Source organism: Leptothrix mechoopdaensis (SeqCode), from assembly GCF_053893855.1.
The window spans coordinates 2,385,635-2,499,568 of the sequence record NZ_CM132699.1; the positions used below are offsets into that span (position 1 = coordinate 2,385,635).

Annotated in this window: 97 protein-coding genes, 2 pseudogenes and 1 riboswitch (2 of these 100 only partly in view); of the genes and pseudogenes, 28 read left to right on the plus strand and 71 right to left on the minus strand. The window is 70.3% G+C overall.

What is annotated here, in order from left to right; genetic code table 11:
* The 3 genes in view from ACWA7K_RS10420 to plsY are tightly spaced (at most 49 nt apart) and all read left to right on the plus strand, a layout consistent with a single transcriptional unit that may run on beyond the window.
* Nucleotides 1-341, plus strand: the 3' portion of a protein-coding gene (locus ACWA7K_RS10420; protein ID WP_456168250.1) for an L-threonylcarbamoyladenylate synthase. Its footprint begins 289 nt before the window's first position; the window shows 341 of its 630 coding nt (coding positions 290-630); the start codon falls outside the window, past its left edge; its stop codon occupies nt 339-341.
* A 49-nt stretch (nt 342-390) separates the two neighbouring features.
* Entirely contained in the window at nt 391-849 is a 459-nt protein-coding gene (locus ACWA7K_RS10425) for an aminoacyl-tRNA deacylase (protein WP_456168764.1), read from the plus strand.
* A gap of 47 nt (nt 850-896) precedes the next feature.
* Nucleotides 897-1,592, plus strand: coding sequence for a glycerol-3-phosphate 1-O-acyltransferase PlsY (gene plsY, locus ACWA7K_RS10430; protein ID WP_456168252.1), 696 nt, complete (start codon nt 897-899; stop codon nt 1,590-1,592).
* Here plsY and ACWA7K_RS10435 read toward each other — a convergent pair.
* From ACWA7K_RS10435 to ACWA7K_RS10470, 8 genes are all read right to left on the minus strand, one after another.
* Entirely contained in the window at nt 1,586-2,644 is a 1,059-nt protein-coding gene (locus ACWA7K_RS10435; RefSeq protein ID WP_456168254.1) for an aldo/keto reductase, read from the minus strand. The genes plsY and ACWA7K_RS10435 overlap by 7 nt on opposite strands.
* An 86-nt stretch (nt 2,645-2,730) precedes the next feature.
* The gene (kynU, locus tag ACWA7K_RS10440; RefSeq protein ID WP_456168766.1) at nt 2,731-4,011 is read right to left on the minus strand and encodes a kynureninase; all 1,281 of its coding nucleotides are present in this window, start codon (nt 4,009-4,011) and stop codon (nt 2,731-2,733) included.
* 38 nt (nt 4,012-4,049) lie between these two features.
* The gene (locus ACWA7K_RS10445; RefSeq protein ID WP_456168256.1) at nt 4,050-4,913 is read right to left on the minus strand and encodes an alpha/beta hydrolase; all 864 of its coding nucleotides are present in this window, start codon (nt 4,911-4,913) and stop codon (nt 4,050-4,052) included.
* Nucleotides 4,914-4,945: 32 nt separating this feature from the next.
* Nucleotides 4,946-6,103: an ABC transporter substrate-binding protein gene (locus tag ACWA7K_RS10450; RefSeq protein ID WP_456168258.1), complete on the minus strand. Its 1,158-nt coding sequence runs from the start codon at nt 6,101-6,103 to the stop codon at nt 4,946-4,948.
* A gap of 72 nt (nt 6,104-6,175) precedes the next feature.
* The gene (locus ACWA7K_RS10455) at nt 6,176-6,793 is read right to left on the minus strand and encodes a TetR/AcrR family transcriptional regulator (protein ID WP_456168260.1); all 618 of its coding nucleotides are present in this window, start codon (nt 6,791-6,793) and stop codon (nt 6,176-6,178) included.
* Between the two features lie 8 nt (nt 6,794-6,801).
* Nucleotides 6,802-8,112 (minus strand): phenylacetate--CoA ligase PaaK, encoded by a 1,311-nt coding sequence (paaK, locus tag ACWA7K_RS10460; protein ID WP_456168262.1) that lies wholly within the window; start codon nt 8,110-8,112, stop codon nt 6,802-6,804.
* 33 nt (nt 8,113-8,145) lie between these two features.
* Entirely contained in the window at nt 8,146-8,598 is a 453-nt protein-coding gene (gene paaI, locus ACWA7K_RS10465; protein WP_456168264.1) for a hydroxyphenylacetyl-CoA thioesterase PaaI, read from the minus strand.
* Nucleotides 8,599-9,453 (minus strand): enoyl-CoA hydratase-related protein, encoded by an 855-nt coding sequence (locus ACWA7K_RS10470; protein ID WP_456168266.1) that lies wholly within the window; start codon nt 9,451-9,453, stop codon nt 8,599-8,601. It abuts the gene before it with no gap.
* A 158-nt stretch (nt 9,454-9,611) separates the two neighbouring features.
* On the opposite strand from ACWA7K_RS10470, the gene paaY reads away from it, so the two are divergent.
* Together paaY and ACWA7K_RS10480 are read left to right on the plus strand one after the other, a co-directional pair.
* Nucleotides 9,612-10,220 carry a phenylacetic acid degradation protein PaaY gene (gene paaY, locus ACWA7K_RS10475; RefSeq protein ID WP_456168268.1) on the plus strand — a complete coding sequence of 203 codons (609 nt, stop codon included), beginning with the start codon at nt 9,612-9,614 and terminating at the stop codon, nt 10,218-10,220.
* A gap of 577 nt (nt 10,221-10,797) precedes the next feature.
* Nucleotides 10,798-11,754, plus strand: coding sequence for an IS110 family RNA-guided transposase (locus tag ACWA7K_RS10480; RefSeq protein WP_456168270.1), 957 nt, complete (start codon nt 10,798-10,800; stop codon nt 11,752-11,754).
* A gap of 312 nt (nt 11,755-12,066) precedes the next feature.
* Here ACWA7K_RS10480 and ACWA7K_RS10485 read toward each other — a convergent pair whose 3' ends face one another.
* On the minus strand, nt 12,067-12,702 hold the full coding sequence (locus ACWA7K_RS10485; RefSeq protein ID WP_456168272.1) for a hypothetical protein: 636 nt from the start codon (nt 12,700-12,702) through the stop codon (nt 12,067-12,069).
* Nucleotides 12,703-12,807: 105 nt separating this feature from the next.
* Here ACWA7K_RS10485 and aroE point away from each other — a divergent pair, with 105 nt between their 5' ends.
* The 5 genes from aroE (at nt 12,808) to ACWA7K_RS10510 (ending at nt 17,901) form a co-directional block, all read left to right on the plus strand.
* The gene (gene aroE / locus ACWA7K_RS10490; RefSeq protein ID WP_456168274.1) at nt 12,808-13,641 is read left to right on the plus strand and encodes a shikimate dehydrogenase; all 834 of its coding nucleotides are present in this window, start codon (nt 12,808-12,810) and stop codon (nt 13,639-13,641) included.
* 47 nt (nt 13,642-13,688) lie between these two features.
* Nucleotides 13,689-13,826, plus strand: a riboswitch (TPP riboswitch).
* 73 nt (nt 13,827-13,899) lie between these two features.
* Nucleotides 13,900-15,141 carry an FAD-dependent oxidoreductase gene (locus ACWA7K_RS10495; RefSeq protein ID WP_456168276.1) on the plus strand — a complete coding sequence of 414 codons (1,242 nt, stop codon included), beginning with the start codon at nt 13,900-13,902 and terminating at the stop codon, nt 15,139-15,141.
* The gene (gene thiS, locus ACWA7K_RS10500) at nt 15,128-15,376 is read left to right on the plus strand and encodes a sulfur carrier protein ThiS (RefSeq protein WP_456168278.1); all 249 of its coding nucleotides are present in this window, start codon (nt 15,128-15,130) and stop codon (nt 15,374-15,376) included. Before ACWA7K_RS10495 ends, thiS begins: the two co-directional genes overlap by 14 nt.
* A 22-nt stretch (nt 15,377-15,398) precedes the next feature.
* Nucleotides 15,399-16,205 (plus strand): thiazole synthase, encoded by an 807-nt coding sequence (locus ACWA7K_RS10505; RefSeq protein WP_456168280.1) that lies wholly within the window; start codon nt 15,399-15,401, stop codon nt 16,203-16,205.
* Nucleotides 16,206-16,245: 40 nt separating this feature from the next.
* On the plus strand, nt 16,246-17,901 hold the full coding sequence (locus tag ACWA7K_RS10510; protein WP_456168282.1) for a thiamine phosphate synthase: 1,656 nt from the start codon (nt 16,246-16,248) through the stop codon (nt 17,899-17,901).
* A gap of 145 nt (nt 17,902-18,046) precedes the next feature.
* Here the strand turns inward: ACWA7K_RS10510 and ACWA7K_RS10515 are convergent.
* The 4 genes and pseudogenes from ACWA7K_RS10515 to ACWA7K_RS10530 form a co-directional block, all read right to left on the minus strand.
* Nucleotides 18,047-18,544, minus strand: a pseudogene (locus ACWA7K_RS10515) (NIPSNAP family protein); the annotation flags it as partial.
* Between the two features lie 28 nt (nt 18,545-18,572).
* Nucleotides 18,573-20,195 (minus strand): acyl CoA:acetate/3-ketoacid CoA transferase, encoded by a 1,623-nt coding sequence (locus ACWA7K_RS10520; protein ID WP_456210443.1) that lies wholly within the window; start codon nt 20,193-20,195, stop codon nt 18,573-18,575.
* Nucleotides 20,179-21,342: an acyl-CoA dehydrogenase family protein gene (locus ACWA7K_RS10525; protein ID WP_456168288.1), complete on the minus strand. Its 1,164-nt coding sequence runs from the start codon at nt 21,340-21,342 to the stop codon at nt 20,179-20,181. Before ACWA7K_RS10525 ends, ACWA7K_RS10520 begins: the two co-directional genes overlap by 17 nt.
* 12 nt (nt 21,343-21,354) lie before the next feature.
* On the minus strand, nt 21,355-22,185 hold the full coding sequence (locus ACWA7K_RS10530) for a shikimate dehydrogenase family protein (protein WP_456168290.1): 831 nt from the start codon (nt 22,183-22,185) through the stop codon (nt 21,355-21,357).
* Nucleotides 22,186-22,313: 128 nt separating this feature from the next.
* On the opposite strand from ACWA7K_RS10530, the gene ACWA7K_RS10535 reads away from it, so the two are divergent.
* From ACWA7K_RS10535 to ACWA7K_RS10545, 3 genes are read left to right on the plus strand one after another with little or no spacing between them, the layout of a single operon-like run.
* The gene (locus tag ACWA7K_RS10535; RefSeq protein WP_456210445.1) at nt 22,314-23,147 is read left to right on the plus strand and encodes an IclR family transcriptional regulator; all 834 of its coding nucleotides are present in this window, start codon (nt 22,314-22,316) and stop codon (nt 23,145-23,147) included.
* 7 nt (nt 23,148-23,154) lie between these two features.
* Entirely contained in the window at nt 23,155-24,894 is a 1,740-nt protein-coding gene (locus tag ACWA7K_RS10540) for an FAD-dependent oxidoreductase (protein WP_456168294.1), read from the plus strand.
* The gene (locus ACWA7K_RS10545) at nt 24,891-25,757 is read left to right on the plus strand and encodes a sugar phosphate isomerase/epimerase family protein (protein ID WP_456168296.1); all 867 of its coding nucleotides are present in this window, start codon (nt 24,891-24,893) and stop codon (nt 25,755-25,757) included. Before ACWA7K_RS10540 ends, ACWA7K_RS10545 begins: the two co-directional genes overlap by 4 nt.
* Before the next feature lie 12 nt (nt 25,758-25,769).
* Here the strand turns inward: ACWA7K_RS10545 and ACWA7K_RS10550 are convergent, their stop codons facing one another.
* The 13 genes and pseudogenes from ACWA7K_RS10550 to ACWA7K_RS10610 all read right to left on the minus strand — a co-directional run bounded on the left by ACWA7K_RS10550 (nt 25,770) and on the right by ACWA7K_RS10610 (nt 36,911).
* On the minus strand, nt 25,770-26,105 hold the full coding sequence (locus ACWA7K_RS10550; protein ID WP_456168770.1) for a type II toxin-antitoxin system HicB family antitoxin: 336 nt from the start codon (nt 26,103-26,105) through the stop codon (nt 25,770-25,772).
* Nucleotides 26,106-26,110: 5 nt separating this feature from the next.
* Nucleotides 26,111-26,368, minus strand: coding sequence for a type II toxin-antitoxin system HicA family toxin (locus ACWA7K_RS10555; protein WP_456168298.1), 258 nt, complete (start codon nt 26,366-26,368; stop codon nt 26,111-26,113).
* A gap of 175 nt (nt 26,369-26,543) precedes the next feature.
* Nucleotides 26,544-28,316, minus strand: coding sequence for an FAD-dependent oxidoreductase (locus tag ACWA7K_RS10560; RefSeq protein WP_456168300.1), 1,773 nt, complete (start codon nt 28,314-28,316; stop codon nt 26,544-26,546).
* 125 nt (nt 28,317-28,441) lie between these two features.
* Nucleotides 28,442-29,656 carry an ABC transporter substrate-binding protein gene (locus ACWA7K_RS10565; protein WP_456168302.1) on the minus strand — a complete coding sequence of 405 codons (1,215 nt, stop codon included), beginning with the start codon at nt 29,654-29,656 and terminating at the stop codon, nt 28,442-28,444.
* Between the two features lie 71 nt (nt 29,657-29,727).
* Nucleotides 29,728-30,429: an ABC transporter ATP-binding protein gene (locus ACWA7K_RS10570; RefSeq protein ID WP_456168304.1), complete on the minus strand. Its 702-nt coding sequence runs from the start codon at nt 30,427-30,429 to the stop codon at nt 29,728-29,730.
* A gap of 44 nt (nt 30,430-30,473) precedes the next feature.
* Complete coding sequence (locus tag ACWA7K_RS10575; protein WP_456168306.1) at nt 30,474-31,193, minus strand: ABC transporter ATP-binding protein; 720 nt, start codon at nt 31,191-31,193, stop codon at nt 30,474-30,476.
* A 2-nt stretch (nt 31,194-31,195) separates the two neighbouring features.
* Nucleotides 31,196-31,801 (minus strand): branched-chain amino acid ABC transporter permease, encoded by a 606-nt coding sequence (locus ACWA7K_RS10580; RefSeq protein WP_456210461.1) that lies wholly within the window; start codon nt 31,799-31,801, stop codon nt 31,196-31,198.
* Nucleotides 31,802-31,892: 91 nt separating this feature from the next.
* A pseudogene (locus ACWA7K_RS10585) lies at nt 31,893-32,207 on the minus strand (ABC transporter permease subunit); the annotation flags it as partial.
* A gap of 38 nt (nt 32,208-32,245) precedes the next feature.
* Nucleotides 32,246-33,094 carry a branched-chain amino acid ABC transporter permease gene (locus ACWA7K_RS10590; protein WP_456168310.1) on the minus strand — a complete coding sequence of 283 codons (849 nt, stop codon included), beginning with the start codon at nt 33,092-33,094 and terminating at the stop codon, nt 32,246-32,248.
* 31 nt (nt 33,095-33,125) lie between these two features.
* The gene (locus ACWA7K_RS10595; RefSeq protein ID WP_456168312.1) at nt 33,126-33,938 is read right to left on the minus strand and encodes an SDR family NAD(P)-dependent oxidoreductase; all 813 of its coding nucleotides are present in this window, start codon (nt 33,936-33,938) and stop codon (nt 33,126-33,128) included.
* Entirely contained in the window at nt 33,935-34,318 is a 384-nt protein-coding gene (locus ACWA7K_RS10600; protein ID WP_456168314.1) for an NIPSNAP family protein, read from the minus strand. Before ACWA7K_RS10600 ends, ACWA7K_RS10595 begins: the two co-directional genes overlap by 4 nt.
* On the minus strand, nt 34,308-36,011 hold the full coding sequence (locus ACWA7K_RS10605; RefSeq protein ID WP_456168316.1) for an FAD-dependent oxidoreductase: 1,704 nt from the start codon (nt 36,009-36,011) through the stop codon (nt 34,308-34,310). The genes ACWA7K_RS10600 and ACWA7K_RS10605 overlap by 11 nt, the downstream gene beginning before the upstream one ends.
* Nucleotides 36,012-36,035: 24 nt before the next feature.
* Entirely contained in the window at nt 36,036-36,911 is an 876-nt protein-coding gene (locus ACWA7K_RS10610; protein WP_456168772.1) for an SDR family NAD(P)-dependent oxidoreductase, read from the minus strand.
* Nucleotides 36,912-37,099: 188 nt separating this feature from the next.
* Between ACWA7K_RS10610 and ACWA7K_RS10615 the strand changes: the two genes are divergently transcribed.
* Complete coding sequence (locus tag ACWA7K_RS10615; RefSeq protein ID WP_456168318.1) at nt 37,100-38,056, plus strand: helix-turn-helix domain-containing protein; 957 nt, start codon at nt 37,100-37,102, stop codon at nt 38,054-38,056.
* Here the strand turns inward: ACWA7K_RS10615 and ACWA7K_RS10620 are convergent.
* From ACWA7K_RS10620 to ACWA7K_RS10650, 7 genes are all read right to left on the minus strand, one after another.
* Nucleotides 38,043-46,397: a hypothetical protein gene (locus ACWA7K_RS10620; protein ID WP_456168320.1), complete on the minus strand. Its 8,355-nt coding sequence runs from the start codon at nt 46,395-46,397 to the stop codon at nt 38,043-38,045. The two genes, ACWA7K_RS10615 and ACWA7K_RS10620, sit on opposite strands and share 14 nt — an antisense overlap.
* 331 nt (nt 46,398-46,728) lie before the next feature.
* On the minus strand, nt 46,729-47,487 hold the full coding sequence (locus ACWA7K_RS10625; protein ID WP_456168322.1) for an ABC transporter ATP-binding protein: 759 nt from the start codon (nt 47,485-47,487) through the stop codon (nt 46,729-46,731).
* A 2-nt stretch (nt 47,488-47,489) separates the two neighbouring features.
* On the minus strand, nt 47,490-48,263 hold the full coding sequence (locus ACWA7K_RS10630) for an ABC transporter ATP-binding protein (RefSeq protein WP_456168324.1): 774 nt from the start codon (nt 48,261-48,263) through the stop codon (nt 47,490-47,492).
* Nucleotides 48,260-49,258 carry a branched-chain amino acid ABC transporter permease gene (locus ACWA7K_RS10635; protein ID WP_456168326.1) on the minus strand — a complete coding sequence of 333 codons (999 nt, stop codon included), beginning with the start codon at nt 49,256-49,258 and terminating at the stop codon, nt 48,260-48,262. Before ACWA7K_RS10635 ends, ACWA7K_RS10630 begins: the two co-directional genes overlap by 4 nt.
* Before the next feature lie 13 nt (nt 49,259-49,271).
* Nucleotides 49,272-50,147 carry a branched-chain amino acid ABC transporter permease gene (locus ACWA7K_RS10640; protein ID WP_456168328.1) on the minus strand — a complete coding sequence of 292 codons (876 nt, stop codon included), beginning with the start codon at nt 50,145-50,147 and terminating at the stop codon, nt 49,272-49,274.
* Nucleotides 50,148-50,257: 110 nt separating this feature from the next.
* Nucleotides 50,258-51,412 carry an ABC transporter substrate-binding protein gene (locus ACWA7K_RS10645; RefSeq protein ID WP_456168330.1) on the minus strand — a complete coding sequence of 385 codons (1,155 nt, stop codon included), beginning with the start codon at nt 51,410-51,412 and terminating at the stop codon, nt 50,258-50,260.
* Nucleotides 51,413-51,500: 88 nt separating this feature from the next.
* Nucleotides 51,501-52,379: a shikimate dehydrogenase family protein gene (locus tag ACWA7K_RS10650; protein WP_456168332.1), complete on the minus strand. Its 879-nt coding sequence runs from the start codon at nt 52,377-52,379 to the stop codon at nt 51,501-51,503.
* 146 nt (nt 52,380-52,525) lie between these two features.
* On the opposite strand from ACWA7K_RS10650, the gene ACWA7K_RS10655 reads away from it, so the two are divergent.
* Complete coding sequence (locus ACWA7K_RS10655; protein WP_456168334.1) at nt 52,526-53,290, plus strand: IclR family transcriptional regulator domain-containing protein; 765 nt, start codon at nt 52,526-52,528, stop codon at nt 53,288-53,290.
* A gap of 20 nt (nt 53,291-53,310) precedes the next feature.
* On the opposite strand, the gene ACWA7K_RS10660 is transcribed toward ACWA7K_RS10655, so the two are convergent.
* The 9 genes from ACWA7K_RS10660 to ACWA7K_RS10700 all read right to left on the minus strand — a co-directional run bounded on the left by ACWA7K_RS10660 (nt 53,311) and on the right by ACWA7K_RS10700 (nt 61,219).
* Nucleotides 53,311-54,204 carry a sugar phosphate isomerase/epimerase family protein gene (locus ACWA7K_RS10660; RefSeq protein ID WP_456168336.1) on the minus strand — a complete coding sequence of 298 codons (894 nt, stop codon included), beginning with the start codon at nt 54,202-54,204 and terminating at the stop codon, nt 53,311-53,313.
* A 17-nt stretch (nt 54,205-54,221) separates the two neighbouring features.
* On the minus strand, nt 54,222-55,124 hold the full coding sequence (locus ACWA7K_RS10665) for a VOC family protein (RefSeq protein ID WP_456168339.1): 903 nt from the start codon (nt 55,122-55,124) through the stop codon (nt 54,222-54,224).
* 136 nt (nt 55,125-55,260) lie between these two features.
* Nucleotides 55,261-56,571: a citrate synthase gene (gene gltA / locus ACWA7K_RS10670; RefSeq protein WP_456168774.1), complete on the minus strand. Its 1,311-nt coding sequence runs from the start codon at nt 56,569-56,571 to the stop codon at nt 55,261-55,263.
* 85 nt (nt 56,572-56,656) lie between these two features.
* Nucleotides 56,657-56,944: an FAD assembly factor SdhE gene (locus ACWA7K_RS10675; RefSeq protein WP_456168341.1), complete on the minus strand. Its 288-nt coding sequence runs from the start codon at nt 56,942-56,944 to the stop codon at nt 56,657-56,659.
* Between the two features lie 28 nt (nt 56,945-56,972).
* Nucleotides 56,973-57,683: a succinate dehydrogenase iron-sulfur subunit gene (locus ACWA7K_RS10680; RefSeq protein ID WP_456168343.1), complete on the minus strand. Its 711-nt coding sequence runs from the start codon at nt 57,681-57,683 to the stop codon at nt 56,973-56,975.
* Between the two features lie 21 nt (nt 57,684-57,704).
* A complete protein-coding gene (gene sdhA, locus ACWA7K_RS10685) occupies nt 57,705-59,513 on the minus strand; it encodes a succinate dehydrogenase flavoprotein subunit (RefSeq protein WP_456210447.1) in 1,809 nt (602 codons plus the stop codon).
* Entirely contained in the window at nt 59,513-59,875 is a 363-nt protein-coding gene (gene sdhD, locus ACWA7K_RS10690; protein ID WP_456168345.1) for a succinate dehydrogenase, hydrophobic membrane anchor protein, read from the minus strand. The genes sdhA and sdhD overlap by 1 nt, the downstream gene beginning before the upstream one ends.
* 47 nt (nt 59,876-59,922) lie before the next feature.
* Nucleotides 59,923-60,351 carry a succinate dehydrogenase, cytochrome b556 subunit gene (gene sdhC / locus ACWA7K_RS10695; RefSeq protein WP_456168347.1) on the minus strand — a complete coding sequence of 143 codons (429 nt, stop codon included), beginning with the start codon at nt 60,349-60,351 and terminating at the stop codon, nt 59,923-59,925.
* A gap of 94 nt (nt 60,352-60,445) precedes the next feature.
* Entirely contained in the window at nt 60,446-61,219 is a 774-nt protein-coding gene (locus ACWA7K_RS10700) for a GntR family transcriptional regulator (protein WP_456168349.1), read from the minus strand.
* Nucleotides 61,220-61,470: 251 nt separating this feature from the next.
* Between ACWA7K_RS10700 and ACWA7K_RS10705 the strand changes: the two genes are divergently transcribed.
* From ACWA7K_RS10705 to ACWA7K_RS10725, 5 genes are all read left to right on the plus strand, one after another.
* Nucleotides 61,471-62,457, plus strand: a complete 987-nt coding sequence (locus tag ACWA7K_RS10705; RefSeq protein WP_456168351.1) for a malate dehydrogenase — start codon at nt 61,471-61,473, stop codon at nt 62,455-62,457.
* 99 nt (nt 62,458-62,556) lie between these two features.
* A complete protein-coding gene (locus tag ACWA7K_RS10710; RefSeq protein ID WP_456168353.1) occupies nt 62,557-63,600 on the plus strand; it encodes an HpcH/HpaI aldolase/citrate lyase family protein in 1,044 nt (347 codons plus the stop codon).
* Between the two features lie 167 nt (nt 63,601-63,767).
* The gene (locus tag ACWA7K_RS10715; protein ID WP_456168355.1) at nt 63,768-64,223 is read left to right on the plus strand and encodes a hypothetical protein; all 456 of its coding nucleotides are present in this window, start codon (nt 63,768-63,770) and stop codon (nt 64,221-64,223) included.
* 236 nt (nt 64,224-64,459) lie between these two features.
* Nucleotides 64,460-67,051 carry a bifunctional aconitate hydratase 2/2-methylisocitrate dehydratase gene (acnB, locus tag ACWA7K_RS10720; protein ID WP_456168357.1) on the plus strand — a complete coding sequence of 864 codons (2,592 nt, stop codon included), beginning with the start codon at nt 64,460-64,462 and terminating at the stop codon, nt 67,049-67,051.
* 158 nt (nt 67,052-67,209) lie between these two features.
* Nucleotides 67,210-68,217 (plus strand): virulence RhuM family protein, encoded by a 1,008-nt coding sequence (locus tag ACWA7K_RS10725; protein WP_456168359.1) that lies wholly within the window; start codon nt 67,210-67,212, stop codon nt 68,215-68,217.
* A gap of 43 nt (nt 68,218-68,260) precedes the next feature.
* Here the strand turns inward: ACWA7K_RS10725 and ACWA7K_RS10730 are convergent, their stop codons facing one another.
* The 6 genes from ACWA7K_RS10730 to ACWA7K_RS10755 all read right to left on the minus strand — a co-directional run bounded on the left by ACWA7K_RS10730 (nt 68,261) and on the right by ACWA7K_RS10755 (nt 80,380).
* Nucleotides 68,261-69,226, minus strand: a complete 966-nt coding sequence (locus tag ACWA7K_RS10730) for a DNA ligase (protein WP_456168361.1) — start codon at nt 69,224-69,226, stop codon at nt 68,261-68,263.
* Between the two features lie 114 nt (nt 69,227-69,340).
* Nucleotides 69,341-70,810: an exodeoxyribonuclease I gene (sbcB, locus tag ACWA7K_RS10735; RefSeq protein ID WP_456168363.1), complete on the minus strand. Its 1,470-nt coding sequence runs from the start codon at nt 70,808-70,810 to the stop codon at nt 69,341-69,343.
* 88 nt (nt 70,811-70,898) lie between these two features.
* Complete coding sequence (locus tag ACWA7K_RS10740; RefSeq protein ID WP_456168365.1) at nt 70,899-72,155, minus strand: hypothetical protein; 1,257 nt, start codon at nt 72,153-72,155, stop codon at nt 70,899-70,901.
* 89 nt (nt 72,156-72,244) lie between these two features.
* Nucleotides 72,245-74,218: a GGDEF domain-containing protein gene (locus tag ACWA7K_RS10745; RefSeq protein WP_456168367.1), complete on the minus strand. Its 1,974-nt coding sequence runs from the start codon at nt 74,216-74,218 to the stop codon at nt 72,245-72,247.
* A gap of 51 nt (nt 74,219-74,269) precedes the next feature.
* Nucleotides 74,270-76,456 carry a putative bifunctional diguanylate cyclase/phosphodiesterase gene (locus ACWA7K_RS10750; protein ID WP_456168369.1) on the minus strand — a complete coding sequence of 729 codons (2,187 nt, stop codon included), beginning with the start codon at nt 76,454-76,456 and terminating at the stop codon, nt 74,270-74,272.
* A 6-nt stretch (nt 76,457-76,462) separates the two neighbouring features.
* On the minus strand, nt 76,463-80,380 hold the full coding sequence (locus ACWA7K_RS10755; protein ID WP_456168371.1) for a response regulator: 3,918 nt from the start codon (nt 80,378-80,380) through the stop codon (nt 76,463-76,465).
* Nucleotides 80,381-80,664: 284 nt separating this feature from the next.
* Between ACWA7K_RS10755 and ACWA7K_RS10760 the strand changes: the two genes are divergently transcribed.
* Entirely contained in the window at nt 80,665-82,059 is a 1,395-nt protein-coding gene (locus tag ACWA7K_RS10760) for a sensor histidine kinase (RefSeq protein WP_456168372.1), read from the plus strand.
* Nucleotides 82,060-82,186: 127 nt separating this feature from the next.
* On the opposite strand, the gene ACWA7K_RS10765 is transcribed toward ACWA7K_RS10760, so the two are convergent.
* The 14 genes from ACWA7K_RS10765 to flgB all read right to left on the minus strand — a co-directional run bounded on the left by ACWA7K_RS10765 (nt 82,187) and on the right by flgB (nt 99,146).
* The gene (locus ACWA7K_RS10765; protein ID WP_456168374.1) at nt 82,187-82,834 is read right to left on the minus strand and encodes an ANTAR domain-containing response regulator; all 648 of its coding nucleotides are present in this window, start codon (nt 82,832-82,834) and stop codon (nt 82,187-82,189) included.
* Between the two features lie 31 nt (nt 82,835-82,865).
* Nucleotides 82,866-86,423, minus strand: coding sequence for a PAS domain S-box protein (locus tag ACWA7K_RS10770; RefSeq protein WP_456168376.1), 3,558 nt, complete (start codon nt 86,421-86,423; stop codon nt 82,866-82,868).
* Nucleotides 86,424-87,018: 595 nt separating this feature from the next.
* Complete coding sequence (locus ACWA7K_RS10775) at nt 87,019-88,218, minus strand: EAL and HDOD domain-containing protein (RefSeq protein WP_456168378.1); 1,200 nt, start codon at nt 88,216-88,218, stop codon at nt 87,019-87,021.
* 17 nt (nt 88,219-88,235) lie between these two features.
* Nucleotides 88,236-89,462, minus strand: a complete 1,227-nt coding sequence (gene flgL / locus ACWA7K_RS10780) for a flagellar hook-associated protein FlgL (RefSeq protein WP_456168380.1) — start codon at nt 89,460-89,462, stop codon at nt 88,236-88,238.
* Between the two features lie 26 nt (nt 89,463-89,488).
* The gene (gene flgK, locus ACWA7K_RS10785; protein WP_456168382.1) at nt 89,489-91,402 is read right to left on the minus strand and encodes a flagellar hook-associated protein FlgK; all 1,914 of its coding nucleotides are present in this window, start codon (nt 91,400-91,402) and stop codon (nt 89,489-89,491) included.
* A 13-nt stretch (nt 91,403-91,415) separates the two neighbouring features.
* Nucleotides 91,416-92,519, minus strand: a complete 1,104-nt coding sequence (flgJ, locus tag ACWA7K_RS10790) for a flagellar assembly peptidoglycan hydrolase FlgJ (RefSeq protein WP_456168384.1) — start codon at nt 92,517-92,519, stop codon at nt 91,416-91,418.
* Nucleotide 92,520: 1 nt separating this feature from the next.
* The gene (locus ACWA7K_RS10795) at nt 92,521-93,657 is read right to left on the minus strand and encodes a flagellar basal body P-ring protein FlgI (protein WP_456168776.1); all 1,137 of its coding nucleotides are present in this window, start codon (nt 93,655-93,657) and stop codon (nt 92,521-92,523) included.
* Between the two features lie 193 nt (nt 93,658-93,850).
* Nucleotides 93,851-94,540 (minus strand): flagellar basal body L-ring protein FlgH, encoded by a 690-nt coding sequence (locus tag ACWA7K_RS10800; protein WP_456168386.1) that lies wholly within the window; start codon nt 94,538-94,540, stop codon nt 93,851-93,853.
* Nucleotides 94,541-94,606: 66 nt separating this feature from the next.
* Nucleotides 94,607-95,389, minus strand: coding sequence for a flagellar basal-body rod protein FlgG (flgG, locus tag ACWA7K_RS10805; protein ID WP_456168388.1), 783 nt, complete (start codon nt 95,387-95,389; stop codon nt 94,607-94,609).
* Between the two features lie 50 nt (nt 95,390-95,439).
* Nucleotides 95,440-96,165, minus strand: a complete 726-nt coding sequence (gene flgF, locus ACWA7K_RS10810; protein WP_456168390.1) for a flagellar basal-body rod protein FlgF — start codon at nt 96,163-96,165, stop codon at nt 95,440-95,442.
* Between the two features lie 35 nt (nt 96,166-96,200).
* Nucleotides 96,201-97,463 carry a flagellar hook protein FlgE gene (gene flgE, locus ACWA7K_RS10815; RefSeq protein ID WP_456168392.1) on the minus strand — a complete coding sequence of 421 codons (1,263 nt, stop codon included), beginning with the start codon at nt 97,461-97,463 and terminating at the stop codon, nt 96,201-96,203.
* Between the two features lie 73 nt (nt 97,464-97,536).
* A complete protein-coding gene (locus ACWA7K_RS10820) occupies nt 97,537-98,226 on the minus strand; it encodes a flagellar hook assembly protein FlgD (RefSeq protein ID WP_456168394.1) in 690 nt (229 codons plus the stop codon).
* A 40-nt stretch (nt 98,227-98,266) separates the two neighbouring features.
* Entirely contained in the window at nt 98,267-98,677 is a 411-nt protein-coding gene (flgC, locus tag ACWA7K_RS10825; protein WP_456168396.1) for a flagellar basal body rod protein FlgC, read from the minus strand.
* A gap of 49 nt (nt 98,678-98,726) precedes the next feature.
* On the minus strand, nt 98,727-99,146 hold the full coding sequence (gene flgB / locus ACWA7K_RS10830; RefSeq protein ID WP_456168398.1) for a flagellar basal body rod protein FlgB: 420 nt from the start codon (nt 99,144-99,146) through the stop codon (nt 98,727-98,729).
* Between the two features lie 150 nt (nt 99,147-99,296).
* Between flgB and flgA the strand changes: the two genes are divergently transcribed.
* From flgA to ACWA7K_RS10845, 3 genes are all read left to right on the plus strand, one after another.
* Complete coding sequence (gene flgA, locus ACWA7K_RS10835) at nt 99,297-100,106, plus strand: flagellar basal body P-ring formation chaperone FlgA (protein WP_456168400.1); 810 nt, start codon at nt 99,297-99,299, stop codon at nt 100,104-100,106.
* Between the two features lie 394 nt (nt 100,107-100,500).
* A complete protein-coding gene (flgM, locus tag ACWA7K_RS10840; protein WP_456168402.1) occupies nt 100,501-100,824 on the plus strand; it encodes a flagellar biosynthesis anti-sigma factor FlgM in 324 nt (107 codons plus the stop codon).
* A 19-nt stretch (nt 100,825-100,843) separates the two neighbouring features.
* Entirely contained in the window at nt 100,844-101,245 is a 402-nt protein-coding gene (locus tag ACWA7K_RS10845) for a hypothetical protein (RefSeq protein ID WP_456168404.1), read from the plus strand.
* Nucleotides 101,246-101,267: 22 nt separating this feature from the next.
* Here ACWA7K_RS10845 and dcd read toward each other — a convergent pair whose 3' ends face one another.
* Nucleotides 101,268-101,837: a dCTP deaminase gene (gene dcd, locus ACWA7K_RS10850; RefSeq protein WP_456168406.1), complete on the minus strand. Its 570-nt coding sequence runs from the start codon at nt 101,835-101,837 to the stop codon at nt 101,268-101,270.
* 94 nt (nt 101,838-101,931) lie between these two features.
* On the opposite strand from dcd, the gene ACWA7K_RS10855 reads away from it, so the two are divergent.
* From ACWA7K_RS10855 to ACWA7K_RS10865, 3 genes are all read left to right on the plus strand, one after another.
* A complete protein-coding gene (locus tag ACWA7K_RS10855; RefSeq protein WP_456168408.1) occupies nt 101,932-102,987 on the plus strand; it encodes a zinc-binding dehydrogenase in 1,056 nt (351 codons plus the stop codon).
* Between the two features lie 70 nt (nt 102,988-103,057).
* Nucleotides 103,058-103,312: a FitA-like ribbon-helix-helix domain-containing protein gene (locus ACWA7K_RS10860; RefSeq protein WP_456168410.1), complete on the plus strand. Its 255-nt coding sequence runs from the start codon at nt 103,058-103,060 to the stop codon at nt 103,310-103,312.
* Nucleotides 103,309-103,779, plus strand: coding sequence for a PIN domain-containing protein (locus ACWA7K_RS10865; protein ID WP_456168412.1), 471 nt, complete (start codon nt 103,309-103,311; stop codon nt 103,777-103,779). Before ACWA7K_RS10860 ends, ACWA7K_RS10865 begins: the two co-directional genes overlap by 4 nt.
* Here the strand turns inward: ACWA7K_RS10865 and fdhD are convergent.
* The 4 genes from fdhD to ACWA7K_RS10885 are packed head-to-tail and all read right to left on the minus strand — an operon-like array spanning nt 103,721 to nt 108,184.
* A complete protein-coding gene (gene fdhD / locus ACWA7K_RS10870) occupies nt 103,721-104,638 on the minus strand; it encodes a formate dehydrogenase accessory sulfurtransferase FdhD (protein WP_456168414.1) in 918 nt (305 codons plus the stop codon). The genes ACWA7K_RS10865 and fdhD overlap by 59 nt on opposite strands.
* Before the next feature lie 40 nt (nt 104,639-104,678).
* Nucleotides 104,679-105,254, minus strand: coding sequence for a TMEM165/GDT1 family protein (locus ACWA7K_RS10875; protein ID WP_456168416.1), 576 nt, complete (start codon nt 105,252-105,254; stop codon nt 104,679-104,681).
* A gap of 45 nt (nt 105,255-105,299) precedes the next feature.
* Nucleotides 105,300-105,743: a Cu(I)-responsive transcriptional regulator gene (cueR, locus tag ACWA7K_RS10880; protein WP_456168418.1), complete on the minus strand. Its 444-nt coding sequence runs from the start codon at nt 105,741-105,743 to the stop codon at nt 105,300-105,302.
* Nucleotides 105,744-105,745: 2 nt separating this feature from the next.
* The gene (locus ACWA7K_RS10885) at nt 105,746-108,184 is read right to left on the minus strand and encodes a heavy metal translocating P-type ATPase (RefSeq protein WP_456168420.1); all 2,439 of its coding nucleotides are present in this window, start codon (nt 108,182-108,184) and stop codon (nt 105,746-105,748) included.
* A 195-nt stretch (nt 108,185-108,379) separates the two neighbouring features.
* Between ACWA7K_RS10885 and ACWA7K_RS10890 the strand changes: the two genes are divergently transcribed.
* A complete protein-coding gene (locus ACWA7K_RS10890) occupies nt 108,380-108,571 on the plus strand; it encodes a heavy-metal-associated domain-containing protein (protein ID WP_456168422.1) in 192 nt (63 codons plus the stop codon).
* Between the two features lie 21 nt (nt 108,572-108,592).
* Here ACWA7K_RS10890 and ACWA7K_RS10895 read toward each other — a convergent pair whose 3' ends face one another.
* The 4 genes from ACWA7K_RS10895 to ACWA7K_RS10910 all read right to left on the minus strand — a co-directional run.
* Nucleotides 108,593-109,021 (minus strand): hypothetical protein, encoded by a 429-nt coding sequence (locus tag ACWA7K_RS10895; RefSeq protein WP_456168424.1) that lies wholly within the window; start codon nt 109,019-109,021, stop codon nt 108,593-108,595.
* A gap of 302 nt (nt 109,022-109,323) precedes the next feature.
* A complete protein-coding gene (locus tag ACWA7K_RS10900; protein ID WP_456168426.1) occupies nt 109,324-110,403 on the minus strand; it encodes an FAD:protein FMN transferase in 1,080 nt (359 codons plus the stop codon).
* Nucleotides 110,403-113,024 carry a response regulator gene (locus ACWA7K_RS10905; protein ID WP_456168428.1) on the minus strand — a complete coding sequence of 874 codons (2,622 nt, stop codon included), beginning with the start codon at nt 113,022-113,024 and terminating at the stop codon, nt 110,403-110,405. Before ACWA7K_RS10905 ends, ACWA7K_RS10900 begins: the two co-directional genes overlap by 1 nt.
* A 22-nt stretch (nt 113,025-113,046) precedes the next feature.
* Nucleotides 113,047-113,934: the 3' portion of a ligand-binding sensor domain-containing protein gene (locus tag ACWA7K_RS10910; protein WP_456168430.1), read on the minus strand. 294 nt of this gene lie beyond the right edge of the window; 888 of the gene's 1,182 nt are visible here — the last part of the coding sequence; its start codon lies beyond the right edge, outside the window; its stop codon occupies nt 113,047-113,049.

Consider the following 113,934-nt stretch of genomic DNA (forward strand, 5'->3'; position numbering starts at 1 on the left):
ACACCTTCCTGCTGGAAGCGACCAAGGAAGTGCCGCGCCGCGTCTCGCACCCGTCGCGCCGCACCATCGGCCTGCGCGTGCCGGATCACCGCGTCACGCACGACCTGCTTGACCTGCTCGGCCAGCCGCTGCTCGGCACCACGCTGATCCCGCCCGGCGAGAACGAGCCGCTGAACGACTGCGACGAGATCCGCGAACGCTACGAGCGCCTGGTCCAGGTCATCGTCGCCGCCGGACCCTGCCCGGCCGAACCGACCACCGTCGTCGACCTCTGCGGCGGCGACCCGGTGCTGGTGCGCGCCGGCCGGGGCGACCTGGCCACCGTCGGTCTGGAGGGCTGAGGCCGTGGCCAAGAAGGGCACCCACGTCAGCGAGACGCCGGCCACGCAAATGCTGCGGAAAGCCGGCATCAACTTCACCGAACACCCTTACGACTACGTCGATCGCGGCGGCACGGCCGAGTCGGCCCGCCAGCTGGGCGTCGATGAACACGCGGTCGTCAAGACGCTGGTCATGCAGGACCAGGACGCCCGCCCGCTGATCGTGCTGATGCATGGCGACCGGCAGGTCAGCACCAAGAACCTGGCCCGCCAGATCGGTGCCAAGAAGGTCGAGCCCTGCACGCCCGAGGTGGCCCAGCGCCACAGCGGCTACCAGGTCGGCGGCACCAGCCCGTTCGGCCTGCGCAAGCCGATCCCCGTCCACGTCGAGGCCGGCATCCTGCAGCTGCCCGCCATCTACATCAACGGCGGTCGGCGCGGCTACCTGGTGGGCATCGCCCCGCAGGTGCTGACCGAGCTGCTGGACGCCCGGCCGGTCGAGGCGATCAACCCGTCGTCGGCGTCCTGAACCCCGCTCCTTTCCCACGACCCCACAAGAACGAGACATCCCGCCCCATGAACACCGTCCTGCTCACCCTTGCCGTGACCGTCGCGGCCTACCTGATCGGCTCGCTCTCCTTCGCTGTCATCGTCAGCCGCGTGATGGGCCTGAACGACCCGCGCAGCTACGGCTCGGGCAACCCCGGCGCGACCAACGTGCTGCGCTCGGGCAACAAGAAGGCGGCCGTGCTGACGCTGGTCTTCGACCTGCTGAAGGGCCTGATCCCGGTCGTGCTGGTGCTGCAGTTCGGCGAGCCCTGGAACCTGCGCGACAACACCGCCGCGCTGGTCGGCCTGGCGGCCTTCCTGGGTCACCTGTGGCCGGTGTTCTTCCGCTTCCAGGGCGGCAAGGGCGTGGCGACGGCAGCCGGCGTGCTGCTGGGCCTGCATGCCGGCCTGGGCCTGGCGGTGCTGGGCATCTGGCTGCTGGTGGCCTTCACGACGCGCTACTCGTCACTCGCCGCGCTGGTGGCGTCGGTGGCCGCACCGATCGTTCACGTCGTCGTCTGGGGCCCGTCCAGCGCGACGCTGGCGATCGCGGCGATGAGCGGTCTGCTGGTCTGGCGTCACCAGGCCAACATCGCCAAGCTGCTGGCCGGCACCGAGAGCAAGCTGGGCCAGAAGTCGGGCCCGGCCGCTGCGCCGGCAGCGGCCAAGGCCCATGACAAAGGCCATTCAAAGGGCGGCAAGGGCCGCCGCAAGGGTCACTGACCCGGGTCGCGGAAGGTCCAGCGGATCGCGTCGATCTCGGCCAGCACAGCCGCATCGAGCTTCACGTCCCAGGCGTCCAGGTCCTCGTCGAGCTGCGCCACCGAGGTCACGCCGATGATGGTGCTGGCCACGTTCCAGCGGTGGTAGCAGAAGGCCAGCGCCAGCTGCGTCGGGGTCAGGCCGTTGGCCCGCGCCAGCGCGTTGTAGCGGCGCGCGGCATCGAGCGCCTCGATGCGGCCCCAGCGCTGCTTCTTCATGCTGTCGAAGATCGCCAGGCGGCCGGGCTTGGCCGGGTCGTCCAGACCCAGGTCGTCGTACTTGCCGGTCAGCAGGCCGAAGGCCAGCGGTGAATAGGGCAGCAGCGAGACCTGCTCGCGCCACAACACCTCGTCCAGGCCGTTGTCGACCACGCGGTTGATCAGGCCGTACGGGTTCTGCACCGTCGCGATACGCGGCAGGCCGGCCCGCTCGGCGACCTTGACGAACTCGGACACGCCCCACGGCGTCTCGTTGCTCAGGCCGATCGCACGGACCTTGCCGGCCTGCACCAGGCGCTGCATCGCTTCGAGCTGCACCTCCACCGAGCTGCCCGGCCGGTCGCGTGCCGGGTCGAAGTACAGCGCGCCGAACATCGGCACGTTGCGGACCGGCCAGTGGATCTGGTAGAGGTCGATGACGTCGGTGCGCAGCCGCCGCAGGCTGGCCTCGCAGGCCTGCACGATGTCGTCGGCCGTCAGGTCCGCGCTGCCATTGCGGATCCAGTCCATGCCGCGCGACGGGCCGGCCACCTTGGTGGCGATGACCAGCTTCTCGCGCAGGCCCGGCCGTGCGGCCAGCCAGTTGCCGATGATCGATTCGGTCGCGCCGTAGGTCTCGCGGCGCGGCGGCACCGCGTACATCTCGGCGGTGTCGATGAAGTTGATGCCGCGCTCGAACGAGCGGTCCAGGATGCGGTGCGCCAGGTCCTCGCCGACCTGCTCGCCGAAGGTCATGGTGCCGAGGCAGATGGGGGTGACGCGCAGCTCGCTGCGGCCCAGGGTGACGAGGTTCATGCGGAGTCCTTCTATGGGGTAGACAAGCGACGGCGGCGAGTTTGCCGCAAGCCCCGAAGGTCTGCCGCGACGCCACGCAGCGGGCGTCAGGTCACCGCCGCGCGACGCTGGAAGCGGTCCTCGCGCCACTCGCCCGACTCGAGCACGCGGACCAGCTGCTCGACCGCGTCCCAGACGTCGACGAAGCGCAGCATCAGCGGCGTGAAGCCGAAACGCAGGATGCCGGGCTCGCGGTAGTCGCCGACCACGCCGCGTGCGATCAGCGCCTGCACGATGGCGTAGGCGCCCTCGTCACGCCGCAGGCTGACCTGGCTGCCGCGCAGCGCGGGGTCGCGCGGCGTCACCAGCGACAGGCCATGACCGGCGCAGCGCGACTCGACCCGGGCGATGAACAGGTCGGCCAGCGCCAGCGACTTGCGCCGCAGCGCGGCCATGCCGCCGACCGGCTCGGCCGCCAGCACGGTGTCGACGCCACATTCGAGCGCGGCCAGCGCCAGCGGCGACGGCGTGCCGCAGATGAAGCGGCCGATGCCCGGCGCCGGCCGGTAGTCGGGCGTGAAGGCGAACGGCGCGGCATGGCCCAGCCAGCCCGACAGCGGCTGCCAGATGCCCTCGTCGTCCAGCCGCTGCAGATGGCGCGGGTGCAGCCACAGGAAGGCCGGCGCACCCGGCCCGCCGTTGAGGAACTTGTAGCCGCAGCCGACCGCGAAGTCGGCATCGGCGCCCAGCAGGTCGACCGGCAAGGCGCCGGCACTGTGCGCCAGGTCCCACAGCACCCGCGCACCGGCCGCATGGGCCTGCGCGGTCACGGCGGCCATGTCGTGCAGCCGGCCGGTGCGGTAGTGGACCTGGGTCAGCATCAGCACGGCGACCCGCTCGTCGAGCAGCCCGGCGAGCTCGTCGGCCTCGGCCAGCACCAGCTCGAAGCCGAGCTGGCGCGCCAGGCTCTCGGCGATGTAGAGATCGGTCGGGAAGTTGTCGCGCTCCGAGACGATCCGGCGCCGCGTCGACGGCACGCCGGCCTCGTCGCGCAAGGCCAGCTGCAGCGCGACCGCCAGCACCTTGTAGAGGTTGATCGAGGTCGAGTCGGCCGCCAGCACCTGGCCCGGCGCCGCGCCGATCAAGCGCGCGATCTTGTTGCCGACCTGCCCGGGAAGGCCGATCCAGCCGGCCTTGTTCCAGCTCTGGATCAGGTCGACGCCCCACTCCTGGCTCACCACCTGAGCCAGCCGGGCCGGCGTGGCCGAGGGCAGCTGGCCGAGCGAGTTGCCGTCCAGGTAGACCCCCGGCGGCAAGGTGAACTGCGCCCGCAGCGGCGCCAGCGGATCGGCCGCGTCGAGCGCCAGCGCGTCATCGCGGCTGGCCAGGTTCATCGTGTTCATCGCAGGCTCCGTCGATCGGGCGCTCAGCCGCTGGCGTGTTCGGCCAGCCAATGGCAGGCCGCGCTGTCGGCATCCTCGAAGGCGTGGATGGCCGAGAAGTGATGCAGGCCGGGCAATGCATCGGCCTCGACCCGGTTGCCGGCCGCGCGCCACAGCGCGGCGTAGTCGGTCGACTGGCGCGCGAACTCGGCGCTTTCCAGGCCGCCCCAGACCAGCCGCAGCGGCGTCGCGCAGGGCCGCACCGAGCGCACCGGCGACTGCCGCGCGATGGTGCGGTCATCGAGCTGGATGACCGGCTGCAGGTAGCTCCAGCGCAGCGGCTGCAGGTCATAGAGCCCGCTGACCAGCCAGGCGCCGCGCAGCGGGTCGACCGGCAGGCCGTAGTCGCCGGCCCAGTCGGTCTGCAGCGCCATCGCGCCCAGGTGACCACCGGCCGAATGCCCCGCCAGCACGATGCGCTCGCGGTCACCGTTGAAGCTGTCGGCGTGGTGCCAGGTCCAGGCCAGCGCCGCACGCACCTGGCGCACGATCTCGTCGATCGTCACCCATGGGCAGAGCGCGTAGTTGACGACCACCGTGGCAAAGCCGCGCCGCTGCGGGCCGAGCGCGACGCAGCTGAAGTCGCCGGCCGACAGCGCCCGCCAGTAGCCGCCATGCACGAAGACGAACACCGGCGCGCCGGGCCGGTCGGCCGGGAAGATGTCCAGCGTCTCGGCCCGCGTCGGGCCGTAGGGCTGGCTCAGCCGATGAGCCAGCGCCGCCCGCGCCTGCGCGCTGCGTTCGACGTAGTGCCGCATCTCGGCGGCCGGATCGGCCACCTGCAGCGACGGGTTGTACTGGGCGTCGATCTGGGCCTGGCTCTCGAAGGCCCCGTGCAGCGTCGGCATGGCGGTCGCGTCCGGCTCGTGGACCCGTCCGGTCAGGGCACGTACTTCCAGGCGCCGTTCTCGATCTTGACCATCACGCGGGCGCGCTGGTCGAGGCCCAGGTGGTCACCGGGCGACATGTTGAAGATGCCGTGCGCGCCGGGCAGGTCCTTGACCTGTTCGAGCGCGTCGCGCAGCGCGGCGCGGAACTCGGCCGTGCCGGGCTGGGCCTTCTTCAGCGCGGCCGGGACCGCCGCCGCCATCAGCGCGCCGGCGTCCCAGGCATGGGCGCCGAAGGTGCTGACGCTGCCCTTGCCGTTGGCCGCCTCGTAGGCCGCGACATAGGCCTGCGCGCTCTTGCGCACCGGGTGGTTGGCGGGCAGCTGATCGGCCACCAGCACCGGGCCGCTCGGCAGGATGGTGCCGTCGACGTCCTTGCCGCCGACGCGCAGGAAGTCGTTGTTGGCCACGCCGTGGGTCTGGTACTGCTTGCCGTTGTAGCCACGCTCCTTCAGCGTCTTGGCCGGCAGCGCGGCGGGCGTGCCCGAGCCGGCGATCAGCACCGCGTCCGGGTTGGCGGCCTGCAGCTTGAGCACCTGCGCCGTCACCGACGTGTCGTTGCGGGCATAACGCTCGTTGGCGACGATCTGGATGCCCTTGAGCGCGGCGGCCTTGCTGAACTCGTTGAACCAGCCTTCGCCGTAGGCATCGGCAAAGCCGATGAAGCCGACCTTGCGCACGCCGTTGTCGGCCATGTGCGTGGCGATCGCCAGCGACATCATGATGTCGTTCTGCGGCGTCTTGAAGACCCAGCGCTTCTTGTCGTCCATCGGCTCGACGATGCGGGCCGAGGCGGCCATCGAGATCATCGGCACCTTGGCCTCGGCGACCGCGTCGATCATCGCCAGCGAGTTCGGCGTGGTGGTCGAACCCAGCACGATGTCGACCTTGTCCTCGGTGATCAGGCGGCGCGTGTTGGCCACGGCCTTGGTCGTGTCGGAGGCATCGTCCAGCACGATGTACTCGACCGTCTTGCCGCCGATCTTGGTCGGCATCAGCGCGATCGTGTTCTTCTCGGGGATGCCCAGCGAGGCGGCCGGGCCGGTGGCCGAGACGGTCACGCCGACCTTGATCTGGGCCTGCGCGGCGGCAGTGGCCAGACCGAGGACCGCCAGCGTGGCGGTGGCAAGCAGGGTGCGTCGGATCATCATCGTCGTGTCTCCTTGGGGGATCGGGGAAGGGGCGGTGGGTGGCGGAACAGGTCGAAGAACGGGCGACGCGGCTCAGGCCCGCGTAGCATGGGGCTGCGGCTGCAGCGCCTGCAGGCCGCCGACGAACAGGTCGGCCACGACCGGGGCCATGTCGTCGTGCGTCAGCGGGCCGTCGGGCTGCAGCCAGGTGAACATCCAGTTGATCATGCCGAACAGCAGCATCGTCAGCGGCTTGTGCAGCGACGCCGCCGCCAGCGCCGGCCGGACCTGCGCGACCGCATCGGCGAAGGCCGCGACGACCTGGCGCTGGCCTTCGAGCACCACCGCGCGTTCGGCGTCGCCGAGGAAACGCACGTCCTCGGTCAGCACGCGGTGTTCGCCCTGGGCATCGGCATAGGCCCGCACGAAGGCCAGGATCAGCGCACGCAGCAGCGCCTCGCCGACAAGCCCCTGGGCCTGCACGCTGGCGACCAGCGCCTGCAGCCGGGCGATGTGCTGCTGGCAGATCTGCAGCAGCAGCGCTTCCTTGTCGCGCACGTAGTGGTAGAGCGCCGGCTTGGTCAGGCCGCAGGCGGTGGCGACCTCGTTCATCGACGTGCCGGGGTAGCCGCGCGCGGCGAACAGCTCGGCCGCATGCGCGAGGATCGCCTCGTGCTGATCGGCATAGGTGGCGGAGCGGCCGCGTGGCATGTCGAGGCTCAGCCGCGCGGGCGCTTGTCGACCACGCGGCGGGCCTTGCCCACCAGCGTGCGCTCGATGCTGTCGGGCTCGCCGACCACCACGCGGGCGGTCACGCCCACCAGCGTCTTGATGCGGTGCTGCAGCCAGCTGGCCGCTTCCTGCGACACCACACCGGCCGTGCCGGGCAGCCGTTCGCAGCGCACTTCCAGCTCGTCGAGGTGGCCGTCGCGGGTCACGATCAGCTGGTACTGCCCGGCCAGCTGGCCGTGCTGCAGCACGATCTCCTCGATCTGGGTCGGGAAGACGTTGACGCCGCGGATGATCAGCATGTCGTCGCTGCGGCCGACGATCTTGCCGATGCGGCGCATGCTGCGCGAGGTCGGCGGCAGCAGCCGCGTCAGGTCGCGGGTGCGGTAGCGGATGACCGGCAGCGCCTGCTTGGTCAGCGTCGTGAACACCAGCTCGCCTTCACTGCCGTCGGGCAGGACCTCGCCGGTCTCGGGGTCGATGATCTCCGGGTAGAAGTGGTCTTCCCAGATCACCGGGCCGTCCTTGGACTCGATGCACTCGCTGGCCACGCCCGGGCCCATCACCTCGGACAGGCCGTAGATGTCGACGGCATCGAGCCCGGCAGCGGTCTCGATCTCGCGGCGCATCGCCTCGGTCCAGGGCTCGGCGCCGAAGATGCCGACCTTGATCGAGCTGGCCGCCGGGTCCTGGCCCTGGCGCCGCATCTCCTCGACGATCACCTGCATGTAGCTCGGCGTCACCATGATGATGTCGGGCCTGAAGTCGGTGATCAGCTGGACCTGCTTCTCGGTCTGGCCACCCGACATCGGGATGACGGTGCAGCCCAGCCGCTCGGCGCCGTAGTGCGCGCCCAGGCCGCCGGTGAACAGGCCGTAGCCATAGGCCACGTGGACGATGTCGCCGGCCCGGCCACCGGCCGCGCGGATCGAGCGCGCCACCAGGTCGGCCCAGGTGTCGATGTCCTGCTTGGTGTAGCCCACCACGGTCGGCTTGCCGGTCGTGCCCGACGAGGCATGCACGCGCACCACCTGCTCGCGCGGCACCGCGAACAGGCCGAACGGGTAGTGGTCGCGCAGCGTGGCCTTGCCGGTGAACGGGAACTTCGACAGGTCCGCCAGCGAGGTCAGGTCCGACGGATGCACGCCCTTGGCATCGAAGGCCTGGCGGTAGTGCGGCACGTTGTCGTAGGCATGCTGCAGCGTCCACTTCAGGCGCTGCAGCTGCAGGGCCTGAAGCTCGTCGCGGCTGGCGGTCTCGATCGCTTCGAGCTCGCCGGGGGCGGGTTGCTTGACGGGCATGGTGTTGACTCCTGGAATACGAAAGGGCGTGGATCAGGCAGCCTGGACCGGCACGGTCTGGCGGCCCTTCATCGCATAGGACTTGCCGCGAAAGACCGCGATCAACGCGTCCTTCTGGTTGCGCACCTCGATGTCGTAGACGCCCGTGCGGCCGGCGCGCTGGACCTGCCGGGCGCGGGCGATCAGGCGGTCGCCTTCATGCGACGGCGCAACGATGTCGATCGAGAAACCCGACGCCACCGTGGCCTCGTTGCCGGCATTGCAGGCATAGGCGAAGGCGGTGTCGGCCAGCGTCGCGACGATGCCGCCGTGGCAGATCGCGAAGCCGTTGAGCATGTCGGGGCGCACGGTCATCTCGACCGTCGCGCTGTCCGGGCCGATCGCGGTGATCGCCAGGCCCAGGTGCTGCGCGGCGCGGTCGTTGGCATACATGCCGTCGCGCACGTGTTCGGCGGTCTGTTGCGGGGTCATCGAGGTAGACGTCATTCAGCGTTCCGTGAAGGTCGGTGCGCGCTTGGCGAAGAAGGCGGCGACGCCCTCGGCGTAGTCGGCCGCGCGGCCGAGCCGGCGCTGCAGCTGCGCCTCGTGGTCCAGCGCGGTGGGCAGGTCGGATGCCGCGCCGGCATCGATCGCGGCGCGGGTCTCGACCAGCGCCTTGACCGGCATCGCCGCCAGACGCTGCGCCAGCGCGGCCACGGTCGCGGCGAACTCGGCGTCGTCGACACATTGCCAGACCAGCCCCCAGTCGGCCGCCTGCTGCGCGCTCAGCTTGTCGCCCAGCATCGCCAGACCCAGCGCACGCTGACGCGTGGTCAGGCGCGGCAGCAGCCAGGTGCCGCCGCAATCGGGCACCAGCGCGATCTTGGCAAAGGCCTGGATGAAGCTGGCCGAGCGCGCCGCCACCGTCAGGTCGCAACCCAGCGCCAGGTTGGCGCCGGCTCCGGCCGCCACGCCATTGACCGCCGCGACGACCGGCACCGGCATCGAGCGGATGCGCAGCGCCAGCGGGCGGTAGGTCGCCTCGATCAGGTCACCGATGTCGGGCTGCAACGCGCTCGGCGCGAGCTGGCCGTCGACCATCACCGGCGCGACGGCCGGATCCGACAGGTCCTGCCCGGCACAGAAGCCACGCCCCGCACCGGTGATGACGACGCAGCGCACGCCGGCATCGGCCGCGGCGGCTTCCAGCGCCGCCAGCAGCTCGCCGTGCATCGCCGTGGTGAAGCTGTTCAGCGCCTGCGGGCGGTTCAGCGTCAGGGTGCGGACGGCGCCGTCCTGGCTGACCAGGACGAGGGCGCTGGACGGGGGGTTGGGCTGGGGATTGGGCTGGGGATTCGACAAGGACTCTGTCTCCGAAACATTCTTGACCGACCGGTAGGTAAATCGTAGCCTCCGCCTTGATCCACAACAAGGTCAGCGGCCTCGGGGTGAACCCGCAGAGCCGCGGTCGACGCAGATCAAGCCCGCGTCCACGCGACGCCGCCCACGGAGACACGCCCATGCCCTGCTACGCCCTCGACGGCATCCGCCCGGTGGTCGACCCGACCGCCCATGTCCACCCGACCGCCGTGCTGATCGGCGACGTCATCGTCGGCCCCGGCGCCTACATCGGCCCGCTGGCCAGCCTGCGCGGCGACTTCGGCCGCATCGTCATCGAGCGCGGCGCCAACGTGCAGGACACCTGCGTGATGCACGGCTTCCCCGGCAGCGACACGGTGGTCGAGGAAAACGGCCACATCGGCCACGGCGCCGTGCTGCACGGCTGCGTCGTCCAGCGCGACGCGCTGGTCGGCATGAACGCGGTCGTGATGGACGAGGCCGAGGTCGGCGAACAGACCATCGTCGCCGCCTGCGCCTTCGTCCGCGCCGGCCTGAAACTCCCGCCGCGCTCGCTGGTCGCCGGCCTGCCCGCCAAGGTCGTGCGCGAGCTGACCGCCACCGAGATCGCCTGGAAGCGCGAAGGCACCGGCGTCTACCAGGACCTGACCCGCCGCTGCCTGGCCAGCCTGGTCGAATGCGAGCCGCTGGACGCCGTCGAACCCGACCGGGCGCGCATGCCGGCACCGGACGTCAAGCCGCTGGTGGCGACGAAGCGGGAGGGTGGCTGATATGGGGGTGGTGGTAGGGCACGAGACCCCTCACCCTACCCTCTCCCGCAAGGGGAGAGGGAGTCTTGCCCCGTGTGATCGGTTTTGTTGGCGGTGGCTCATTTGATGAGCCACTCAAGACGACACGACGCCTCTTCAGCGCGACACCCTTCCAACCGCGTCCTCCCTCTCCCCTTGCGGGAGAGGGACCGAGGGTGAGGGGTCTCCTGCCCGACGCGCCAGCCCGCCGAACAGCAAATGCGTCGCCGGAGGGCGACGAGGAGTGAACCCCTCACCCTACCCTCTCCCGCAATGGGAGAGGGAGTCTTGCCCCGTGTTGATCGGTGTTCTTGGCAGTGGCTCATTCGACGAGCCACTCAAGACGACACGACGCCTCTTCAGTGCGACACCCTTCCAACCGCGTCCTCCCTTGTATCTTTGAGCCTCGGACCGGCCCGGGATCCCGACATCCCTCAGGGCCCTGAAGTGAAGCCCGTGGGAGAGCACTGGGCACACCCGAGCCGGACCGTCCTTCTCCGCAGCCCGAACGGTTGTTGGAACATGCAGTTCGCATAGACAAGGATGGGAGTGAGAGGACGTGTCCGACTCTGTGTTTGTGGGAATCGATGTATCGAGCCAGACCCTCGAAGTGGCCAGCACGGCCGAATCCAGGACCTGGCAGGTCAGCAATGACGGCGCTGGTATCGAGCAGCTGGTCCAGCAGTTGACGGCCTTGCGCCCTGAACTGGTGGTGCTGGAGGCCACCGGCGGCTACGAGTTCGAGGCCGCTTGTTCGCTGCAGGCCGGCGGCCTGGCCGTGGCGGTGGTCAATCCGCGCACGGCCCGCGACTTCGCGCGTGCGATGGGCGCACTGGCCAAGACCGACGCGCTGGACGCGCGCATGCTGGCCTTGTTCGCCCGCACCTTGCACCAGCGTCCGGATCGCGAGCGCTTCATCAAGCCGCTGGCCGATGCGGAGTTGCAGCGCCTGCAGGCGCTGGTGCTGCGACGGCGCCAGCTCGTGCAGATGCTGACCTCCGAGCGCCAGCGCATGCGGCTGGCGCACGTGGCCGCGCGGCCCAGCATCGAACGCGTCATCGAGTTCCTCAAGCGGGAACTGGGCGACAGCGATGCGGATGTGGCCAGCCATGTCCAACGCCACCACGCCGAGCTGGCTGCTGCGCTCACGAGCGTGCCGGGCATCGGCGCGGCGAGCGTCGCGGTGTTGCTCGCGGAGCTACCCGAACTGGGTCAGCTCGACCGACGTCGCGCGGCCGCGCTGGTGGGCGTGGCACCCCTGAACCGCGACTCCGGCCAGATGCGCGGCCAGCGTGCCATCTGGGGCGGACGCGCCGAAGTGCGCCGCACGCTCTACATGGCCACCCTCGTCGCCGTCCGCCACTGCGCCGTCTTCCGCGTGTTCTACGAACGCCTGCTGGCCAACGGCAAGCGCAAGAAGGTCGCTCTGGTCGCGGCCATGCGCAAGCTGCTGGGCGTGCTCAACGCGATCGCCAAACAGCGTTCCCGCTGGGTGCCGATGCTTCATGACACTTGACCTTCAAGACGGTTGCTCTCCCCTTGCGGGAGAGGGACCGAGGGTGAGGGGTCTCCTGCCCGACGCGCCAGCCCGCCGAACAGCAAATGCGTCGCCGGAGGGCGACGAGGAATGAACCCCTCACCCTACCCTCTCCCGCAAGGGGAGAGGGAGTCTTGCCACGTGTTGATCGGTATTCTTGGCAGTGGCTCATTCGATGAGCCACTCAAGACGACACGACGCCTCTTCAGCGCGACACCCTTCCAACCGCGTCCTCCCTCTCCCCTTGCGGGAGAGGGACCGAGGGTGAGGGGTTCCCCACCCACGCCCCGATCACAACGGAATCGGCACCAGCCTCATCCGCATCCCCGCATCCGTCACCTTGAAGTCACCCGGCTGCAGGCCCAGCAGCTTGATGCCCTCGCGCAGGCGGTCGTCGAAGCGGTGGACCTCGTGGTCCTGCAGCACGTCTTCCACCACGCGCGGGCCGACGCGTTCGACGGCTTCGGCGATGCGGCCGGGCAGGCCGGCGATGCTGAAGGTCTCGCCGCGCACGGCGTCGAGGCGCACGGTGCCGTCGCTGGCCTGGTAGCGCAGGCCGGTCGAGAAGGTCAGGTTGCCGTCGAAGGTGCGGCGGGTGAACAGGGTCTCGTCGACGCCGACGTCGCAGCCGAAGACGAGCTTGTTGTCCGACGGGCGCAGCTTGAGCTTCGGGCGCAGCAGGTGCAGGTCGAAGATCTCGCCGACGCGGCGGGTCAGCGGGAAACGTGGCGCGACGGCGTTCAGCAGGTCGGTCTGGCTGAGGTTCCATTCGCGCTGGAGGCCCGACAGGCCTTGCGCCCCTGCGCTGGCGCAGCCGCCCAGGGCCAGCAGCGGGGCCGAGCCGGCCCAGGCGAGGGCGCGCAGCAGGTGGGTACGGCGGGCCGGGTCGGCGGCTCCGCGACAATCGAGGTCGGTCGGGTTCTTCATGCGGCGATTCTGTCGCCTTGGAGGCCCGGCAGACGGCTCCGGACCCCGCGCTGGAACCACCGGATACACCTCCACACCTGAACTCACGCTCCGCAGACGCACACGATGGACCGCTACGTCATCGCCGGATTCCCGGTCAAGCACAGCCGCTCGCCGGCCATCCACAGCCGCTTCGCCGCCGAGACCGGCGAGCCGGTGCAGTACGACCGGCTCGAGATCAGCCCCGGCGAGTTCGCCACGCAGGTGCGCGCCTTCGCGGCCGCCGGCGGCAAGGGCTGCAACATCACCGTGCCCTACAAGCTCGAGGCCTGGCAGGCGGCGGTCCACCGCACGCCGCGCGCCGAGCTGGCGCATGCGGTCAACACGCTGCGCTTCGACGCCGACGGCTGGTCGGGCGACAACACCGATGGCGCCGGGCTGGTCCACGACATCACCGTCAATGCCGGCGTGGCGCTGCGCGGTGCGCGTGTGCTGCTGATCGGTGCCGGCGGCGCCGGGCTGGGCGCGCTCGGGCCGCTGATCGAGGCCGGCGTCGCCGAGCTGGTGATGGTCAACCGCACCGTTGCCAAGGCCGAGGAAGCGGTCGCCCGCCATGCCGCACTGGCGCGCCAGCACGGCGTGGCATTGCGGGCCGGCGGCCTGGACGAAGCCGGAGTCGGCCATGACGTGGTCGTCAACGCGACGTCGGCCAGCCTGGCCGGTGCCGGCAGCCCCGTGCCGGCCGAGACCCTGCGCCCCGGCTGCCTGGTGCTGGACATGATGTACGGCCCGGCCGCCCGGCCCTTCCTGGCCTGGGCGCGCGAACACGGCGCCGTCACCCGCGACGGCCTGGGCATGCTGGTCGAGCAGGCCGCCGAGGCGTTCCGGTTCTGGCGCGGCAAACGCCCGTCGACCGACGGCATCCTGGCCGCGCTGCGCGCCGAGGTCGACGCCAGCTGAGGCTGCACCGGCCGTCTTGACGCCCCGCCGCGACGCCCACCACAATCCGCGTCGCTCCGGGGTGCCCCCGGTTCGAGCCAGGTCCTGCGAGGCCTGCCGATCCGGGCGCTGAGATGGCCGAACAGGCCGAACCCGCTGTACTTGATCCGGTTCGTACCGGCGGAAGAAGAGCGAAGCGCACGCACCCGAGAGGTCCACCACCCGGTGACCTTCACGGGCGACCTTCGGAGCCCCACACGCTTGCGAAGGACCCGCCCGATGACCCCCGCCCCGTCGACCGAATCCCCACGCCGCATCGGCATCGCCGGTGCCGGCGTGCTCGGCCGTCTGGCTGCGTGGGCCTTGGCGCGGGCCGGTCATGCGGTCGAGGTGTTCGACCCTGCGCCCGGCCCCGGTGCCCGCCACGACGGCCGGGGCGCGGCCGGCCAGACGGCGGCCGGCATGTTGAGCCCGCTGGCTGAGCTGGACAACGCCGGGCCCGAGGTGGCCGCGCTGGGCTGGCGTTCGCTGGACCTGTGGCAGGCCGTCGCCGACCGTCTGGCCGATCACCCCGCTGCCCGCGACGCCGCCGCACAGGCGCGCCACAGCGGCCTCACGCTGGGCCTGCAGGACGAGCCGACGCCCGTGCCCGCCGACACCTTCGGCCCGATCGGCCTGCGCCGCGCCGGCAGCCTGCTGCTGGCCCATGGCAGCGACCTGGGCGCGGCCGAACGGGTGCTGAGCCGCGTGCGCGCCGGTGCCGGTGCGCGCACCGACGGGCCGCAGCCACGGCCGCTGGACCGCGCCAGCCTGCGGGCGCTCGAACCCGCCATCGACCCCGCGCTGCGCGCCTGGCTGCTGCCCGACGAGGGCCAGCTGGTGCCGGCCATGATGCTGGCGGCGCTGGCCGCGCCCGACATCGGCGTCATCGACATCACCTGGCATTGGGGCCAGTCGGTCGACCAGGTCGAGCCCGGCCTGCTGCGCCATGCCGATGGCCGCGTGCATCGCTGCGACCTGGCGCTGGACCTGCGCGGCCTGGGTGCACGCCTGGACCCGCACGCGCGGCTGCAGGACCTGCGCGGCGTGCGTGGCGAGCTGGTCTGGCTGCATGCGCCCGGCCTGCGGCTGGACCGCCCGCTGCGGCTGCTGCACCCGCGCCACCGCGTCTACATCGTGCCGCGACCGGGCGAGCGCGTCGTCATCGGCGCCAGCGAGATCGAGAGCGAGGACCGCTCGCCCGCCAGCCTGCGCAGCGCCGTCGAGCTGATGGCCGCCGCGCACAGCGTGCTGCCGGCGCTGGCCGAGGCCCGCATCGTCCACCTGGAGACCAACCTGCGCCCCGCCCTGCCCGACCACGAACCGCGCATCGACGCACACGACGGCCTGCTGCGCATCAACGGCCTGTTCCGGCATGGCTGGCTGATCGCGCCAGCGCTGCTGCAGGACGGCCTGCGGCGCGTCGGTCTGGGCGCCGCGATGGACACGCTGATCGATGGAACATCCGATGAACACGCCTGAGACCGTGACCGTGACCCCGACCCTGAACCTGACGCTCGACGGCCTGAGCCTGAGCGCACCGGCCGGCACCACGCTGGCCGAGCTGCTGGCGCAACACCCGGCCAGTGCGGCGCTGGCGCCCGAGCGTTACGCCACGGCCGTCAACGGCCAGTTCGTCGCACGGGCTCAGCGCCTGAGCCACCCGCTGCAGGACGGCGATGCCGTCACGCTGTTCCAGGCCATCGTCGGTGGCTGAACCGCACATCGAAGGACACGACATGAACAGGATCCCGTCCCAGCCGTGGACCGCCTACGGCGTCACGCTCGACAGCCGGCTGCTGCTGGGCACCGCCGGCTACCCGTCGCCGCAGGTGCTGCACGACGCCATCGCGGCCAGCGGCACGCAGGTCGTCACCGTCGGGCTGAAGCGCACGCTGGCGGCCGGCGGCGACAACGGCCACATCGCGGCGATCCGGCGTGCGCTGGTCGAACAGGGCGCGCGGCTGTTGCCCAACACCGCCGGCTGCCGCACGGCCGACGAGGCGATCACGCTGGCCCACATGGCGCGCGAGCTGTACGGCACGACCTGGCTGAAGCTGGAGGTCGTCGGCGACGAACACACGCTGCAGCCCGACCCCTGGGGCACCGTGGAAGCGGCCACCACGCTGGTCCGCGACGGCTTCGACGTCTTCCCCTATTGCACCGACGACCTGGTGACCTGCCAGCGCCTGCTTGACGCCGGCTGCCAGGTGCTGATGCCCTGGGGCGCGCCGATCGGCTCGGGCCAGGGCCTGCTGAACCCGTGGGCGCTGCGCACCTTGCGCGAACGCCTGCCCGACACGGTGCTGATCGTCGACGCCGGCATCGGCGCGCCGTCGCATGCGGCGCAGGCGCTGGAACTGGGCTTCGATGCGGTGCTGCTGAACTCGGCCGTCTCGCAGGCCGGCGACCCGGTGCGCATGGCCGCCGCCTTCGGTCAGGCCGTCCGCGCCGGCCGGCTGGCACGCGAGTCCGGCGTGATGGCGCCGCAGGACATGGCGGTGGCCAGCACGCCGGTCGGCGGCCGGCCTTTCCTGATCGGTTGAGGGCATGACCTTGGCACCGTCCCGACCGCAGGCTCAGTCGATGAGCCACCCTGCCCTGCACCTGCCGACGTCCTGGTGCGACGACCCCCGTGTGGCCGAGCTGGCCCGTGCCTGCGACATCGAGGTCGTGGACGACACGGCGATCGACACGCCGCAGATCAACGGCCGCCCGACCGCGCCGCCCGCCTTGTCCGACGATGGGCGTTACCTGCGATTGAACACGCCGCACGCGCAAGGCCGGCTGTGGCTGCCGGCGCCCGTCCACGTTGACGATGCTACGCGCCGCCTCATCGCGACGGCCCATGCCTGCGGCCTGGCACGCGGCTTCGTCGAGGCCGATGCCGCCGTGATCGCCGCGATGGCCTTGCAGGCCGCCGCTTCCGGTGCCGCGTTGCAAGGCTTCCTGCAGGACCCGGCGAACCTGCCGATGCTCGATGGCGCCGACGATGTCGAGCCGCCCGCGCCGCGCGCCGCTCCGCCCTTCGGCCCCGGCCTGTATGCGCTGGCCGATGACGCCGCGCGGGTCGAGCCGATCCTGGCGCAGGCCAGCGACGACCTCTGCGCGCTGCAGCTGCGCATCAAGCGCGAGGCCCATGCCCATCTGGACGATGCCGCGTTCGAGGCCCATGTGCGGGCGCAGGCCACGGTGGCCGCCGATGCGCTGCTGGCGCACCGGGCGGCGGATGCGATCGTGCTGGTCATCAACGACCACTGGCGGGTCGCCGGCCAGCTGATCGCGCTGTGGCAGGGTGATCCGCGCCGCCGGGCCGTGCGCATCGGCGTCCACCTCGGTCAGGAAGACCTGGCCGCGCTGGGCCGCGACGGCCGCGCCGCCTTGCGGGCGCTGCTGCACGCCGATCCGCAGCGGCCGGTCGCCCTGGGGCTCAGCTCGCACAGCCTGTGGGAACTCGCCCGTGCCCGTGCGATGGGCCCGGCGGTGATCGCCTGCGGGCCCGTCTGGCCGACCTTGACCAAGGCGATGCCGTGGCGCCCGCAAGGGCTGGACAACCTGGCCTGGTGGACGGCGGTCGCGGGCGTGCCGGTGGTCGCCATCGGCGGCATCCTGAGCCCCGCGCAGCTGCGCTCGGCGGCGGCCACCGGTGCGCCGGTCGCCTGCCTGGTGCGCGCGCTCAGCGACGAGGGCCTGGCGCAGTGGTCGGCCTGGCAGGACGCCTGGCAGGCCGGCCGGCGCGAGGCCCAGTCCCGCACCGAGGCGCCGGGCTGGCCGCACCCGAGCCTGCCCGGCCCGTTCGAACCCGTCGCCACGCCGCGCCGCAAGGGCATGCCGGCCGATCCGAACAAGTACAAGGTCGAGAACCGGCCCAGTGCGATCGACGGCACCGGCGCCTTCGCCGGCGAGGACATCCCCGCCTACAAGAAGATCGGCGAGATCCGCGGCGAATCGATCAGCGTGCGCGAGGCGCGTCAGCGCGTGAAGGGGCAGGCGCGGATCATGATGGTCGAGATCAGCGACAAGCGCGCGATCGACGCGACGCAGTCGACCGACCCGCTGCGCTACACCAACCACTCCTGCCAGCCCAACACGGTGCTGCGCATCCGCGGCGGCCGGGTCGAGATCTACGCGATGCGCGCCATCGCGGCCGGCGAGGAACTGGTGGCCGACTACGGCGAGACGCACCACGAGGGCCGCCTGACCTGTCGCTGCGGCGTGCCGAACTGCCGGGGCGCGCTGTAGCGTCGGCGCCCCGACGGCTCATTTCATCGGCGAGAACGGCGTCGGCGTGCAGACCCAGGAGGTCATCTTGGTCAGCGACGCCGGGCCGCCCTTGGGCTGGCCAGACGCCTTGCTTGACGGCATCGGCGCGCACCTGCGAGCGCTGCTCCAGGCTGTCGTAGGCCCAGATGTTGAGGAAACGCGGCTGCTCGCCGTCCAGCGCGGTGAAGGCACCGACCAGCGGCGACATCGCGTGGCGCGCCGGCACGGCCTCGCGCCAGGCCTCGATGGTCTGGCCCATCAGGCCCTGGCGCAGCCCGTAGGTGCGGAACTCGTACCAGCGACCCTGCGCGCCGGCCTGTGGCTGCGGCAGGAACGGGAACAGCGCGTAGCTCTCGGAGCGCAGCGACAGCAGCCATTCGGCGCAGCCGAGCGGATCGCTCGACAGCAGCAGCTTCTGGCGCGCGGCCATCAGCGCGTTGGCGTCGTCGAAGGCGCGCAGCACCAGCACGCGGCTCAGCTCGCCGATGTCGGACGCGAAAGCGCCCAGCAGCGTCCCGCCGGCCTCGGGCAAGGCCTTTTCCAGCGCGGCGTAGACGGATGCGTTGCTGAAGACCTTGATCTCCAGCGTGGTCAGTTCGTGGATGACGGTGGGCGTCGACATGAGGGAAGTCCGATCAACAAGGGTGAATTCAGGCCAGGGCCGCCCGGGAGGCCAGCGAACCGTGGCCGTCGTCGTGCTGCAGGAAGTGCGACGCCGGCATGACCGCGAGGTCGGCGGCGATGCGGGGCGTGAAGTCCATCTGGTCGAGCACGTCGCGCTGCAGGTCGATGCCCGGTGCGATCTCGAACAGCTCGACGCCACCGTCGACCAGCCGGAAGCTGGCGCGTTCGGTCAGGTACAGCGCGGTCTGTCCGCGTTGCAGCGCCTGCGGGCCGCTGAAGGTGATCTGCTCGACCGCGCGGACCAGCTTGCGAACCTGGCCCTGGCGGACCACGCGCATCTGGCCGTCGCCGGTCGCGAGCTGCACGCCCTTGGCCGCGAAGGTGCCACAGAACACGACCTTGCGGGCGTTCTGGGCGATGTCGATGAAGCCGCCCGGACCGACCGCCAGACCGCCGAGCTTGGAGACGTTGACGTTGCCCAGCGCATCGAACTCGCCGAATCCCAGGAAGGCCAGCTGCAAGCCGCCACCGCCGTAAAAGTCGAACTGCGTCGGGGCATCCAGCATCGCGCTGGCGTTGCGGGCGTAGCCGAACAGCACGCCGTCGAGCAGGCTGCCGCCATAGGTGCCGTGTTCGATGGTCTGGTGGATGCGGCCGAGTTCACCGCGCCGCACCACCAGCTTGGCGACCGCATCGGGCACGCCCACGCCGTAGTTGACGACCGCGCCGTCGACCAGCTCGCAGGCGGCACGGCGGGCCACCGCCAGGCGTTCGCTGAAGGGCTCGTCGGGCAGGACCTCGGCGACCGCCGCCGCGCGTGCCGCGCCGGTCAGCTCGCCCGACAGGCTGGCGTCGAACGGGATGTCGTAGCTGGTGCGCTGTTCCGGGTCGACCACGATGGCATCGACCCATGACGCCGGGATGCGCACCTCGCGGGCCTTCAGCGCGCCACGCGGCAGGCGTTCGCGGACCTGCACGATGACGCGCCCGCCGCTGTTGCGCGCCGCCAGCGCGATGGCCTGGGCGTCGAGGTTGGCGGCCTCGTGCTCGAAGCTGATGTGGCCGTCCTCGTCGGCGGCCGAGGCCCGCACGATCGCGACGTCGACGCGGTAGGGCTTGTAGCGCAGGTACTCGCGGCCATCGAGCGTGATGACCTCGGCCAGCTCGTCGCGGGCGGCCTCGTTCATGCGCCCGCCGCCGTGGCGCGGATCGCAGACGGTGCCCAGGCCGACGTGCGTGATCAGCCCCGGCTGGCCCGCACCGATCGCACGGAACAGCTGCGACGACACGCCGCCCGGCAGGATGTAGGCCTCGATGCGGTTGTCGCGTGCGAGCTGCTGCATGCGCGGTGACCAGACCCAGTGGCCGCCGATCACCTTGCGCACCAGCCCTTCATGCGCGAAGCAGTTCATGCCGCGCGTGGCCTTGTCGCCGATGCCCAGCGCATGCACCGCCGTCAGGCCGCGCGGCGCGCCGGTCGACAGGAAGCGGCGCTCGATCGCCTGGAAGACGCAGGTCGCCTCCATCAGGCCGCCGCCACCACCCATCAGCGCGACGGTCGCGCCATCGGGGATCAGCGCCGCTGCAGCGTCGGCGCTCATGAACTTGTCGTGCGGGCTCATCGCGTGAGCCTCAGCGGTGGACGTCATGCAGCGCCGCGCCCTTCTTGCCCAGGCTGCGCGCGATGACGGTGCGGTGGATCTCCGAGGTGCCGTCGAAGATGCGGTAGATGCGGGCATCGCGGTAGTAGCGCTCGATCGGCAGCTCCTTGCAGAAGCCCATGCCGCCGAAGACCTGCACGGCGCGGTCGACCACACGGCCGAGCATCTCGGCTGCATGTACCTTGACCATCGCGATGTGGTCGCGTGCATCGATGCCGTTGTCGATCATCCAGGCCGCCTGCCAGACCATCAGCCGCGCGGCGTTGATGTCGATGACGCTGTCGGCCAGCAGCTGCTGGATCATCTGGAAGTCGGCGATGCGCGTGCCGAACTGCTTGCGGTCCTGCGCATAGGCGCTCATCTGCTCCAGCACGTGGCTGGCCTTGCCGACCGCACGGGCGCCGACCTGCGCCAGCCGCACCACGTTCAGCGCGCCCATCGCGAGCTTGAAGCCCTGGCCTTCGGCGCCCAGCAGCGCCAGCGGCTCCAGCACGACCTGGTCGAAGAACAGCTCGACGTGCGGCGTGCCGCGCAGGCCCATCATCTTCTGGTCCTTGCCGATCGTGAAACCCGGCAGGCCCTTGTCGACCATGAACATGCTGATCTCGCGCTCGCCGGTGCGGGCCGAGACCAGGAAGAAGTCGCTCCACAGGCCGTCGCTGATGAAGTGCTTGCCACCGTCGAGAACCCAGTGCCCATCGGCATTGCGGCGCGCCGTCGTGCGGATGCCCTGGGCATCGGAGCCGGCGCCCGGCTCGGTGATCGCGATGGCGCAGGTGCGCCGGCCCTCGATCGCCGGCTTCAGCCAGCGCTCGACCTGTTCGCCGCGACATTCGAGCAAGGGCTCGTAGACATTGCCGAAGGCGCGCCGGATCAGGATGTCGCTGGTGTGGCCGAACTGCTCCTCGCACAGGATGCGGTCCAGCGTCGACAGCCCGCCGCCGCCCAGTTCGGCGGGCATGTTCAGCGCGTAGAGGCCGAGGCTGCGCGACTTCTCGAACACCGCCTTTGCGCTGTCGTGGTCGAGCTCGCCGTCGTCCTCGATGCGCTGCTCCAGCGGCTGGAGTTCCTCGTGGATGAATCGACGCACGGTGTCGATCATCATCTTCTGTTCGTCGTTGAGGGCGAAGTCCATGGGGGTCTGCGTTCAGTCCAGGTAGAAGTCGACGATGCGGTCGCGCACCGCCTCGAACATGCCGATGCCGGTCAACGTGGCGCAGCCACGTGCGCGGGCAGCCTCGATCAGCGGCGGCAGCGCCGGCTGCGTGACGACATCGCTGACGAAGGTCGACGCGGCCAGGCGCGAAACATCGATGGGCAGCGGGTCATCGGCCTTCATGCCCATCGGCGTGGCGTGGGTGACGAGGTCGTAGCCGGTCGGGTCGGCACTGCCGATGCCCAGTGCAAGCGGCGCGGCGCGGCCGGCCGCGTAGCGCCGCAGCTTGTCGGCCAGCGCCTCGCGACGGGCCGCATCGGCCTCATGCAGGTCCAGCGCCGCGACACCCGCGTCGACCAGCGCATGCGCAATCGCCGAACCTGCCCCACCGGCACCGACCAGCAGCGCGCGCCGACCCGTCAGCACCGCACCGGCGGCCTTCATGCCCGCGACATGCCCGTCGCCATCGCACATGTCGCCGAACCAGCCGCCGGTGGGTGCATGGCGACGCATGATGTTCACGGCACCGATCGAGCGGGCGCGCGGGGTCAGATCGTCACACAAGGGCAGCGCCGCGAACTTGTGCGGCACCGTCACGATGATCCCGTCGACGTTGCGCTGCAGACGGATCGCGGCGCTCCAGCCGGCCAGGTCCTGCGGCGCGACATGGGCCGGCACGCAGACCGCGTCGGCGCCGCGTTCGCGCATCAGCGCGGTCACGCCCGACGGCGACTTCACCTGCGCGATCGGGTCGCCGACGATGTAGATCACGCGGGTCGCGCCGCTGTAGCGCGACAGGAAGGGGTCCGGGTTCGAGGCCATGGGGTCGGGTCGATCGCTGGGTCGGTCGTCGGGTCGGTCGTGGCAGTATATTGGACTGAGGTTCAATTGTGGAATAGCATTCCACTTCACAACGAAATCCTGATGACGGAGCCCACATGTCCGGCGTGATGCAACGAACCCTGGCGATCCTGGAACGCCTGGCCACCGAGGTCCAGGGCGTGCCGCTCGCCACCCTGGCCGATGAACTCGACATCCCGCGCAGCGCCGCCCACCGGCTGCTGATGGAGCTGACCGAGTTGGGCTGGGTGCGCCAGTCGCGCGAGCGCGGCGACTACATGCTGACGACCAAGCTGGTGTCGATGGGCATGAACTACCTGAAGGCCTCCGGCGCGATCGACCTGTGCCAGCCCATCCTCGACCGGCTGGCCGAGGCCAGCGGCGAGCTGGTGCGGCTGGGTGTCGTCGACGTCGACCACATCACCTGGGTGTCGCTGTCGCAGGGCACGCGCTCGGGGCTGCGCTACGACCCGGACCAGGGCATCGACGTGCGGCTGTCCTGCACCTCGTCGGGCCTGGCCTGGCTGTCGACGCTGCCCGAGGACGACGCCATCGCGCTGGTCAGCCGTCAGGGCCTGGGCCTGCCGCCGGCCTACGGGCCGAACGCGCCGACGTCGATGCAGCAGGTCCTGAAGCTGGTGCGGCAAGCCCGCAAGCAGGGTTATGCGATGACCTGCGAGACCTATGCGCCCGGACTGAACGCGATGTCGACAGCGCTGGTGCCGGCCGGCAAGGGGGCGGTCGGCGTGCTGGCGATGTCCGGCCCGGCGGTGCGGCTGACCGAGGCCAAGATGACCCAATGGGTGCCCGACCTGCTCGCCGCCGCGCAGGACCTGGCGGCGATCAGCACGGCGTCGCCGCTGTTCAACCGGGCGTACGCACCGACGAATACACCGACGAACGCACCGACGAACGCACCGGCATCGTCATCCGCGTCGACCTGATTGCCCGATGCGCTGCGACCTGCTGGTGATCGGCTCCGGCGCGGGTGCGCTGAGCGCCGCCGTCACCGCCGCCCACCTCGGCCTGAAGGTGATCGTGATCGAGAAGGAGCCGCTGTTCGGCGGCACCACCGCCTGGTCGGGCGGCTGGATGTGGGTGCCACGCAACCCGCTGGCCCGCGCGGCCGGCATCGACGAAAGCCTCGACGGGCCGCGCACCTACCTGCGCCACATCCTGGGCGACCACTACGACGGCGCGCGCATCGAGGCCTTCCTGGCCCATGCCCCGGCGATGGTGCAGTTCCACCTCGACCACACCGCCCTGCGCTTCATCGACGGCAACCGCTTGCCGGACTTCCACGGCCGCGTGCCCGGCGCGCTCGAAGGCGGCCGATCGGTCTGCGCCGCACCGTTCGACGCGGCCCGGCTCGGGCGCACGCTGATGGCGCGGCTGCGTCCGCCGCGCGACATCCTCAGCTGGCTGGGCATGAGCATCGGCAGCGACCTGCGGCACTTCATGCGCGCCAACCGGGCCTGGGACTCGTTCGCCTACGTCAGCGGCCGGCTGCTGCGCCATGCTCGCGACCGGCTGACGCACGGCCAGGGCCGCCTGCGCATGGGCGGCAACGCGCTGGCCGCCGCGCTGCTGGCATCGGCCCGCGAGGCCGGCGTGACGCTGCTGCACGAGCACGCGGCGCGGTCGCTGGTGCGCGACGACAGCGGACGCGTGACCGGCGTGATCGTCCGCAATCCCGATGGGCACGAGCAACTCTTCAAGGCGACACGCGGCGTGGTGCTGGCCACCGGCGGCTTCCCGCACGACGACGCGCGCAAGGCCGCGCTGTTCCGCCACGCCCCGACCGGCCGCGAACACCCCAGCGCCGCGCCGCCCTGCAACACCGGCGACGGCCTGCGCATGGCCGAGGCCATCGGGGCCGCGGTCAACACCGGCGTCGCCCATGCCGGCGCCTGGGCACCGGTGTCGCTGCTGCGGCGATCGAACGGGCGGCTCGATGCCTTCGTGCATCTGGTCGAACGGGGCAAGCCCGGCCTGATCGCGGTCGATGCCAGCGGCCGGCGTTTTGCTGACGAGGCCGGCAACTACCACAGCTTCATGCGCGGCCTGTTCGACCGTCTGGGCGAAGCCAGCGCCCGCCCCGGCCAGCCGCTGCAGGCCTGGCTGATCTGCGACCACCGCTTCCAGCGCCGCTACGGCCTGGGCCACAGCAAGCCGTGGCCCTTCCCGCTGGCACCGTGGCTGCACAACGGCTACCTGCAGCGCGCCGACACGCTGGACGCGCTGGCGCGCCGCTGCGGCATCGACGCGGCCGGCCTGGTCGACGAGGTGGCCGGCTACAACGTGCATGCCCGCGAGGGCCGCGATCCGGCCTGGGGTCGCGGCGAGACCGCCTACGACCGCATGCAGGGCGATGCCGAACACGCCGGACCGAACCCCTGCGTCGCACCGATCGAACACGGCCCCTACTACGCGCTGCGCATCGTGCCCGGCAGCCTGGGCACCTTCGCGGGGCTGGCCGCCGATGCCCATGCCCGCGTGCTCGATGACCGCGGCGAGCCCATCCCCGGCCTCTACACCGCCGGCAACGACATGGCCAGCCTGATGGGCGGCCACTACCCCAGCGGCGGCATCACGCTGGGTCCTGCCATGACCTTCGGCTACGTGCTGGCCCACCACGCGGCCGGCCAACCCTTGTCGATGCCCGATGACGTCCAGAAAGACACGCCATGACGCGATCACGCCCCTATTCGCTTGCCCAGCTGATGGCCCTGCCGCTCGCCCCGGCGCAGATGGTCCGGCTGGCCGCCGCGACCGGCTGCCAGGCCGCCGGCATCCGCCTGCTGCCGACGGCACCCGGCGGCCTGCACCACCCGCTGATGCGCGATGACGCGGCCCGCCGCGAGACGCTGGCCGCCATCCGCGACACCGGCGTGCGCGTGCTGGACCTGGAGGTCGCGCGCCTGGACGCCGACTTCGAACCCGGCCGCTTCGAGGCCTTCCTGGCCTGCGGTGCCGAACTGGGCGCGGCGCACGTGCTGGTCGCCGGGGACGACCCGGACGAGGCCCGCCTGACGGCGTCCTACGCCACCTTCTGCGAGGCCGCCGCCAGCCACGGCCTGAGCGCCGACCTCGAGTTCATGCCGTGGACAGCAGTGCCGACGCTGGCCGCCGCCCAACGCATCGTCGCGGCGGCCGACCAGCCCAACGCGGCCGTGCTGTTCGACGCCCTGCACTTCGCCCGTTCACCCAGCCGCCTGCAGGACCTCGCCGGCTGGCCGCGCCAGCGCCTGCACTACGCCCAGATCTGCGACGGCCTGGTGCCCGGCCCGACAACGGTCGCCGGCCTGATCCACGACGCCCGCTGCGAACGCCTGCTGCCGGGCGAAGGTGGCATCGACCTGGTCGAGATCTTCTCGCGCCTGCCGGCCGACCTGCCCATCAGCATCGAGGTCCCCAGCGAGTCCCGCGCCCCCGCGATGGGCTACGAGGCCTGGGCCCGGCTGGCGATCGAGGCGACCGATCGGGTGCTGGCGCTGGCGGATGCGCGGCGGGTGGCCAGAGAGGCGACGGAAGCCTCAACCGATCGCACCTGAGGCGCGCGGCCGTCAACGCTCGCCAGCCGCCTCGATCGCCCGCTGCAGGGCCTCGCCGACCCACTGGTTGAGGCTCATGCCAGCCGCCTGCGACGCCACCAGCGCCTGCGCATGCACCTGCGGCGACACCCGCAGCAACAGCTTGCCCGACGCGGGCTTCTCGGGGCTCACGCCCTGCGCCGCACAGTCGTCGAGATAGTCCTGCACGGCCGCATGAAAGGCCGTGCGAAGGCCGCCGACGTTGTCGGCATGAAAGCTGATCAGGTGCCAGATCCCCAGCAGACGCCCGACAAAGACGCCGTCGCGGTCATCGAAGTCGATGCGGGCGGTGTAGCCCTGGTGGGTCATGGTGTTCACGGTCGGATTCCTGCGTCGATCAACAACTCCCGCGCTTCGTCGACCTGGTAGCGGCGGGCGTCCTTGCCCGGATGGGGTCGATGGCAACGCCATTGCCGGCCATCCGCCAGGACGAAGCAGACGCGCGAACCCTCGCGTTCGCGCACCTGGGCCCCAATCGCCACGAACAGCGCCTCGATGTCCGCGAACGGAATCGAGACGCGGGTCGGAACGTCGAAAACCGCCTCCAGCGTCCTCCGGTGACGGGAGTTCACGATTGAACGATATCAGTTTCTGATATCGAATCAACGGTCGATTCAGGTGCTTTCTGGGTCAACAAGGCGTGCTCCGGTCAGGAGCCGCCACTGTCCGCGTGACGCGAGCGGAACGGACACCCTCTGAAGGGTGCCTCCGCCTTCAACCCGCCTTCGCGTCACCGCCCGAAACCGGTCAGGCGTGTGTCGGCAGGCGCCCCACGGCATCCCGCGCCGCCAGATAGCCCGCCACCATCCCCGGCCCGATCGTGATGCCGGGGCCGGGGTAGGTGCCGCCCATGATCGACTGGGCGTCGTTGCCGACCGCGTAGAGGCCGGCGATCGGGGTGCCGTGGGTGTCGAGGACGCGGGCGCGGTCGTCGGTCTGCAGGCCGATGGCGGCGCCGATGTCGCCGGGGTAGACCTTGACGGCGTAGAACGGACCGGTCGTGATGGCGCCCAGGTTGGGGTTGCGGCCGGGCCAGGTGGCGTCGCCGATGTTGCGCTGGTAGGCGGTGACGCCGCGGCCGAAGTCGGGGTCGTGGCCGGCCTCGGCGTGGCGGTTGTGGGTGGCCACGGTGGCTTCGAGCGTGGCGGCGTCGATGTCGAGCTGGCGGGCCAGGTCGGCCAGCGTCGCGCCTGTGGTCAGGTAGCCGTCGGCGATGAAGGCGGCCAGGCCGTTGCCGCCCGGGCGGACCATGCCCAGCCCGTAGCGCTTGAGCGCCGTCGCGTCGCAGACGATGTAGGACGGCAGGGCCGCCGCCGCGCCGGGCTCACCGCGGTCGTTGCGGCGCTGCTCGGCCTGCATCGCCAGGCCGTAGCGGTGGTAGGACATGCTCTCGTTGAGGTAGCGCCGGCCGGCCTGGTTGACGGTCAGCATGCCGGGCTTGGCGCGGTCCATGACGAAGTGCGGGAAGACCGCCGTGCTGCCGTCGGCGCGGCGACGCAGGGACACCGGCGCCCAGAAGGTCGGGCTGGCCGCGCCGTCGCCATGACGGGCGCCCAGCTGCAGCGCCAGCGCCTGCGCCTGCCCGGTGTGGCCGGGCGCGCCGGGGCACCAGTTGAGGGGGATGCCGGGCAGCATGCGCGCGCGCCATTCGGGGTCGCGGTTGATGCCGCCGCTGGCCAGCACCAGGCCGCCGCGCACGGTGAGGCGACGGGTCTGGCCGGCGGCTTCCAGCGTGATGGCCTCGATCGCACGGGCGCCGGCGGCATCGGTGCCGGCGTGGATCTCGCGCAGGCGGGTGTCGACCAGCAAGCTCACGTTGGCGCGCTGCGCCAGCGAATGCAGCAGACGTGCGACCAGCGCATTGCCCATCACCAGCCGGGTGCCGCGCGGGTGGCTCAGGCGGTCGCGTGCATGGCGGCCGATGATGGCCAGCGCATGGCGCAAGGAACGCCACGACCGGCCCATCGCCAGCAGGTGGTTGATGTCGGTGCGGTCGACCATCATGCCGCCCAGCACGGTGAACTCGGGGATCGGCGGTCGCAGCAGGCCGAACAGCTCACCGAGCAGGCGACCGTCGAAGGGCAGCGGCTCCAGCGCCCGGCCGCGCAAGGTCGACCCTTCGATGTCGGACTCGTAGTCCGGGTGCAGCGCATAGGGCCGGTAGCGGACGTCGGTGTGCCGCTCGAAGCGTTCGACCGCCTCGGCGCCGTGGGCCAGGAAGGCGCGTCGCAGCGCGGCATCGGCATGGCCGCCGACGACGCGGTCGAGATAGGCCTCGGCCTGCGCCAGGCTGTCCTCGCCCGGCACCGCCTTCGCATGGCGGGTGCACGGGATCCAGGTCGTGCCGGCCGACCAGGCGGTCGTGCCGCCGACCAAGCCGGTGCGTTCGACCACCAGCACCTTCGCACCGTCGATCGCCGCGTGCAGGGCGGTCGACAGGCCGGCGCCGCCTGCGCCGATCACGACCAGGTCGTAGGCGGCTTCGGGCGGCAGGGAGGCGAGGGTCTGGAGCAGAGGCATGGCGGGCGAGGTCTCGATGGATCCAAGGCTCAGAAAGCACAAAACCGGAATCAATTCCAATAGTGGAATGGTATTCCGGTTTTGACGGGAGCGGTAGGACCGGCGGGCTCAGCGCCGGCCGGCGGTCACATCTTGCACAGCGGCGACGGGCCGGGCATCGAGCTGGCAGCGAAGGTCTGTTCGATCACCGGGCGCAGCTGGCCGTCGACCACCTTCGCGCGGCCGACGAAGTTCGGCAGCATCAGCTGGTTGTCGGCCGCCCGCATCTGCACGTTGCCGTAGATCGAGTCGATCTGGGCGCCGCTCAGGGCCTTGCTGACATCGGCCGGCTTGGCGCTCTTGGCCAGCTTCACGCCCTCGAACATGACCTGCGCGCCGTTGTAGGCCTGGCCCTCGTTGTCGGTCGGCAGGCGGTTGAACTTGGCCTTCCACGCGGCCACGAAGGCCTTGTTGCGCGGCGTGTCGATGTCGGGTGTGTAGCCGGTCGTGCCGGGCGTGCCTTCCAGCGACTTGTCGGTCGCGTTGATCATGAAGTTCAGGATCAGCGAATGCCCGACCAGCTTCGTCTGCGGGATCAGGCCGAACTCCTGCGCCTGCTTGACGAAGGCGATGGCGTCGCGGCCGGTCTCGGCAACCCAGATCGCGTCGACCTTGGCCTCCTTCAGCTGGGCGATGAAGGGCGAGAAGTCCTTCGTGCCCAGCGGTGCGTAGAGCTGCAGCTTGACCTCCTTGCCCTGTGCCTTGACGGCCTTGGCGAAGGACTCGGCCGAGTCGCGGCCCCAGACGTAGTCGGCCGCCATCGACGCATAGGTCTTCTCCTTGAAGCCCTTGGCCCACTCGCTGATCATGGCGATGTCCATCGCGTCCGAGTGGTTGGTGCGGAAGACACGCGGCTTGCAGGTGTCGCCGGTGATCTTGTCGCTCTTGCTGGCGACGACGAAATAGGCCGCATCCCAGCGTTCCAGGTTGGGCGCCAGCGCCAGCGAGATCGACGACGGGATCGCGCCGATCAGCAGGTTGTAGCCGTCTCGGGCGAGCTTCTCGGCGACACGCCGGCCGGCATCGGGCGTGCCCTCGTCATCGGCCTCGGCGACCTCGACCTTGCGGCCATCGACGCCGCCCTTGGCATTGGCCTCGTCGATCGCGAACTTGACGGCGCGGATGACCTCCTCGCCCTGTTGCGCGAACACGCCCGACTTCGAGCTGACCAGGCCGACGCGGACGGGGTCCTTGGCCTGGGCCTGCGCGGCAACGGGAATGGCGGCAAGGCCCGTGGCAAACGTGGCCAGGGCGGCCAGGGCAAGTCGGGAAAGCTGGCGGCGGTCGAGGTTCGAGGTCATGGGGGGTCTCCTTCGGTTGTGGTGTGGTGGGGGGCAGGGAAAGACGCGGCGCAGGCGCCAGGGGGCAAGGGTCAGACCATCACGTGCCGGTGCAGCTCGTCCAGGCTGGTCTCGGCGACACGGCCTTGTGCGACGACCGAGCCCTTGGCCATCGCGCAATAACGCTCGGCGACACGGGCAACGAGGGTCATGTTCTGTTCGATCAGCAGCAGCGCGGTGCCCTGGCGGGCGACCTCGTTGAAGATCACGCCGAGCTGGTCGACGATGACCGGCGCCAGGCCTTCGGTCGGCTCGTCCAGCAGGATCAGCGACGGGTTGGCCATCAGCGCGCGACCCACCGCCAGCATCTGCTGCTGGCCGCCGGACAGCGCGGTGCCGGGCGTGTGCGCGCGCTCCTGCAGGATCGGGAACAGCCGGTAGACCTCGGGCACGGTCCAGTGGCCCTTGCGGCCGGTGGCGGCACCGAGCCGGAGGTTCTCCTCGACCGTCAGGTTGGCGACGATGCGGCGGCCCTGCGGCACCACGACCACGCCGCGCTGCGCGGCCATGTAGGTGCGCGGGCGCGGCATCGCGCGGCCGGCCAATGCGACACGGCCGCCGCGCAGCGAGGCCAGGCCCAGCACGGTGTTGACGACGGTGGTCTTGCCCACGCCATTGCGGCCGATCAGCGCGACCCGTTCGCCCGCGTCCACGCGCAGGTCCAGGCCGTGCAGGATGTGGGCCGAGCCGTAGTACGACTGGACGCCTTCGAGTTCGAGCAAGGGGGTGGACATCGGTTTCGCCTCGTCGTGATCGGGGTTGCAGCGGGTCGCGCGGTTCAGGCCGCGCTGCCGAGGTAGGCCTCGCGGACACGCGGATCGGCCCGCACCTGGGCCGGGCTGCCCTGGGCGATGACACGGCCCAGCTCGAACACGGTCACCTGGTCGGAGATGCCGAAGACCACGTCCATGTCGTGTTCGACCAGCAGCACCGAGACATCGCGGCGGGTCGTCAGCGCCTTCAGGTGCTGGGCCAGGTCGAGCGACTCCTGCACCGACAGGCCGGCCATCGGCTCGTCCAGCAGCAGAACGCTCGGCCGGCCGACCAGTGCCAGCGCCAGGTCCAGCCGGCGCTGTTCGCCGTAACCCAGGTCGACCGCCAGCGTGTCGGCCATGGCGTCGAGCGACAGCTCCTGCAGGACATCGTCGGCATCGGCGCCCGGGTCCTCGCTGCCCATCTGGTGCGACGCCAGCTCGACCTGCTGGCGCACCCGCATCTGGCCGAACACGCTGGTGCGCTGGAAGCTGCGCGACAGGCCGCGCTGGCGCCGTTCGACGACGCCCAGCGCGGTCACGTCCTGACCGCCCAGCAGGACCTGGCCGCGGGTCAGCCGGCGGCGGCCGGTGATGGCGTCGATCACGGTCGACTTGCCGGCGCCGTTCGGGCCGATCAGGCCGCGGATCTGGCCACGTTCGAGCGTCAGCGCGACGCCGTCGAGCGCCTTGACGCCGCCATAGTGGATCGCCACGTCGTCGGTCTGCAGCACGTAGTCGGTCATGGTCAGGTCCTCGCGATGCGCGTGTTGATCGGGCCTTCCGCGCGGCGGGCGGTCCGGTCGGGTGACCCGGGCCGGCGTGTCCAGAGCCGCTGGACGAAGCCCGACAGGCCTTCGGGCGCGAACACGATCACCACGATCAGCGCGATGCCGAAGATCGCCATCCAGTGCTGCGCGTGGTCGCCCAGCACGTCCTTGGCCAGGAAGTACACGGCCGCGCCGAGCGCAGGGCCCCACAGCACGCGGGTGCCGCCGACAACGACCATCATCAGCGCCACGCCCGACAGGCTCCAGTGCAGCGACTCGGGCGAGATGAAGCCGGTGTTGAGGGCGGCCAGCACGCCGGCCAGCGAGGTCACGGTCGCCGACAGCGCGTAGACCGCCGCACGCGGCAGCAGCGTGCGGATGCCGATGAAGCGGGCACGTTCCTCGTTGTCGCGCACCGCCTCGGTGATGTCGCCGAAGCGCGAGCGCAGCAGCAGCGCCAGCAGCAGCAGGGCCAGCACCAGCGCGCCCCAGCTGATCAGCAGCAGGCTGGCCGGCCGGGTGACCAGCGAGATCGGCAGGCCGAACAGCGTCGACGGCCAGTCGATCGAACATGCCGTCGGCACCGCCGGTCAGGCCGCGCGAGCGCGACGCCGTCAGGTAGGCCATCTGGCCGACCGCCAGCGTCAGCATGCCGAAGGCGACGCCGGGCACCCGCACGATCACCAGCCCGATCACGAAGGCCAGCACGGTCAGGCCGGCGATGGCGACCAGCACGGCCCATTCGGCCGGCATGGCCTTGAGCTGCAGCAGGATCGCGACGACGTAGCCGGACGCGCCGAAGTACAGCGCATGGCCGAAGCTGACCATGCCGTTCTGGCGCAGCAGCAGGCCCACGCCCAACGCGAAGATCGCGTAGATCGTGGCCTGCGTCAGCAGCGACAGCACGGTGCCGGAGGCCACGCCGAGGGCGACCGCGACACCGACGGCCAGGGCGCCGGCGGCGGACAGGAGGAGTTGCACGGGGGTCATGGACGGTCTTCCGCGGGGGGTCGGTGGGATCGGTGCGCTCAGGTGCGGCTGCCGGCGAAGCCCGCCGGCTTCCACAGCAGGATCGCCACCATCAGCAGGAAGGGCAGCAGCACCGAGGCATCGGGCAGCCAGACCGCGCCGAGCGCCTGCACCAGGCCCAGCGCCATCGCGGCGATGAAGGCGCCGGCGAGGCTGCCGAGGCCGCCGATCACGACGACCACGAAGCTGTCGATGATCACGTCGCTGCTCATCGACGGCGACAGCGACAGGAAGGGCGCGGCGACCACGCCGGCCAGGCCCGCGAGCGCCGTGCCCAGTCCCACCACCATCGCGCTGAGCGCATCGGTGTGCACGCCCTGCATGGCGGTGGTGACCGGGTCGGTGCTGGCGGCGCGCACGAACAGGCCGACGCGCGAGTGGCGCAGCCACAGCGTCAGGCCGATCGCGACAGCCGCGCCGACGACGATCACGCCGATCCGGTAGGCCGGCACCGGCGTGCCCCACAGGTCGACCGAGAAGGCCAGCGCGGCCGGTGCGCTGACCGACAGGTTGCTCTTGCCCCAGACCGTCTGCACGAGGTCCTCGATGACCAGCAGGCCGCCGAAGGTGACCAGCACGACCGACAGCGGATCGCGGTCCTGCAGCAGCCGGAAGCCCCAGCGGTCGATCACCACGCCCAGCACGGCCATCAGCGCCGGCGAGACCAGCAGCGCGACCCAGAAGTTGCTCTGCAGCGCGATCGAATAGCCAAGGTAGGCGCCCAGCATGTAGAGCGAGCCGTGCGCGAAGTTGACGACCCGGCGCAGGCCGTAGATCAGCGCCAGCCCCGAGCACATCACGATCAGCAGCGCGCCGTAGACGAGGCCGTTGAAGAGGTGGATGGTCATCTGCTTGTCTCCTGGTGTCCCGTGTGACCGCTCAGCGGCCCTGCCCGACGACCGGCGGCACGGCCGGAATCGTTCCGCCGTGGGCGGTCCAGCCGCCGTCGACCTTCAGCACCGAGCCGGTGATGTAGCTGGCCGCCGGCGAGGCCAGGAAGGCGATCGCCTCGGCGATCTCGTCCGGCCGGCCCATGCGGCCCATCGGCGTGCGGGCCTCGATGGCATCGGTCTTCAAGGCGCCCTGCCCGACCAGCCGGTCGACCAGCGCGGTGCGCACATAACCCGGCGCCACCGCGTTGACGCGCACGCCGCGCAGGCCCCACTCGACCGCCATCGCCTGCGTCATGCCGACGATGCCGGCCTTCGCCGCGCCGTAGGCATTGCGCCCGGGGATGCCGGCCGACGCGACGATGGACGCGAGGTTGACGATCGCGCCGCCGCCCTGGGCCAGCATCACGCGGCCGACGTCGCGGCTCATCAGGAAGGTGCCGCGCAGATGCACGGCGAGCACGCGGTCGAAGGCCGCCGCGTCCTGGTCGACCGTCGCGCCGGCCTGGTCGCCGATGCCGGCGTTGTTGACCAGCGTGTCGATCCGGCCGAAGGCGGCCAGGATCGCCGCGATGGCCGTGTTGATCGAGGTTTCCTGCGTCACGTCACAGCCCAGACCGAGGTGGGCGGGGCCGAGTGCGGCGGCACGGGCGACCACCTCGTCGCTGCGCAGATCCAGCAGCGCGACATGGTCATGGTCGACCGCCAGGCGCTGCGCGGTGGCCCAGCCGATGCCGTCGGCCGCACCGGTGACAACGGCCACGCTGGCGGCCACGCGAGCCGTCTTCGGATCGGCGCTCATGCACGCGCCCCCGGGGTCCAGGCCTGCAGCAGGGGCAGCTCGGCGCGCCGGATCAGGCGGGTCTCCTGCGCGGTGATCAGGTGGCCCGAGGCCGCCAGGTAGGCCGGGAAGTCGGGGTGCGTGTCGCGGGCGCGGCAACGCGCCTCGTAGTCGGCCAGGCTGTCATAGCCCCACAGGTGGACGAACTGGTTCTGCGGTCCGACCACGCTGGTCCAGAAGCCCAGCGGGTGGCCCAGCGTGGCCATCAGCACCGGCATGGCCAGGCGGTCGAAGACCTCGATGAACTCGGCCATCCGGCGCAGCGTGATGGTGTAGACGCGGTGGTCGACCAGTGGCTTGGCGCTGGCCACGATGGTCGCGGAATGCAGCTCAGCCGGCATGGGCGGCCTCCCGCGCGATGGCCCGGCCGGTCAGCCAGCCGAAGGTCATGTTCGGACCCAGCGTGATGCCGGCGGCCGGGTAGTTGCCGCCCATCAGGCTGGCGCGGTCGTTGCCCACCGCCCAGAGGCCGGGGATGACGTGGCGCTCGGCGTCGAGCACCTCGCCGTGCGGGGTGGTGTCCAGGCCGTCGAAGGTGCCCAGGTCACCCATCACGACCTTGACCGCGTAATACGGCCCGGCCCCGATCGGCGCGACGCAGGGGTTCGGGCAGTTCTCCGGGTCGGCCAGGTAGCGGTTGAAGGTGGTCGTGCCGCGACCGAACTGGCGGTCGACGCCCTCGCGTGCGCCCTCGTTGTATTCGGCCACGGTGGCCTCCAGGCCGGCCGCGTCGATGCCGGCGCGTTCGGCCAGCTCGGCCAGCGTGCTGCCCCGCAGCAGGTAGCCGCGCCGGAGCGGTCCGGCGATCGGCATGGGCGCCGGCTTGACATGGCCCAGGCCGTAGCGCGACAGCGCCTGCTGGTCGCAGACCAGCCACATCGCGGTCTCGGCCTGGCCTTCGCAGGCGCGGATCATCGCGGCGCCGACGTCGTGATAGGACTCTGACTCGTTGCAGAAGCGCCGGCCGTTGCGGGTCACGCCGATGATCCCGGGCTTGTAGCGGTCCAGCAGGTGCGGGAACACGCCGTGGCTGCCGTCTGCATGGGGCACCTTCGAGACCGGCATCCAGGCCGACGTGGCCGGGAAGCGGATCTCCAGCTTCGCGCCGACCGTCTCGGCCAGCCGGATGCCGTCGCCGGTGTTGTGCTCGGGCACCGGCGACAGGTGCTCGCCCCCGCGCCGCAGGTGCGGATAGGCCTGCGCGATGCGCTCGTGGTCATGCGGGAAGCCGCCGCAGGCCAGCACGACGCCGTGCTGCGCCCGCACGGTCACGTCGGCGCCATTACGCCGCAGCAGCGCGCCGACCACGCGGCCGTCCTCGATCAGCAGGCGGCGCGCCGGGCTGTCGGTCCAGATCGGCACGCCCAGGCCGAGCGCCGAATGGGCCAGCCGCGCCGCCAGCGCATTGCCGCTGGTGACCTGCACGCCGCGCCGGTACAGCGCCAGCTCCTTCAGGTGGGTGGCCAGCCGGCGGCAGACGTAGAGGAAGGACGTCAGCGACTTCGTCGCGCGGAAGAAGTGCTTCAGGTCGGCGTTCGACGAGTTGAACATCATCCCGATGAAGGTGATGGTCGCCAGCGGCGGACGCAGCCGCGCCATGTCGGCGCCGAGCTGGCGGATGTCGAACGGCGCGGCCAGGATCGAGCGGCCGATGTCGACGCCACCGGGCACGGTCGGGTGGTAGTCCGGGTAGAGCGTCGGCACGAAGCGCACCGAGGTCTCGCGCTCGAACCAGTCGACCATCTCGGCGGCGTGGTCGAGGAACAGCTCGCAGGCGGCCTCGTCGAACCACTCGCCGGTCTCCTGGCGCAGGTACTCGCGGGCGGCCTCGCGGCTGTCGGCGATGCCGCGTTCGCGGGCGTGGCGGTTGCCGGGGATCCACAGCACGCCGCCGCTGAAGGCGGTGGTGCCACCGAAGACGGGCGCCTTTTCGGCCACGATCACCGACAGTCCGGCCTTGCGTGCGGCCAGCGCCGCCGACAGGCCGCCGGCACCGGAGCCGATCACCAGCACGTCACAGTTCGTCGTGTTCATCGGGGTTCTCTCGTGTCGGCCGGTTCAGGTCAGGGTCACCGACGGGGTCACCAATGGGGTCGTCACCGGGGTCGTCACCGGGGCCGACGGCAGCGCCGCGGTGTCGTTGAAGCCGGGGCGCGGGACCATGTCCATCAACATGCAGTCGAGCCCGCCGTCGACCACCAGCTCGGTGCCGTTGACATAGGCGGCGCGGTCGCTCAGCAGGAACAGCGTCGGATCGGCGATGTCGACCGGCTCGCCGACGCGGCGGCTGGCGGTGACGGCGGCGCGACGGGCCTCGAAGCCCGGCACCTCGTAGAAGCGGGCCGACAGCGCCGTGCGGATCATTCCGGGGCAGATGGCGTTGCTGCGCACGCCCAGCGGGCCCCACTCGGCCGCCAGCTGCTTGTTGAGCAGCAGCACGCCGGCCTTGCTCGCGCTGTAGGCGCCGCTGCGGGTCTGCGGATGCAGCGCCGAGATGCTGGCGATGTGGACGATGCTGCCGTGGCCGGCGGCACGCATGTCGGCACCGAACTCGCGCGCACACAGCAGGTAGCCGGTCAGGTTGACCGACAGCACGGTGTTCCAGTCGGCCAGCGTGACATCGGCCAGCGGACCGGCGCGCAGCAGGCCGGCGTTGTTGACCAGGCCGGCGACGGGCCCGAGTTCGCCGCGCACCCGCTCGGCGGCGGCGCGCACGCCGGCCTCGTCGGCGATGTCGCAGGCGAGGCCCAGCACCTCGCCGCCGGCGGCCCGCAGCGTGGCGGTGGTGGCGTGCACGCCGTCGGCGTCCCGGTCGACCAGCGCGACCTTCGCGCCGGCCTCGCACAGGCCTTCCGCGATCGCACGGCCGATGCCGCTGGCGGCCCCGCTGACGACCACGACACGGCCGGCCAGACCCAGCCAGTGCCGGCTCAGGTCACCAGACTTTTCGGGCTTTCCATGCGGCTGGCGGCCTGCACCATCGGCCGGCCTGGGGGCTGTCGCGTCCACCACATCTCCTTGTTGACGTGGGGCGGATCGTAGGAAGCGGGCCCTCCGGCCTCAATCGACAATCGCGGCAGAGAGTCGGACAATTCGTGCACGAGCTTCTGGGAGAAACCCGCATGAACTCCAGCATCCCGAGCTACGCGCTCTACGGCCACGAGGTCCAGCCGGCCTGGCTGGACATGGTCCATTGCGAGCAGATCCACGTGCGTTCGTCGATGCACGACTACCGCATCGACCCGCATGTGCACGACGGCCTGATCCAGGTGCTCTACCTGACCGATGGCGGTGGCGACGTGCTGATCGACGGCGAGCGCCACACGCTGCGCGCGCCCGCGCTGATCGTGGTGCCGAGCCGGCACGTGCACGGCTTCCAGTGGCTGCGCGACGTGGACGGCCCGGTCGTGACCGCCGCGCAGCGGCCGCTCGAATCGCTGGCGGCGGTGGCCGCGCCGGGGCTGCTGGCGCAGATCCGCAAGCCGCTGGCGATCGGCCTGCTCGACGGCATCGGCGATGCCAGCCGGCATGTCGGCGCGCTGCTGCCACTGTTCCAGGCGCTGGACCGCGAGACCCGCGCGCACCAGAGCGGCGAGGCCAGCGCCGGCATGGCGCTGCTGATGGCGGTGTTCGTGCAGATCGCCCGCATCACCGCCGCGCTGCGCACCGATGCCGACGGCGAGGCCGGCACGCGCAATCGCAAGGCCGCGCAGGTCGAGCGCTTCCGCGCGATGGTCGATGAACGTTTCCGCGAGCGGCTCGCACTGGACGACTACGCCGACCCGCTGGGCATCAGCGCGGGCCAGCTCTCGCGCCTGTGCCGCGAGCTGCTGGGCATCTCGGCGCTGGACGTCATCAACGCCCGCGTGGTGCACGAGGCCGAGCGCGAGCTCGTCTACTCGATCCTCAGCGTGAAGCAGGTGGCCGCGCTGCTGGGCTATGCCGACGAGGCCTACTTCGGCCGCTTCTTCAAGAAGCAGACCGGCCGCACGCCGACCGAGTTCCGCGAGCTGGCGCAGGCGCAGCTCGCACCGGGCCGGCCCACGACGGCCGGCCCGGCGCCGCTCAAAGGACCGTGAAGTCGTTCGCCGACAGCGTCGCCGGCTTGTTGAGCAGCTGCGCGAACAGCACCGCCGAACTGGCGCTGCCCGAGCCGTCGGGGTCATAGCTCACGCTGCCGCTGGTCGCGTCGTACAGGATGCGCGTGGACGCCGTGGCCGCCGCAGGTGCCTGGCACAGCCGCGACGCATCGAGCACGCCGCCGGTCGTGGCGCCCAGCGCGGTGAACACGCTCGACGACAGCTGGAGGTGGTCACTGCCCGACTCGAAGTCCGACACCAGGTCGATGCCCAGGCCCGCCACCTTCAGGTTGGCCGCCATGAAGATGCGACTTGCCGTGAAGTCGACGACGAGCTGGCCGTTGTGGCTGCCCGTGCCGGCGCTGATCGAGTAGTAGCTGCTGATCGTGGCGTAGTCGCTGTCGGCCTTCAGCGCCGTCACCAGCCCGTCGACCGTGCCATCGGCCGACGTGCCGCTCAGGGTCACCAGCGGCGCGTAGGACCGCGTGTCGGGCAGGTAGGGGCCATTGGCCATCGTGATGCTGTCGACCAGCTTGAGCTCGCAGCTCGCCTTCAGGCCGCCACCGACGGTGAGGTAGAACACGCTGCGGTCGCTGGCATCGGCAACGCGCAGACCGTCGATCAGGTAGGGCTCCACGATCGACAGCCCGATGGCCGAGTCGATGACGAAGGTGTCCGCCCCCGCACCACCGGCCAGGATGTCGCGCCCGGCGCGGCCGTTCAGCACGTTGGCGAAGCTGTCGCCGGTCAGGTCGTCGCCGAAGGCCGAGCCCGTCAGGTTCTCGATCTGCCACAGCGTGTCGGTGCCTTCACCGGTGGCCGTGCCGATGGCCTTGCCGGTGGCCTGGTCGACGACGGCACCGCTCGGCGCCAGGCTGGCCGTCACGCCCGCAGCGGACGCCGTGAAGCTCGCGGTGTCCAGGCCGGCGCCGCCGACGTAGATGTCGCTGCCGAGCCCGCCGATCAGCGTGTCGTTGCCGTCACCGCCCTGCAGCGTGTTGTCGACATCGCTGCCGGTCAGCAGGTCGGCACCGGAACCGCCGATCAGGCGCTGGAAGCGTTGCAGCGTGTCGGTCGACCAGCCGGTCGACTGGGCCGTGAGCGACGCCAGCGAGACCGTCAGGTTCACCGTCACGCCGGCATAGGACAGCGTGTTGATGCCGGCACCGCCGTCCAGCACGTTGCTGCCGTTGCCACCCAGCACGGTGTCGTCGCCGCTGCCGCCGACGATGTCGTCGTTGCCGTCTTCGCCGTACAGGACGTTGACGCCGTTGCCCGCCCGCAGCACATCGTTGCCGGCGCCGCCGTGGACGATGTTGTCGCCCTGGCCGACGGTGACGCGGTCGTTGCCGCTGCCGGCGTCGACCAGGTTGTTGCCGTCGCCGGTGGTGATGACGTCGTCGCCGGCACCGCCGATCAGCCGGCTGTTGCCACGGCCGGCGCGGATCGTGTCGCCATTTGCGTTGGCTGCGCCCTTCCATTGCAGCTTTTCACCGCTGCCAACCAGCGTGCCGGCCGTCGCATCTGTCCAGGCGGTGCCGTTCCACTTCTGCAGCGTGCCGGTACTCACCGCTTCGACGCGGAAGCCCACGGAGGCGCTGTCGCTGTCAGCCTCGTCGGCCGCTGCAATCAGTTCCGCGTAGGTGATCTCGCGGAAGGTGTCCTCGGTGAAGCCGGTCAGCGTGGTGATCGTCGTCAGCGTGGGTGCGTCGTTGACGGCCGTGACGCTCGCCTTGACCTGGATGGCCGAGGCCGAGGCCAGCGCGCCATCCCAGGCCGTGACCGTGAACGCGTTCAGTTCGCCGTTGGCGTTGGCTGCGCCCTTCCATTGCAGCTTTTCACCGCTACCAACCAGCGTGCCGGCCGTCGCATCTGTCCAGGCGGTGCCGCTCCACTTCTGCAGCGTGCCGGTGCTGACCGCCTCGATGCGGAAGCCCACTGAGGTGCTGTCGATGTCAGCCTCATCGGCCGCTGCGATCAGGTCCGCGTGAGTGATCTCGCGGAAGGTGTCTTCGGTGAAGCCGGTCAGAGTGGTGATCGTGGTCAGCGTCGGTGCGTCGTTGACGGCCGTGACGCTGGCCTTGACCTGGATGGCAGAGGCCGAGGCCAGCGCGCCGTCCCAGGCCTTGACGGTGAACGCGTTCAGTTCGCCATTAGCGTTGGCTGCGCCCTTCCACTGAAGCTTCTCGCCGAAGGCAACCGTCGTCGTGCCCGCCACTACATCGGACCAAACGCCGCTGACAAACTTCTGCAGCGTGCCCGTGCTGACCGCCTCGATGCGGAAGCCCACGGAGGCGCTGTCGATGTCAGCCTCGTCGGCCGCTGCGATCAGGTCCGCGTAGGTGATCTCGCGGAACGTGTCTTCGGTGAAGCCGGTCAGAGTGGTGACCGTCGTCAGCGTCGGTGCGTCATTGACGGCCGTGACGCTCGCCTTGACCTGGATGGCCGAGGCCGAGGCCAGCGCGCCGTCCCAAGCCGTGACGGTGAATGCGTTGAGCTCGCCGTTGGCGTTGGCTGCGCCCTTCCACTGAAGCTTCTCGCCGCTACCGACGATCGTGCCGGTTGGGGCATCCGACCAGGCGGTGCCGTTCCACTTCTGCAGCGTGCCTGTGCTGACCGCCTCGATGCGGAAGCCCACTGAGGTGCTGTCCACATCGGCCTCGTCGGCCGCCGCGATCAAGTCTGCATAGGTGATCTCGCGGAAGGTGTCCTCGGTGAAGCCGGTGAGCGTGGTGACCGAGGTCAGCGTCGGTGCATCATTGACAGCCGCGACGCTCGCCTTGACCTGGATGGCCGAGGCCGAGGCCAGCGCGCCGTCCCAGGCCTTGACCGTGAACGCGTTTTGCTCACCGTTGGCGTTGAGCGCGCCCTTCCACTGCAGCTTCTCGCCGCTGCCGACGATCGTGCCGGCTGCGGCATCCGACCAGGCGGTGCCGTTCCACTTCTGCAGCGTGCCCGTGCTGACCGCCTCGATGCGGAAGCCCACGGAGGCGCTGTCGATATCGGCCTCGTCGGCCGCTGCAATCAGTTCCGCGTAGGTGATCTCGCGGAAGGTGTCCTCGGTGAAGCCGGTCAGCGTGGTGATCGTCGTCAGCGTGGGTGCGTCGTTGACGGCCGTGACGCTCGCCTTGACCTGGATGGCCGAGGCCGAGGCCAGCGCGCCATCCCAGGCCGTGACCGTGAACGCGTTCAGTTCGCCGTTGGCGTTGGCTGCGCCCTTCCATTGCAGCTTTTCACCGCTACCAACCAGCGTGCCGGCCGTCGCATCTGTCCAGGCGGTGCCGCTCCACTTCTGCAGCGTGCCGGTGCTGACCGCCTCGATGCGGAAGCCCACTGAGGTGCTGTCGATGTCTGCCTCATCACCCGCTGCGATCAGGTCCGCGTAGGTGATCTCGCGGAAGGTGTCTTCGGTGAAGCCGGTGAGCGTCGTGACCGAGGTCAGCGTGGGTGCGTCGTTGACGGCCGTGACGTTCGCCTTGACTTGGATGGCAGAGGCCGAAGCCGCCGCGCCGTCCCATGCCTTGACGGTGAACGCGTTCAGTTCGCCATTGGCGTTGGGCACGCCCTTCCACTGAAGCTTCTCGCCGCTTCCGACGATCGTGCCGGCTGCTGCGTCTGACCAGGCGGTGCCGTTCCACTTCTGCAGCGTGCCCGTGCTGACCGCCTCGATGCGGAAGCCCACGGAGGCGCTGTCGATATCGGCCTCGTCGGCCGCCGCGATCAGATCAGCGTGGGTGATCTCGCGGAAGGTGTCTTCGGTGAAGCCGGTGAGTGTTGTGACCGACGTCAGCGTCGGTGCGTCATTGACCGCCGAGACGTTCGCCTTGACCTGGATTGCCGAGGCTGATGCCGCCGCGCCGTCCCAGGCCTTGACCATGAACGCGTTCAGTTCGCCATTGGCGTTGGCTGCGCCCTTCCATTGCAGCTTTTCACCGCTACCGACCAGCGTGCCGGCCGTCGCATCTGTCCAGGCCGTGCCATTCCACTTCTGCAGCGTGCCTGTGCTGATCGCTTCGATGCGGAAGCTCAGGCCAACGCTGTCGACATCTGCCTCGTCGGCCGCCGCGATCAGGTCCGCGTAGGTGATCTCGCGGAAGGTGTCTTCGGTGAAGCCAGTCAGCGTCGTGACCGAGGTCAGCGTCGGTGCGTCGTTTGCCGTGGCAACGGCTGCTCGGACCTGCACGGATGTGGCCGATGCCGCCGTGCCGTCCCAGGCCTTCACCGTGAAGGCGTTCAGTGTGCCGTTGGCGTCGGGATCACCCTTCCATTGCAGCCTGTCGCCGATGGACACAATCGTCGAACCAGCGGCGATGTCGACCCAGCTCGCACCGTTCCACTTCTGCAACGTGCCACTGCTCACCGATTCGATTCGGAAGCTCAAGGCGTCGCCGTCGAGGTCGGACGCATCAGCCGCGTTTCTGAGCTGCGCGTACGTGATCTCCTGGAAGGCATCTTCCGTGAATCCCGTCAGAGGGCGAATGGCCGACAGCGTCGGCGCATGGTTGGACGCAGCCAGCGTGCTCACCTGCGCTCTGACCTGCACGGGCACGTCCGAGACCAGTGCCCCGTCAAATGCCTTCAGCGTGAAGGCGTCCAGCGATCCATTCGCGCCGGACGGTCCCTTCCATTGCAAGCGGTCGCCTGTCGAGACGATGGTCGCGCCCGGGGTCACGTCAAGCCAGGCACCACCCAGCCACTTCTGCAACGTGCCGCTGCTGACGGACTCGATGCGGAAGCTCAGGGCATCGCCATCGACATCCGACTCGTCCGCCACTGCAGCCAGTTGGGCGTGGCTGATCTCTCGAAAGGTGGCTTCGGTGAAGCCGGTCAACATGCCGACCGTGGTCAACGTCGGCGCATCGTTGACCGTGGCAATGGATGCACGGACCTGCACCTCAGAAGCCGATGCCGCCGCACCGTCCCACGCCTTCACCGTGAAAGCGTCCAGCGTGCCGTTCGCGTTCGCCGCACCCTTCCACTGCAGCTTGTCGCCGCTGCCGACCAGCGCGCCAGCCGTCGCGTCCGTCCAGGCTGTGCCATTCCACTTCTGCAGCGTCCCCGTGCTGACCGCCTCAATGCGGAAGCCTACGGCGGTGCTGTCGACGTCTGCCTCGTCAGCCGCCGCGATCAGGTCCGCGTAGGTGATCTCGCGGAAGGTGTCTTCGGTGAAGCCGGTCAGCGTGGTGACCGAGGTCAGCGTCGGTGCGTCATTGACGGCCGAGACGTTCGCCTTGACCTGGATGGCCGTTGCCGATGCCGCCGCGCCGTCCCAAGCCGTGACGGTGAACGCATTGAGCTCCCCGTTCGCGTTCGCCGCGCCCTTCCACTGCAGCTTCTCACTGCTGCCAACGAGCGTGCCGGACGTCGCGTCCGCCCAGGCTGTGCCATTCCACTTCTGCAACGTGCCCGTGCTGACCAGCTCGATGCGGAAGCCCACTGAGGTGCTCTCGACGTCAGCCTCATCGGCCGCCGCGATCAGGTCCGCGTAGGTGATCTCGCGGAAGGTGTCTTCGGTGAAGCCGGTGAGCGTGGTGATCGTGGTCAGCGTCGGTGCGTCGTTGACGGGCAAGACCGTTGCCTTGACCTGCACCGCCGTGGCCGATGCCAGCGCACCGTCCCACGCCTTCACCGTGAACGCATTGAGCTCCCCGTTCGCGTTCGCCGCGCCCTTCCACTGCAGCTTCTCACCGCTGCCAACGAGCGTGCCAGCCGTCGCGTCCGTCCAGGCGGTGCCGTTCCACTTCTGCAACGTGCCGGTGCTGACCGCCTCGATGCGGAAGCTCAGGCCAACGCCGTCGACGTCTGCCTCGTCGGCCACCGCGATCAGATCCGCGTGGGTGATCTCGTGGAAGGTGTCTTCGGTGAAGCCGGTGAGCGTGGTGACCGAGGTCAGCGTCGGTGCGTCATTGACAGCCGAGACGCTCGCCTTGACCTGGATGGCCGAGGCCGATGCCGCCGCACCATCCCACGCCTTCACCGTGAAAGCGTCCAGCGTGCCGTTGGCGTTGGCGGCGCCCTTCCACTGCAGCTTGTCGCCACTGCCGACCAGCGTGCCAGCCGTCGCGTCCGTCCAGGCTGTGCCGTTCCACTTCTGCAGCGTGCCGGTGGTGATCGATTCGACGCGGAAGCTCAGGCCAACGCTGTCGACGTCTGCCTCGTCAGCCGCCGCGATCAGGTCCGCGTAGGTGATCTCGCGGAAGGTGTCTTCGGTGAAGCCGCCAAGCGTGCTGATCGTGCTCAGCGTCGGTGCGTCGTTGACGGCACTCACCGTGAGAGTCAGTTGCTCCAGGAGCTGGTTGGCGTCGGGCGCGACGCTGCCGCCCGAGTCGGTCACGGTCCACGTGATCGTTCCGCTGCCCGTCGCATCGGGGACGGTCCTGAAGGCCAGGCCCTTCAGGTCCGCGATCGTCAGGCTCGTGCCGGCGAGGACCGCGCTGCCATCGGCCTTGTGCAAGGTCACGAAGCTGGGGATGCCCGTGATGACGCAGGTCAGCGTCTGGCCGGCCTCGTCGCTGCCGCCGCCGTTGCCGTAGGCGATGTCACCCAGTCCGAGGCTGACCGCCATCGCCTGGGCGCTGTCCTCGTCGACGCGGATGGCGTTCAGGCGGCCCGCCGTGCGTGTCGGCGCATCGTTGACGGCCGTCACCGTGACAGCCAGGCTGTCGACGAGTTGATGGACGTGCGGCGCGGTGGTCGCGCCGGAATCGGTCACGGACCAGCGGATGCTGTCGCTGCCGTGACGGTCGGCCACGGTGCGGTAGGTCAGGCCACGAAGCTCATCCAGCGTCAGGACGTCACCCGCGACGACGCGGCGGTCGCCGGCCTTCCAGAGCGTCAGGAAGTCGGGAATGGCCGTCATCGCATAGGTCAGCGTCTGACCGGCTTCTGCCGCGCCGCGGCCGGGCGCGTAGGCCAGCGGGGCCAGCCCGAGATCGTGGCCGGACGTGGCGGCACTGTCTTCCAGCACCGCGTCGAACACGAGGGCCTTGCCGGCCGAGCGCTCGGGCGCGGTGTTGAGCACGACCTCCCCCAGCGCAACCGAAACCGCCACGCGCTGCGACGGGGTCATCGCGTTCTTCTGGTCGGTGCCCAGCGCGCCGGCCTGTTCGGTCGACAGGCGCAGCAGCGTGTCGGTCACCAGCAGCGCGGCCGGGATGTTGGCGATGGCGGTCTTGGGCAGTTGCGCCACTGTCTGCGCGGGAAGGCCGTCCAGCAAGGCCGTCCGGACCGCGCTGTTGGCAGTGGCCAGCGACTCGATGGTCCGCCTGTCGTCGGTCGCGGCGCCCACCAGCAGCAACTGGGTGACCTGCTCGCGGCCGTCCTGCAGCAGGGCGTCGATGACCTGCGAATCGTCGTGACCGGTCGTCGCGCCATAGCTGGACAGGGACGCCAGCACGACCGCCACGGCGTTGACGGGCAGCGTCTTGCCGTGGTCGTCGACCTGGGTCTCGGGCGCCGCGTCAAGTGCCGACACGGCGACACCGAGCTTCAGGGACATCGCCGCCTTGGCACCGACCATCCGCTCTGCCGCATTCGCCGGCAGCTGCACCGACGACTGGCCGCCCTGACCACCGCGGTCGCCCATCACGTGACGCACCAGCGCCTCGCTGAGAACGTTGACGGTGATGCGTGAGGCGTTGGCCGGATCGACCGTCGCCATCGCACGCAGATCGAAGACGGCGCCGGGGGTGGCTGCGGCCGCCTCGGCCCGCGCCATCGCGGACCGGGCCAGCGTGTCGCCGGAGGAGAACCTCACCATCACCGCGCCGCTGTAGTCCACGCCCAGATCGACCTGCATCTGGCCGGAGGCATCGGGCACGAAACGCGCGACATGCAGCAGGCGCTGGCCCTGCGCGTCGTGGATGTCGACCCCGAGATCCGTGCCGGCGGGCACCGCCACCGAGGCCAGCGACAGCGTCAGGCGGGTGGTCTTCGCGGTCGGTGCGGGAGCGGGCGCAGGTGAAGGCGCCGGAGACGGGGCGGCGGCAGAACCGTGACCGCCGCCCACCGCGACCCGCAGCAGCGCCAGACCCGCGCCGACCGTCATCGGCGACAGCAGCTCGAACGGCTCGGTGTACGGATCCGCCTCGTCCAGCGACTCCTCCAGCCCCTCGCCCGCCAGGTCGGCGCCTTCTGGCAGGCCCCCGGAGGCGGCGTCGACGGTCTCGTCGCCCGCCGATCCCGTTGCCGTGTCGTGCGCCTCGACGCTCAGGCCGGACCGGTCCTCGACCGGCACCGGCTCGACCGGAAGCGCCTGGTGGGGATCGCGCTCCGAAGGGGCGGGGCTCAGCAGGTCGATCGATTCGTCGTTCGACTTCTTGGGGCGGCGGGTCAGCTTCATGGGTCGGGCGTCCTGTCCATCACCGCAGCCAGGTGGCGGCGATGCTTGTCTGGCGACCGACGCGAGGCGTGAAGGATGAACAGCTGCATCTACCGCAGCCTGCGAGTCGGCCTCGAAAAGGTCATGCTAGGAGGCGGGGTCGGACACCCAAAGGCCCAAGCGATGCCTAGGCGGGCAGAACAGCCTTTACCTGCAAGGGCACTGCATAGACTTGCCAGCACGAACGGGCAGGACGCATCCCCGGAATGAGCGAAGCCCGGACGCGCCATCACGGCGGGTCCGGGCTTCGGGCTGTGGCGGCAGGTCCGCCGATCAGCGCATCAGGTGCTCGTCATGACGTAGACGCTGCCGGCGCGGCCGGCGTGGCCGCGTGAGCGCCGCCGAGGAACAGGCGTTCGATGTGCGGGTCGTTCAGCAGCTCGTCGGCCGGCTTCTGCAGCACGCGGCGACCCGATTCGAGCGCAATCGCCTCGTCGGAGATCTTCAGCGCGCTCTTGACGTTCTGCTCGACCATCAGCACGGTGGTGCCCTGGTCGGCCAGTTGGCGCAGCAGCTTGAAGACGTCCTGCACGACCAGCGGGCTCAGGCCGATCGACGGTTCGTCGATCAGCAGCACCTTCGGGCGCAGCAGCAGCGCACGGCCGACTTCGAGCTGCTTCTGCTCGCCGCCGGACAGCGCCGCAGCCGGGCTGTTGATGCGTTCCTTGACGCGCGGGAAGCGGTCCAGCACCTCGGGGATGCGCTCGCGCGTGGTCTTCATGCCCAGCGTGATGCCGCCGAGCTCGAGGTTCTCGTAGACGCTGAGCTGGCCGAACAGGTTGCGGCCCTGCGGCACGAAGGCGATGCCGTGCCGGACCAGCAGGTCCTTGGCGCTGGCGCCGGTGATGTCCTGGCCGTCCAGCCGGATGCTGCCCTGGCGCACCTTGAGCAGGCCGAACAGCGTCTTCAGCACGGTCGACTTGCCCGCGCCGTTCGGGCCGATCAGCAGCGTGATCGCGCCGCGTTTCGCCTTGAACGTGAGGTTGTTGAGGATCATGAAGTCGCCATAGCCGGCGACGACGTTGTTGAACTCGATGGCGTGATCGCTCATGTTCAGCTTCCCAGATAAGCGTCGAGAACCTGCTTGTTCGACCGGATCTCCGCCGGCGTGCCGATGGCCATGACCTCGCCTTCGACCATCACCATGATGCGGTGGCACAGGTCCATGACGAAGTCCATGTTGTGCTCGATCACGACGAAGCTGCTGGCCTTCTTCCCAGGTGCGTGCTTCTGGTTGAGCTGCTTGAGCAGCGTGCTGATGCCGCCCACCAGGCTGGGGTTGACGCCGGCACACGGCTCGTCGAGCAGCACCAGGTCGGGCTCGCTCATGAAGGCCATCGCGATGTCGACCAGCTTCTGCTGGCCGTAGCTCAGCTCGCCGGCCTTCTTGTCGGCGACATGGCGGATGCGGAACAGGTCGATCAGCTCGTCGGCCTTGGCGCCCAGGCCCGAATCGGACGGCGCGAACATGCGGCTGAACATGCTGCCGCGGTGTTCCTGCGCGGCCACGATCAGGTTGTCGCGCACGGTCATCTTGCCGAACACCTGCAGGGTCTGGAAGGTGCGGCCGACGCCGCGCCGGTTCAGTTCCAGCGGGCTCAGGTTGGTGATGTCCTGGCCCTTCAGCTCGATGCGGCCGGCGTCCGGCGTGATCTGGCCGAGCACGCTGTTGAACATGGTCGTCTTGCCCGAACCGTTCGGGCCGATGACGCCGAAGATCTCGCCGGGGCGGACCTCGAACTCGACGCCATTGACCGCGCGGATGGCGCCATACGACTTCTTCAGGCCGCTGACCTTCAGCAGCGCGGGTCCGTTGACGGGACTCATGACTGACCTCCTTGCGCCGCCTCGGCGGCGGCGGCGGATGCGGCGCGGGCGGCCGAGGCCTCGCGCGATTGGCGGCGGGCACGGATGCGGTCCGGGATGCTCAGCAGGCCGTCGGGCAGCCACAGCATCAGCAGGATCACGGCCGAGCCGAAGACGAACAGGTACCAGGCCTGCGCGAAGCGCAGCCACTCGGGCAGCAGCACGCCGACTGCCGCACCCAGCACCGGGCCGAAGAAGTAGCCCGAGCCGCCCAGCACGACCATCAGGTACATCATGATCGACGAGCCCACCGTGAACGGCGCCGGCTCGATGAAGCCGACCAGGCTGGCGAACAGCGCGCCGGCCACCCCGGCATAGACCGCGCCGATCGCGAAGGCCAGCAGCGTGTAGGCCTGCACGCTGACACCCAGGCTCTCGGCCCGGATCGGGTTGTCGCGCAGGGCGGTGAAGGCCTTGCCCCAGGGCGAGCGCAGCAGGCCGTACAGCAGCGCGCCGAGCAGCAAGGTCACGGCCAGCACGAAGTAGTAGTAGCGCAGGTTGCTCCCCAGGTCGAAGCCGAACAGCGACGGCCGCGTGATGCCGTTGATGCCGAAGGTGCCGCCGGTCAGCCATTCCTCGTTGCGCATCACCAGCCAGATGGCCGTGTTGAAGCCGAGCGTCGCGAAGGCCAGGTAGATGGTCTGCACGCGCAGCGCCGGGAAGCCGACCAGCAGGCCGATGCCGAAGCAGCCGATCGCCGCCAGCGGCAGGCCGATCCAGAAGCTGACGCCGTGCTGCAGCAGGATCGCGACCGTGTAGGCGCCGATGCCGAAGAACGCGGCATGGCCGAGCGACTTCTGGCCGGCATAGCCGATCGTCAGGTTCAGGCCCATCGTCGCGATGATGAAGACGAGCCAGTAGGAGAACAGGTAGATGCCGTAGTTCTTCAGCATCGGGGGCACCGCGAGCATCACCAGGACGATGACGAGCAGGCCGATCTTGTGCAGGGGTTTCATGGTGGCTTGCTCCTCAGACCTTGCGCATTTCCTTCTTGCCCAGCAGCCCTTGCGGCTTGAACAAGATGACGATCATGAAAAGCACCAGCGCCACGGCGTCCTTGTAGGACGGCGAGATGTAGGCCGCCGCCAGGTTCTCGGCCACGCCGACGATGACGCCGCCCAGCAGCGCCCCGCGGCTGTTGTTGAAGCCGCCGATGATGGCCGCGAAGAAGGCCTTGTTGCCCAGGCCCTCGCCCATGTCGAACTTGGCGAGGTAGACCGGCGTGACCAGCAGCGCGGCGGCGCAGGCCAGCAGCGCGTTGATCGCGAAGGTGTAGAAGATCATGCGCGGCACGTTGATGCCCAGCACGGTCGCGCTCTCGGTGTTCTGCGCCACGGCCTGCATCGCGCGGCCGGTGACGGTGCGGGCCAGGAAGGCCTGCGTGGCCAGCACCAGCGCCAGCGCACAGCCGAGCGTGCCGATGTCGGCCATCGTGATCGTGACGCCGGCAATGTTGAACAGCTGGTCGGCGAACAGGCTCGGGAACGGGTGCGCCTCGGCGCTGTAGCCGGCGCGCACGCCGTTGCGCATGGCGATGGCCAGGCCGATCGTGGCGACGACGATGGGCATCATCCCGAAGCGCAGCAGCGGGTCGGCGATGCCGCGCTTGAAGACCCAGCCGAGCAGGAAGACGGCCAGCACGCAGGTCGCGACAAAGGCCGGCAGCAGCCCCAGTCCGGCGGTCTGGAAGCCCAGCATCATGAAGGCCGGCAGCATGACGAACTCGCCCTGGGCGAAGTTGATCGTGCCGCTGGCCTGCCAGAGCAGCGTGAAGCCCAGCGCCGCCAGCGCATACACGCTGCCGGTGGCGAGGCCGGAGAAGAAGAGCTGGAGAAAGTCGGTCATGGGGCACCGGAAGGTTGGACAGGCTCAGTCGATGAGCCTGTGCGGCCGGACAGGGTCGGACCGGGTCGGACCTGCCTGCGCAGGTCGACCCTCGTGGTGATGACGACCGCTTACTTGGCGGCGCCGAGCGCCGGCAGGATTTCCTTGACGACCTGGCGGCCGTCCTTGACCTCGACCAGGAAGCTGTCGCGGTCCAGGTCGCCGTTGGCGTCGATCGACACGTCGTAGATCACGCCCGGGTTCTTCGCGGCCTTGATGGTCAGGCCGTGCAGCGCGGCGGCGACGGCCTTGCGGTCGACCTTGCCGACCTTCTCGATCGCGGCCTTCAGGATGTACACGCCGGTGTAGCCCTTGATGCCGTTGTGATCGGAGATGGTGTTGTAGTTGGCGAAGAAGTTGCCCTTGAACTTGATCATCTGCGGGTTCGGCGCATCGACCGTCAGGCCGACGTGGGCGGTCGCGCCGGTGGCCGCCGGGCCGGCCAGCTCGATGACCTTCTGGCCGGTCAGCGTGGTCTCGCCGACGATCGGCTTGTCATAGCCCTGCTTGCGCAGCTCGCGCAGCGCACGGGCCGATTCCTCTTCGTTGGTGTAGACGAACAGCGCATCGGCATTGGCCTGCTTGGCCTTCAGCACCGGGGCCGAGAAGTCGACCTGGCCGCTGTCGGTCGAGATGTCGGCGACGACCTTCACGCCGTTGGCTTCGAGCGCCTTGGTGATGGCGTCGCGGCCACCCTTGCCGAAGTCGTTGTTGACGAACAGCACGGCCACCGTCTTCGCCTTCAGGCCCTTGGCGATGTAGCGCGCCACCTTGGGCATCGCGGTCGACTGGGTGAAGCTGGTGCGGAAGATGTAGGGGTTGCCCTTCTGCGTGATCGCCGCAGCCTCGCCGCCGGTGAAGTTGATCACCTCGGCGCGCTGGGTCTCGGCCATGCTGACCATGATCGAGCCGGAGAAGACCGGGCCGAAGACCGCGAACACGTCGTCGTCGACGGCCTTGGCGGCCAGGCCCTTGGCGACGCCCGGGTTGCTCTGGGTGTCGGCGACGCTGTGCTCGATCTTCTTGCCCAGGATGCCGCCGGCGGCGTTGATCTCCTTGACGGCCATGTCCACGCCGTTCTTGAACATCGTGCCGGCGCTGGCACCGGCACCCGACAGCTCGTAGAGGCCGGCGATCTTGATGGTGCTCTGGGCCTGGGCCGCGCCGGTGGCGCAGAGGGCGGACAGCGCGGCGGCGGCGATCAGGTGGCGGCGGTTGAAGGTCATGGTGGGTCTCCGGGGAAGGTCGTCGGGTGGGTCGGGAACGGTGAAACGAAAACGTCGGAAGGGTCGGGAGGATCTGGCTCGGGGGGTCTCAGGCCGCCTGCGGCAGGCGTTCGAGCGGCTCGCTGCGCATCAGCGCGCGCACGGGTGCCAGGTCGGCCTGGGTCGTGCGGGCCAGGGCCTCGAAGCCGAAGAAGCGCAGGTACTCGGGCACCTGCTGGATCAGCATCTCGTGGCCCGGATGGGCGGTGATGCCACGTGCCGCACAGGCCCGCAGCAGCGGCGTCGTGGCGTCCTTCATCAGGATGTCGACCACGGCGGCGCTGCCGTCGAGGCGGCGCACGTCGAAGGGCAAGGGATCGGACTCGCGCAGGCCCAGCGGCGTCGCGTTGATGACGAGGTCGTAGCCGGCCGGATCGGCCACGGCGGGCGTGCTGACCTGCACCGTGCTGATGCTGCGCAGCCGGTCGGCGGCCGCAGCGGCGCGGTTGGCGTCGACGTCGTGGATCGACAGCTCGGCCAGGTCGCGCTGCGCCAGCGCGCAGCCGATCGCGATGCCCGCGCCGCCCGCACCGACGACCAGCACGCGCGCGCCGGTGCAGCCGATGCCGAAGTGGTCCAGCGCCTTGACGAAGCCGATGCCGTCGAACAGCGCACCCTCGATGCTGCCGTCGACATTGCGGCGCACGGCGTTGACTGCCTCGGCGGTGCTGCCGCTCAGGTCGCAGTGGTCGAGCAGGCCGGGCAAGGCGGTCTTGTGCGGGATCGTGACCCACAGGCCGTCGACGTTGCGGGCCTGGAACACGCCGCGCACGAAGGCGTCGAGCTGGCCCGCCGGCACCTGCATCGGCACCAGCACGGCATCGACGCCGGCCTGGGCGAACAGCGGATTGAAGACCTCGGGGGCACGCACCTGGGCGACGGGGTCGCCGAGGATCAGGAAGACGCGGGTGGTGCCGGAGATGTGCATGGTGGGCCGCTTGGGAGTGGCCGAACGATAGGCAGCGTCCCCGCCGGTCACAAGCCGGTTTCATCGCGAGTGCGCGACAATCGCGCACTTGGCGCGATCATCGTGCGATTCCCGGGTTATTCCCGGGCCAACCCTGGAGGCGTCGGATGGAGAACCTGATCGACCGCAAGGACATCATCGACGGCCTGGGCAAGGGCCTGCGCGTGATCGAGGCCTTCGACGACGACCACCCGCGCCTGACGCCCAGCGAAGCCGCCGCCGCCACCGGGCTGACACGCACGGCCGCACGGCGCTACCTGCTGAGCCTCGTCCACTTCGGCTATGCGGACAGCGACGGCAAGCACTTCTGGCTGCTGCCCAAGGTGCTGCGCCTGGGCCAGAGCTACCTCGGCGCGGCGCGCCTGCCCCGGCTGGTGCAGCCCTTCATCCAGCGGCTGTCGCAGGCGGCCGGCGAGACCTTCAACTTCAGCGTGCTGGACGGCCACGAGGTCGTCTACCTGGCCCGCAGCAACAGCCCGCGGGTGATCTCGATCGGCTTCCAGCCCGGTGCGCGGGTGCCGGCGCATGCGGTGACGCCGTCGGTGCCGATCCTGGCGACCTACCCCGACGAGGCGCTGGCCGAATGGATCGACGCGCACGAGTTCACCGCCTTCGGGCCGCAGACGCAGACCGATGCGACCGCCTTCCGCGACGCGGTGCTGGCGTCGCGTCGGCTGAACTTCTGGGTCACCGAGCAGCAGCTTGAACCGGGCCTGCGCGGCATCGCGGTGGCGATCAAGGACCGCAAGGGCGTCTGCCGCGGGGCGATCGGCTCGACGATGCCGATGCAGAACGAGAGCCGCGAGGCGATGGTCGCGCGCATCCTGCCGCTGCTGCAGGACTGCGCGCAGTCGCTGCGGCCGGTGATCTGAAGCCGCAGCGCCTGGGCGCCTCAGCGCTTCAAGGTCATGCGCCCGGGCAGCGGCACCGAGCGGCGCAGCACCTCTTCACCCAGCCATTGCGCCGAACGGTGGGCCCGCTGGGCGACCAGCGGCAGCGGCAGCTGCTGGTAGTCGTCGTTGAAGACCTCGAAGCTGTAGTCGCCGCGATAGCCGATGGCATCGAGCCGGCCGACCAGGTCGGCGACCTGCGCGCTGTGCACGCCCTCGCCCGGGAAGACGCGGAAGTGCCGCGCGGTCGAGATGCGTTCCTCGACCGAGCGGATCTCCTGCCACATGAAATCGGCCAGCTGGACCAGGAAGATGCGGTCGGCGTCGAGCTGATCGAGCTCGTCCAGCGAGGTGTCGGTGGCGAGGATGTGGAACGAGTCGATGCCCAGCCCGAGGTTGGGCGCGTCGGCCCGGCAGACCACCTCCCAGGCGGTCGTGAACTCGCTGACGGTGCGGCCCCAGGACAGGCCCTCGTAGGCGACCTTGATGCCCAGCGGCACCGCCAGCATCGCCAGCTTGCGCAGGTCGCGGGCCAGCGCGTCGATGTCCTGGCTGGCGTGCTGGCTGGTCGACGAACAGGCCAGCAGCACCGGCGCGCCGAGCGCGTGCGCCATCTCCAGCATGGCCTTGGCGATGTCGACCTTGTAGTCGTGCAGGTGGCCGGCCAGGCCTTCGAAGTCGCGCAGGACCTGGAAGCCGGTGACGCGCAGGCCGCTGTCCTTGACCAGCCGCACCGCCGCGTCGACGCCGCCGGGGTGGCCGACGATGTCGTTCGCCTTGAGCATGACCTGGGTGAAGCCGGCGTCGCGGATGGCCCGCAGCTTGGCCTCGAGCGGGCCGGCCAGCGAGATGGTGTCCATCCCGAAATCGTCGATGTAGCCGTGGCGCTGGGTCATCGTCTCGCTCCGCCGGCTCAGGCCGCCGTGCCGGCGTCGGCCGGCAGGTCGTGGTGGACCAGCTCGAACATCACGTCGCCCAGCCAGCTGCGGGTCAGCGCGCCACGCTCGTCGGCGTGGATCTGGCGGCTGGCGACGAACTCGACGCCGCGTGCCCCCAGCGCCGCGACGGCGGCCGGCACGTCCGGCGTGCCCAGGCCCAGGCGCTGCAGCGACTCGCTGCCCTCGATGTCGACGATGCCCGGCTCGGGCTCGATCAGCTGCAGGTAGAAGGTGCGGCAGGGGCTGCGCAGGATCCGGCCCTTGGGCAGGATGCCGAAGCGCTCCTCGTCGGGCAGCTCGGCGAAGCCGAACAGCTCGCGGTAGAACTCGCACCAGTCGGCCATGCGGTCGATGCCGATGTACTGCACCAGCCCGAACCAGTGCAGGCCGGCCAGCGCCGGCGGGTGCTTGTCGACGGTCGGGATCGGCACGAAGTCGACGTCCCAGATCGAGAACTCGCGGAAGCGGTCGACGAAGTAGATGCGGCTGGTGCCCACGCCGTGGATGGCCGGGATGTTCAGCTCCATCACCTCGACATGGGTCGGCACGGCCCAGGCGCCGCGGTCGAGCGCCCGGCGGTAGGCGGCGGCGGCGTCGCGCACCCGCAGCGCGACGGCGGCGATCACCGGGGTCTCGGTCGGCTGCACCGCGCGCGGCGTGCTGCTGGTGTGGGCGTTGATGACGACGTTCATGCCGCCCTGGCGGTAGAGCAGCACCTCGCGCGAGCGGTGCCGGGCGATCGGGCGGAATCCCATCATCTCGAGCACCTGGCCGAGCGCCTGCGGGCGCGTGGTCGCGTACTCGATGAACTCGATGCCTTCCATGCCCAGCGGGTTGGGCCAGTCGCCCAGGTCTTCTCGGTCGGGGCTGTTGTGCATGTCGGGTCGCTCCTCGGTCGTCTGTGCGGGATGTCGGGGTCGATAGGTTAGCCGCTCATGCCACGCCCATGAAAAAGGGCCGCACGAGGCGGCCCTTCGGCGTGCAGGCCACACGGGCCTGCGACGGTGTCGTCGATCAGCGTGCGCCGAGCGGCTTGACGTCGCGACGGGCCGAGCCGGCGAACAGCTGGCGCGGACGGCCGATCTTGTACTCGGGGTCGCCGATCATCTCGTTGAGCTGGGCGATCCAGCCGACCGTGCGGGCCAGCGCGAAGATCGCGGTGAACAGGCTCACGGGGATGCCGATGGCGCGCTGCACGATGCCCGAGTAGAAGTCGACGTTCGGGTAGAGCTTGCGGGCGACGAAGTACTCGTCTTCCAGCGCGATCTTCTCGAGCGCCATGGCCAGCTTGAACAGCGGGTCGTTCTCGAGGCCCAGGGCGCCGAGGACTTCATGGCAGGTCTCGCGCATCAGCTTGGCGCGCGGGTCGTAGTTCTTGTAGACGCGGTGACCGAAGCCCATCAGCTTGACGCCGCTGTTCTTGTCCTTCACCTGGCGGATGAACTCGCCGATCTTCTCGACGCCGCCCATCTGCTGGATCTCGCCGAGCATGTTCAGGCAGGCCTCGTTGGCACCACCGTGCGACGGGCCCCACAGGCAGGCGACGCCCGCCGCGATGGCCGCGAACGGGTTGGTGCCCGACGAACCGCACAGGCGCACGGTCGAGGTCGACGCGTTCTGCTCGTGGTCGGCGTGCAGGATGAAGATGCGGTCGAGCGCGCGCACCAGGACGTCGTTGGGCTCGTAGTCCTCGCACGGCGTCGCGAACATCATGTGCATGAAGTTCGCGGTGTAGCTCAGCTTGTTCTTCGGGTACATGTAGGGCTGGCCAGCCGAATACTTGTACGCCATCGCGACCAGCGTGGGCATCTTGGCGATCAGGCGGATCGCCGCGATCTCGCGGTGCTGCGGGTTGTTGATGTCCGTGCTGTCGTGATAGAAGGCCGACAGGGCACCCACCAGGCCGGTCATGACGGCCATCGGGTGCGCGTCACGGCGGAAGCCCCGCAGGAAGAACTGCATCTGCTCGTTGACCATCGTGTGGTTGGTCACGCGGCTGACGAAGTCGGTCTTCTGCGCCACGTTGGGCAGTTCCCCGTACAGCAGCAGGTGGCAGGTCTCGAGGAAGTCGCAGTTCTCGGCCAGCTGCTCGATCGGGTAGCCGCGATACAGCAGCTCACCCTTGTCGCCGTCGATGTAGGTGATCGCCGAGTTGCACGACGCGGTGCTCAGGAAGCCCGGGTCGTAGGTGAACTTGCCGGTCTGGGCGTACAGCTTGCGGATGTCGATGACATCCGGGCCGATCGTGCCCTTGTAGATCGGCAGGTCCATCGCGGCGCTGCCGTCGGAGAACGATAGCGTCGCCTTCACGTCGGAGGGAGTCATCATGGCTAAATCCTCAGGGGTTCAAAACTCTAGCTCGCGGGGGCATTCTTGTCGGGACGGACAGTGTTCGGCTCGGCCGCTCGGCTCACCTCGTGTCGGGCGGCTCGCGCAGCTGCGCCAGGACCTCGTTCACCTCGGGCCTTGCGAGGTCGCCGTCCGGCTCTCGACGGCGCAGCAGCAGGTCCAGCAGATCGTTGTCGGCCAGGTCCATCAAGGCCTCCAGACCGGCGGCTTGCCGCACGGTCAGGGTGGCCTCGTGGCGCCCGAAGAACCGCTCGATGAACAGGTCGTTCTCGAGCAGGCCACGCCGGCAGCGCCAGCGCAGCTTGCTGAGGGACCGTTCGTCCAGCAGCTCGTTGGAGAGAGTGTCCATCGGGCGACTTGCTGCGGTCTGACCGGCCTCAGACGGCACGGCGGACCATCAGCTCCTTGATCTTGCCGATCGCCTTCGTCGGGTTCAGGCCCTTCGGGCAGACGTCGACGCAGTTCATGATGGTGTGGCAGCGGAACAGGCGGTACGGGTCCTCGAGGTTGTCGAGGCGCTCGCCGGTGGCCTGGTCACGGCTGTCGGCGATGAAGCGGTAGGCCTGCAGCAGGCCGGCCGGGCCGACGAACTTGTCCGGGTTCCACCAGAAGCTCGGGCAGCTCGTCGAGCAGCTCGCGCAGAGGATGCACTCGTACAGGCCGTTGAGCTCGTCACGCTCCTCGGGCGACTGCAGGCGCTCCTTGTCGGGCGCGATGGTGTCGTTGACGAGGTAGGGCTTGATCGAGTTGTACTGCTTGAAGAACTGCGTCATGTCCACGATCAGGTCGCGGATGACCGGCAGACCGGGCAGCGGCTTGAGGACCACCACGCCCGGCAGGTCGCGCATGTTCGTCAGGCAGGCCAGGCCGTTCTTGCCGTTGATGTTCATCGCGTCCGAACCGCACACGCCTTCGCGGCAGGAACGGCGGAAGCTGAGCGTCGGGTCGACCGCCTTGAGCTTGATCAGGGCGTCGAGCAGCATGCGCTCGTTGCCATCGAGTTCGACCTCGATGGACTGCATGTACGGCTTGGCGTCCTTGTCGGGGTCGTAGCGGTAGATCTGGAAGGTGCGCTTCTGTGCTGCCATGTTGTTTCTCCTGCGGGACGCTTAGAAGGTCCGGACCTTCGGGGGCACCGACTCGACCGTCAGCGGGGTCAGGTTGACCGGCTTGTACGACAGGCCGTTGGTGGCGCTGTCCCACAGGGTGTGCTTCATCCAGACCTTGTCGTTGCGGCCGAGCGGGAACTCGGCGTCATCGGCACCACGTTCGTAGTCCTTGACGGTGTGCGCACCACGGCATTCCTGACGGGCCGCCGCCGACGTCATCGTGGCCTGGGCGGCCTCGATGAGGTTGTCGACTTCCAGCGCCTCGATGCGGGCGGTGTTGAACACCTTGGACTTGTCCTTCAGCGTGATCGCCTTGACCCGCTCGCGGATCGCGTTGATCTTGACCACGCCCTCGTCCATCGTGGCCTGGGTGCGGAACACGCCGGCGTGCTGCTGCATGGCCGAACGGATGTCGTTGGCGACGTCCTGCGCGTATTCGCCGTTGCTGCTGCCGTCCAGGCGGGCCAGGCGGGCCAGCGAGAAGTCGGCCGCGTCCTTCGGCAGTTCCTTGTGGGCCTTCGGCGCGTTCTTGATCGCGTCGACGATGTGGTTGCCGGCCGCACGGCCGAACACCAGCAGGTCGAGCAGCGAGTTGGTGCCCAGGCGGTTGGCGCCGTGCACCGACACGCAGGAGCATTCGCCGACCGCATACAGGCCGTTGACGATGCTCTTGTAGTCGTCGCCCTTGGGCACCACGACCTGGCCGTTGATGTTGGTGGGGATGCCACCCATCTGGTAGTGGATCGTCGGCACCACCGGGATCGGTTCCTTGGTGATGTCGACGTTGGCGAAGTTGTGGCCGATCTCGTAGACCGAGGGCAGGCGCTTCAGGATGGTCTCGCCGCCCAGGTGGGTCATGTCGAGCACGACGTGATCCTTGTTGGGACCGCAGCCGCGACCTTCCTTGATCTCCTGGTCCATGCAGCGCGAGACGAAGTCGCGCGGGGCCAGGTCCTTCAGCGTCGGCGCATAACGCTCCATGAAGCGCTCGCCGTTGCTGTTGCGCAGGATCGCGCCTTCGCCACGGCAGCCTTCGGTCAGCAGCACGCCCGCGCCGGCCACGCCGGTCGGGTGGAACTGCCAGAACTCCATGTCCTGCAGCGGGATGTTGGCGCGCGCGGCCATGCCCAGGCCGTCACCGGTGTTGATGAAGGCGTTGGTCGAGGCGGCGTAGATGCGGCCGGCACCACCGGTCGCGAACAGCGTGCACTTGCCTTCGAGGATGTAGACGTCGCCCGTCTCCATCTCGAGCGCGGTCACGCCCAGCACGTCGCCTTCGGCGTCGCGGATGATGTCCAGCGCCATCCACTCGACGAAGAACTGCGTGCGCGATTTCACGTTCTGCTGGTACAGCGTGTGCAGCATCGCGTGGCCGGTGCGGTCGGCCGCCGCGCAGGCGCGCTGGACCGGCTTCTCGCCGTAGTTGGCGGTGTGGCCGCCGAACGGACGCTGGTAGATCGTGCCGTCCGGGTTGCGGTCGAACGGCATGCCGAAGTGTTCGAGCTCGTAGACGACCTTGGGCGCCTCGCGGCACATGAACTCGATCGCGTCCTGGTCGCCGAGCCAGTCGGAACCCTTGACGGTGTCGTAGAAGTGGTAGTGCCAGTTGTCCTCGCTCATGTTGCCGAGCGAGGCACCGATGCCGCCTTGCGCCGCGACGGTGTGCGAGCGGGTCGGGAAGACCTTGGACAGCACGGCCACGTTGAGGCCCGCGCGGGCCAGTTGCAGGGAAGCGCGCATGCCCGAGCCGCCCGCGCCGACGATGACCACGTCGAACTTGCGACGCGGCAGGTTGTTGACCGATGCCATCAGAGTCTCCAGAGAACTTGGATCGCCCAGCCGGCACAGCCGACGAGCCACACGATCGAGAACACCTGCAGGGCCAGGCGGAGACCGACCGGCTTGATGTAGTCCATCCAGATGTCGCGCACGCCGACCCAGGCGTGAAGGGCCAAGGCGACGATCACCGTGAAGGTCAGGAACTTCATCCACTGCTGGGCAAAGATGCCGGCCCAGCGTTCGTAGCCCAGCGGGCCGCCGAACAGGACCTGCAGCAGCAGGACGACGGTAAAGAGGGCCATCAGCACCGCGGTGACGCGCTGAGACAGCCAGTCGCGGAAGCCATAGTGCGCACCGACGACGATGCGCTTGGATCCATAGTTCTGGGACATGGGGGCAGTGTCCTTGTTGATGTTCTGCGGGGGACGGGAGGGGGAACTCAGAACAGGCCGAACAGCTTGGCGCCGAGCAGCACGGTCAGCACGACGCTGGAGGCCAGCGTGATCACGGCCGAGCGGTGACCCTGCTCCTTCGTGACGCTGTGGGTGGCATCCATCCACAGGTGACGAACGCCGGCGATGAAGTGGTGCAGGTAGGCCCAGATCAGGCCCAGGACGACCAGCTTGACCAGCACGCCCGGCACGAAGCCGATGCCGCCGCTGAAGGCCGCCGTGAAGGATTCGTAGGACACCTCGGAGCTGATGCTGTTGTCGAACAGCCAGATCACCAGCGGCAGCAGCAGGAACATCGCCGCTCCGCTGATGCGGTGCAGGATCGACACGATGCCCGCCGGCGGGAGCCGGTAGCTGACGATGTCGGACACGTGGATGTTGCGGTGGACCGGGCGCTTCTTGGAGGTGTCAGCCATGGTGAGCCTGTTTGTAATGACAAGGAAACCGACGAAGTTTATTGCAACGCAACACGAGCCCGCTGTACTCAAGCGGAGCACTGTGCTGTCAGCTTCAACTCAATTCATTGCGGTAATGATGTTGCGTCGTGTTGTAGAGACCGCGGCGCAGTTCCACCGGTCGATCCCCGTAGGTCAGGGACAGCCGCTCGACGCTCAGCAGCGGCGCACCCTCGTCGACACCGAGCAGCGCGGCGACGCTGCGGTCGGCCGAGATGGCGCGGATCTTCTCCTCGGCGCGGATCATCCGCACGCCGAACTCGGACTCGAACAGGCTGTAGAGAGGTCCGCGGTACTCGGTCAGGCGCTCGGCGGTCAGGCCCTTGAACAGGCTGCCGGGCAGCCAGATGTCGTCAAGCACCACCGGCCTGCCGGCCTGCGACAGCGTGCGGCGCAGCTGCACCACCATGTCGCCGCTGCGCAGGTCGAGTGCCCGCACGATGTCGGCCGGGGCGCGCAGGCGGCGGCAGTCGAGGAACTCGCGCTGCATCGGCTGCGGCGAGCCCTCTTCGGGCTGCAGGCGCAGGAAGCGGTACTGGATCTTCTCTTCGTTGTGGGTCGCGACGTAGGTGCCCTTGCCCTGCCGGCGCACCAGCAGGTTCTCGGCGGCCAGCTCGTCGATGGCCTTGCGCACGGTGCCCTGGCTGACCTTGAAGCGGGCAGCCAGTTCCAGTTCGCTGGGGATGGCCTCGCCGGGCTTCCATTCGCCGCCCTGCAGGCCGCGCATGATGAGCGCCTTGATCTGCTGGTAGAGGGGGCTGAAGGCCGGCGCCACCTCGCCGGCATTGGGCGACGAAGGGGGCACGGGCAGGGACGCGGTCTGCGACATGCCCAGGATTGCAGCACAAGGCGGAAGGGCCGCGCAACCAAATGTCAACAGATGTCTTATATAAGACATAAGATCGTTGACGGTGCGAGGGTCAACCCCTAGACTGCGCGATACTCCACGCCCGCCGGACCCGTCAGCCCCTCCGGACGCCGCCCCTGAAGCGGCCGAAGCAGCCTCCGATGACGACGCCCGCCGGCATGCGCCCCCGGTTTCCCGTTCCATCCCCAGCCTCAGTCCCAGGAGCCCCCGCCATGAGCAAGAGTCCCGTCCGTGTCGCCGTCACCGGCGCAGCCGGCCAGATCGGTTATGCCCTGCTGTTCCGCATCGCCTCCGGCGAGATGCTCGGCAAGGACCAGCCGGTCATCCTGCAGCTGCTCGAGATCCCTGACGAGAAGGCCCAGAACGCGCTCAAGGGCGTGATCATGGAACTGGAAGACTGCGCCTTCCCGCTGCTGGCCGGCGTCGAGGCCCACAGCGATCCGATGACCGCCTTCAAGGACACCGACTACGCCCTGCTCGTCGGCGCCCGCCCGCGCGGCCCCGGCATGGAGCGCGCCGACCTGCTGGCCGCCAATGCCCAGATCTTCACCGCACAGGGCAAGGCCCTGAACGCGGTCGCCTCGCGCAACGTCCGCGTGCTGGTGGTGGGCAACCCCGCCAACACCAACGCCTACATCGCGATGAAGAGCGCGCCGGACCTGCCGCGCAAGAACTTCACCGCCATGCTGCGCCTGGACCACAACCGCGCCGCCAGCCAGATCGCCGCCAAGATGGGCGTCGCCGTCGGTGACATCGAGAAGCTGGCCGTCTGGGGCAACCACTCGCCCACCATGTACGCCGACTACCGCTTCGCCACCGTCAACGGCAAGTCGGTCAAGGACACCATCAACGACCACGACTGGAACGCCAACGTGTTCCTGCCGACCGTCGGCAAGCGCGGCGCGGCCATCATCGCCGCACGCGGCCTGTCGTCGGCCGCCTCGGCCGCCAACGCCGCCATCGACCACATGCGCGACTGGGCCCTGGGCACCAACGGCAAGTGGGTCACGATGGGCGTGCCGTCGAACGGCGAATACGGCATCCCGAAGGACGTCATGTTCGGCTACCCGGTCACCTGCGAAGGCGGCGAGTACAAGCTGGTCGAGGGCCTGCCGATCGATGCGTTCTCGCAGGAATGCATCAACAAGACCCTGGCCGAGCTGCAGGGCGAGCAGGACGGCGTCAAGCACCTGCTGTGATGCCCGCCTGACCGCGTCGACGCCGTTGCGCGCCGACCGCGGATCACAATGAAAGCCGGTCCCTGCGACCGGCTTTTTCACTTCCCGGACGACACCGCCATGACCGCTGCAGCCCGCCCCGCCTCCTCGCCCCGTGTCCACCCGCGCGACGCCCTGTTCGGCTCCGGCGAGATCGCCCCGAGCCTGCCGGTGTGCGACCACTACTGCGGCGTCGAGGTCCGCATGCGCAAGAGCCTGGCGCTGCAGGGTGAACTCGGCCCCTGCTTCGACATCACGCTGGACGCCGAGGACGGCGCGCCGGTCGGCGGCGAGCTCGACCACATCGCGCTGATCGCCGAGCTGGTGAACTCGGCCGAGAACCGCCACGGCCGTGTCGGCGCCCGCGTCCAGGCCGTCGACCATCCGATGTTCGACGCGATGGTCGACGCGCTGGTGCGCGACGCCGGAGCCCGGCTGGCCTACGTCATGCTGCCCAAGCCGCGTGGCCTGGCCGACTTGCAACGGGGCGTCGACGCGATCGACGCGGCCGCGCAACGCCACGGCATCACGCGCACGATCCCGGTGCATGCGCTGGTCGAGACCCACGGCGCGCTGCGCGAGGTGCAGGCGCTGGCCGCGCACCCGCGCATCGAGTCGCTGTCGTTCGGCCTGATGGACTTCGTCTCCGAGCATCGCGGCGCCATCCCGCAGGGCGCGATGGGCGTCAAGGGCCAGTTCGAGCACCCGCTGGTGGTGCGCGCCAAGCTCGAGATCGCCGCCGCCTGCCACGGCTGGGGCAAGACGCCGTCGCACTGCGTCGTGACCGAGTTCAAGCACAAGTCGGCGCTGGAAGCCGCCGCCAGCCGGGCCTGCCGCGAGCTGGGCTACACGCGCATGTGGAGCATCCACCCGGACCAGATCCGGCCGATCGTCGAGGCCTTCTCGCCGACCGTCGCCGAAGTCGACCATGCCGTCGAGATCCTGATGGCCGCCCAGGCCGCCGACTGGGCGCCGATCCGGCACCTGCATGCCGGCCAGGACACGCTGCACGACCGCGCCAGCTTCCGCTACTTCTGGCATGTGCTGGAACGCGCGCACCGCACCTCCGTGGCCGGCGGCGAACAGCTGCCCGGCGAGGTCCGGCGCACGTTCTTCGCCGATTGATGCGGGCTGCGGCAACGCGCAGCCGGCCGAGGATGTTTCCAGACGCTTCCACCGCCCCGTCCCGATCACCGGAACTGGCACTTTTCATGGCTGCATTTGGTGACGTCGGCTTGCCTGGGTACGCGAAGAATCACGACTTGTCGCTTCCCGTATCCGGAGTTCCCAGAATGATGCCGCCCCGTTCCTTCCCCGCCCTGGCCCTGTCGGCCGCCCTGTCCGCCGCCCTCGTGGGCGCCGCCATCCTGACGAGCCTGCCGGTCGCCGCTGCCGAGGCCGCCGCCCCGGTCAAGAAGAAGCCGGCCGCCAAGACCCCTGCCCTGCCCGACCTGAGCGCCGAGCAGCTGGCCAACGCCGAGCGTGTCCTGACGGGTGCGAACGCCTGCGAGTTCGACCAGTCCGTCAGCGTCGACGCCGTCAAGGAAAAGGCCGGCTACTTCAAGGTCGACTACAAGGGCAAGTCCTACGTGATGGTCCCGGAGCCGACCACCACCGGTGCGGTCCGCCTGGAGGACAAGAAGAACGGCCTGGTCTGGCTGCAGATCGCCAACAAGTCGATGCTGATGAACGCCAAGGCCGGTCGCCGCATGGTCGACAACTGCGTCCACCCGAGCCAGAAGACCTGAGCGTCGCGGGCCGGCTGGCCCGGTTCCTGCTGACGCCTGCCATCACGGCCGCCCACCGGGCGGCCGTCTGTCTTTTTGAGGCACGTCAGCCCCTGCCCGGTGCAGGGAAGACTTGGCAAGTCTTATATAAGACATAAAATGTCGGGCAAACCCGAGGAGCAGTGCCCCGGCACTGTGACAAGGTTCTGCCCCCGCCGTTCTCGCCTTTCTCGCCACCCCCGCACGGAGTTCCCTTCATGCTGCAAGCCTATCGCCAACACGTTGCAGAGCGCGCCGCGCTCGGCATCCCGCCGCTGCCGCTCGACGCCAAGCAGGTGGCCGAGCTGATCGAGCTGATCAAGAACCCGCCGGCTGGCGAAGAGGCTTTCCTGCTGGACCTGCTGACCCACCGCGTGCCCCCCGGCGTGGACGATGCCGCCAAGGTCAAGGCCAGCTTCCTGGCCGCCGTCGCGCACGGCGAACTCGCCGTCGGCCTGATCTCCAAGGCCAAGGCCACCGAGCTGCTGGGCACCATGGTGGGCGGCTACAACGTCCATCCGCTGATCGAGCTGCTGGACGATGCGGACGTCGCCGGCGTCGCCGCCGAGGGCCTGAAGAAGACCCTGCTGATGTTCGACTTCTTCAACGACGTGGCCGTCAAGGCCAAGGCCGGCAACGCCAAGGCCCAGGAAGTCATGAAGTCGTGGGCCGACGCCGAGTGGTTCACCTCGCGTCCGGAAGTCGCCCGCAAGATCACCGTCACCGTCTTCAAGGTGCCCGGCGAGACCAACACCGACGACCTGTCGCCGGCCCCGGACGCCTGGAGCCGCCCGGACATCCCCATGCACTACCTGGCGATGTTGAAGAACACGCGCCCGGACGCGGCCTTCAAGCCCGAGGAAGACGGCAAGCGCGGCCCGATGCAGTTCATCGAGGACCTGAAGAAGAAGGGCAACCTCGTGGCCTACGTCGGCGACGTGGTGGGCACGGGTTCGAGCCGCAAGTCGGCCACCAACAGCGTGATCTGGGCCACCGGCCAGGACATCCCCTTCGTGCCGAACAAGCGCTTCGGCGGCGTCACGCTGGGCGGCAAGATCGCCCCGATCTTCTTCAACACCCAGGAAGACTCCGGCTCGCTGCCGATCGAGGTCGACGTCTCCAAGCTGGAGATGGGCGACGTCATCGACGTGCTGCCGTATGACGGCAAGCTGGTGAAGAACGGCGAGACCGTCACCGAGTTCAAGCTCAAGAGCGACGTGCTGTTCGACGAGGTACGTGCCGGCGGCCGCATCAACCTGATCATCGGCCGTTCGCTGACGGCCAAGGCGCGCGAGTTCCTCGGCCTGCCCGCCAGCACCGTGTTCCGCCTGCCCTCGGCCCCGACGGCCACCCAGGCCGGCTTCACGCTGGCCCAGAAGATGGTCGGCCGCGCCGTCGGCCTGCCCGAAGGCCAGGGCGTGCGCCCGGGCACGTATTGCGAACCGAAGATGACCACGGTCGGCTCGCAGGACACCACCGGCCCGATGACCCGCGACGAGCTGAAGGACCTGGCCTGCCTGGGCTTCTCGGCCGACCTGGTGATGCAGTCGTTCTGCCACACCGCCGCCTACCCGAAGCCGGTCGACGCCAAGATGCACCGCGAGCTGCCGCCCTTCATCAGCAGCCGCGGCGGCGTCGCGCTGCGTCCGGGCGACGGCGTGATCCACAGCTGGCTGAACCGCCTGCTGCTGCCCGACACCGTCGGCACCGGCGGCGACAGCCACACCCGTTTCCCGATCGGCATCAGCTTTCCGGCCGGCTCTGGCCTGGTCGCCTTCGGCGCGGCCACCGGCGTGATGCCGCTGGACATGCCCGAGTCGGTGCTGGTGCGCTTCAAGGGCTCGCTGCAGCCGGGCGTCACGCTGCGTGACCTCGTGCATGCGATCCCGCTGTACGCGATCAAGGCCGGCCTGCTGACCGTCGCCAAGGCTGGCAAGAAGAACATCTTCTCGGGCCGCATCCTCGAGATCGAGGGCCTGCCGGACCTGAAGGTCGAACAGGCCTTCGAGCTGTCGGACGCCTCGGCCGAACGCTCGGCCGCCGGCTGCACGATCAAGCTCAATCCGGAGCCGGTGCAGGAGTACCTGCGTTCGAACATCGTCCTGATGAAGAACATGATCGCCGACGGCTACCAGGACGCGAAGACGCTGCAGCGCCGCATCGAGAAGGTCGAGGCCTGGCTGGCCAAGCCCGAGCTGCTCGAAGCCGACAAGGATGCCGAATACGCCGCCGTCATCGAGATCGACCTGGCCGACATCACCGAGCCGATCGTCTGCTGCCCGAACGACCCGGACGACGCCAAGTTCCTGTCCGACGTCGCCGGCACCAAGATCGACGAGGCCTTCATCGGCTCGTGCATGACCAACATCGGCCACTTCCGCGCGGCGGCCACGGTGCTGGGCGGCGCCCGCGACATCCCGGTCAAGCTGTGGATCGCCCCGCCGACCAAGATGGACCAGAGCGAGCTGATCAAGGAAGGCCACTACGCCAACTTCGGCGCCGCCGGTGCCCGCACCGAGATGCCTGGCTGCTCGCTGTGCATGGGCAACCAGGCGCAGGTGCGTGAGGGCGCGACGGTCATCTCGACCTCGACCCGCAACTTCCCGAACCGCCTGGGCAAGAACACCAACGTGTTCCTCGGCTCGGCCGAACTGGCCGCCGTCGCCTCGAAGCTCGGCAAGCTGCCGACCAAGGAAGAGTACCTGGCGGCCACCGGCGTCATCACCGCCAAGTCCGACCAGATCTACAAGTACATGAACTTCGACCAGATCGAGGAATACGCCGAAACCGCCAAGGGCGTTTCGGCCTGATATCCATCCCACCTTCGGGTGAGATGACGGGGCCCGCTTCGGCGGGCCTTTTTCATGGGTGAATGCCGCTTAAGATGGTCTGTTGATTGCCGGAGACGATTCCCATGCCCAGATCCAGGTCGAAGACCTCTCCAACGCCGTCGGCCGCTCTCCCGACGATGATCCGATCGTCAGCGGCGGAATACCTCACGTTCATCGCGGCGAGCGGAACAGGGGGTGTCGAGGCGGTATATGCCAACGAGAACGTCTGGCTGACGCAGAAGATGATGGGACAACTCTACGACGTGGATGTCAGGACCGTCAGCTACCACCTCAAGAATGTCTTCAGCGACCACGAACTGGAAGAGTCTTCAGTTATCCAGTCTTTTCGGATAACTGCTGCAGACGGCAAGACCTACAACACCCAGCATTACAGCCTGGCTGCCGTCATCGCTGTCGGGTACAAGGTCAACTCCGAACGGGCCGTCCAATTCAGGAAATGGGCCACCGGAATCATCGAGTCCTTCACGATCAGGGGTTACGTGATGGACGATGAGCGACTGAAGAACGACGGCTCGGTGCTCTCGAAACGCTATTTCGAGGAGCAGCTCCAGCGAATTCGAGAAATCCGTCTGAGCGAGCGCAAGTTCTACCAAAAGATCACGGACATCTACGCCACGTCAATCGACTACGACATCACCGCTGCTGCGACCAAACGATTCTTTGCGACGGTTCAGAACAAGCTCCATTGGGCCATCCATGGTCAGACGGCAGCTGAGCTCATTCTGAATCGGGCCGACGCGAACAAGGACCACATGGGACTGACGGGCTGGAAGGATGCACCGAACGGGAAAATCCAGAAGTTCGACGTGGTGGTCGCCAAGAACTACCTGACCGAAGGCGAAATGGCTCAGTTGCAGCGGCTGGTGTCAGCCTATCTCGATGTAGCCGAAGACATGGCCCTTCGACAGATTCCCATGACGATGCAGGATTGGGAATCACGACTGAACCGTTTCATCGCCGCGACCGATCGAGAGGTGCTCAGTGACGCGGGCAAAGTGACTGCAGAAATTGCGCAGGCACACGCCGTCAGCGAATTCGAGAAGTATCGGATCGTTCAGGATCGCCTGTACGTCAGTGACTTCGATGCTGCGATTGCTCGATCGGGCGGCGGCGGCGAAAACTGAATACCGGGGCCGGTCGTGGCGACCGGGCGATGCGGACCTGTCGTCAATCGATGGGCACCACCCGCCAGAACGTCGCAAACCTCGGCAACCCCGTGCGCGTCAGCCCGCGATACCGGTAAGTGATGCGCTGACCGATCGGCGGTGGTGAGCCGCGTTGCGCATCCGTCAGGCCGCTGCCGATCGCGAAGTGATGGCCCGCGTCGTCGCGGACCTGCAGGGCGCCGAGGCGGCCGGTATGGCGGCCCTTGCCGGGGAGGTGGGCGACCACCACGGCTTCGGCGTCCGACAGCGGCTTGAGCTTGAGCAGGTGACCGCCGCTGCGGCCGGGCTGGAAGGGTGCGTCGGCGGCGTGCAGCACCAGGCCTTCGCCGCCCTGGGCGACGACCTCGTCGAGCCAGCGGCGCAGCGCGGTCGCGTCGTGCAGCTGGCGTTGTTCGACCGCCTCGATGTGGACACCGGACGCCGCCGCCGGGCCGGCCGACAGCAGTGCCTTCAGCCGCAACTGGCGTCGGGCGAAGGTGCCGTCGGCGCCCGGCAGGTCGAAGACGGCATAACGCAGCTCGGACCAGAGCGGGTCGTCGGCCGCGTCGGTGCGGTGCAGCAGGCCCGACACGGCCTCGAAGCGGCCGCGGCCGAGCCAGAGTTCGCCGTCGAGCGGTTCGTCGGCCGGCAAGGCAGCGAGCCAGTGCGCCGGAGCCGAGATCGCATGGCCGCCCCGGGTCAGCCATCGCGAGCCGGTCCAGAGGGCGCGCACGCCGTCGAGCTTCTCGCTGACCCGGTAGCGTGGCAGGTCGAGCGTGTCGACGGCGGTCGGGTCAAGGTCGCGGGCCAGTTCCAGCGGCACGCCGTCGACCTGGGGATCGGCGCCTCGGGACGCCTGCCGCGTCGGACCGGCTGCAGCGGTACGCATGGCGGGAAACGCGATGGCCAGCACGGCGGACTGGATCAGCCAGCGGCGCCGGCTCGGACGCAGGGCGACGCAGGGATCCAGGGGATCAACGGGGGTCATCGGTACCTCGGCGGGCTGGGGAGTCCGCCAAGGTAGCCAGCGCCGCGCCGCACCCGTCTCCCCCTGAGGGGGGTGTCGTCCCGCCGATGGGGGAAGACGCTGTTGGACCGCCCGTCAGGGCGCGATCTGGTCGGCGTAGTCGTAGAGGGCGCCGAGGATGTCCTGACCGCGTTCGTCGTCGTCGCCGAGCGCCTCGCCGAGCTGGTCGATGCGGTCGTGGAACTGTTCGAGCGTCTGCACGCCGCCCGCGCCCTCGATCAGGCGGGCCTGGCGCAGGGCCTCCCAGCGGGCCTGGTCGGCGTCGTCCAGCGTGGCCGGGAAGTTGCGCGCGCGCCAGCGGAACACCAGCTCGTCGAGCCGCTCGTCCTGGAAGGCCGGGCGCTTGTCGGCCAGCTGGCCAGGGCTCAGGCCGCGCAGCCGCGTCAGGGTGCGGCGGTCGTCGTTGGACAGGAAACCGCCGTAGAGGTCTTCGTCGACATCGACCGGCGTCTGACCGGCGTCGGCCGGCCGGGCATAGACGTCCGGCCAGATGCCGGCCAGGGTCGCGCCCCGCTTCGCGGCGATCTCGGCATGGCTCAGGCACTGAGCCAGGTCGATGCCCCAGTGCAACGCGCGCTCGGGTGTCAGGACCTTGAGATTGCCGATCACCACGGGCGACTTGTTGAGGTGGATGGTCTTGAGCGGCAGCCGCGTGACACCCTCGGGCAGCTCGTCGGCGCGGGTGTAGAGGCGCTGGCGGATGGTCGGCGCGTCCAGCGTCAACAGCTCGGACGGGTCGTGCGCCAGGTCCCAGACGATGACCTCGTTCTTGTTGGTCGGATGCGGCGCCAGCGGCCACACCACCGCCAGCCCGCCCCGTTCGACGCCGTACATGCCGCTGATGTGCAGGAAGGGCCGGCCGATGCCGATCTCCTGCAGCACCGCGTCCTTCTTGCGCAGCTTCAGGCAGAAGTCCCACAGGCGCGGCTGGGCCTGCCGCACCAGCCGGGCCAGCGCGAGGGTGGCGCGCACATCGGACAAGGCATCGTGCGCGGCCTCGTGGCTCAGGCCGTTGGCGGCGGTCAGGTGTTCGAGCTTGAACGACGGCTTGCCCGCCATCGGCCCGTCGCGGTGGGTCGGCCAGGTGATGCCGTCGGGGCGCAGCGCGTGGCAGCAGCGCAGCACGTCCAGCAGGTCCCAGCGACCGCACTGGTCCTTCCATTCGCGGGCATAGGGCTCGATCAGGTTGCGCCAGAACAGGAAGCGCGTGACCTCGTCGTCGAAGCGGATGCTGTTGTAGCCCACGCCGATGGTGCCGGGCCGCGCCAGCTGGGTCTCGACGGCGCTGGCGAAGTCGTTCTCGGGGACGCCCTGGGCCAGGCAGTGCTGCGGCAGGATGCCCGTCAGCAAACAGCTTTCCGGATCGGGCAGGTAGTCGGGCGCGGGCTGGCAATGCAGCATCACCGGGGCGTCGATCTCGTTGAGTTCGAGGTCGGTGCGGATGCCGGCGAACTGGGCCGGCCGGTCACGCCGGGGCGACTTGCCGAAGGTCTCGTAGTCGTGCCAGAAGAAGGTCGGGGCGACGTCGGATGCGGTGGGATTCATGGGCGCGCATCTTGCCCGATGGCCCCGTGCCGGTCACCGCCCCGAAGGGTGTGGCGGAGAAGCGCCAACCGCCGGTCCGCCCGCCCCTTCAGCGCCAGACCAGCTGGCCGCTGCAGCTCGCCACGGTCAGCGCGTAGGCATAGGTGATGGTCACGCCCGGATCGCTGACGCTGCGCGATTCGCGCCGCACGCCGCAGGCCAGCTCGACGTTGCGCAGCGGCAGGTAGCGCACGCCGACGTCCCAGGCTGCGGTGCGGTCCGATGCCGAGGTGATGGCGGTGCCGCTGCTGTTCGTCAGCGCGTTGTCCAGCGTGCGCCGGCTCAGGCTGGTGCCGGCGGCGAGCACGATCTTGGCGGTCAGCTCCCAGCTGGCGCGCAGGGCCAGGCTGGTGCGCAGGCGCGTGTCGCTGGTGTCGAAGGTGAACTGCGGGCTCTCGAAGGCGGTGTTGCCGACGTTGCTGTCGCGGGTCAGCGTGGTGTCGAAGGCCAGCCGGGCGCTGGGCTTCCAGGTCCAGCCGGCGCTGCCGGTCCAGGCCGAGTAGTCGCGTCCGAGCTGCGCCTCGTGCGATTCGCGGGTGCGGCTCAGCCGGGCGTTCAGCGTGCTGGCGCCGCTGGCCTCGATGACGGTGCCCAGGTCCAGGTCGCTGCGGCTGACCCGGTCGCCACGCACGCCGGCGACGACGTACTCGGGGTAGTCGGCCCGCGTGTGGCGCGCGCCCGCACGCAGCTGCAGGCCGCTGGCCGGCCGCATCGTGACGCCGCCGCTGCCGGTCAGCTGGCGCACGTTGCGCGACGGGATGGTGTCGTAGCTGACCCGCGTGCCGGTCAGGCCGGCGTCGAAGGTGTAGCGGGTCGGGCCGCCCAGGCGCACCGTCGTGGCGAAGACGTCGGTGCGCACCAGGTTGCGGCCGGCCGCCGTGCGCGACGCGTTGACGTCGGTGCGGTCCAGCGCCTGGCGGGTCTCGGCCAGCACGTTGCCGGACCACAGGTCGGCGCTGCTCCAGTCCAGCCGGGCGTTCAGCAGGTGGTCGTCGTGGTCGTACTGGCCGTAGCGGCGAAAGGCGTGGTGGTTGAGGTCGACCCGACCCTGCAGGCGCTGGCGGCCGAAGGGCTGGTCCAGGCCGAGGCGCAGGCCGGTGGTGATGTCGGTGTCGGCCTTGACCGGCTGGCCGGCGACACCGGCCGGGGCGCGGTCGAGGTTGCTGTCGTGCGTGACCGCCAGCGACGCGCCGAGCCAGTACGGCGAGGTCTCGGCCCGCGCCGGCAGGCAGGCGACCGCCGCGACGGCCAGCAGCAGGGCAGCGATCCCGTGGGAAGGATGGGTCGGCGTTCGCGTCAGGCTCATGCGCAGGGCTCCGGGCGGGATCGGGGGGCGTCAGGCGCTTGGGTTCAAGGCCGGACGCATTGTCACCGTCCGGCCCCCGCCCCGACACCTCAGGCCGAACAGGTCCGGTTCTTGCCCGTGCGCTTGGCCTCGTAAAGGGCCTCGTCGGCACGTTGCAGCGCCGCTTCCAGCGACTCGCCGCGCCGGAACAGCGTCACGCCGGCCGAGAAGGTCACGAAGGTCTGCTTGTTCTCGTGCATGAACAGCTCGGCCGACATCAGCCGCTGGACCCGCGTCAGCACAGTGCTGGCTTCCTCGACTGCGGTGGCCGGCAGCAGCACGACGAACTCCTCGCCGCCGTAGCGCGCCAGCGTGTCGGTCGGCCGCAGCATCTCGCCGACCCGGCGGGCCAGGAACTTCAGCGCCTCGTCGCCGGTGTGGTGGCCGAGCGTGTCGTTGAGCCGCTTGAAGTTGTCGATGTCGAGCAGGCCCACGGCCAGCGTGATGCCCTCGCGGTCGATGCGCGACTGCTCGACCTCGAACTGCCGCAGCAGGCCGCGCCGGTTGGCGACCTGCGTCAGCTGGTCGGTGCCGACCTCCTGGGACAGCTGGCGCAGCTCGTCCTCGAGCTGGCGCACGCGCTCGGCCATCTCGGTGGCGCGCTCGTGTTCGTCGTGCAGGCGCTGGGTGGTCTGGCTGACGGCCTCGTGCACCGCGCGGGTCTCGTCGACCATCTCGCGCACGATGCCGGCGAGGCTCTCCAGCGACTCGGCCTGCCCGATCACGCTGGCGTAGCGGCCGACGTTGTCGTTGAAACGCCCGGTCTGCACGCCCAGCTCGCCGATGTCCTGCAGCATGCGGTGGATCATCTCCTTGAGGGCATCGCGGGCCTGCCGGCGCTCCTGGCGCAGCTGGACCTGGCGCGCCCGGGTGTTCGCCAGCAGCTGGCTGACGGCGCTGACGCCGCGGCTGCTCAGGCCCATGCCGATGTGCTCGCGCATGGCCAGGCACTGGCCCTCGACCCAGGAATCGTCCTCGGCCAGCTCGCCCAGGCCGTCGGTCAGCTCGCGCACCAGGCCGCCGATCTGGTCGACCAGGTGATGGCGGTGCTGCAGCACCAGGCGGACCTCGTCGCAGGCGTGGTGCAACGCGTCGACCAGTCCGGCCTCGACGCGGGTCTCGGCCCGCAGCGCGCCGGCCACCTCGGCCAGACGGGTGCCGACCTCGCCGGCACGCGGCTCGCCGGGCGGCAGGGCCGATTGCAGCGTCGCCTCCAGCACCTGCACGGCGCGCGGCCAGTGCGGATCGGGCGTGGCGACCGGGGCGACGGGCTGCGGCAGGAATTCGAGCGGCACCGGCTCGGTCGGACGGTCCAGTGCCGACGCCACCGGCACCTGTTCGGCGGCGGCGACGACAGCGGCGATCTGGGCGATGGCCTGGTCGACCGGCACGTCGCGGCCGACCACGGCGGCCAGATCGGCCACGGCCGCCGTCACGGCGGTCAACGCGACCGCGGGTGCAGCCGCCTCAGGGACCGCTTCCGGGGCGTTGTCCTGGGCGACGACTTCGGGCGCCGGCGACTCGACCGGCTCGGCAGCCTCGCCGTCCCAGCTCGCCAGCAGGTTGCCCAGCCGCTGCTGCAGCCGGAACGGGTCGCTGCGGCTGGACTCCAGCACATGCGCCAGGCTGTCGCGGCGGCGGCCGGTCGGCCAGCTCTTGCTGGCACGGGCGACGCCGCGCACGCTGCGGTCGATCAGGGCGGACCACTGCCGGGCCTGCTCGTCCGGGGCCGGCACGCCGGACTCGACCAGCCGGCAGGCCTCCTCCCACTTGCCGCCGATCAGCGCCTTGGCGAGCGCATCACGCCCCTCGCCGGCCGGCAGCAGGCGGCGGACCATCGCGTGGATGGCCGGGCCGGCATCGGCGGCCGGGGCTTCGGGTTCGATCGGGCCGCCTTCCTCGCGCCACGCGCGGGCGAAGTTGCCCGGTGTCGGTTCACGCTTGGACAGGGCCAGACGCCGCAGCGCCGCCTTGGCCAGCTGGGCCGGTTCGATCACGTCCTTCGAGGTCGTCGTCTGCTGCATCGCTCACCTGACAGTTGAGGGCGCCACGTCCGCGACGCCGCAGCAGCCCGGTCAGAACCGCAGACGGCGCATCCAGCCGACCAGTTCATCGGCCGGCATCGGCTGGGCATACAGGAAGCCCTGCATGGTGTGGCAGCCCAGGCGCAACAACACATCGCGCTGTGCCTCGTTTTCGACCCCCTCGGCGACCAACTTGAGACCCAGGCCGCCGGCCAGCGCCACGATGGCCGTGACAACTGCGGAATTTCCGCCAGATTGGTCGAGCCGATGCACGAAGGAGCGGTCGATCTTCAGCTCGCTCAGCGGCAGCTGGGTCAGGTAGCTGAGCGACGAGTAGCCGGTGCCGAAGTCGTCGATCGACAGCCCGACGCCGTGCTGGTTGAGCCGGTGCAGCATCGGGATGACCTCGTCGATGCCCTTCATCAGGCCGGTCTCGGTGATCTCGAGCACCAGCGCGCTGAGCGGCACGTCGTGGGCCGCCGCCGCGCTGTGGATCAGCTCCAGCACATCGCCGCGCTCGAAGCTGCGGCTGGGCAGGTTGACGGCCACCGTCAGCTGCAGGCCGTCGTGGTCGCGCCAGCGGCGGATCTGGCGCGCCGCCTCGCGCAGCGCCCAGTCGCTCAGCGGCACGATCAGGCCGGTCTCCTCGGCCAGCGGGATGAACTCGCCCGGCGGCACCAGTTCGCCGGCGCGCTGCCAGCGCATCAGCGCCTCGACGCCGGTCACGCCGGTGATCACCGTGCGGCCGGCCCGGTCACGTCCGACCTCCACCTTGGGCTGGTAATGCAGCACCAGCTCGCCGCGTTCCAGCGCCTTGTGCAGCGCGCTCTCGAGTTCGAGCTTCTCGCGGTTGCGCCCGCCCATCTGCGAGCGGTAGACGGCCATGTTGTTGCGCCCGCTGCCCTTGACCGAATACATCGCCAGGTCGGCATGGCGCATCAGGTCGACGACGCTGATGCCGTCACGCGGGAACAGCGCCACGCCGACGCTGCCGGTGACGAAGTACTCGTGCCCGCCGAGCAGCACCGGCTGGCGCAGGGCGTCCAGCACCTTCTGGCCGACCGCCCGGGCGGCCGCCTCGTCGGCCACTTCCGGCAGCAGCACGACGAACTCGTCGCCGCCATGCCGGCCGACCGTCTCGAGCACCCGGTGCGAGCGCTGCATGCCGGCGTCCATGTCGGTGTCGGACAGCGAGTCGTGGTAGTTCACGCAGCCGCGCAGCCGGCGCGACATCGCCACCAGCAGCTCGTCGCCGGTGGCGTGGCCGAGCGTGTCGTTGATGTTCTTGAAGCGGTCCAGGTCGATCAGCAGGATCGCGCAGTCGTGGCCCTGGCGGCGGGCATGTTCAAGGGCCCGCTCGGAACGCCAGATCAGCTGGCGCCGGTTCGGCATGCCGGTCAGCGAATCGAAGTTGGCCAGGTGCCGGATGCGGTCCTCGATCATGCGGCGGTCGGTCACGTCCTGGACCACGCCGGTGTAGCCGATCAGGCTGCCGGTCTCGTCGAACTCGGGCTCGGCCTCGATGTGGACGACCCGCTGGCGCCGGTCGGGCATGACGATGCGCACGTCGGTGTCGATCACCGTGCTGTGGCGCACCACCTCGCGCAGCAGGTTGCAGAAGCCGGCCCGTTCCTCGCCGACCAGCGCGCGCAGCAGGGCGCCCAGGCGGAAGGTCTCGTGCGGGCCACGGCCGAACACGCGCAGCGCCTCGGCCTCCAGCACCAGCCCGGTCGCGTTGCCGTGCCACTCGAAGCTGCCCATGCGGGCGAGGTCCTGCGCGCGCGCCAGCTTGGCCCGGCTGCGCAGCAGCTCGAGGTGGATGCGCGCGGTGCGCAGCAGGTAGCGCAGCCGACCGGCCAGCAGGCTCCATTGCGTGCTCTTGACGAAGAAGTCGGTCGCGCCGGCCTCGTAGGCCCGCTCGATCGAGGCGTCGTCGTCCAGCCCCGTCAGCATCAGCACCGGCATCATCTCGAAGCCCGGCAGGCTGCGCAGCTCGATGCAGGTGTCGAAGCCGTCGCGGCCGGGCATCAGCGCGTCCAGCACGATCAGGTCGGGTGTCCAGTCGCCCAGCAGGCGCAGCGCGCGGTCGCCGCTGCTGGCCTCGGTCACCGCGAAACCCCGGTCGCGCAGGGCCGCCGCCGTCAGCAGCAGGCTGACCTCGTCGTCGTCCACCAGCAGGATGCGCGGCTGTCGGGCGGCGTCGCGCTGGGTCGGGTCCTGGTCGTCTCGGAAGAACATGCGGGATCAGGCCGGGCTCGGCTCCAGGTAGGGGATCAGGCCCTGCTGGACCCGCAGCATCTCCAGCTGCAGCTGGTTCAGCCGGTTGCCGAGCTGGCCGATGTCGGCGCCCTGGCGCAGCTGCAGTTCACAGTCGACGCACATCTGCGCCAGCGTCAGCGCGCCCACGCTGTGCGACGAGGACTTGAGGGTGTGCAGCACCTGCCGGACCTGCACGATGTCCCGCGCGGCCTGCCCTTCGGCCAGCTGCGTCAGCATCCGGCCGATCGACTGGTCGAAGGCCTTCAGGACCCGTTCGACCAGCCGGTTCTGGCCACCCGGATCGAGCTCGCGCAAGCGCATCAGCGCCTGCGGGTCCAGTGTCGGCGCCGGACCGGCCGCATCGGCCACAGCCATGTCGCCCGCCACCGATCCGCGCGACGGCCCCGAGGCCATCGGCACCGTCACCGTACCCAGGCCGTCGGGCCGGGTGCTGACGTAACGCGGCTCGGTCACCCAGGTGCCCATGCGGCCGGCCACTGCCGCCGGCAGCAGCGCCTCGAAGCCGACCGGGTCCAGCGAGGTGTCGACGTCGGTGGTGTGCGCCACCAGCGCCGGCAGCAGCCGCTGCATCGTCGACAGCAGCTGGGCCTGGCGGTAGGGCTTGGGCAGGTAGGCATCAAAGCCCAGGCCGAGGAATCGTTCGTCGTCGCCGTCGAGCGCATTGGCCGTCACGGCCACCACCGGCACGTCGGCCGGCGTCAGCAGCGCGAAGCGCGAGGTCCGGCCGCGCCGGATCCAGCTCAGCGCCTCGATGCCGTCCATGCCGGGCATCTGGATGTCCATCAGCACGATGTCGACCGACTGGTCGCACAGCGAGCGCAGCCCGTCGAGCGCATTCGCGGCCACGCGCACGCCGCAGCCCAGGCGGGTCAGCATCTGCGCCATCACCTCCTGGTTGACGGGGTTGTCCTCGATCACCAGCACCTGCGCCCCCAGCGGCGCGGCCGACACCTCGCCGACGCCCAGCTGGCTCACGCCCAGCAGCGCCTGGCGCAGTTCGGCCTTGCGCACCGGCTTGTGGACGAAGCGGTCGAAGCCGACCTGCTGCGCCACCTTGACGTCGTCGGGCGCGCTGGCCGACGACAGCATGATCAGCTTCATGCGCGGCGCCAGCCCCTGCTCGCGGACCGCGCGGGCGAAGCCGATGCCGTCCAGACCCGGCATGCGCCAGTCGACCAGCGCGACATCGAACGGCGGCGCATCGGCCGGCTGGCCGCGCAGCAGCGACAGGGCGTCGTGGCCGTCCGGGCTCAGCGCGACCGACATGCCCCAGGCGCTCAGCAGGTGGTCCAGCACGGTGCGGTTGGTGCTGCTGTCGTCGACCACCAGCACGCGCAGCTGCGGCAGGGCGGCCAGTTCGCCGGCCTGGTGTTCGCTGGCGCTGCCGGGTTCGACCGCCAGCGTGAAGCGGAACTCCGAGCCGATGCCCGGCTGGCTGCCGACGTCGATGCGCCCGCCCATCAGCTCGACCAGCTGGCGCGAGATCGCCAGCCCCAGCCCCGTTCCGCCGTAGCGCCGGCCCATGCCGCCGTGGGCCTGCGAGAAGGCCTGGAACAGGCGCGGCTGCATCTCGGGCTCGATGCCGATCCCCGTGTCGCGGACACGGAACTCCAGCATCAGCGGCGCCTCGCCCGGACTGCCCGGGCGGGCCTTGACGTCGACCGTGACCTCGCCGTGTTCGGTGAACTTGATCGCGTTGGCCACCAGGTTGGTCAGCACCTGGCGCAGCCGCAGCGCATCGGCGACCACGCTGGTCGGCGTCGGGCCGGTCTCGCGCAGGCTCAGCTCCAGGCCCTTCTCGTGGGCGCGCGGCGCGAGCAGGTCCAGCGTGTCCTCGATCAGCGTGCGCAGGTGGAAGTCGGACGGTGCCAGTTCGAGCCGGCCGGCCTCGATCTTCGAGAAGTCGAGCACGTCGTTGATGATCTCGAGCAGGTTCTCGCCCGAGCGGTAGACCGACTGCGCGAAGCGCCGCTGGCGGTCGTCCAGCGGCGTGCCGAGCAGCAGCTCGGTCATGCCCAGGATGCCGTTCATCGGCGTGCGGATCTCGTGGCTCATGCTGGCCATGAACTGGCTCTTGGCCTGGCTGGCGGCCTCGGCCACGTCGCGCGCGGACTGCAGCTGCAGGGCCCGCTCGCGCTCGTCGGTGACGTCGTCAAGCAGCCCGTAGACACGCGCCTCGCCCGCCGGCAGCGCCCGGGTGCGGGTGCGCTGGCGCAACCAGCGCAGGCCGCGGGTCGGGTGCTGGATGCGCAGCGTGACGTCGGTCGCCTCGAGCGCCTCCTCGTGCTCGCGCTGCTGGTCCAGCAGCGCGGCGTCCTCGGGCAGCACCAGCGCGCGCAGGATGTCCGGGTGGTCGCGCCGGTCGGCCGGGTTCAGGCCCAGCATCTCGTAGACACGCGGGCCGATGTAATACCAGGCGTCGCGGGTCGGGTTGCTGATGAACACGCCCTCGTCGATGGTCTCGACCAGCTCGCGGTAGCGCGTCTCGGACTCGCGCAGGCGCTGCTCGTCGCGGCGCTGGCGGGTGACGTCGCGCAGCTGCGAGATCACCAGCCGGCGCGGTCCGTGACGGCCGCGCACGGCGACGTGGCGGGCGCGGATCAGGCGCTGGCCGTCGGCGGTCTCCCAGACGAACTCGTGTTCGACCGCGCTGGGCCGCTTCATGACCTCGCGCAGCTGCGGCAGCATCAGCGTGCTCAGGCCGCGCCCCATCGCTTCGCCCAGCGTCGGCCGGCCGGATGCCGGCGAGATGCCGAACTCCAGCTGCGCATGGCGGTTGAAGGACAGCAGCTCCATCGTCGCCACGTCGACCACCAGCAGGCTGATCGGCAGGTTCTCGGTCAGCGCGCCCAGCAGCTCGCGCTGCTCGTCGACATCGGACTCGCGCGCCTTGCGGGCCGAGATGTCGCTGCACTGGCAGACCAGCTGCAGCCGGCCGCTGGTCTCGTCGAGCACCTGGACGACGTCGACCTCCAGCCAGTAGGCCTGCCCCGGCGTCGCCGACAGCGGTCCCAGCCGGGCCGACAGCTCATGCCGGAAGCTGCCTTTCGAGGCGAAGCGCTCGCGCAGCTGGGCGGCCTCGTCACCCGGTGCCAGGTCACGCGTCAGCACGGCCCACAGCGGCTGGCCGAGCACCGTGTCGGCACCCAGGCCGGTGACCTCGGAGAAGCCGGGGTGGACCCACTCGACCACGCCGAGCACGTCGGTGATCACCGTGGCGCGGCCGGCGCGCACCGCCAGCGTCGCGACCTGCGCGAACTGGGCGTCGCGCTGGCGGGCGAGCGTGCGTTCGCGTTCGCGCGTGGCCACCGCCGACAGCTGCAGGGCGACCAGCGCCAGCAGGTCACGCCCGTTCTGGTCGAGCGTCGGCGCGTCGTGGAACTCGATCGCGGCGACGGTCGGCACCGGCGCGTCGCCGGCCTGGGCCGGGTTGGCTGCGCCGCTCGGCCAGGTCTGCTCGGCCGCACCGGCGGCCCAGCCCGGCACCGGCAGGACGATCACCTGGCGCACGCCATCGGCACGCCAGCCCCAGTCGCGTGTCATCGCCACCGGTTCGGCGCTGCCCTGCTCGACCGTGCCGCCCCGCAAGGCCCGGCCGAGCGGCCCGCCATCGCCGGCCACCACGCTGAGCTGGTCCAGGTCAATCACGTCGTCGCGCAGGTCGGGCGTGGCCCAGGGCTGGACCACGATCGACGCCGGCTGCCACTGCAGCACCTGCAGCACGCCAATGCCCTGGGCGCCCAGCGCACGGGCCAGACGGGGCACGACGATGCCGAGCGCGTCGATCAGCCGATCGCTGCCGGACATGGCCTGGCCCAGCCGCAACAGCAGGCCGGCATCCAGGCTGTCGAGGACTTCCTCGACCCGACGGATCAGTCGCACGCGAGGTCCTCCCGCAGCCGTTTCGCGCTGCGCACTCGTCTTCCCAAGGCCATCATCCGATCTCGACATCCACTCTTCGAGTTGAACCTGAGCATAGGCGCTGGTCCACCCTCCCGAACTCGCGCGAATCGGCCAAACGCGCAAATTCCACACCTGCGGCCCGGACCGGCACGGGCCTGCGCAACGGCACCCGCGGCCGACGGTCGCTCCCTACAATTGTCCCGACACCGACAGCGACACCGAGCAGGACGGACACAACCGCCCGTCACGAAGGGACTTCGAGTTTGAGCGCCACGACCCGATCTGGTAGCGCCTGGCGCATCGCGCTGGCCGGCACGCTGGGCCTGCTGCTGACCGGCACCGCTGCCGTGCTGGCGGGCCTGGCCATCGGGCCGTCCTGGACCGCCGCGGCGGCCTGCGCCGCGCTCGGTCTGGTGGCCCTGGCGGTGGCCGTGAAGGCCCGCCACGGGTTACAGGGAGATACGTCTGTCGCCCCGCCGTTGCCGCTGCAAACCACAGTCGCGGCTTCTTCGTCTCAGGCTTCCCTGAATCACGCCCCGGCAAGCCTGTCGCCGACCGAGGTCCAGTCCCATGAACGCCAGATGCTGCAGCGCCTGCCCGGTCGCAGCCTGCTGCTGCAGCGGGTCGTCGAGGGCCCGCTGACCGACTGGCTGGTGCTCGCCGTGCAGGGCGATGTCGGCACTGGCTCAGCGCCCGAGCCTGTGCCGGGCCGGCCCGAGCTGCTGAGCCACTGGCTCGCGCGCCACCCCGCCTTCCGTCCGGTCGACGTCGTCTCGGCCTTGCAGGACGCCAGCGCCGACACGGCCGGCACCGGTCCGACCGATGCGGCGCACTGGACCGCCCTGCCGCTGGCCGCCGATCGCCATGTGCTGTGGCAGCCGCCGACCGCCACGGCGCCCGCCGCCGCGCCGGTTCCGCCCCCTTCGCCTGCTGCAGCGGAAGACGGTCCGGCGGCCGACAGCGCGCAGGACCGCGAGTCGCTGGTCTACACCGTGACACACGACCTGAAGGCGCCGATCCGCGTGATCGAAGGCTTCACGCGGATCGTGCGCGAGGACTACGGCCACCTGCTCGACCGCATCGGCAACGATCACCTCGACCGCGTGCTGGGTGCCGTCGACCGCATGAAGGGAATGATCGAGGCGCTGCTGGCGCTGTCACGCCTGAGCAATGCGCCGCTGCAGCGCCAGCCGGTCGACCTGTCGGCGATGGCCACGACGATCTTCGAGGAACTGCGGGCCCAGGAGCCGCAACGCCAGGTCCGCGTCGAGCTCGCGCCCGGCCTGGTCGCCCAGGGCGACGCGAACCTGCTGCGCACGGTGCTCGACAACCTGCTGGGCAACGCGTGGAAGTACAGCGGCAAGCGGTCGGTGGCGAGCATCGAGTTCGGCAGCACGCGGCTGAAGGCGCTGCGCCCCGAGACCAGCGACGCCCAGGACCGCCCGGTCTACTACGTGCGCGACAACGGCGCGGGCTTCGACCTGCGTTTCGCCGAGCGCCTGTTCAAGCCCTTCCAGCGCCTGCACAGCGCCAGCGAGTTCGCCGGCAGCGGCGTCGGCCTGGCCTCGGTGCGCCGCATCGTCCAGCGCCACGGCGGCGAGATCTGGGCGCAGGCGGCGGTGGATCAGGGGGCGTGTTTCTTCTTCACGCTGGGGTGATGGGGCCCCTCGTCCGTCGGGTACGACGGACGATCCCCCGAGGGGATGCGGGCCGGCTTGGGGCGGCCCGGCGCTCGGCCCGCTCGCCTCGGCATCGACGTGCCGGATCCCTGCGCCGGCATCGGGCTCAAAGATCCCCCGGCGCCGCCAGCTGCTCCAGCGCCAGCACCATCGCGCGGGCGCTGGCCTCGATCGAGCGGCCTTCGCGGTCGGCCAGCTTGCGCAGCCGGGCCAGCGCGGCGTCGGCGCCGAGCGAGTAGCGGTGCATCAGGATGCCCACCGCCATCGGCACATGCTGTTCCAGCGGGTTGACCGGTGCGGCCGGCGCGGCGGCGGCAGGCGCGGCGGGCGCGGCACCGGCGCGTTCGCGGGCCTGGGCGAAGGCGGCCTCGACGGCCGGGACGATCTGCGCCACGTCCAGCGGCTTGACCAGGTAGGCCAGCGCGCCGAGCGCCTTGATCTGGTTGACGGTCGCCTCGTCCGAGAAGGCCGACAGGAACATGAAGGGGATGCGCAGGTGCTCGCGCAGGTAGGCGGCGACGTCGAAGCCGCTCATGCCGTCCATGCGGATGTCCAGCAGCGCCAGATCGGGCTTGTGCTGGCGCGCCAGCAGGATCGCGTCGTCGCCGTTGTCGGCATCGACGATGTCGAAACCGGCCTGCGCCAGACCGTGCACCAGCGTGGCCAGCACCAGGCGGTCGTCGTCGACGACCAGGATGCGGCCCTTGGCCGAGGCGGGCGTACCGGTTGTCGTGGGGGACTCGTTGGGTGTCACGGTGGCCTTGATCAGGGGCGGTCGGCGAAGTTTAGGACGCGGCCACCGTCAGCGCCGCACCGGTTGCCGCGTCGATGCGGCCCAGCACCGGCGCCGCCAGCGCGACCGTCGCGACCACGCGGCCCTCGCGCTGTTCGAGCGCGAACGAGGCATGGCGACGCGGCAGCAGCGAGCGCACCAGCCCCAGTCCCGACACGGTCGACGGCCGGTGGTCGATGCGCAGGCCGTCGGGCAGGCGGCCGATGTTGGCGATCTCGATGCGCACGCCGTCGCGCTCGCAGACCAGCCGGCATTGCACCGTGCTGCCGGCCGGGCTGTGCTTGATCGCGTTGGTCAGCAGCTCGTTGACGGTCAGCGCGATCGGGATCGACTCGGACTCCGGCAGCGACCAGTCGGTGCCCGGCCGCGCGCCGTCCTCTTCCACCTTCAGCTCGATCTCGCGGCCGAAGGTGCGCTGCACCGACTGCGCGATCGCGCTCATCACGTGGCGCAGCCGCAGCGCACCGAGGTTGCCGACCTGCAGCCCGTAGACGTGCGCGATGGCCTGCACCTGGCCGACCACTTCGGCGATGAAGGGCTGCATCTCGGGCCGCCGCACCGCGATCTGCTGCATCAGGCCGGCGACGCCCTGCAGGTTGTTCTTGATGCGGTGGTGGACCTCCTGCACCAGCATCTCGCGCTGCGCGATGGCGGCCTCCAGCTCGGCCTTCTGGGCCGCGCGCTGGGCGCTGACATCGCTGGCGACCATCAGGATCTGGTCGACCTGGCCGGGCTCGCCGGCACTCGTGCCGCCGCGTGACAGCGGCAGGAAGCGGGCGTCCCAGACCTGCTCGGCCTGGGTGCCCTCGCCGCGCCGCAGCCAGCGGTACTCGCGCTGCGTGACGCGCGACGGATCGGCCAGCGCGGCGCGCAGGTCGGCGCGCAGGCTGGCGGCGGTCTCGGGCGGGAACAGCTGTTCGGGCTGCAGGCCGACCGCCTCGTCGGCCGGCACGCGACACAGCTGCGCGGCGACCCGGTTGAGCTGCAGCACCGCCAGCGTGCCGGCATCGCACAGCGTGATGGCCATCGGCGCGGCCTCGATGATCTGCTGCAGCGACGCCCGCGCCTCGGCGATGCGGGCTTCGGCCTGGCGGCGCTGCTCGATGTCCATCAGCGCGAAGGTCAGCTCGCGCTGGCCCTGCAGCCCGAGCGTGTTGACCGCATTGCCGACGACCCAGAAGGTGCGGCCGTCGCGGCCATGTACGCGGCACTCGAACATGACGGCCTCGCCGTCGCGCAGCGAGCCGGCCATCTCCAGCGTGCGGCGGAACGGGTGCAGCGGGTCGTCGGCCGCGACCGAACCGATCGGTTGGCCGAGGAAGTCGCCCAGGTCACCGCCGAACATGCGCCGGGCCGAGCGGTTGAGCCACGAGATGTCGCCCTGCTCGTTGACCGTGACGATGCCCACCAGCACCGAATCGAGCACCGCGCGCGTGCGGTCGGCCTGCTGGCCCAGCACGTGCGCCAGCTGGGCACGTTCGCCGGCCAGCCGTTCCAGCTCGACCTGCTGCGCCTTCAGGCGCGTGATCTCCGAGACCACCGCGATGGCCTGCGTCACCCCCCCTTCGCTGGCCGGTGCCGGGCCGGTGCGGCGGATGCTCAAGGCGTACCAGTGGCTGCTGCCGTCGTCGGCCAGCACCTCCAGCTCGGCCTCGTACAGCAGGCCCGGGTCGAGCTGTTCGGGCAGTGGCGTCTGCGCATGGGCGGCCAGCACGGCGCGGATGTCGGATCCGACCGCCGAGCCCGGCTGCAGCCGCAACATCCGCTCGAAGCGGCGGTTGCAGTGCATCAGCGTGTAGCCGCGCATCGATGCGATGCCCGCCGGCGAGCTTTCGAGGATGTTGGTCAGCTCGGCCAGCAGCTGCTCGGCCCGCTCGCGCGCGATCTGCTGCTCGGTGATGTCGAGCGTGACGACCGGCGTGCTCAGCCGGCCCGATGCGGTGCGGCCGGGCTCCACCCGCGTGACCAGCCAGCGCAGGCCCAGCTCGGGGTGTTCGATGGCATAGCGCGCCTCGACCCGCTCGCCGCGCGCCAGCGCCTGCTGCAGCCGCTCGAACTCGGGCAAGGACGCCGGCACCACCCAGTCACGCCGGACGCCCTGCACGAACAGGCCCGGCGCCGGGCCGCCGTTCACCGCCGGCAACGCGGTCGACGCCACCGCGCTGCGGCGGATCGGAGCGGCATCGTTGGCCGCCGGCGTGGCACCCGCCAGCGGGCTGCTGACGACGGCGGCGGGGACCGGCGACAGGGACGTCGTGATCGACGTCGACGTGGCCAGCGCGCCGGGCGGTGACGCACCCACGACGCCGTGATCGTCGCCGCCCAGCGTCGTCAGCCCGGCACCGGCGGTGTGCGCCAGCGTGCCCAGCTGCAGCCGCGCCAGGTCACGTTCCTCTTCGGCGGTGCGGTCCTCCAGCATGCACATGATCCGCGCCGGCAGTGGCCGGGGCGGATCGTGCGGGTCGCGGCCGCCGCGCGATTCCTGCGACTCGATGCCGCGCAGCAGCGCCCGCACCCAGCGCGAACGGCCGTCCGACAGCGTCACGCTGCCGTCGCGCGCCCGCCAGCCACCGCTGTCGCCCTCCGCGCCGGAGCCATCGGGCAGCGGCCAGCTGCGCTCCCAGCGTTCGGACCAGCCGAGCAGCGCCTGGACCTCGGCGCTGGCCTCGCGCAGGTCGACCAGCGGCCCGCCGACCAACTGCTCGAACACCGCGTTGGCCCGCAGCACGAGGCCGGACGGATCGAACAGCGCCATGCCCAGCGGCGAGCGGTCGAACCACTGGTCCAGCTCACGCGAATAACGCTCGGCCTGGTCGCGCGCGACGTGTTCGGCGGTCGACTCCTGCATCAGCGTCAGCAGCAGCCGGCGCTGGTCCTGGGTCAGCGTGACGTAGCGGGCCGCCCGCAGCCAGCGCGGCGTGCCCTGGGTGTCGACCAGCCGCTGTTCGACCAGCGCCGGCACATCCGGATGGAAGGGGTCGCGCATCAGCCGCTCGCGGTCGGCCAGTACCTGCGCGCGGTCGGCCTCGGGCTGCAGGTCCAGCGGATCCCGTCCGACCAGCTGCTCGCGGGTGGCCCCGGCCAGCGCGGCGAAGGCCGGGTTGACGTCGAGGATGCGGAAGGCCTCGTCCTGCAGCATCGCCGGGAAGGGCGAGCCCCACAGCATCGTGTGGACGTGGCGCAGCGGCCCATCGGCGATCTGCAGCACCGGCACCGGCGTCAGGTCACGTTGCGGCTCACGCGGGCGTGGCGTGTCGGCCGGCAGGCAGAGCGCCCAGAGCCGCTCGGCAATGCGGTTGACGACCACCCGGGCGCGCGTCGGCACCGCGCCCTCGCCCGCCGGCAGCACGACGTTGCGCCCGCCCGCGATGGCCTGGCTGACGGCGTTCCAGACCGGCGCATCGAGCGCCTCGCGCAGGTCCGCCAGCCGCATCCCCGCCTCGACCGGCAAGGCCCGCAGCGCCGCCGGATTGGCATACCGCAGCGACGTCCCGTCGTCGAACACCAGCACCGGCTCGACCAGCGCGTCGAACAGCGCCTCGGGCAGCATCAGCGTGGCCCTCCGGAGGGCACATCCAGCAACAGGCTTGGGTTCATCGTGCCCGAAGTGTAGGCAAGGCCAGCCCCCCCGCCCCGCATTCGTTCCCCTCCTCCGGAGGGGTGGCAGGCGCAGCCTGACGGGGTGGTTTGGTGGCAGGGCGCTGCAGCCCGAAAAACCAGCGTTGCCTCCGGCAACGTGTCTTCATTCCCCTCCTCCGGAGGGGTGGCAGGCGCAGCCTGACGGGGTGGTTGGTGGCAGGAAGCCACAGCCCGAAAACCCCGCCTTCGGCGTACCAGCGTTGCCTCCGGCAACGTGTCTTCATTCCCCTCCTCCGGAGGGGTGGCAGGCGGAGCCTGACGGGGTGGTTTGGTGGCCAGGCGCTGCAGCCCGAAAACCACCACCCCCCGCCTACGGCGTACCCCTCCGGAGGAGGGGAATGGGCGGGGACGTGCCGAGGGCAACAGCGTTGTCTTCATTCCCCTCCTCCGGAGGGGTGGCAGGCGCAGCCTGACGGGGTGGTTGGTGGCAGGAAGCCACAGCCCGAAAACCACCACCCCCCGCCTACGGCGTACCCCTCCGGAGGAGGGGAATGGGCGACGCCGGGTCAGACCAGCTGGATCGCGCCTGCCAGTGCCTTCAGCAGTGCGCGGTTGACCTCGCGCATGTCCATCAGGGCCTTGTCGGCCATGTCGGTGATGTCGTGGGCGGTGCCGCCTTCGAGGCAGCGCACCAGACCGATCGCGTATTCGTAGGGGCCCTTGCCCTCGACCAGCGCCTGGTAGACCTGGTCGGGCACCGGGATGGTCTTCAGCAGCTCGGCGAAGGGCATCTGGAACATGCGGTCCAGCAGCGAGAAGACGCCGCAGATGAACATCTCGCCACGTGTGTCGGCGCCGGCGCCTTCGGGGGCCAGGGCTTCCATCAGCAGGCCGCGGCGCACGGCCGCGAACATCACCGGGCGCAGGTTGACGTCGTTGCCGGCGGTCACCAGCAGCAGCGCCAGCCAGCGCTTCAGGCGCTGGTAGCCCAGCAGCATGATGGCGTGGCTGAACGACGAGATCTCGACGCTCAGGCCGAACACCGGCGAGTTGATGTAGCGCATCAGCTTGTAGGCCAGCGTCGGATCGCGCTTGAGCGTGGCCTCCAGCTGCGCCAGCGGCACCTCGGCGTCGACCTGGTTGATCAGCTCGATGATGGCCTGCAGGTCCGGCCGCGTGCTGGCCGGCGAGCGGCCCGGGCGGGGCTGTGCGACGTCGTCGATCGGCCAGCCCAGCACCGCCACCGCGTTGCGCTTGAAGGCGCCGTCCATGTCGGCCAGCGTGCGCACGCCGTCCTGGAAGAAGCCGATGTTGCGGCTGATGCCGGCCGGCAGCGGCTGGCCGTCGTAGCGGCGTTCATCGGCCGTGTCGACGATGGCGTACTTGAAGCAGCCCAGCAGTTCGCGCGGCAGCGGCTGGTCCGGACGGCCCGACAGCAGCAGCACGTTGCCGTTGGCCGCCAGCGTCTGGATGGCCTCGCGGTGCAGCGGGTCGCCGGCCATGAACTTGGGCACCTCGACCATCACGTTGGTGGTCGGCTGGATCGCCAGCAGGTCGGCCAGCAGCGACTCGCTGCGCACCGACAGCGCCACGCTCGGGCCGTCGGCCGGCCAGACCTGTCCCACCGCTTCGAGCAGTTCGGCCACCGGCAACGTTCGACCGGGGCGCAGCGGCGTGACGGTCAGGCGCGTGGCCATCACGTTGCGCTGCCGGTCGATGATCGGGCAGTAGCTCAGGGCCACCTGGCCCAGGATGGAAAGGTTCATGGAGGACGCCTGGGGGGTCAATTGCCGATGTAGTTGAAGAGCGAGAGTTTCTGGACCATCGAGTAGGACTGCAGTGCAGCCTGGTAGCTCGACTGCTTGTTGGTGAAGTCCGATGCCGCCTGGACCATGTCGAGATCTTCGGCGTCCGAGCGGGTGGTCTTGGCGGAAAGAATCCGCGCATCCGTGCGATTCGTGAGGCCGTCGATGCGGTTGAGCGTCTCGCCGGCCGTCGAGCGGGCCGACTGGAAGTTGCCGAGCGCCTGGTCGACGTCGCGCAGGCCGCTGTTGACGGCCTGGGTCACGGCGGCGTTGTTGGCCGTCGGGTTCTCCAGCACCGACAGGGCGCGGTCGAGCGCGTCGAAGATGCTGAGGTTGGCGTCCGACGGCTTGATCGTGAACTGGTCGCCCGCCGCCGGCTGGCCGGTCACCGCGACCGCCATGCCCATCACCTGGATGGACCGGCCGCTGGTGTAGGGCAGGCCGCTCATCGGGTTGCCCGAGGCATCGTTGAGGACGGCGCCGCTGGCCGGGTCGACGACGCTGTAGGTGGTCGCGCCGGCCCCGTTGACGCCGAACTGCAGCGCCACGTCGCCGGCCGGCAGGGCCGACGGATCGGTGACCTGGCCGGCGTTGATCCAGGCGCTGCCGGTGTTGCCGGCGACCGGTGCGGTCTCGAACACGCCGTTGCCGCTGCGGGCATGCAGCCAGACCTGTTCGCCGTCGACCGACAGCGGCAGGCGTTCGGTGGTCGAGCCCTCGATCTGGCCGCCGGTCGACGCGAAGGTGACGCCACCGACGGCATCGAGGAACGGCGGCGCCTTGACGCCCTGGCCGCCGAACAGGAAGCCGCCGTTGCCGTCCTGCTGGTTGGCGACGTTGAGCAGCTGCGAACGCACCTCGCGCAGCTGCTGGGCCAGCGCGCGGCGTTCGGCCGGCTGGTAGCTGGCGTTGCCGGCGGCCACCAGCGTCTCGCGGGCCGACTGCAGCAGCTCGGTCGCGTCGCCCAGGGCCGACTCCGACAGCTGCATCGCGTTGCGGCTCGCGTCGGCCACGCGCAGCGTGGTCTCGCCACGGGCCTGTTCGATCAGCGCGCGTTCGGCCCGCGCGGCGGCGGTCGGGTCGTCGCTGGCGCGGTCGATGCGCTTGCCGCTGGTCATCTGCGACTGCGTGCGCGACAACTCCATCTGGCGGCGCTGCAGCGTGTTGACCGAGTTCTCGTAGGTCTGGGCGGTCGAGATTCTCATGGTGTGCTCCGGGGATCGGTCCGCGTTCAGGCGTTGATGGACAGGATGGTGTCGAACACCTTCTGCGCCACCTGCAGCACCTTGGCGGCGGCCTGGTAGCTCTGCTGGTACTGCATCAGCCGGGCGGCTTCCTCGTCGAGGTTGACGCCGGTGCGCGAGCCCAGCTGGTTGGCCGCGTCGTCGGCGGCGGCCGACGAGACGTCCGAGGCGGCCTGCGCGCCCTGCACCCGCACGCCGATGCCCGACAGGGCCTGCGCGTACTGGTTGGTGAAGGACAGGCCCATCGACATCGCCGCATTCGCCAGCCCTTCGAGCGCCAGCGCGTTGCCGTTGCTGGAGGACGCCTGCACGGTCGGGCTGATCGTGAAGGTGTCGCCCGAGGCGGGCACGCCGTCGAGCTTGATCGCGATGCCGTCGTGGCGGATGGGGATGCCGGCGCTCCAGCTGCCGCTGGCGATGAAGTTGCCGCTGCCGTCGTTGAGCACGTAGTCGCGGCCGCCGAGCGCGTTCTGGGCGCCGAAGACCACGCTGAAGGTGCCGTAGGGGCCGGCCGGCGGGCTCTCGATGGTCACGGCGCTGACCGTGCCGGTGCCGGTGTTGGCCGCTGCCGCCACCGCGTTGACCGGGTTGGCCGCCGCGATGCCGCGCGGGTCGGCCAGCGCGACGCCCATGCCCTGCGCGGCGGTGCTGACCGGCTGCAGCAGGAAGCGGTCGCCCGGGGCGCCGCCGCCGGTGATCGTGAAGCCGTCCAGCGTGGCGCCGTTGGCCAGGTTGTTGAAGGTCGCGCCGTCCGAGCGGCGCAGCACGTTGAAGCTGCCGTCGGGGTTGACGCCCAGCTCGTATTCGCTGGCCTGCAGCGCACGGCTGTCGGTCACCGCCAGCGAGATCGAGCCGACCAGGTTGCCGGCCGCATCGGTCGCGTTGGTGCGCGCCGGAATCGCGTTGGCATCGCCGAAACGGAACAGCGCGTTGCCGGGCTGGCCGTCCAAGCCGAGGCCGAAGGACTGCTGGCGGTTGACCTCGCGCGCCAGCGTGCTGGCCAGCAGGCCGAGCTGGTCGCGGGCGTGGGTCAGGTCGTTGTTCTGGAAGCGCACCAGACCCGACAGGCTGCCGCCACCGAGCATGTCCTCGTCGAGCTGGCGTTCGATGCCGCCGATCTGGATGCCGACCCGCACGCGCGACGGGTCGTAGGTGTCGGGCTGCGCCGTCAGCTGGTAGGACGAGGCCCCGAGCACGAGGCTCTGGCCGCCGCCGATGAAGAGGTTGAGCGTGCCGTCGTCCTGCTCCAGCCGCGTCACCTGGACGTGCTGGCTGAGTTCGCTGATGAGCTGGTCGCGCTGGTCGAGCAGGTCGTTGGGCGCCTGGTTGTTGCCGCGTGCGCCGGCGATGTTGTCGTTCAGCGTGGCGATCTGGGTGGCCAGGCTGTTGATGGTGTCGACCGTGTTGCGCACGTCCAGCACGGTGGCCGACTGCAGCGCCTCGATCTGGTCCGAGCTGGCGCGGAAGCGCGAGGTCAGCTCCTCGGCACGGGCCAGCACGACCTGGCGCGCGCTCGGGTCGGCGGGCGAGTTGGCGACGTCGCTGAAGGCGTTGAAGACCTGCGTGGCGGCATAGCCCAGGCCGGCCTCGCCGGTGCCGAAGCTGCCTTCGAGGCGGTTCAGCAGGTCCAGCCGGGTGCTGTCGGCGCTGGCCTGCGAGCGGGTCTGCGCGACCTGGTCGGTCAGGAAGCCGTCGACCGCGCGGGTGACGGTCTGCACCGTCACGCCGCGGCCGAAATAGCCCGCGCCGCTGAAGGTGCCGGCCGCCGTGGTCAGCACGGTCTCCTGGCGCGAATAGCCCGCCACGTTGGCGTTGGAGATGTTGTGGCCGGTCGTCTGCAGCTGGGCCTGGGCCGCGAACATGGCCCGCGTGCCGACGTTCATCAGGCTGGTGGTGCTCATCTCTGTTTCCTCGTCAGGCCGACGTGTTCACGCGTGCCGCCGGCACGGTGTCGACGCGGGCCTGCTGGCCGGCGTCGAGCTGGCGTTGCACCCGGGCGGTGGTGTCGATGACGCGGCCGAGCTTGGCGGCGTACTGCGGATCGGTCGCATAGCCGGCGCGCTGCAGGCTCTGCGCGAACGCGGTGGCGGTCTGCGGGTTGCCGGCGTCACCGGCCTTCAGGCCGGCCATGACGCCCTGGTAGCGCGGGCTGCTGCCGATCAGCCGGGCGTAGTCGCGGAAGCTGTCCTCGGGCGTGGCGTAGGCGCGGAAGCGCGCCTGCACCTTCTGCGGCTGGCCGTTGACGACCTCGGTGGTGGTGGCGACCACGCTCGGACCGGTCCAGCCCGGGCCGGCCTTGATGCCGAACAGGTTGTTCGAGACCGTGCCGTCCTGGCCGACGATCTGCCTGCGGCCCCAGCCGGTCTCGTGCGCGGCCTGGGCCAGCATGAACTGTGCGGGGATGCCGCTGTCGCTGGCGACGGCCTCGGCCGCGTCGCCGTGGGCCTGGATGAATTCGGCCGGCGTGTCGATGCGCGCGGCCGGGTCGAGCTGCGCATAGCGCGATGCCGCCTGGGTGCCCTGGCTGAAGGAGGTCCGGCCCGCGCCGATCGTGTTCGTGTTCGTGTTCGGGCCAGCGCCCTGCAGACCCTGGATCGCCGCCGGCCGGGCCGGCAGCTGGAAGCCGCCGGTCGGCAGCGCGGCACCGGCCCCGTTCGAGAGGCCGGTCTGGCGTTCGAGCTGGCGCGCGATGGCGTCGGCCAGACCGCCGGGGCGGCCGGTCATCTCGCTGGCGTACTGCTGGTCGAGCAGGCCGGTGGCCATCTCGGTGCCGTTGTTGTCGAGCATGCCGCTGCTCTGCGTGGCCGCGCGCATGCTCTTCATCAGTTCCTGCATGAACAGGGCCTCGAACTGCTTGGCGACTTCCTTGATCGCGCCCTTCGGGTCGCTCTTGGCGGCGGCCCGCAAGCCGTCGAGCTGCCCGCCGCCGGCGGCCAGGCGCTGGCTCGCCACCGAGGTGGTCGAGCGGCTGGCGCGCCAGTCCGGGCTGTTGCCGGTGGGCATCGACGGGGTGCTCATGTCAGATCACCTCGAGTTCGGCTTCGAGCGCGCCCGCCGCCTTGATGGCCTGCAGGATCGCCAGCAGGTCGCCCGGCGTGGCACCCAGCGAGTTCAGCGCCTTGACCACGTCGGTCAGCTGCGTGCCGGCGGGCAGCTGGATCAGCGAGCCCGGGTCCTGGTTGATCTTGATGTCGACCTTCTCGGTCACCGTCGTCTGGCCGTTCGAGAACGGCGCGGGCTGGCTGACCTGCGGGGTCGAGGTGATCGTCACCGACAGGTTGCCGTGCGCCACCGCGCAGGGCTTGAGCGTGACGGTCTGGTTCATGACGATCGAGCCGGTGCGCGCGTTCACGATCACCTTGGCCGACGGCGCGGCCAGCGTCAGCGGCAGCTCCTCGAGATCGGCCAGGAAACCGACCCGCTCGTCCGGCGAGGCCGGCATGCGGACCTTGACGGCGCGGCCGTCGAGCGCCTGGGCGGTGCCGGTGCCGTACTTGGCGTTGATGACGCGGCTGACCTCGCGGGCCATGCTGAAGTCCGACGAGCGCAGGTCGAGCTGCAGCGAGTCGCCCTGGTTCAGCGGCGTGGGCACGGCCCGTTCGACCGTCGCGCCTTCGGGGATGCGGCCGGCCGACAGGTGGTTGACCTGGACCTTGCTGCCACCGGCCGAGGCGCCCGCGCCGCCGACGATCACGTTGCCCTGGGCCAGCGCGTAGATGTTGCCGTCGGCACCGCGCAGCGGCGTGGCCACCAGCGTGCCGCCGCGCAGGCTCTTGGAGTTGCCCAGCGACGAGACGGTCACGTCGATCGCCTGGCCGGGCTGCGCGAACGGCGGCAGCGTGGCCGTCACCATCACGGCGGCGACGTTGCGCAGCTGCATGTTGACGCCGGCCGGCACGGTCACGCCGAGCTGCTGCAGCATCGCCTGCAGGCTCTGCGCGGTGAAGGGGGTCTGGGTGGTCTGGTCGCCGGTGCCGTCCAGACCCACGATCAGGCCATAGCCGACCAGCTGGTTGGTGCGCACGCCCTGGATGCTGGCGACTTCCTTGATGCGCTGGCCGGCCTGGGCGCCGGTGGGCCACCACAGCGCCGCGCTGGCGGCCAGCGCGGCCAGCAGCAGGGCTGCGGGCACCAGCCGGGCGGCGATGCGGCGCATCAGGCTGGCGGCCGGTCGTGCGGCATGGCCGGCGATCCGGGCGCTGCCGTCGTCGAGCGCGTCGTAGACGGCCTCGATCGCGGCCTCATGGCCGGCGATCAGCTGGGAATCTTGGGTGGCTTCGAGCCAGGCAGGCAGCGCGTTCATCCGCGGGTCCGATCCTTTTGGTAGTCGAACCCATTCTGTGGCGGACTTAAATGGGGAGAAGGTTCAAAAAGAAGCGGCTCAGCCAGCCTATCTTCTGCGCATCGGCCTGGCCGCCGCGCCCGCGCTGCTCGACCCGCACGTTGGCGATCTGGGCCGAGGCGACGGAATTGCCCGGCTGGATCGAACGCGGGTCGACCTGGCCGGAGAAGCGCAGCACGTCGGCGTTGTCGTTGACGCCGATCTGCTTCTCGCCGGCGATCACCAGGTGGCCGTTGGGCAGCACCTCGATGACGGTCGCGGTGATGGTGCCGGTGAACTCGTTGGTGTTCTCGGTGCCGCCCTTGCCGGAGAAGGTGTTGCTGCTGCTGCCACCTGCCCCCAGCTTGGCCAGCGCGGTGGAGGCACCCAGCAGCGGCAGGGCCGTCACCGAGGCATCGACCGAGCCTTTCTTCTCGACCGTGCTGGTCGACGAGGCGGTGGCGCTGACCTTCTCGACGATCTGCACCGTCAGCGTGTCGCCGACCAGCCGCGCGCGGTGGTCCTCGAACAGCGGCCGGTACTGCGACGACTGGAAGATCGAGCCGTTGGCGACGACCGGCACGACCAGCGGCTGCGGCCGCATCTGGGTCGGCTCGGCCACGTCGACCTTGGGCGAACTGGGCATCGGGACGGAGGCGCAGGCCGCGAGCGTGGCGGCAACGGCGGCCAGCGCGAGCAGGCGCAGGGGACGGAGCATGGGGGTCATCCTGGCGGTCATCCTGGCAGTCAGGCGGGAAGGCACGGGGCGGTCAGGCCAGCGGGATCAGAGCTGGCCGAGCTTCTGCAGCATCTGGTCCGAGGTCGAGATCGCCTTCGAGTTGAGTTCGTAGGCGCGCTGGGTCTGGATCATCGTCACCAGCTCCTCGACCACGTTGACGTTGGACGTCTCGACGAAGCCCTGGCTCAGCGTGCCCAGCCCGCCGCTGCCCGGCACGCCGCTGTTGGGTGTGCCCGAGGCGGCCGTCTCGGCATAGAGGTTGCCGCCCAGCGCTTCAAGGCCGGCCGGGTTGATGAAGTTGGCGACGGGGATCTGGCCCAGCGTCTGCGGTGCGACCTGGCCGGGCATCGCGACGCTGACGGTGCCGTCCGGCGCGATGGTCACGGTCTGCGCCTGCGCCGGGATCGTGATGCCGGGCTGCACGGCATAGCCGGCGTTGGTCACCAGCTGTCCGGTCGCGCTGACCTGGAAGGCGCCGTCGCGGGTGTAGCCGGTGCTGCCGTCGGGCATCTGGACCTGGAAGAAGCCGCCGCCCTTGATCGCCAGATCCAGCGAATTGCCGGTCTGCTGCAGGTTGCCCTGCGTGAACTGGCGCGAGGTGGCGACCGAGCGCACGCCCAGGCCGACCTGCAGGCCGGTGGGCAGCTGGGTCTGCTCGGAGCTGCTGGCGCCGGGCTGGCGCAGCGTCTGGTACATCAGGTCCTCGAACACCGCATGCGACTTCTTGTAGCCGTTGGTGGCGACGTTGGCGAGGTTGTTCGAGACGACATCCAGCTGGGTCTGCTGGGCTTCCATGCCGGTCTTGGAGATCCACAGGGCGCGCATCATGGCGGTGTTCCTCGGGGTGTGTGTGCGGTGGCGGCGGGGTGTGCGGCCGGTCAGCCGAGCGACAGCAGCTGCGCGGCGGCGCGCTCGTCCTGCTCGGTGGTCTGCATCGACTTCATCTGGGCCTCGAACTGGCGCGCCGCCGAGATCATCGAGACCATCGTCTCGATCGCGCTGACGTTGGAGCCTTCGAGCGCGCCGGACTGCAGCCGCGCGTTCGGATCGGCCGGCAGGTCGCCGCCGGGGGCGCGGAACAGGCCGTCGTCGCCGCGCTGCAGCTTGTCCTGCGGCGAGACGAGCTTGAGCTTGCCGACCGGCGTGTTGCCGCCGGTGGCCGAGCGGGCGGTGATCGAGCCGTCCTGGCCGACCGTCACCTCGGCATTGGCCGGCAGCGTGATCGGGCCACCGTCGCCCAGCACCGGCAGGCCGTTGTGGCCGACCAGCACGCCTTCGCTGTTGACCTGCAAGGAGCCGGCACGCGTGTAGGCCTCGGTGCCGTCGAGCGCCTGCACCGCCAGCCAGCCGTTGCCCTGCAGGGCGACGTCGAGGTTGCGGCCGGTCGTCGTGATCGGGCCTTGCGACGGGTTGTAGCCGGTGGTGGTCTCCAGCGCATAGGCCCGCGTGGTCGCGCCATCGCCGCGCACCGGCACGGCGCGGAAGGCCTGCAGCTCGGCGCGGAAGCCGACCGTGGACACGTTCGCCAGGTTGTTGGCGAGCGTCTCCTGACGCTGCATGGTGGCCTTGGCGCCCCCCATGCTGAGGTAGATGCGACGGTCCATGACGGCTCCTGCTCAGGTCGTGGTCGGACGTCGGATCAACGCAGATTGACGAGGGTCTGCATGATCGAGTCCTCGGTCTTGATGGTCTGCGCGTTGGCCTGGTAGACCCGCTGCGCCGTCATCATGTTGACCAGCTCGGAGGTCAGGTCGACGTTGGATTCCTCCAGCGCGCCCGACTGCAGCATGCCCATGTTGCCGCTGCCGGCGGTGCCCACGATCGGGCCGCCCGAGGCGAAGGTCGAGGTCCAGGCGTTGCCGCCCATCGCCTGCAGGCCCTGCGGGTTGCGGAAGCTCGCCAGCTCCAGCTGGCCGGCCGCCTTGGTCAGGCCGTTCGAGTAGCGCGCCGTGATGATCCCGTTGTTCTCGATGTTCAGGCTGGTGATCTGGCCCGGCGCGTAGCCGGTCTGGGTCACGTCGGTGACGCTGAACAGCGCGCCGTACTGGGTCGCCTTGGTGAAGTCCATGCTGACGCCGGTGATGGGCTCGGTGGTCGAGCCATCGGCCAGCGTGGTCGCCGGGATGTCGAAGGTGAAGGGCGCCGCCGGTGCGACCGGTGCCGCGCCGGTGGTCGGGAACTGCAGCGTCGTCAGCGGTGCCGCGTTGCCCGCGCCGTCGTCGACCACGGACGTGCCGTTGGCCGTCGCGTAGACGTCCCAGGTGTCGGCGCCGGTCTTCTGGAAGTAGTAGGTCATCGCGACCGGCTGGCCCTTGACGTCGTAGGCCGTCAGCGAGGTCGCCTTGTTGTAGGTCTTCGGGTCGTCGAAGTTGATGCCCCCGGCGGCCGGCAGCGTCGGCTGGTTGCGCGAGTCGAGGTTCATCTCCATCTGCACCGAGTCGGTCGCCTTCGGGTCGATGCCGGCGGTCGGCAGGCGCAGGTCGCTGGCCGCCCGCGGGATCACGACGCCCTGGGCATCGGCCGTGTAGCCCATCAGCTTCTGGCCGCCGTTGTTGACGACGTAGCCCTCGCTGTCGAGCTTGAACTGGCCGTTGCGGCTGTAGACGATCGCGCCGGTCGTGTCGTGCAGCTGGAAGAATCCGTTGCCGTTGATCGCCACGTCCAGCGGGTTCTCGGTGGCGCTGATGCTGCCTTGCGTGAACTGCTGCGACACGGCGGCCAGGCGCACGCCGATGCCGATGTTGCTGGTGCCGGTGCTGGCGATGTTGCTGGCGTACATGTCGGCGAACTCGGCCCGCGAGGTCTTGGCGCCGTAGGTGTTGGCGTTGGCGACGTTGTTGCCGATCACCTCCAGGTTCTTGCTGGTGGCGTTCAAGCCGGAAAGGCCTTGCTGGAAGCTCATGGTGATGTCCTCGCGGGAAGGGTGATCGGGAACGGGTTCGGGGTCGGGTCCGGGATGCGGTTCAGGAAGAGGTTCACTCGGCGAAGGCCTTGACGTCGGCATAGGCCATGCGCTTGCCGCTGGCCAGGTCCAGGCTGAGGCTGCCGTTGGCGGTGCTGACGGCGACGATCTCGTCGCGCGTGAGCGGCGTCGCGCCGACCTGCGCGGCGCCGTTGGTGGCGACGACGCGGAAGGTCAGGTTGCTCGTGTCGATCGGGCTCTGGCCCTCGGCCGGCGCCGGCGGCGTCCAGCTGAAGGTGTGGCGACCGCTGGCCTCGGCGCCCATGTCGACCGTGCCGACGACACGGCCGGAAGCCGACAGGACCTCGACCTTGGTGGCGTCCGATGCACCGGCCAGATCGAAGCTGGCGCGGGCGCTGCCGTCGCTGCCGATCGCCAGCTTGTTGCCGTTGACCAGCACGCCCTGCCCGACCAGCTGCGCGCCCTGCATCGCCTGCAGCTGCGTGAACTGCGAGGACATCGACTGGATGCTCTCGTTGACCTTCTCGATGCCCGAGACGGTGTTGATCTGCGCCATCTGGCTGGTGACCTGCGCGTTGTCCATCGGGCTCAGCGGGTCCTGGTTCTGCATCTGCGCGACCAGCAGCTTCAGGAAGCGGTCGGCCGAGGCCTCGGTCGCCGTCTTGGTGCTGCCGCTGCCATTGAGCTGCGAATACAGCGCCGCCGAGCCGCTGGTGGAGGTGGTGCCGGTGGTGGTGGTCATGCGGGGTCAGCCTGTGGGTGGATCGGCGTGGCGGGCGGGCTCAGGAGCCCGAGCCCATCTGCAGGGTCTTGAGCAGCAGCGTCTTGGCCGTGTTCATGACCTCGACGTTGTTCTGGTAGGAGCGCGAGGCGGCCATCATGTTGACCATCTCCTCGACCGCATTGACGTTGCTGTAGGTCACGTAGCCGTCAGCATCGGCCTGCGGGTGCTTCGGGTCATGCACCCGGCGGCCGGGGGTCTGGTCCTCGATGACCTGCGAGACCTTGACGCCGGCGGTGCCCTGCGCGCCCATCGCGACGGTCTGGAACATGACCTGGCGGGCCTTGACGCTCTGGCCGTCCGGACCGGCGACGGTGTCGGCGTTGGCCAGGTTGGTGGCCACGGTGTTGAGCCGCTGGCTCTGCGCGCTGACGGCGCTGCCGGCAACGTTGAAGATGTTCATCATGGACATGGCGCTTCAGCTCCTGTCGTGTCGGTCGTGACGGGCGTGGCGGCCGGGCTCATTGGCCCTTGATGGCCGTCATCAGCGTCGACACCTGGCCGTTGACGAAGCGCAGCGAGGCCTCGTACTTGACGGCGTTGTCGGCGAAGGCGGCGCGCTCGCGGTCCATGTCGACGGTGTTGTTGTCGAGGTTGGTCTGCGCCTGGGTGGCGAACTGCAGCGTGCTGGCCTCGCCGCCGCCGATGCCCACGGGGATGTGCGCGCCGTGCGTGGTCGCCAGCGGCGCCCCGGCGGCACCGCCGATGCGGGCCTCGCCGGTGGCCTGCTTCAGGGCGCTGGCGAAGTCGATGTCCTTGCCGATGTAGCCCGGCGTCTCGGCGTTGGCGATGTTGCTGGCGATCAGGCGCTGCCGCTCCGAGCGCAGCACCAGCGCCTGGGACTGGAAGTCCAGCGAGTCGGTGAGGCGGTTGGTGATCATCGTGCGGCTCCTGCGTCGGGTCGGCCTGTTCCGGGCCCTTGAACGGATTGTTGGACGCGACCCTGCCGAACATGAGCGGGAATAGCGGTGCGGAAGCCCGTCATCTCCAAGCCTGGGCGAGGGCGGCGGCCTCCTAAAGTGCGGCTCACCATGTCGTCCGATCGTCTGCCCCCCACCGACACCGCCCCGCACCGCGAGGCCCTGCCCGGCACCGCCGCGCTGCCGCTGCGCGTGATCGGCGACTACCTGGGCACGATGCTCGCGACGATGGCCGCCGCGCTGCTGCTGACGCTGCTGGGCCTGCCCGGACAGGCCCGGGCCCAGAACGCCGAACCCACCTCCGCCATCCCGCTGGACCAGGTCATCGGCCTGGCCCGCGACCAGGCCGGCGCGCCGCTGGGCGCGCGTGTCGAGGTCGTCCCCGGCCAGCTCGACCCGCGTCTGCGCCTGGCGCCCTGCGACCAGATCCAGCCCTACCTGCCGCCCGGCGCCCGCCCCTGGGGCAAGACCCGCGTCGGCCTGCGCTGCACCCGCGGCCCGGTGGCGTGGAACGTCTACCTGCCCGTCACCGTCAAGGTCTGGGCCCCCGCGCTGGTGACCGCCGTGCCGGTGCCGGCCGACCAGCCGCTGGCGCCCGAACACCTGCAGCTCGCGGTGGTCGACATCGCCGAGCAGGCCAGCCCCGTCTTCAGCCGCAGCGACGAGCTGCTGGGCCGCCGCCTGAGCCGCGCCCAGCCGGCCGGCGCGACGCTGCGCGCCGATGCGCTGCGCGCCCGCATCTGGTTCGCCGCCGGCGACACCGTGCAGGTCGACTCGGTCGGCAACGGTTTCCGCATCAGCGGCGAGGCCGAGGCGCTGAGCCCCGGCGTCGAGGGCCAGCCGGTGCGGCTGCGCTCGGCCAGCGGCAAGCTGCTGTCGGCCTGGCCGGTCGGCGACCGGCGCGCGGAGATCCGGTTGTGAGAAATCATCGCGCCGGAGCCGTCCGGGACCTGCCGCCGCCGCGTCTGCTGGCGCCGCATCCCCCACGTTCGCGGGGCGTGATGCCTGTCACGCGCATCGCGGCCCTCAAGTCCGCCTGGGCAGCTGCCGAAACACACTTCAGCCCCGGGGAACGGACGACACCCTCCTCGACAGGACCTGAACAAGGTCCTCAAGCCCGAGAGGGCGACGCCGATAAACCGGGGGCAGGCCGGAACGAGAAGTCCGGCCGACCGTTGGAACCGTCTCGCGACAGCGGGCCAGGACCGTCAACCCGTCGATGCGGGATGACCGCAACCGGGCTCACAATGGCGCGTCGCGGACCGAAGCCGGCCCCTCCCCGCCAGGAAGGCCACCGGCGCCACAGGAGAACGTCATGAAGATCGGCAACACCTCTGCACCCGCTGGCATCGGCCCGACGGGCGCGGCCACGACCTCGAGCCGCCCGGCGGGCGAGGGCAGCGCCGTTCAAGGCACCGCATCGGCCAAGAAGGCCGACGGCAGTGCGACGGTCGAGTTGTCCAGCACCGCACGAGCCCTCATGGATGCAGCCGACGGGAGTTTCGACGCCCAGAAGGTCGAACAGGTCCGCCAGTCGATTTCCGACGGCACCTACAAGATCAACGCCGACGCGATCGCCGACAAGCTGATCGCCAACGCCCGTGAAGTCCTCGGCAAGGTCGGACCGACCGGCCACTGACGCCGCCCCAGGCCCACGCATGAACGCCCTGCCCCGCGCCCTCGCTCCCGACATGTCCCGCCGACCGGCCGACCTGGAAGGTCTGGTCGAGCGGCTGGAGAACTCGCTGTCCGATCTCGGCCAGTCGCTGCGACTGCGTGATCCGGAGGCGATCGAGGCCCATGCCCAGAGCCTGCACCAGGCCCTGGAACGGGCACTGCAGGGTTTCCAGACGGCCGCACGACAAGGCGGATTGCCGCCCGCGCTGCGCCACCGGCTGATGCGCGCCAGCGGCCAGGTCGCCGCACAACGCGAATCGATGGTCCGCGCCACCGTCGCGCTGGACCGCGCGATGGATGCCCTGATGCCGCGCGACGTCCCGTCGCTGTACGGCAGCCGCGGCTGGAACGGCGCCAGTGGCGGCGGTCAGCTGCTGGGCTGAGGCCCGGTCAACCTGAGGCCGCTCAGGTCTTGGGCAGCGTCACGCCACGCTGGCCCTGGTACTTGCCGCCGCGGTCGGCATAACTGGTCTCGCAGACCTCGTCGCTCTCGAAGAACAGCACCTGCGCACAACCCTCGCCGGCATAGATCTTGGCCGGCAGCGGCGTGGTGTTGCTGAACTCCAGCGTCACGTAGCCTTCCCATTCCGGCTCGAACGGCGTCACGTTGACGATGATCCCGCAGCGCGCGTAGGTGCTCTTGCCCAGGCAGATCGTCAGCACGTTGCGCGGAATGCGGAAGTACTCGACCGTGCGGGCCAGCGCGAAGCTGTTGGGCGGGATGATGCAGACGTCGCTCTCGATGTCGACGAAGCTGCGTTCGTCGAAGTTCTTCGGGTCCACCACGGTGCTGTAGATGTTGGTGAAGACCTTGAATTCGGGCGCGCAACGGATGTCGTAGCCGTAGCTGCTGGTGCCGTAGCTGACGATCTTCTGGCCGTCGGCCGACTGCCGCACCTGGCCCGGCTCGAACGGGTCGATCATGCCGTGCTGCTCGGCCATCCGCCGGATCCACTTGTCGCTCTTGATGCTCATCGTCGGCCTCTCTCAGGGGAGGCGCGATTCTAGGTTCGCGCCTGTCGTGTCAGGATCATGGCCGCAACACGAACCTGCCCTGGAGCAAGCAAGCATGACGAACACGAACACGACGACGATGCAGGCCGCCTGGCTCACCGGCCACGGCGGCAACGAGGTGGTGGCCATCGGCGAACGCGAGCGGCCGGTCCGCGCGCCGGGCGAGATCCTGGTGCGCCTGAAGGCCGCCACGCTCAACCGCGTCGACCTCTACATGCGCGACAGCGGCGCGGGCATCACCCACCCGCTGCCGCTGGTGATGGGCGTCGACGGCGCCGGCGTGGTCGAGGAGGTCGGCCCCGAGGAGACCCAGTGGCAAGCCGGCCAGCGCGTCGTGCTGCAGCCCATCGTCAGCTGCGGCCGCTGCGAGTTCTGCGAGCGCGGCGACACGCCGCTGTGCACCAGCGCCAGCTACCTCGGCGAACACCGCCACGGCACGCTGGCTCAGTTCGTGAGCCTGCCCGCGCGCAACGTCTTCGCGCTGCCCGAAGGCCTGGACTTCGCCGAAGGCGCCGCGCTCGGCGTCAACCATCTGACCGCCTGGCGCATGCTGTTCTCGAAGGCCCGCGTGCAGCCCTGGGAGACGGTGCTGATCTTCGGCATCGGCGGCGGCGTCAGCCTGGCCGCCCTTCAGCTCGTCAAGGCCATCGGCGCCAAGGCCATCGTGACCTCGCGCGACGCGACCAAGCTCGACAAGGCCCGCGCCCTGGGCGCCGACGAGGTCGTGCTGGGCGGTGGCGACGAGATCGCGAAACAGGTCCTGAAGCTGACCGGCGGACGCGGCGTCGACGTGGTGATCGAGAACATCGGCACGGCGGTCTGGAGCGCCGCGCTGAAGTCGCTGGTGCGCGGCGGCCGCCTCGTCACCTGCGGCGCCACCTCCGGCGACCAGCCCGGCGCGGACATCCGCCGCCTGTTCATCCGCCAGCTCCAGGTCATCGGCTCGACCGCCGGCAGCCTGACCGAATTCCGCGACCTGCTCGCCTTCGTCAAGCTGCACGGCCTGAAGCCGGTGATCGACCAGCGCTACCCGCTCACCGACCTGCACGCCGCGCTGGACCACCTGGATTCGTCGCGGCAGTTCGGCAAGGTGGCGGTGGAGATCGACTGAGCCGGTAGCCGCGACGGCCATGCATGCAGTCTCGTAAAATGCATGCATCGCCCCAACCGGAAGGCCCACCATGCCCATGCTGACGGTACGCAACATCCCCGAGGAAGTTCACCGCGCGCTGCGCGTCCGGGCGGCCCGGCACGGCCAGAGCATGGAGGCCGAGGTCCGCGCCATCCTGGCCTCGGCGATCAGCCCGGAAGGCCGCGTGAAGCTGGGCAGCCTGCTCGCCGACATCGGTCGTCAGGCCCGCTTGAACGACGAGGAGTTCGCCGTGTTCGATCAGGTACGGGACCGGTCACCCACCCGCACGCCGGACTTCGGATGATCCTGCTGGACACCAACGTCGTGTCCGAGCCCTTGCGCCAGACACCTGCGGCGGCCGTGATCGAGTGGATCGACGCGCAGCCGATGGAGACCCTCTTCCTGTCGGCGATCACCGTGGCCGAACTGCGTGCCGGCGTGGCGATGCTGGCGGCCGGCAAGCGACGCAGCCACCTGCAGGACAACCTCGAGACACGTGTGCTGCCACTCTTTGCCGGGCGCATCCTGCCGTTCGACATGGCCTGCACGAAGGCCTATGCGGGCATCCTGGCGAAGGCACGCGGCAAGGGCCTGGCCATTGCCACGGCCGATGGCTACATCGCCGCCATCGCGGCCAGCCACGGCTTCACGGTCGCCAGCCGCGACACGGGCCCCTTCGAGGCGGCCGGCGTCGACGTGATCGACCCGTGGCTCACCCCGCCACCACCCGCTCCGCATGCGCGTACACCGACGCGCGGTCGCCGCGCGTGAAGCCGGCGAGGACCAGGCCGGCGGCCTGGGCGGTGCGGGCGGCGAGTGCGGTCGGGGCGGAGATCGCGGCGAGCAGGCCGACGCCGGCGCTGGCGGTCTTGTAGACCATCTCGTAGCTGGCCCGGCTGGTGACGGCGATGAAGCCCTGCGACGGGTCGAGCCCGTCGCGCGCCATGCGGCCGGTGAGCTTGTCGAGCGCGTTGTGGCGGCCAACGTCCTCGCGCACCAGCAGCACCTCGCCGTCCAGGCTGCACCAGGCGGCGGCGTGGGTCGCGCCGGTGCGCTGCTGCAGGCCCTGACCTTCGGCCAGACCGGCCATCGCGCGGCCCAGCGCCGACTGGTGCACGCTGATCTCTGCCGGCGCGCGGCGCACCGGGCGCACCGCCTCGGCCAGGCTTTCGGTGCCACACAGGCCGCAGCCGGTGCGGCCGGCCAGCGTGCGGCGGCGTTCCTTGAGGCGCATGAAGCAGCGCAGCGTGACGCGCAGTTCGAGCGTCAGGCCGTGGGCCGCCGTGATCGTGCCGTCGGCCAGCACGCCCGGCGCCGCTTCGCCATCGGCCTGCATGACCGCCGCGCCGGACAGGTCGCTGACATGGGCCTCGCAGTCGAGCAGGTCGTCGACGCTGTCGATGATCCCTTCGCTGAGCGAGAAGCCGAGCGCGAAGTCCTCGAGATCGGCCGGGCTGGCCAGCATCACCGCGTGCGAGATGCCGTTGTAGACGAGCGCGACGGGCACTTCCTCGGCCAGCACGTCATCGGCGACATGGGCCTCGCCACCGCGCCAGCGCACCACCTCGCGGGTGGAGGCATCGGCCAGCGGGGCGGCATCGGTGAGCAGGTTGAGCAGGTCGGTCGTCATCGCCAAATTGTCCCATCGGCCCCGACGCCCGACCGCATCGTCAGAACAGCGACCCGACGTTGAGCAGGGCCAGGATGCCCAGCAGCGCGAAGATCGCCGCCGACACGCCGTGCACCAGCTTCATCGGCACGGCCCGCGTGACGCGGTCTCCCAGGTACACGGCCGGCACGTTGGCCAGCATCATCCCGAGCGTCGTGCCGGCGACCACACCGACCAGCGCGTCGTAGCGCGCGGCCAGCGCGACGGTGGCGATCTGCGTCTTGTCGCCCATCTCGGCCAGGAAGAAGGCGACCACGGTGGTGCCGAACACGCCCAGGCGCGAGACCTGGCCGTCGAGCGCCTCGTCATCGGCCTGGTCGGGGATCAGCATCCACACGGCCATCGCCAGGAACGACAGGCCCAGGCCCCAGCGCAACACGGTCGGGCCCAGGAAGGCCGCCACCGCATTGCCGACCGCACCGGCCATCGCGTGGTTGGCCAGCGTGGCCACGAGGATGCCCAGCACGATGGGCACCGGCTTCTTGAAGCGCGCGGCCAGCATGAACGCGAGCAGCTGCGTCTTGTCGCCCATTTCGCCCAGGGCGACGACACCGGTGGAGATCAGGAAGGCTTCCATGAGGGATGAGGGATGTGGATGAGGACCGGCCAGGGGGCGCGGATTCTATGGACGGTCCATGAACGGGTCATGGCAGCAGCCGGTACCGCTGGCCAGCCCATCGAGGATGGGGCAATCGGGCCTGTCGTCGCCGTGACAGCCCTGCACCAGCCTGACCAGCGCGTCGCGCATCGCGGCCATCTCGGCCAGGCGCCGGTCGAGGTCGGCGACATGGGCCTGCGCGATGCGCTTGACCTCGGCGCTGGCGCGCTCGCGGTCCTGCCACAGGGCCACCAGCTCGGCGATCTCGGCCATCGAGAAGCCCAGATCGCGCGAACGCCGGATGAAGCGCAGCGTGTGCACCGCCGCGTCGCCATACAGGCGATAGCCCGCCTCGGTGCGTGGCACCGGCGGCAGCAGGCCGAGTGACTCGTAGTGACGGACCATCTTGGCCGACACGCCCGCGCGGGCGGCGGCTTCGCCGATGGTCAGGTGGGCCAGGTCGGACATGCTCAGTCTCCCCTTGCGTGACGCCGCCAGCGCCGCAACAGCAGCGCATTGCTGACGACGCTCAGGCTGCTGAAGGCCATCGCCGCACCGGCCAGCACGGGGCTGAGCAGCCCGGCGGCGGCCAGCGGGATGCCGATCACGTTGTAGGCGAAGGCCCAGAACAGGTTCTGGCGGATCTTGGCCTGCGTGCGCCGGGCGATGTCGATGGCGGCCGGCACCAGCGCCGGATCGCCATGCATCAGCGTGATGCCGGCCGCGTGCATCGCCACGTCGGTGCCGGTGCCCATCGCGATGCCGACCTGCGCGGCGGCCAGCGCCGGGGCATCGTTGATGCCGTCGCCGACCATCGCCACGGTCGCGCCGGCGGCGCGCAGCTCGCCGACGATGCGGGCCTTGTCCTCGGGCAGCACCTCGGCACGCACGTCGGTGATGCCCAACAGCGCGCCCACCGCGTGGGCCGCGCCGCGGTTGTCGCCACTGAGCAGCACCGTGCGCACGCCCAGCGCCTGCAGCTCGCGCACGGCACCGGCGGCACCCGGCTTGAGGCTGTCGCCGAAGCTCAGCAGGCCACGCAGCGTGCTGCCGTCCAGCAGCCACGACACCGTGCGGCCCTGCGCCTGTTCGGCATCGGCCTGCGCCTTCAGGGCCGACAGGTCCGCGCCCAGTTCCTCGGCCCAGCGCGTGCTGCCCAGTTGCAGCAGGCGACCATCGACCGTGCCGGCGACACCGCGCCCGGCAACGGCCCGCAGATCCGCCGGTGCCGTCGCGACCGGCAAGCCCGCCTGCGCGGCCGACTGGCTCACCGCGCGAGCCAGCGGGTGTTCGCTGCCGGCCTGCAGGGCGGCGGCATCGCGAAGCAGGGCCTGCGAATCGCCATCGACCGCCACGCACGCCTGCAGCGTCGGCCGGCCGACCGTCAGCGTGCCGGTCTTGTCGAACGCGACCACGTCGATGCGGTGCGCGAGTTCGAGCACCTCGGCGTCCTTGATCAGCACACCCTGCCGCGCCGCGACGCCCGTGCCGGCCATGATCGCGGCCGGCGTGGCCAGCCCGAGCGCACACGGGCAGGCGATCACCAGCACCGCCACCGCATGCAGGATGGCCGTCTGCCACTGCCCCGTGCCCAGGCCCCAGCCCAGCAGCGTCAGCAGCGACAGGCCCATGACCACCGGCACGAACACCGCGCTGATGCGGTCGACCAGCTTCTGGATCGGCGCCTTGCGGGCCTGCGCGCTCTCGACCAGCCGGACGATGCGCGCCAGCGTCGACTCCGAGCCGACCTTCGTCGTGCGCACCAGCAGCAGCCCTTCGGCATTGACCGAGCCGCCGATCACGGCGTCACCGGCCTGCCGCGCCACCGGCAGGCTCTCGCCGGTCAGCATGGACTCGTCGACATGGCTGATGCCCTCGACGACGCTGCCGTCCACGGCGATGCGCTCGCCCGGTCGCACGACCACCACGTCTCCGGGCTGAACCTCGGCGATGGGTCGATCCCGCTCGCTGCCATCGGGCATCCGGACGCGGGCCGTCTCCGGCCGCAGCCGGTTCAACGCCCGGATCGCCTCGCCGGTCTGGCGCCGTGCGCGCGCTTCCAGCCACTTGCCCAGCAGCACCAGCGTGATGACGACGGCCGAGCCCTCGAAGTACAGCTCGGGCATCGCCGCATCGGGCTGGCCCAGCAGCACCCACAGGCTGAGGCCGTAACCGGCGGAGGTGCCGATCGCCACGAGCAAATCCATGTTGCCGCTGCCCGCCCGCAAGGCCGACCAGCCGGCGCGGTAGAAGCGCGCGCCGAGCCAGAACTGCACGGGGGTCGCCAGCGCCAGCTGCAGCCAGCCGGGCAGCATCCAGTGCGCGCCCCACAGCATCGCCAGCATCGGCAAGGCCAGCGGCAAGGACAGCGCGGCGGCCGTCAGCACCGGCCACAGCGGCGGTCCGGCGGATGTGTCTGATGCGCCGGATGCGGATCCCGACACGGCCCCGTCATCCTTCACATGCCCGTCATAGCCGGCCTTGCGCACGGCGGCCAGCAGCCGGGCCGCATCGACCATCGCCGGCAGCACCGAGACGGTCGCCACCTCGGTGGCCAGGTTGACCTCGGCCGAGCGCACGCCGGGGATGCGCACCAGCGCCTTCTCGACCCGGCCGACGCAGCTCGCGCAGGTCATGCCCTGGATCTGCAGCCGCCATTCGCGCACCGGCACGTCGTAGCCGGCGCGGGTGACGGCGGCGGTCAGCGCCTCCAGCGTCACGCCGGGCGCGGCGTCGATGCTGGCGGTCTCGGTGGCCAGGTTGACGCTGGCCTCGGCCACGCCGTCGACCTTCTTCAAGGCCTTCTCGACCCGGGCGACACACGAGGCGCAGGTCATGCCCTCGATCGCGATCGACCAATGGGCTGCGGGCGATGAAACGGGATGGGGGCGAACGGCGGTGGTGTTCATGGCGGCGGACTTCCGGCAACGCGGACCGGATCGGCCCGATGCCGTGCAGTCTCAACCTTGCCATCATGTCAGGGTCAAGCGCCGCCGCCGTGATCCAGCACAAGCGGCGGGGTCGGCCGCCCCGCCGCTTGACCTTGCCCTCATGGCAAGCTTCAAGCTGAGCGTCTTCCAGAACCCCCTTGCCAGAGGATCCCCATGATCGAGTTCCAGCTCCCCACGATGACCTGCGGCCATTGCGTGAAGGCCGTCACCGGCGCGATCCAGTCGGTCGACGCCCAGGCCCAGGTCCGGATCGACCTGCCGACGCACCAGGTCCAGGTCGAGACGACGGCCGACGCCGCCCGGCTGGTCGAGGCCTTGAAGGAGGCGGGATACGAGCCGGCCTGATGTCGGCGTGTTGCCGGCCCGTCAGACGACGACCGCCGTGCAGCGCGGCGTCTTCAGGCACAGCGTGAACTGCGCCAGCTGCGTCACCAACGGCATGTCGGTGGCCGGCCCCAGCAGCTCGATCGTGTAGGGCCGCGACGGGTCGAGCGGATAACGCGCCGGCACGCCGCTGGCATTGCGCACGGCGGACGTCTCGGTGGCGGCGGGCGCGTCGGGCGACCGTTCGGCCACACACAGCAGCCGCGTCGCCGATGCCGTCAGGCTGCAACGCCACAGCGTCGGCGCACTGACCTCCGGCGCGCCCTGCGCGAAGGCCGGTGCCGGGGCGCCGATCAGATGGGCCACGACACCGAACAGGCCGACGGCCATCCACACCGGCATCGAACGCGGCCGGGCCAAGGCTCGAGCGGCGGCAAGGACAGGCTTCTTCGCGGTAGACAGATTCGGCATGGCGGCACTCCAGGGCAGATGCCGCTCTTTCGGCCACCGCCCCGGCCGGCCTGAGCCCGCACGCCGACAACATCCGCCCAGCCGTGACGATTGCCCGGCGAATCAGGCGCCAGGACGTCCCATCGCCCTCGGTCAGCACCGCCCCTCACGATCCACACGCATCCCGGTAGGTCGGACACACATGTGTCCGACGGGCTCTTGCCAAACGCGCCTTGGCCGAGAGCCCGTCGGACACCGGAGGTGTCCGACCTACCGGTCCGGAACACCGTCCAACGCCCATCAGACCGCGTGCCGATCGCCCTTCAACGCCCCATGTCCCGCCGCCCTCCGGCGGCGCCATTCCGGGCGGCCAGGGCGGCGGTTGCCTCCAGGCGACCGTCCGGCTGCATGCGCAGCGCCAGGGGGGCGCCGAGGCGGGTGGTCAGTTCATCCCAGGGTTCGGCGGGATCGGCGGCAAGCAGGGCCGTGGCCAGGGCGTCGGACCAGGTGGCGTCCGGGCCCAGCACCGTCACGCCGACGGCGCTGTCGACCGGCTGGAGCGTGCGTGCATCCAGCACATGGCCGATCTCGCGGCCGTCGGGCAGGCGGCGGCGGCGTTCGGATTGGGCGGAGGTGATGACGGCCTCGCGCCCTGCGCCTTCGGTCGCCACGTCCAGCGTCGTCACCAGGCCCCCGTCCGGGTCGGGGTGACGGATGCCGATGCGCCAGGGTCGACCGCCGGGCTGGCCCATCGCGGCGAGGTTGCCGCCGAGGTTGACCAGCGCGGCATCGATGCCCGCCGCGCGCAGCGTGTCCAGCGCCCGGTCGGCGGCGTGACCCTTGCCGATCGCGCCGAGGTCGATCTGGACGCGTCGATCGGCGCTCGCCAGCTGCCCGCCCTGCAACCGCAGCGACGCCAGCGACGGCACGCGCTCGCGCAGCGGCGCCAGCAGCGACGCCGGTGCGGCCGGTGCGCCGTCGCGCAGGCGGTCGGCGTGGAAGCCCCAGGCCGCGATGGCCGTGCCAATCGCGACATTGCAGGCGCCCGCGCTGGCCTGTTCGATCTCGCGCGCCTGCCGCAGCAGACCGGCCAGTTCGTCGTCGACCGCCACCCGCCGCCCTGCCCGGATCGCGGCGTTGACGCGCTGCAGCGTGCCGGGCTTCCAGGCGTTCCAGTCGCGGTCGATCTGCGCCAGCCGGGCCCAGGCGGCGGCCAGGGCCGGCACGGCGCGTTCGTCCGGACCGGCGACGACCAGTTCAGCCCAGCTGCCGAACATCGCGCGGCGTTCGCGCCGGAGCGGCCCGGCCGATGCCGCCGAAGCCGCCGAAGCCGCCCACGGCCGGCCGACCGGCGCCAGCACCAGGGCACCCAGCAGCCGGCGCCGGGTCGTGCCGGCGCCCATCAGACGGCCCGCTGCCAACCGGCCTGCAAGGCGGCGCGCACGGCCAGGTGTTCCAGCTCCAGGCGCTCGAACAGCACCGCCGCCGGGGTCAGGCGATCGTGGCGGGCGTGCTGTTCGATCTCGGCGCACAACACCGCCATGCGGCGGGCGCCAAGGTTGTCGGTGACCGACAGCAGCCGGTGCGCACGTGCGGCCAGCGCGGCGGCGTCGCCCAGGTCCAGGGCCAGGCGCAGGGCCTCGACATGGGCCGGCGTCTCGTCCATGAAACGCGCCACCAGCTCGGTCAGCAGCGGGGCGGCGACCTCGTCGTCGTCCAGGCTGCGCAGCTCGGCCAGCCGGGCGCGGTCCAGCACGGGGATGTCGACATCGCGCGGTTCGGCGCGGCGACGCTCGACCGGCGCGGGTGTCTCGGGCGGCACCGGCGCCAGGCCGGCGCTGCGCAGCGCGGCGGCCAGTGCGCCCAGCTCGATCGGCTTGGCGACATAGGCGTCCATGCCCGCCGCAAGACAGGCCTCGCGGTCGCCGGGCATCGCGTTGGCGGTCATCGCGACCAGCCGCGGCCGGTGCCGCGAGCCGCGTCGCTGGGTGATCCAGCGGGCCGCCTGCAGGCCGTCCATCTCGGGCATCTGGATGTCCATCAGCACGACCGCGTAGTCCTGCCGCTCGACCGCGTCGATCGCCTCCAGGCCGTTGCTGACGAGGTCGGCGGCATAGCCCAGCCGCCGCACCAGCTGCTGGGCGACACGCTGGTTGACGTGCTGGTCCTCGGCGATCAGCACGCGGTGCTGCGGCTGCGCCGGCACGGCAGCCCGGCCGGACCGGGTCGGGTCGGGCAGGTCGGCCAGCGTGTGCGCCGGGTCGGCCGGGGCCGAATCGACCCACGGGCCGCGCCAGCCCAGCGGGGCCGGCCGCGACGGCGCATCCGGCCGGCGCCGGCCGGAAGGCTCGCGCAGGGCGGCCTGCAGGGTCTCGAACAGCGGCGCCATCTTCAGCGGCTTGGTCAGCATCGCCGCGACGCCCAGCCGCGCCAGGCTGCCGCCGCTGACCGGTGTGCCGCCCGGCCCGTGGCCCAGCGGCTGACCCGACAGCAGCACGATCGGCAGGTCGGCGGCCGATCCACCGACCTCACGCCGCAGCACCTCGGCCACGCCGACGACGTCGCGGCTGTCGCGGCCCTCGCGGCCCAGGTCGAGGATGGCCAGGTCGTAGCGCTCGCCGTGACGCAGCCGGTCGAGCGCCTCCAGCGCCGACGGGAAGGTCGCCGGCACCAGCCCCCAGTGCAGCGCCCAGCGGGTCAGGATGCGGCGCTGCGTCAGGTTGCCGTCGACGATCAGCACGCGCTTGCCGGCCAGCCCGGGCACGGCGCGGCGCAGGCAGTCCGGCTCGGGCAGGCCGGCTTCCTGCACCGACGCCTGGCGCAGCCGCAGCGTGACGTGGAAGTCGCTGCCGCGCCCCGGTTCGCTGATGACGCCGATGCGCCCGCCCATCAGCTCGGCCAGCCGCTTGCAGATCGCCAGCCCGAGCCCCGTGCCGCCGTACTTGCGGGTGGTCGACGCGTCGACCTGCGAGAACGACTGGAACAGCTGCGGCAGATGCGCCTCGGCGATGCCGATGCCGGTGTCGTGAACGGTCAGGTTCAGCAGACGCTCACCGCCGGACTGGCTGCCGTCCGGGCCGGCCAGCAAGGTGCTGCCGACCGCCACGTGGACCTCGCCCTCGTGCGTGAACTTGACCGCGTTGGACAGCAGGTTGACGAGGATCTGGCGGATCCGCCCGAGGTCGCCGACCAGCCACTCGGGCGTGTCGTCCTCGACCAGGTAGCCCAGGCTCAGGCCCTTCTCGCGGGCCCGCTGCGCGACCACGTCGAGGGCGCCCTCGATGCAGGCGCGCAGCCCGAACACCTGCTGCGCCAGGTCGAGCTTGCCGGCCTCGGCCTTGGAGTAGTCCAGCACGTCGTTGACGATCGCCAGCAGCGCCTCGCCGCTGGCACGGATCGTCGCGGCGCATTCGCGCTGTTCCTGCGACATCGGCGTGTCCATCAGCAGCGTCGTCATGCCGATGACGGCGTTCAGCGGCGTGCGGATCTCGTGGCTCATGTTGGCCAGGAACAGGCTCTTGGCGCGCGCGGCGGCCTCGGCATCGGCCTTGGCCTGGGCCAGCAGGCGGGCCGAGGCGCGGACCTGGCTGACGTCGCGCAGGATGGCGGCGAAGTAGTGCCGCGCGTCGAGCTCGACGTGCGCGATCGAGGCCTCGGCATCGAACAGCCGGCCATCGGCGTGACGGCCCTGGATCTCGCGCCGCTCGGCCATGCGCCGCGCCGGCACGCCCGAACGGGCATAGGCCGCCAGGTGCTGCGCATGGACCGGCCGGGCGGCATCGGGCAGCAGCAGGTCCAGGCTCTGGCCGAGCACCGCCTCGGCCGGGTGGCCGAAGATGCGTTCGGCGCCCTCGTTGAAGACGACCACGCGCTGGCGGTCGTCGCAGACGACCAGCGCGTCATCGGCGATGGCCAGCAGGCGGCCCAGCAGCAGGCCCAGCTCGGCCGGATCAAGCCGGTGCGCCGACAGGCCGTGCGGCGGCCTTGGCGCGCGCGGCGGGGGCTGGAGCGGCGGCGGGGGCATGGCGGTTCCTGGCGCTGTGTGCTCAGCCGGCCTGCAGCTGCAGCCGCGCGACGCCGCCGTAGCTGCCGACCCAGCGGCTGCCGTCCGGGCCGGTGGTCATCGAGAACACGGCGTTGCCGTAGAGCCCGTCGTGGGTCGTCAGCACGTCGAAGCGGGCCGCGCCGGCGGGGCCCGTCGGTGTCATGCGGGCCAGGCCCTGGTCGGTGCCGACCCACAGCACGCCGGCCGGATCGATCTGCAGCATGAAGACGTGGTTGCCGGGCAGGCCGTCGGCCACGGTGTAGTGGCGCCACGACTGGCCGTCGAAACGCGACAGCCCGGCGCCCCAGGTGCCGGCCCAGGCCACGCCCGCGCGGTCGACCGCCAGCGAGACGATGTAGTTCGGGTTGTAGGCGTCCTGGACGTCGCTCAGGCCCATCTCGGCCTTCTGGCGGGCGTGGTGCTGCGAGATGCTGGCCGGGTCGATGCTCGACGCCAGCGAGCCCTTCACCTGCTCATAGGGCGCGCCCAGGCCGTCGGCATGGCGCCAGTGCTGCCACTGGCCGTCGCGGTGCGCGCACAGGCCGCCTTCGGTGGCCAGCCAGAGCGTGCCGTCCGGCCCTTCGGCCAGGCCGTAGACCCAGTCGTTGGGCAGGCCGCCGGCGGTGCTGTCGACGGTGTGCAGGCTCCAGGCGCGGCGGTCGTCCAGCCGGCTGGCACGGATGCGGTTGATGCCCGACCAGGTGGCGATCCACAGGTCGCCGTCGCGGGTCTGCAGGAAGTCGTAGACGAAGGCGTCGCCCAGGCCCTCGGGCACGTTGTAGGTGCGCCAGCGCGGCGGCCGTTCGCGCTCATCCATCAGCAAGGCCAGCCCGCCACCATAGGTGCCCAGCGCGAGCCGGCGGCCGTCGCTGCCCAGGTCGATCCGGCC

Coding starts and splice junctions, on each gene's coding strand:
- ACWA7K_RS10425 (WP_456168764.1), top strand. CDS start 391: ATGCTGCGGAAAGCCGGCATCAACTTCACCGAACACCCTTACGACTAC.
- plsY (WP_456168252.1), top strand. CDS start 897: ATGAACACCGTCCTGCTCACCCTTGCCGTGACCGTCGCGGCCTACCTG.
- ACWA7K_RS10435 (WP_456168254.1), bottom strand. CDS start 2,644: ATGAACCTCGTCACCCTGGGCCGCAGCGAGCTGCGCGTCACCCCCATC.
- ACWA7K_RS10445 (WP_456168256.1), bottom strand. CDS start 4,913: ATGCCGACGCTGCACGGGGCCTTCGAGAGCCAGGCCCAGATCGACGCC.
- ACWA7K_RS10450 (WP_456168258.1), bottom strand. CDS start 6,103: ATGATGATCCGACGCACCCTGCTTGCCACCGCCACGCTGGCGGTCCTC.
- ACWA7K_RS10455 (WP_456168260.1), bottom strand. CDS start 6,793: ATGCCACGCGGCCGCTCCGCCACCTATGCCGATCAGCACGAGGCGATC.
- paaK (WP_456168262.1), bottom strand. CDS start 8,112: ATGCCCGTCAAGCAACCCGCCCCCGGCGAGCTCGAAGCGATCGAGACC.
- paaI (WP_456168264.1), bottom strand. CDS start 8,598: ATGACGTCTACCTCGATGACCCCGCAACAGACCGCCGAACACGTGCGC.
- paaY (WP_456168268.1), top strand. CDS start 9,612: ATGCCCTGCTACGCCCTCGACGGCATCCGCCCGGTGGTCGACCCGACC.
- ACWA7K_RS10485 (WP_456168272.1), bottom strand. CDS start 12,702: ATGAAGAACCCGACCGACCTCGATTGTCGCGGAGCCGCCGACCCGGCC.
- aroE (WP_456168274.1), top strand. CDS start 12,808: ATGGACCGCTACGTCATCGCCGGATTCCCGGTCAAGCACAGCCGCTCG.
- ACWA7K_RS10495 (WP_456168276.1), top strand. CDS start 13,900: ATGACCCCCGCCCCGTCGACCGAATCCCCACGCCGCATCGGCATCGCC.
- thiS (WP_456168278.1), top strand. CDS start 15,128: ATGAACACGCCTGAGACCGTGACCGTGACCCCGACCCTGAACCTGACG.
- ACWA7K_RS10505 (WP_456168280.1), top strand. CDS start 15,399: ATGAACAGGATCCCGTCCCAGCCGTGGACCGCCTACGGCGTCACGCTC.
- ACWA7K_RS10510 (WP_456168282.1), top strand. CDS start 16,246: ATGAGCCACCCTGCCCTGCACCTGCCGACGTCCTGGTGCGACGACCCC.
- ACWA7K_RS10520 (WP_456210443.1), bottom strand. CDS start 20,195: ATGACGTCCACCGCTGAGGCTCACGCGATGAGCCCGCACGACAAGTTC.
- ACWA7K_RS10525 (WP_456168288.1), bottom strand. CDS start 21,342: ATGGACTTCGCCCTCAACGACGAACAGAAGATGATGATCGACACCGTG.
- ACWA7K_RS10530 (WP_456168290.1), bottom strand. CDS start 22,185: ATGGCCTCGAACCCGGACCCCTTCCTGTCGCGCTACAGCGGCGCGACC.
- ACWA7K_RS10535 (WP_456210445.1), top strand. CDS start 22,314: ATGCAACGAACCCTGGCGATCCTGGAACGCCTGGCCACCGAGGTCCAG.
- ACWA7K_RS10540 (WP_456168294.1), top strand. CDS start 23,155: ATGCGCTGCGACCTGCTGGTGATCGGCTCCGGCGCGGGTGCGCTGAGC.
- ACWA7K_RS10545 (WP_456168296.1), top strand. CDS start 24,891: ATGACGCGATCACGCCCCTATTCGCTTGCCCAGCTGATGGCCCTGCCG.
- ACWA7K_RS10550 (WP_456168770.1), bottom strand. CDS start 26,105: ATGACCCACCAGGGCTACACCGCCCGCATCGACTTCGATGACCGCGAC.
- ACWA7K_RS10560 (WP_456168300.1), bottom strand. CDS start 28,316: ATGCCTCTGCTCCAGACCCTCGCCTCCCTGCCGCCCGAAGCCGCCTAC.
- ACWA7K_RS10565 (WP_456168302.1), bottom strand. CDS start 29,656: ATGACCTCGAACCTCGACCGCCGCCAGCTTTCCCGACTTGCCCTGGCC.
- ACWA7K_RS10570 (WP_456168304.1), bottom strand. CDS start 30,429: ATGTCCACCCCCTTGCTCGAACTCGAAGGCGTCCAGTCGTACTACGGC.
- ACWA7K_RS10575 (WP_456168306.1), bottom strand. CDS start 31,193: ATGACCGACTACGTGCTGCAGACCGACGACGTGGCGATCCACTATGGC.
- ACWA7K_RS10590 (WP_456168310.1), bottom strand. CDS start 33,094: ATGACCATCCACCTCTTCAACGGCCTCGTCTACGGCGCGCTGCTGATC.
- ACWA7K_RS10595 (WP_456168312.1), bottom strand. CDS start 33,938: ATGAGCGCCGATCCGAAGACGGCTCGCGTGGCCGCCAGCGTGGCCGTT.
- ACWA7K_RS10600 (WP_456168314.1), bottom strand. CDS start 34,318: ATGCCGGCTGAGCTGCATTCCGCGACCATCGTGGCCAGCGCCAAGCCA.
- ACWA7K_RS10605 (WP_456168316.1), bottom strand. CDS start 36,011: ATGAACACGACGAACTGTGACGTGCTGGTGATCGGCTCCGGTGCCGGC.
- ACWA7K_RS10615 (WP_456168318.1), top strand. CDS start 37,100: ATGAACTCCAGCATCCCGAGCTACGCGCTCTACGGCCACGAGGTCCAG.
- ACWA7K_RS10620 (WP_456168320.1), bottom strand. CDS start 46,397: ATGAAGCTGACCCGCCGCCCCAAGAAGTCGAACGACGAATCGATCGAC.
- ACWA7K_RS10625 (WP_456168322.1), bottom strand. CDS start 47,487: ATGAGCGATCACGCCATCGAGTTCAACAACGTCGTCGCCGGCTATGGC.
- ACWA7K_RS10630 (WP_456168324.1), bottom strand. CDS start 48,263: ATGAGTCCCGTCAACGGACCCGCGCTGCTGAAGGTCAGCGGCCTGAAG.
- ACWA7K_RS10635 (WP_456168326.1), bottom strand. CDS start 49,258: ATGAAACCCCTGCACAAGATCGGCCTGCTCGTCATCGTCCTGGTGATG.
- ACWA7K_RS10640 (WP_456168328.1), bottom strand. CDS start 50,147: ATGACCGACTTTCTCCAGCTCTTCTTCTCCGGCCTCGCCACCGGCAGC.
- ACWA7K_RS10645 (WP_456168330.1), bottom strand. CDS start 51,412: ATGACCTTCAACCGCCGCCACCTGATCGCCGCCGCCGCGCTGTCCGCC.
- ACWA7K_RS10650 (WP_456168332.1), bottom strand. CDS start 52,379: ATGCACATCTCCGGCACCACCCGCGTCTTCCTGATCCTCGGCGACCCC.
- ACWA7K_RS10655 (WP_456168334.1), top strand. CDS start 52,526: ATGGAGAACCTGATCGACCGCAAGGACATCATCGACGGCCTGGGCAAG.
- ACWA7K_RS10660 (WP_456168336.1), bottom strand. CDS start 54,204: ATGACCCAGCGCCACGGCTACATCGACGATTTCGGGATGGACACCATC.
- ACWA7K_RS10665 (WP_456168339.1), bottom strand. CDS start 55,124: ATGCACAACAGCCCCGACCGAGAAGACCTGGGCGACTGGCCCAACCCG.
- gltA (WP_456168774.1), bottom strand. CDS start 56,571: ATGACTCCCTCCGACGTGAAGGCGACGCTATCGTTCTCCGACGGCAGC.
- ACWA7K_RS10675 (WP_456168341.1), bottom strand. CDS start 56,944: ATGGACACTCTCTCCAACGAGCTGCTGGACGAACGGTCCCTCAGCAAG.
- ACWA7K_RS10680 (WP_456168343.1), bottom strand. CDS start 57,683: ATGGCAGCACAGAAGCGCACCTTCCAGATCTACCGCTACGACCCCGAC.
- sdhA (WP_456210447.1), bottom strand. CDS start 59,513: ATGGCATCGGTCAACAACCTGCCGCGTCGCAAGTTCGACGTGGTCATC.
- sdhD (WP_456168345.1), bottom strand. CDS start 59,875: ATGTCCCAGAACTATGGATCCAAGCGCATCGTCGTCGGTGCGCACTAT.
- sdhC (WP_456168347.1), bottom strand. CDS start 60,351: ATGGCTGACACCTCCAAGAAGCGCCCGGTCCACCGCAACATCCACGTG.
- ACWA7K_RS10700 (WP_456168349.1), bottom strand. CDS start 61,219: ATGTCGCAGACCGCGTCCCTGCCCGTGCCCCCTTCGTCGCCCAATGCC.
- ACWA7K_RS10705 (WP_456168351.1), top strand. CDS start 61,471: ATGAGCAAGAGTCCCGTCCGTGTCGCCGTCACCGGCGCAGCCGGCCAG.
- ACWA7K_RS10710 (WP_456168353.1), top strand. CDS start 62,557: ATGACCGCTGCAGCCCGCCCCGCCTCCTCGCCCCGTGTCCACCCGCGC.
- ACWA7K_RS10715 (WP_456168355.1), top strand. CDS start 63,768: ATGATGCCGCCCCGTTCCTTCCCCGCCCTGGCCCTGTCGGCCGCCCTG.
- acnB (WP_456168357.1), top strand. CDS start 64,460: ATGCTGCAAGCCTATCGCCAACACGTTGCAGAGCGCGCCGCGCTCGGC.
- ACWA7K_RS10725 (WP_456168359.1), top strand. CDS start 67,210: ATGATCCGATCGTCAGCGGCGGAATACCTCACGTTCATCGCGGCGAGC.
- ACWA7K_RS10730 (WP_456168361.1), bottom strand. CDS start 69,226: ATGACCCCCGTTGATCCCCTGGATCCCTGCGTCGCCCTGCGTCCGAGC.
- sbcB (WP_456168363.1), bottom strand. CDS start 70,810: ATGAATCCCACCGCATCCGACGTCGCCCCGACCTTCTTCTGGCACGAC.
- ACWA7K_RS10740 (WP_456168365.1), bottom strand. CDS start 72,155: ATGAGCCTGACGCGAACGCCGACCCATCCTTCCCACGGGATCGCTGCC.
- ACWA7K_RS10745 (WP_456168367.1), bottom strand. CDS start 74,218: ATGCAGCAGACGACGACCTCGAAGGACGTGATCGAACCGGCCCAGCTG.
- ACWA7K_RS10750 (WP_456168369.1), bottom strand. CDS start 76,456: ATGTTCTTCCGAGACGACCAGGACCCGACCCAGCGCGACGCCGCCCGA.
- ACWA7K_RS10770 (WP_456168376.1), bottom strand. CDS start 86,423: ATGCTGCCCGAGGCGCTGTTCGACGCGCTGGTCGAGCCGGTGCTGGTG.
- ACWA7K_RS10775 (WP_456168378.1), bottom strand. CDS start 88,218: ATGAACCTTTCCATCCTGGGCCAGGTGGCCCTGAGCTACTGCCCGATC.
- flgL (WP_456168380.1), bottom strand. CDS start 89,462: ATGAGAATCTCGACCGCCCAGACCTACGAGAACTCGGTCAACACGCTG.
- flgK (WP_456168382.1), bottom strand. CDS start 91,402: ATGAGCACCACCAGCCTGATGAACGTCGGCACGCGGGCCATGTTCGCG.
- flgJ (WP_456168384.1), bottom strand. CDS start 92,519: ATGAGCACCCCGTCGATGCCCACCGGCAACAGCCCGGACTGGCGCGCC.
- ACWA7K_RS10795 (WP_456168776.1), bottom strand. CDS start 93,657: ATGCGCCGCATCGCCGCCCGGCTGGTGCCCGCAGCCCTGCTGCTGGCC.
- ACWA7K_RS10800 (WP_456168386.1), bottom strand. CDS start 94,540: ATGCTCCGTCCCCTGCGCCTGCTCGCGCTGGCCGCCGTTGCCGCCACG.
- flgG (WP_456168388.1), bottom strand. CDS start 95,389: ATGATGCGCGCCCTGTGGATCTCCAAGACCGGCATGGAAGCCCAGCAG.
- flgF (WP_456168390.1), bottom strand. CDS start 96,165: ATGGACCGTCGCATCTACCTCAGCATGGGGGGCGCCAAGGCCACCATG.
- flgE (WP_456168392.1), bottom strand. CDS start 97,463: ATGAGCTTCCAGCAAGGCCTTTCCGGCTTGAACGCCACCAGCAAGAAC.
- ACWA7K_RS10820 (WP_456168394.1), bottom strand. CDS start 98,226: ATGACCACCACCACCGGCACCACCTCCACCAGCGGCTCGGCGGCGCTG.
- flgC (WP_456168396.1), bottom strand. CDS start 98,677: ATGTCCATGATGAACATCTTCAACGTTGCCGGCAGCGCCGTCAGCGCG.
- flgB (WP_456168398.1), bottom strand. CDS start 99,146: ATGATCACCAACCGCCTCACCGACTCGCTGGACTTCCAGTCCCAGGCG.
- flgA (WP_456168400.1), top strand. CDS start 99,297: ATGTCGTCCGATCGTCTGCCCCCCACCGACACCGCCCCGCACCGCGAG.
- flgM (WP_456168402.1), top strand. CDS start 100,501: ATGAAGATCGGCAACACCTCTGCACCCGCTGGCATCGGCCCGACGGGC.
- ACWA7K_RS10845 (WP_456168404.1), top strand. CDS start 100,844: ATGAACGCCCTGCCCCGCGCCCTCGCTCCCGACATGTCCCGCCGACCG.
- dcd (WP_456168406.1), bottom strand. CDS start 101,837: ATGAGCATCAAGAGCGACAAGTGGATCCGGCGGATGGCCGAGCAGCAC.
- ACWA7K_RS10855 (WP_456168408.1), top strand. CDS start 101,932: ATGACGAACACGAACACGACGACGATGCAGGCCGCCTGGCTCACCGGC.
- ACWA7K_RS10860 (WP_456168410.1), top strand. CDS start 103,058: ATGCCCATGCTGACGGTACGCAACATCCCCGAGGAAGTTCACCGCGCG.
- ACWA7K_RS10865 (WP_456168412.1), top strand. CDS start 103,309: ATGATCCTGCTGGACACCAACGTCGTGTCCGAGCCCTTGCGCCAGACA.
- fdhD (WP_456168414.1), bottom strand. CDS start 104,638: ATGACGACCGACCTGCTCAACCTGCTCACCGATGCCGCCCCGCTGGCC.
- ACWA7K_RS10875 (WP_456168416.1), bottom strand. CDS start 105,254: ATGGAAGCCTTCCTGATCTCCACCGGTGTCGTCGCCCTGGGCGAAATG.
- cueR (WP_456168418.1), bottom strand. CDS start 105,743: ATGTCCGACCTGGCCCACCTGACCATCGGCGAAGCCGCCGCCCGCGCG.
- ACWA7K_RS10885 (WP_456168420.1), bottom strand. CDS start 108,184: ATGAACACCACCGCCGTTCGCCCCCATCCCGTTTCATCGCCCGCAGCC.
- ACWA7K_RS10890 (WP_456168422.1), top strand. CDS start 108,380: ATGATCGAGTTCCAGCTCCCCACGATGACCTGCGGCCATTGCGTGAAG.
- ACWA7K_RS10895 (WP_456168424.1), bottom strand. CDS start 109,021: ATGCCGAATCTGTCTACCGCGAAGAAGCCTGTCCTTGCCGCCGCTCGA.
- ACWA7K_RS10900 (WP_456168426.1), bottom strand. CDS start 110,403: ATGGGCGCCGGCACGACCCGGCGCCGGCTGCTGGGTGCCCTGGTGCTG.
- ACWA7K_RS10905 (WP_456168428.1), bottom strand. CDS start 113,024: ATGCCCCCGCCGCCGCTCCAGCCCCCGCCGCGCGCGCCAAGGCCGCCG.